The sequence below is a fragment of the Sphingomonas sp. dw_22 genome (genome assembly GCF_018449795.1).
GTDB lineage: Bacteria > Pseudomonadota > Alphaproteobacteria > Sphingomonadales > Sphingomonadaceae > Sphingomonas.
On record NZ_JAAVVE010000001.1, the window covers coordinates 115,344 to 230,686 of the forward strand.

The window sequence follows — 115,343 nt, forward strand, 5'->3', positions numbered from 1 at the left end:
AGCAGCGACTCCTGGTCGATCCCGCTCACGTCCACCGGATCGCCCGCCCAGTCGAGTCCCGTCGCCTTGCGCATCAACGGCCCGCGCGAGCCGTTGAACATGCTGCGGATGATCTTGTGCTCCTTGTCGTAGTTGGGCGCGGTGGGATCCTCGCCGATATAGAAGCCGGCGAAGCGGCGGACGCGGTCGCGATATCGCTTATTATACGGGTCGCCGAGTCCCATGTTGTTGAAGACGGTCAGCCCCTCGCCATTGTGCTGCCAGTCCATCATCACCGGGAATTCGCGGAAATACATGCCGTCGCGCGCGAACGGCACCTCGGTGGTGTGCGCCAGTGTGTACTGGCGAACATGGCCCTCATAGGCCTTCTCGTACATCGTCCGGATGCGCTCGTCGGCGCCGAGCGCATAGAGCTGGGGCCAGTCGTTGACGTTCTCGATCGCGTCGTCGGGGCCGTCGTCGCCGCCCCAGCGCTCATGGACGAGCAGGAAGCCGCTGGCGGCGTCGAAATAGCGCTCGAAGAACGCCGCGCAGGCGGGCAGATGCGCGTCGAGCACCGCGCGCTCCAGCAGCGCCCATTCGGGCGGCGCCATCGGCGTCGCGAGTTCGAGCAGCGGCGCGTCCGTGGCGGGCGCCGCGAAGGCGTGCGGCACGGCGAGCGCGGCGGTGGCCAGCGCGGTGCCGGCCGCGAGGAAGCTTCTGCGCGAGGTCTTCATGGCAACTCTCCTTCCCTGGGGGGCGTCACGCAGTCGCGGCGGCCGGCCGAAGCTCGATCCGCTCGATCCGCTGCGTGATCGCGAAATAGGCGAAGATGGTGACGAGGCAGTGGGCGCCGACGAAGATCAGCGCCCCGTCGAACGAGCCCGTCGCCTGGACGATATAGCCGACCACGATCGGCATCACGATGCCGGCGGTGTTGCCGGCCATGTTGAAGATGCCGCCGGTCACGCCGAGCAGCTCCCTGGGCGAGCTGTCCGCGATCACCGCCCAGCCGAGCGACGCGACGCCCTTGCCGAAAAAGGCGATCGTCATGACCACGATCACCGTCACCTGATCGTCGACATAGTTGGCGAGGACGATCGTCATGGCGAGGAGCATGCCCACCAGCAGCGGCGCCTTGCGCGCGAAGGTGAGCGAGCCGGTGCGGCGCAGCAGCCAGTCCGACAGCACGCCGCCCAGCACCCCGCCGGCGAAGCCGAACAGCGCCGGCACCGCCGCGACGAAGCCGGCCTGGAGGATCGTCATGTGCCGCTGCTGGACCAGGTAGATCGGGAACCAGGTGGCGAAGAAATAAGTGAGGACGTTGATGCAATACTGGCCGAGATAGATGCCGATCAGCGAGCGGTTGGCGAGCACCTGGCGGACATTGTGCCAGGTGAACTGGCTCGGGCCGGCGCGCGGCCCGTCCTCCATGTCGACCAGGCCCCCGCCCTGCTCGATCAGCGCGATCTCGGCGGCGTTCGCGGCCGGATGGCGCCGGGGCGACTGGACGTACCAGGCGAAGACCAGCGCCGCGCCGACGCCGAGCAGGCCCATCACATAGAACACCGCCGGCCAGCCGAAATCATGAACCAGCCAGCCCATCAGCGGCGCGAAGGCGACCAGCGAGAAATATTGCGCGGCATTGAACACCGCCGATGCCGTCGCCCGCTCCGAGGTGGGGAACCAGGTGGCGACGATGCGGGCGTTCGCCGGGAAGCAGGGCGCCTCGGCCGCGCCCATCAGCGTGCGCAGTCCGATCAGCGTCGCCGCGGCGGCGAAGCCGGTCAGCAGCCCCGCCGCGCCCTGCAACAGGGTGAACAGCGACCAGAGCGACAGCGCCGCGATATAGACCGGCTTGGATCCCCAGCGATCGAGCAGCACCCCGCCCGGCACCTGGGCCAGCACATAGGCGAAGGCGAAGGAGGAGAGCGCATAGCCTATCGCGACCGGGCTCATCCCCAGCTCCCGGGAAATGGCGGGGCCGGTCATCGAAAGCGTCGCCCGATCGGCATAGCTGATCGAAGTGATGACGAAGAGGATCAGCAGGATCAGATACCGGACATGAGTCGCCCTCGATCCGGCGCGCGCCGCATTCATGCCAATCGCCCTCCCATCCTCTCGCACCCCCGCCGTTGCGGTGGACATGGTGCGCCTCCCGGGTATCGATCCCGGCAGTCCGCACCTTCATCCTCGATGCTTAGTGAGACGAAGCGCTCAGGTCCAAGTCGATTGCTCTATCGATCGATCCAGTCTCGCTATCGATCGAGGCCGCGCGCCAATTCCTGTTCGAGCAGCGCGAGCACCGGCTTCAGCGCCGGATTGTCGCTTTCGGCATGCCAGACGCTCAGCAGCTCGACCGGGCTGGGCGGCGTCGTCGCCAGCGGGCGGAAGACGACATCCTCCAGGTGCAGGCTGGTCGCCGCCTCGGGCACGATCGCGGCGCCGATGCCGGCGCGGACCAATGCCAGCATCGAATGGATCTGGCTCAGATGCTGGACATGCACCGGCGCGCTCTCCGCCGCGTCGAACATGGTGGTGAGCATGTCGTGGAAATAGCGGGCGCCTTCGGGGGAATACATGATGAAGGGCTGGCGATCGAAATCCGCCATGGCCAGCACCGCTTCGGAAGCGCGGGGATCGCCCTGGGGCAGCGCCGCCACCAGCGGCTCGGTCAGCACCCGGAGCGAGGCGAACTCGGCCCGGTCGATCGGCGGGCGCAGCAGGCCGATGTCGATCCGGCCGGAAAGCAGCGCCTCGATCTGGTCGCCGCTCACCATCTCCTTGAGCTGGATCGTGATGTTGGGCAGCCGCGCCCGGCACAGGGTGATGAGGCGCGGCAGATAGGAATAGCCCGAGGCCGCGGTGAAGCCGAGCGTGATCGTCCCCGCCTCGCCCGAGGCGATGCGGCGCGTCGCCAGCGCCGCGCTCTCCGCCAGCCGCAGGATGCGCCGCGCCTCCAGCAGGAACACCCGCCCGGCGGGGTTGAGCTTCACGGTGCGGCTGCTGCGCTCGAACAGCCGCACGCCCAGCACATGCTCCAGCAGCTGGATCTGGCGGCTGAGCGGGGGCTGGGTCATGTTGAGGCGCGCGGCGGCGCGGCCGAAGTGGAGCTCCTCCGCCGCAGCGACGAAACAGCGCAGTTGCCTCAGCTCGAACAGAAAGCCCGCCACCCGGGGAGGCTAGTCCCGCGCCTCCGGCCGCGCAACCCGACCATGCTCATGCCTCCGTCCGCGAGACGCCCGCGATGAGCGCGGCGAGCTGCTCCAGATGCGCGGGGGTGAGATCGGTGAGCGGCGGCCGCACCGGGCCGGCCGGCCGGCCGATCACATTCATGCCCGCCTTGACGATCGAGACCGCATAGCCGCGCGTGGTGTTGCGCAGCGCGATATAGGGCAGCACGAATTCGTTCAGCCCGCGCATCACCGTCGCCCGGTCGCCCGATCGGATCGCGGCATAGAAGGCCAGCGCCCATTCGGGCATGAAGTTGAAGATCGCCGACGAATAGGTCGTCACGCCGATATGGTCATAGGCGAGCGCGAAGGTCTCCGCGGTCGGCAGGCCGCCCACATAGATCAGCCGGTCGCCCAGCTTGGCATGGATGCGCATCATCAGCTCGAGGTCGCCCAGCCCGTCCTTGAAGCCCACCAGGTTCGGATTGCGCTCGCACAGCGCCGCGAGCGAATGCTCGTCGAGCACGGCATTGTCGCGATTATAGACGATCACGCCCAGCCGCGTCGCCTTGCAGATCGCATCGACATGCGCAACCAGCCCCTCCTGGCTGGGCGCGACCAGATAGGGCGGCAGCAGCAGCAGCCCGTCCGCCCCGGCATCCTCGGCGCGCCGGGCGATGTCGATGGCGAGGGCGGTGCCATATCCGGTCCCGGCGAGCACCGGCACGCGCCCGTTCGCCTCGGAGGCCGCGGCGGCGACCACCGCCTGCACCTCGTCTGGCCGCAGCGAGAAGAATTCGCCGGTGCCGCCGGCCGCGAACAGGCCGGTGATGCGGTGCTGGAGCAGCCATGCGCAATGGCTGCGATAGGCGTCCTCGTTGAATGCGAAATCCGCATCGAAATGCGTGACGGGAAAGGAGAGCAGCCCCTTGGCGATGTTCTGGGCCATTTCGAGCGGCGCCATCATTCTGTGTCGTTCCTCATATCCGGAGTCGGCGCGTCCAGATCGGTTTCCCGGGCCTGGCCACCATGGTTCGCACGGAGCGGAGCCGTGCCATTCGCTCTCCGGCTAGCCGAGGCGCGGGGGCCGGTCTAAATCAAAGACGCTATCGATCCATTCCCATTCGGACATGATCGCCCCCGCGCCGAGGGGAAGTTCGATGATCTCATGCGGGTTTCAGGGGCTTTACCCAGGAAAAGCCATGGGATTTCGCCCGGATAATACCTGAATTGGATCGATCCATAGACGATTTGACTTAGACGGGCCGGCGTCCGGCTCCTAACCTTCCCGACCATGCGGAATCCGGCCCGGACATGAACCGGGCAAGATCGCTGCACAAAAAGCCGCGGCAAGAACGCGGCACCGGCCACCACAAAGAAGGGGCCGGAAGAACCAGGGAGAGGGAACCGCAATGATCCATCCGTCACGCCTGCGCCTCGGCGCGTCGCTGATCGCACTTGCCTTCGCCGTATCGGCCGGCGCCGCCGCCCACGCCCAGAGCACGCCCCCGGCGGACCAGAACGAACCTGCCCCCGCCGCAGTGCCCGAGACCGCACCGGCGCAGGAGACGACGGACAACCAGGAGATCGTCGTCACCGGCACCAGCATCCGCGGCGCGGCGCCAGTGGGGGCAAACCTGATCTCCGTCGGCGCCGCCGAGATCAAGGCGACGGGTGCCCAGACGCTGACCCAGATCCTCGCGACCGTGCCCGCGCTGTCGAGCATGGGCAGTGCCGGCCAGGGCGAAGTGAAGGGCTCTTACTACCAGCCCCAGATCCACCAGCTCGGCGGCAGCGCCAGCTCCTCCACGCTGGTGCTGATCGATGGCCACCGCACCTCGCCGGGCGGCACCAACCATACCAATACGGACCCCGGCATCGTCCCGATCAACATGATCGAGCGCGTCGAAGTGCTGCCCGAGGGCGCCTCCTCGACCTATGGCTCGGACGCGGTGGCCGGCGTGGTCAACTTCATCACCCGCACCCGCTTCGACGGGGTCCAGGCGGGCGGCCAGTACAGCTTCGCCGACGGCACACGGAGCTGGCAGGCCTCGCTGCTCGCCGGCAAGAGCTGGGACAAGGGCTCGGTGATCGCCGCCTATTCGCATACCGACCAGGGCGCGCTGGCCTATTCGGACCGGCCCTATACCAGCCCCAACCACATCGCCCAGGGCGGCACCAACTTCAACAGCTTCAACTGCGGCCCGGCGACGCTCCAGCCGGGCGGCACCGGCAATATCTTCCTCGACGCGACCAGCGGCACCAACGTCGCCAACAGCGGGGTCAACGCGCCGTGCAGCGCCTGGGCGTACAGCGACGTGCTGCCCGCCGAGAAGCGCGACAATGTGATGATCAAGGGGCGGATGGAGATCGCCCCCGCGCTGCGGCTGAGCGCCGACATGGTCTATGGCGTGCGCCGCACCAGCGCCGCCACCTCGCGCGGCACGCTGACCGCCACCGCCTTCCAGACCGGCAGCCAGGCCAATCCCTTCTACGTCACGCCCGCCGGCTATACCGGCACGGCGACCCGGGAGACGGCGCGCTATCTGTTCGACGACCTGCTCGGCCCCGGCGCGCAGAGCCTGGCCGGCTCGGACAGCTTCTATGCCGATGCCAATCTCGAATATCAGATCGACGGCAATTTCACGATCAACCTGCTCGCGCTCGCCGCGCATGACGACAGCTATTCGAAGACGATCGGCACGGTGAACCAGAGCGTCGCCAACCTGGCGCTCAACGGCACCACCAACAGCGCGGGCAGCCTCACCACCCCGTCGCTGCCGAGCGGCAACGCGGTCATCACCCAGTTGCCGCTCACCGCCGCCAACGCGCTCGACGTCTGGAACGCCGGATCGGCGAACCTCACCTCGCAGGCGGTGCGCGACGCGCTGCTCGACAACGCCAACCTGCTGCGCCAGGTCTTCGCGGTCCGCCAGTTCCGCCTGACCGCCGACGGCAAGCTGTTCGCCCTGCCCGGCGGCGACGTGGGCGTCGCGATCGGCGCCGAATATCTGCGCACCCATCTCGACGAGCTTTCGGTGCAGGGCAACAATGCCGGCCCGGCGAGCCAGGGATCGAACCAGATCGCGCTCGGCTTCACCCGCGACGTGAAGTCGGCCTTCGGCGAGATCCGGATCCCCATCGTCAGCGCCGCAATGGGCGTGCCGCTGATGCGCTCCTTCGAGATCAACCTCTCGGGCCGCTACGACCATTATAACGACTTCGGCGACACCACCAATCCGAAGGTCGCCTTCGGCTGGGAGCTGGGCGAGGGATTCAAGCTGCGCGGCAACTGGTCGACCTCGTTCGTGGCGCCGCCGCTCGACATCGTCGGCGACCAGTACGGCGTCTATGTCAACTCGCGCTACAACAGCTTCACCAACAACATCGCGGTGCCGGTGTCGCTCTATCCGATGCTGCCGCAGATGGGGATACCGGGCTGCACCGCCGCGTCCGTCACCTGCAACATCTCCTCGCTGCAGGGACTGCGGATAAACACCGGCGATCACGAGGCCGGGCCGCAAAAGGGCAAGGGCTATTCGTTCGGCATCGATTTCCACCCGGACTTCGCCCGCGCGCTGAGCGGCCAGGTGACCTATTGGCACGCGAAGCTCACCGGCGCGGTCACCGGCCCGCAGATCGGCTTCGTCGTCAACACCGCGTCGCTGGCGCACCTGCTGACCTTCTATCCCGGCGGCGCGACGCCCGATCAGATCGCCTCGGCGACCGCGCACATCCCGGCGGTGAGCGCGCTGCCGACCCGCACCGACTATATCCTGCAGGTCATCAACTCGAACTACCTGAACCTCGACGTATCGGGCATCGACGCATCGGCCACCTACACCATCAGCACCAGCGGCGCGGGCACCTTCGTGATCGGGGATTCGTTCACCTATTTCACCCGCTTCCGCCAATCCTACGGCACCGACGGCGAATGGTACGACGTGCTGAACACCACCGGCGCCAACGGCGTGTTCCCCTCGGTCCAGTTCCAGATGCGCGCCAATCTGGGCTGGCAATATGGCGGCCTCAACGCCAATCTGTTCATGAACTATACGGGCGCCTACAAGAACTGGTCGTCGAGCGCGGTCACGCCCATCACGCTGGACTCCACCGGCAATCCCAATGGCGGCGGCGACCGGGTCCGCTCCAACGCGACATTCGATCTGAACCTGGCCTATACCTTCCCCGAAGGCTTCCTCCACGGGCAGGTGGTGTCGCTCAACATCCGCAACATGTTCGATCGCGACCCGCCCTTCTACAACACCAACGACGGCTATGACGGCTATGTGGCGAACGTGCTCGGCCGACAGATATCGCTGGGCCTCCAGCTCAATTTCTGAATCTTCCCCGACAGCTCGAAACCACGCCTCCACCGTCCTCGCCGCGCAACGGCGAGGACGGTATTTTGAGGCGTCGATCCTCGCCGGCGGCGGGGAGTCCTGCTCCTCAGCCCCTGCCGGCCTCCAATGCCAGCAACGCATAGGCGGGCAGGCTGCGGACGCTCAGATAGTTCTCGCCGATATGCGGCAGGCTGGCCGCCAAGTGGCGATCGGCAGCGGCCCGCATCACCGTCGCCCGGGCATCGCCCCTGCAGCTTTTGGCGAGGCTCCGCAGCAGCCAGCCGCGCGTGAGGTTGAGCGAATCGATCGCCAGCGTCAGCCGCTCGTCGCCGCGATCGCCGGAATCGACCGGAGTCAGCAGCACAGCCGGCTCCCCTGTCCCCAGCTTCGGCAGATAGCGGCGGAACCAGGCGTCGAACTCGGCCGCCGGCAGCACGCGGCGCATCAGCTCGGCGGTGGCGAACTCGGCCGGTATCGAATCCTCGCCGCCGATCTGCGGCTTGTCCTCGACCACGTCCTCGCCATACCAGTTGCGCGCATTGCTGGCGATCATCTCCAGCAGCTTCTCCTGCCCCGGCTGGCGCGCATAATCGACCATCTGCAGCAGCCCCAGCGGCGTGCCGCCACCCCGGCCGGGAAAGCGCAGCTTGGGCAGGAAGTCGATCGTCCGCGCGGTCAGGTCCGCAGTCATCGGCGCGAGCAGGCTCGCCCAGCGCTGCGCCCGCGCGCTCTTGTCGCGCGCCAGCTCGATCTGCAGTGCCATCACCCAGGCCCAGCCGCCGAACCGGCCCGCACCCTCGTTCATCGGCGTCTTGAAGAAATCCATCTCCTTGGCGATCTTCTCCTCGGAAAAGGCGCTATCGAAATGGGCGGCGATCGAAGGCGCCTCGACGATCTTCGGAAAGAGGTTGCGCAGCCGGGCGAGCTGCCAGTGCGTCGCCACCGAGCTGCCCCAGCCGAAGCTGCCGTAGAAGACCGGGCGGATCAGCTTCTGCTCCACCGACTCGGTCGGGCTGCTGCGCGTCATGCCGGTGGCCATCGGATATTCGCGCGTGACGTGCGACAGCGCCAGGCGGGCGAACTGGCTCGCCGCCGCCGCGTCCAGCTTCGCGGGAAGCTGCGACACCGCCGCCACGGCGGCCGAGGGGATCAGCCCGGCGCCGGCCGCGCAGGCGGCACCCGTCATCAGCGCGCGGCGCCCCATCGGCAGGCGGCCCATCGCATCGAACCCATTCTCCTTCGACATCACTTTTCCTCCTGGCCGGCTTCGAGCGCAAGCAGCGCATAGGTCGCGACCCAATGGGTGCTGACGTAATTCCCCTCGACCTTGTCGAGGCCCTCGGCGAGCGTGGCGTCGGCCGCCTTGAGCAGCACGTCGGCGCGCGGATCCCCGGCGGGCACGGCGCCGGCCAAGTTGCGCATCGCCCAGGCGCGGCTGAGGTTGAGCCCGTCGAGATGGGCGAGGTGCCCGTCGCTGCGATCGGTGACGATCATCGGCTGCAGCAGGAAGGCCGGCTGGCCGGCGCCGAGATCGGGCATAAAGCGGCGGAACCAGCCGTTGAAGGCGTCCGGGGGCAGCAGCCGCCGCATCGCCTCCGCCGTGGTGATCGCGGGCGAGAGGAAATCGGTGCCGCCGAAATCGTGACGCGTGGGCGCGACATCGTCGCCGAACCAGCGGAGCGCGCACTGGCGCATCAGCTCGATCAGCGCCGTATCGCCCACCGCCTTGGCATAATCATAGGTGAGCGCGAGCGAGAAGGCCGAATTGGGGTGCATGCCGCCCCGCACCGGGTTCGACAGGCGACGGAAATAGAGCCCGAGCCGCTTCGCCAGATCCTGCGCCAGCGGCATCATCGTGCGCGCCCAGCGCTGGCCGGCCTCGTCCTTGTACTGCAGCAGTTCGGCGCTGAGCTTGAGCAGCCACACCCAGCCATAGGGCCGCTCGAACTCCTCGCTGTACGGCCGCGTGAAAAAGGCCATCTCCCCCGCCACCTTTTCCGGCACGAAGGCCCGGTCGAGCTGGGCGACGATCTGCGCGCGCTGCGGCAGGTCCGGGAACAGGCGGTTCAGCCGCGACAGCAGCCAATAGCCATGGACGCAGCTATGCCAGTCGTAGCTGCCATAGAAGATCGGATGGAATTGCGGGCCCGTGATCGCCAGCTCGGCGGGGCTCATCAGCGCCTCGCCGGCATAATGGGGATATTCCAGCGCGACGTGACCGAGCGCGATCCGGCAGAATTCGGAAGCGAGTTGAGGTGAGAGTTGCTTCATCGGCGATACACCCAAAAGGCCATCAACCCCGTGTTGAAGGCGAGGAGAAGGAACGCCGTCGGCACCTGGGCGCAGATGACGGCGTAGCGGTTGCGCAGTTCCAGCACGGCGGCGGGAACGAGGTTGTAGTTGGCGGCCATCGGGGTCAGCAGCGTGCCGCAGAAGCCCGAAAGCATGCCGACCGCGCACATGATCGTCGGATCGCCGCCGAAGCGGCCGACGACGAACGGCATGCCGATCCCGGCGGTGACGATCGGAAAGGCCGCGAAGGCGTTGCCCAGGAGGATCGTGAACAGCGCCATGCCGATCGTGTAGGCGAGCACCGCGGTGATCGGCGCGGTCATCGGCAGGTAATGGGTGACGATATCGCCCACCACGCCACCCACGCCCGCGATGGCGAACAGCACGCCGAGCGCGGCCAGCGCCTGGGGGAGCACGATCGCCCAGCCGATCGAATCCGCGAGCCGGCGCCCTTCATGGACCGGTGCCGCCTTGCCCGGCCGCAACATCGCCATCGCCAGCGCCGTCGCGAGCAACGCGCCGATGCCGAGCGCGACCAGCGTCACCTGCTTGGGATCGACCAGCTTCATCCCCGCGATCGTGCCGGTGGGAACGAGCAGGGTCGCCGCGACGGTGACGGCGGGCACGAGCAGCGCCGGCACGAACAGCCAGTTGCCGTGCCGCCGCGCGCTCTCGACCCGCTCGGCGTCCGACGTGCCGGTCGCTCCCGCGGGCCGGAGGCCCAGCGCGGCGGTGAGCGTCATCACCAGCAGCAGGATGCCGGTCGCCAGCGGCGGGATATGGCCGCCGAGCCCGGTCGCCGCCGCGAAGCTGCCCCAGAAAGCGGCGCTGCGCCACCAGCGGGGATGCGACCGATCGAGCACATGGCCGGTCGCGAACGCCGCGAACATCAGGCCTACGACCGCGAAGAAGAAATCGACGCCGATCATCGCGCCCGGCTCCACGCGCGATCGAGCAGGACCAGGCGCCCCCCATGGATCACGAAGGCGGCGATCGCGGTGGGGATCGCCCATTTCGCGACCGCGAGCGGCGCCAGCACGACGCCATATTGCGCCATGAAGGAGATGATGAGCAGGATCGATCCGACCGCGACGAACAGATCCTCGCCGAAGAACAGCCCGACATTGTCGGCGGCGGCGGCATGGGCGCGGATACGCTCGCGCAGCTCGGGCGCCAGTTCCGCCCCGTCCGTCGCGTCGGCGGCCGCCTCGGCCATCGGCGCTACCACCGGCCTTACCATCTGGACATGCCCGCCCAGCGCGTTGAGGCCCAGCGAGGCGCTGATCTGGCGCAGCGCCAGATAGCCGATCAGCACGCGCCCCGGCGTCGCGCCCGAGAGCTTCGCCACCAGCATCCGCGCCCGCTCGCGGATGCCGCCGCGCTCCAGCAGGCCGATCACCGGCAGGATCAGCCAGGGAATGGCGATGAACCGATTGTCGGCGAATGCCTTGCCGAACGCCGAGACTGCCGCGATCGGCCCCATGCCGGCGGCCAGCGCCGTCACCAGCGCGGCAAGCGTCACTACCAGCAGCGCGTTGAGGCGCAGCACGAAACCGGCGATCACCACCGCCACTCCCGCCAATACCCAGATGCTGCCGTCGACGGCCATAAACGCCCCCCAAAGGATTTTCATCGAGGCGCCCGCTCCATCCGCCCGGCAGTGGCGGTGAAAGGGGGCTCCCTTGCCTCCGAAGGGCATTCAACGGGTTGTTTTTCCAATTGTCAATATGACGTTGACAATTTGTAGAGATTGCGTTCACATATTCCCTGCTTGAAATTAAGTTGCCGGATCGGGGCAGCAAAGCGTGGATTCGAAATCCCCCGGAGCCGCCCGGGAAGTCCCGGCAAGTGAACGTCAAGCCAATTCAAATAATATCTCAAATAAAACACTGAAAAAAATAAAATCCGCAGGATGGCACGCAAATCCGACCATCAAGGGGACAGGGAATGAGATACACCAGGCACAAATCCACCATGTTGGCGACCTGCGCGCTGATGTCGCTAGCCGCCGCTTATCCGGCATTCGCACAGACCGAGGTACCCCAGGACCAGGCGGCCACGGCGCCGCTGCCCGAGAGCCAGGAGGAGCCGTCCGGCGGGGATATCGTCGTCACCGGCTCGCGCCTGGCCGGCACGGCGCTGACCTCCTCGGCCCCCGTCACCGTGCTCGGCCGCGACCAGATCGATTCGAGCGGAACGGCCAGCGTCGGCGAGCTGCTGCAGCAGTTGCCGGTGGCGTCCCCGGCGGCGTCGGACTCCGCGGGCCGCGGCAATTCGGGCACCGCCAATGTCGCGCTGCGCGGCCTGAGCGCGATCAACACGCTCGTCCTCATCAACGGCCGCCGCGTGCTGGCCAACAGCGCCGACGGCACGGTCGACCTCAACAGCGTGCCGTTCGAGGCGATCGATCGCGTGGAGGTGCTGCAGGACGGCGCCTCGGCGATCTACGGCTCGGATGCGATCGCGGGCGTGGTCAACCTCATCATGCGCCGCTCGTTCGACGGGCTCCAGCTCAAGGCCGGCAGCGGCATCTCGAGCCGGGGCGACCTGGCGCGCTATGAGTTCAGCGGCACGTTCGGCCAGAAATCCGACGATGGCGGCTATGTCTTCACCGCCAGCTACCGGCACCAGGACGGCAACCTCATTATCGACCGCCCGATCAGCCGCGACATCAACTTCATGGACCGGGGCGGCCGTAACTTCCGCGACACCGCGACGCTGAACCCGTCCTTCTCCAACATCGATCCCGCCAATCCGAGCAAGATCTACATCCTGAAGGACGGGGTGACGCGCGGCGAGACGCTGGACGATTTCCGGCCCTATTGCTTCCCCGACTATGGATCGCCCTGCGCCGGCGGCGTCGACGACGGCCTCAACTATTGGCAGACCGAGACCAGCCAGTCGGAAGTTTCACAGTTCAACCTGTGGTTCTCCGGCGAGCATGAACTGGGCGATTCGGTGAAGGCCTATGTCGAGGCGTCGCTCAACAATCGCCAATCCTACGGCTATATCGGCCAGCGCCTGTCGATGGGCGACTACACGGTCAGCGCGCTCAATCCCTATAACCCGTTCGGCCGCGACCTGCGCGTCTACAAGACGCTGTCGAACGAGCAGGGCCTGGGCGGCGGCGCCCGCAGCGACGTGGATTCGACCTTCTACCGCTTCGTCGCCGGGCTCGAGGGCTCGTTCGACAGCAACTGGAAGTGGGACTTCTCCGGCAATTACGAGCGCCTCCACCAATATACCGACGCAGGCAACGGCGTGGTCCAGTCGCGGCTGCGGCTTGCGCTGGGCGACCCGGCGGCGTGCGCGGCGGTGGCCGGATGCGTGCCGATCGACGTGTTTGGCGCGGGCGGATCGGGCTCGATCACGCCGGCGATGCTCGCCTTCGTCACCGCGCCGCACTATCGCGACGTGACGTCGGAGATGAAGGCGCTCGACGCCAATATCTCGGGCACGCTGTTCAACCTGCCGGCGGGCCCGGTCGGCGTCGCGATCGGCGGCGAATATCGCACCGAGAGCTTCCAGCAGCTCCAGGACAATGCCCCCGATTATTCGCCCCAGACCCCGAACTTCCTGCCGCCGGAGCGCAAGGTCGCCGAGGTCTATGGCGAGGTCTCGGTGCCGCTGCTGCGCGACATCCCGCTGATCCACAGCCTCGATCTCGACGGCGCGGTGCGGTATTCGCACTACAACGCCTTCGGCTCGACGACCAATCCGAAGCTCGGCATCAAGTGGCGGCCGATCCGCGACCTGATGATCCGTGGATCCTGGGGCACCGGCTTCCGCGCGCCGAACTTCACCGAGGCGAACAGCACCCAGAGCCGCAGCGCGCGGCCGGTGGTCGATCCCTGCTCGGGCGCGGATTTCGCCAGTTATCCGGGCTGCGGCGGCCGGCGCGCGCCGGCGATCGTCTCCGCCTATGTCACCAGCGGCGGCAATCCCGACCTCCAGCCGGAAACCGCCAGAACCTGGACGGCGGGCGCCGTGTGGACGCCGGCCTTCGCGCCCCGCCTGTCGGTGACCGCCGACTATTTCCGCATCACGAAGAAGAACATCATCGGCACCGCCGATTTCAACTATGTCGCATTGCAGAACGCGATGGGCGTGCCGGCGTTCGCCGGGGCGGTGATCCGCGACCAGGACAATATGCTGCTGGAGGTGCAGGCCGTCCGCGACAACCTGCTGGAGCAATCGATCGACGGCATCGACGGCAGCATCGACTACACCACCGCCCAGGCATCCTGGGGCAAGCTGAACCTGCGGCTCGATGCCACCTATCTCAACAGCTACAAGCTGTCCCCGGCGGCGGGCCAGCCGGCGATCGAGCGGGTGGGCACCTATTCGATCGCGCTCGGCACGCTCGCCAAGTTCCGCGGGAATGTCTCGGCGACCTGGACGCTCGGCGATCTCTCGGTCAACTACAACATGCGCTATGTCGGGCCGGTGCGGAACGAGGCGTCGCTGCTCATCGACGGCCATTACCTGCAGGCCGACGATTACATGCAGCACGACCTGGCGATCAACTATGATCTGGAAAGCCAGAAGTCCCGCATTACCCTGGGCGTCGAGAATGTCGGCGACGCGATGCCGCCTTTCCTGGAGGGCAATTACTTCAACGGCTTCGACCAGACGACGTTCAATTCGCGCGGCCGGTATTTCTACATGCGGCTTCAGAAGAATTTCTGATCTCCGCCTGCGGCGCAGCCCCCTGGGCCGCAGGCACTCCTCAAGGCACGGTGGACCTCCGCCGTGCCTTATTTTTTGGAATGATGCGGCGGCCGAGTCCGTTAGAATCCCCTCCCCGGCGAAGGCCGGGCCCCAGTCTCCACCAAGTCGCGAGGGCGCAGCGCCATCTCCTCTACGCTGCAACTGGGGCCCGGCCTTCGCCGAGGAAAAAGAGACTGCCTAAAGCCCCGGTCGCCTATTCCGCGGCGGCCTTGTACTCCGCCGCAATCGCCCCGAAGCCGCCGCCGCCGGGCGTCTCGATCGTGATGAGATCGCCCGCTTCCAGCTCGACCTGGTCGGTCCCGGTCAGGATGACGCGCGAACCGTCGGCACGCTCGACCCATTGCCGCCCGACCGCGCCATCGCCGCCGCCTTCGAGCCCGAACGGCGCCACTTCGCGCCGCGACGAGACGATCGTCGCGGTGAGCTGCTCCAGCGCGCGCATCTGGCGCACCACGCCGTCGCCTCCGCGATGCCGCCCCTCGCCGCCCGAGCCCCGGCGGATGCCGAAGCGCTCCAGCCGCACCGGATAGCGCAGCTCCAGTATCTCGGGATCGGTGATGCGGGTGTTGGTCATATGGGTATGGACCGCCGACACGCCGTCGAAATCCGGCCCGGCGCCGGAGCCGCCGCAGATCGTCTCGTAATATTGGGTCCGCGCGTTGCCGAACAGGAAGTTGTTCATCGTCCCCTGCGCGCTGGCGACCACGCCGAGCGCACCGAGCAGCGCGTTGCACACCGCCTGCGCGGTCTCGGTATTGCCGGCCACCACCGCCGCGCCCGGCAGCGGCGAGAGGAAGCATCCCTCCGGCACGATGATGTCGAGCGGCGCCATGCAGCCTTCGTTAAGCGGCAGGTCATGGCCCACCAGGCAGCGGAAGGCATAGAGCACCGCCGCGCGCGTCACCGCCGGCGGCGCGTTGAAGTTGGTCTTGCGCTGCGGGCTGGTGCCGGTGAAATCGATCACCGCCGATCGCGCCGCGCGGTCCACCGACACCGCGACCTTCAGCACCGCGCCATCGTCCATCCGATAGGTGAAGCTGCCGTTGCCGATCCCGGCGATGACGCGGCGGAAGCTTTCCTCGCCATTCGCCATCACATGGCCGAGATAGCAGCGCACGCCCTCCCAGCCATAGCGATCGACCAGCGCGGTGATTTCGCGGATGCCGGTTTCGTTGGCGGCAATCTGCGCCTTGATGTCCGCGACGTTGACGTCCGGGCTGCGCGCCGGCCAGGGCCCCGAGCCGAGCAGGTCGCGGAATTCCTGCTCGCGCAGCACGCCGCCGTCCAGCAGCAGGAAATCGTCGATCACCACGCCTTCCTCGGCCAGCGTCGAGGAATCCGCCGGGGTGGAGCCCGGCGCGGTGCCGCCGATATCGGCATGATGGCCGCGATTGCCGACGAAGAAGCGGATCTCCCTGCCCTCGGGATCGAATACCGGCGCGATCACCGTGACGTCCGGCAGGTGCGTGCCGCCCCGGAAGGGATTGTTGAGCACCACCATGTCGCCCGGCTTGAGCGTGGCGCCGCGCAACGCGATCACCGTCCGCACGCTGTCGCTCATCGCGCCGAGATGCACCGGCACATGCGGCGCGTTGGCGACGAGATTGCCCTCCGCGTCGAACAGCGCGCAGGAGAAGTCGAGCCGTTCCTTGATGTTGACGCTGGTCGAGGTGTGACGGAGCACCGCCCCCATCTGATCTGCAACCGCCATGAACAGGTTATTGAACAGCTCGAGCAGCATCGGGTCGGCGACCTCGCTCGCCGCGATCCGCTGGCCGGCGCGCTGCCGGCCGGCGCGGCGGACCAGCAGGTTGCCGGCGCCGTCCACCTCGGCGCTCCAGCCGCTCTCGATCACCGTGGTCGCCAGCCCTTCGCGGATCAGCGCCGGCCCGGCGATGCGGTCCCCGGCGAGCAGCGCGTCGCGATCATGGACGGGGGCGTCATGCGCCGCGCCCTGGCTCCAGAGGGCAATCTGCTCCAGCACCGGCACGGGATCGCCGGCCGGCCTGCGCGCCAGCTCGGGCGAGCGCACCGCCTCCCCGGCCAGCACCGCCTCCACCTCGACGCTGTCGACGATGATCTCGCGCTCCGGCGTCGAGAAGCCGAAGCGCGCCCGATGCGCCGCGTCAAACGCCGCCGTCATGGCATCGACAGCGTCGAGCGGCACCTCCAGCGTGGTGTCGGTGCCGTCATAGCGCAGATGCGCGCGGCGGATCAGCGTGACCGCACCGTCGCCGAGCCCCGGGGCGAGCGCCGCCCGCGCCTCGGCGGCCAGCGCCGCGACCCGCTCCGCCACCGCATCGGCCGAATCCGCGCCCAGCGGACGCTCGACCGCGCCGCGCCGCACCGCGCTCTGATCGGCAAGTCCCATGCCATAGGCGGAAAGTACCCCGGCAAAGGGGTGGACCAGCACCGTGCCGATGCCGAGCTCCTCGGCGACCAGGCAGGCATGCTGGCCGCCTGCGCCGCCAAAGCATTGCAGCGCGAAATCGGCAGCGTCATGGCCGCGCTCGGTCGAGACCTCCTTGATCGCCCGCGCCATGTTGGCGACGGCGACGCGCACGAAGCTTTCGGCGATCTCGCGGGGATCCTGCCCGCGCCCGGTCGCCGCCGCCACGTCCTGCGCCAGCGCGGCGAAACGCGCCTCGACGACCGCGCGATCGAGCGGCTGGTCGCCGTCCCGGCCGAAGATGGCCGGGAAATAGCTGGGGCTGATCTTGCCCAGCATCAGGTTGGCGTCGGTGATGGTCAGCGGGCCGCCGCGCCGATAGCAGGCCGGGCCGGGATTGGCCCCGGCGCTGTCAGGCCCCACGCGGAAGCGCGAGCCGTCGAAATGCAGGATCGACCCGCCGCCGGCCGCGACCGTGTTGATCGCCATCATCGGCACGCGCACCTGCACGCCCGCCACCTCCGCGTCGATCACCCGCTCGGGCGCGCCGGCATAGAGCGCGACGTCGGTCGAGGTGCCGCCCATGTCGAAGCCGATGATCCGCTCGATCCCCGCCGCCGCCGCCGTGCGCGCCGCGCCGACCACGCCGCCGGCCGGGCCGGAGAGGATCGCATCCTTGCCCCGGAAGCGCGCCTGATCGGTCAGCCCACCGCTCGACTGCATGAAATAGAGCGCGGTGCCGTCCAGCTCGCCCGCGATCCGGTCGACATAGTCGCGCAGCACCGGCGAGAGATAGGCGTCCACCACCGTGGTCCAGCCGCGCGGGACGAGGCCAACCAGCGCGCTCACCTCATGGCTGGCCGAGACATGAACGAAGCCCGCCGCGCGCGCCAGCTCCGCCAGCCGCTGCTCGACCGTCGGATATTTCCAGCTATGCGCCAGCGCGATCGCGCAGGTCTCCAGCCCATCGGCCCGGCGGCGCGCCAGCATCGCGCGCACCGCGTCCTCGTCGAGCGGCACCAGCGTTTCGCCGTCGATATCGACGCGCCCGCCCACTTCCTCGACCGCCTCATAGATCGGCTCGGGCAGCTTGATGTTCAGGTCGAACAGGCGCGGCCGCGCCTGGTTGCCGATCCGCAGCACGTCGGCGAAGCCCTGGTCGACCAGCAGCAGCACCCGTGATCCGCGCCGTTCGAGCAGCGCGTTGGTGGCGACGGTGGTGCCCATCTTGACGCTGTCGATCGCTTCGGGCGGCAGCGGCGCATCGGCGGCGAGGCCGAGCAGTGCGCGGATGCCCGCCGTAGCGGCGTCGCGATAGCGTTCCGGATTCTCACTCAGCAGCTTGGCGGAACGGAAGCTGCCGTCCGGCGCACGGCCGACCACATCCGTGAACGTGCCGCCACGATCGATCCAGAACTGCCACTTGCCGCCCATTGTTCACCTTGATGGAATTTACCGATAAAATGTAAATGACATTCCGTCAGATCGGCGTCAAGTTGACTGCGGGCAGGAAAAGGGTTTGAATGCCCGCGTGTCCAAAAGTCTCTCGGATTCCCTCACCACACCGGTGGTATCGTCGGCGCATCTGGCAGCCGGGGCCTCGCCCGCGCTGTCGGAGCTGGAATTCAGCCTGACGCTGATCGCCACCGCCTATCAGCGCTGGATGACGCGCTGCGCCGCCGCCGCCGGTCATCAGCTCTCGGCGCTGGAAGTGCTGGTGCTGCACAGCATCCGCCACCGCGACCGCCCCAAGCGGCTGAGCGACATCACGCTGGTCCTCGATATCGAGGACACGCACCTCGCCACCTATGCCATCCGCAAGCTCCAGGCCGCGGGCCTCGTCCGCGCCCAGCGCGCCGGCAAGGAGAAGTTGCTCGTCGCCACCGACAAGGGCAAGGAATTCTGCGAGGTCTATCGCCAGATCCGCGAGAAGCTGCTGGTCGGCCGCGCCCGCGACGGCGGCCCCACGGAGGAGGAGCTGTCCGAAATCGCGGAGCGGCTGCGCATCCTCTCCGGCAGCTACAACCAGGCCGCACGCGCGGCGGCGACGCTCTAGGGCTCCCGTCCGCCTATCTGGCGAACAGCGATTCCAGCGTCCGGAACGCCTTGATCTCGATGGCGTTGCCGCTCGGATCCTTGAAGAAGGTCGTCGACTGTTCGCCGGGCAGCCCCTTGAAGCGCGTGGTCGGCTCCATCTCGAAATGGACGCCGTGGCGGCGAAGGCGCTCGACCAGCGCCTCCCATGCCGCGATGCCCAGCACGACCCCGAAATGGGGCACCGGCACATTGTGGCCGTCCACCGCGCCCGTCGCCACCGCATCGCGCGAGGCTGCCTGCGGATCGAGATGCGCCACGATCTGGTGGCCGTAGAAATCGAAGTCGATCCAGCTCGACGTGCTGCGCCCTTCCCCGCATCCCAGCACCTCGCGGTAGAAGCCGCGCGCCTCCTCCAGATCGCGCACGAGGAAGGCGAGATGGAACGGCGGCACGCCCTGCGGCGCGGCGGCGGCATCGATGTCGGCCATGGCATTTTCCCTTTCCGGTTCGGGCCGGATTCCTAAGCCGAACCCCACCAAGGAAAAGCAGATAAAATTTGCTCAAAACTTGGATAAAATCTATACATCGTTCGTATACAAAATACGTTAGAGCGGACGATGCTACGCGAATTGGAGACTCTCGTTGCCGTCGCGCGGCTCGGCACCTTCGCGGCGGCGGCGGAACGGGTGGGCCTCACCCAGTCCGCGGTGAGCAGCCAGATGCAGCGGATCGAGGACCGGCTCGGCATCCGCATCTTCGAGCGATCGGGCCGTCGCCTCACGCTGAACCCGGTTGGAGTGCAGGTGCTTGCCAAGGCGGAGGAGATCCTCGCCCAATGGCACCAGCTCCGGACGCTGCGCTTCGATGCCTCGCCGCGGCGCCGGTTGGCGATCGGCGCCATCCCCACCGCGCAGACGGGCGTGCTGATCGGCGCGATCGCCGCCTTCCGCGCCGCGCACCCGCATGTCCGGCTCCACATCACGCCGGGCACCTCGATCCAGCTCATGGACCAGCTCGATGCAGGCGCGATCGCGATGGCGGTGATCGTCCGGCCGCCGTTCGGCATGCCCGCCACCATGCGCTGGATTCCGATCGGCACGCACCCCTATGCGCTGGTCTGCCCGCCCGCGCTTGCCGATCGCGGCTGGCGGGAAATCCTCGAAAGCCAGCCGTTCATCTTCTACGAGCGGACCTCCTTCGGCGGACGCGCCGTCGCCCGTTTCCTGAGCAGGCATGGCATCGCGATCGACGAAGCGATCGAGATGGACGAGATCGAGGCGATCCTCCGCATGGTGGCGCACGGCATCGGCGTCTCGATCGTGCCGCTGCTGGGGGAATTGCCCGCGGGCGTGGTGGCGATACGCCTCGACGACGATTTCCGGCGGGAGATCGGCATCCTGGCGACGACGACGCAGGACGACGAGGCCGCGGAACGGTTCATCGAACATATTGCCGGAGCGATGCCGCGCGAGGCGCTGTAAGTCGGCCCGGCCCTCGCCCCTCGCCCGATCACGACGCCAGCAGCGCCCTACCACCTTCATCATTGCGCTAATGCGCACCCGTCTTGTCTTACAGGTTAACTTGCTTTACGCACCGATCCTGTCTTACAGGTTTGCGTACCCAGCGTTTAAAAATAAAAGTGGGAGAGGATCAATGGCTTCACGGCGCGTTTCCGCGCGCGCAGCGGTTTCGACGGCTGCGCTCGCGATAGGACTGGCATTTTCGAACCCGGCATTGGCGCAGAGCGAACCCGGCCCTGCCCAAGAGTCGAGCGTTCCCGATTCCCAACCGGCCGGCGACGACATCGTCGTCACCGGCTTCCGCGGCTCGCTCGCCCGGGCGACCGAGGTCAAGCGCGAGGCCAGCGGCGTCGTCGATACCATCCTGGCCGAGGATGTCGGCAAGTTCCCGGACTCGAACCTGGCTGAATCGATGCAGCGCGTGCCGGGCGTCACGCTGGCGCGCGGCGATGGTGGCGAGGGGCGCAACATCTCGGTTCGCGGCCTGGGCGCATCGTTCACCCGCGTGCTGCTGAACGGGATCGAGGGCGCCAGCCAGACCAGCAGCTCGGACGTCCGCGGCGGCGGCAACCGCGGTCGAAGCTTCGATTTCAACGCCTTCCCCTCGGAGCTGTTCAGCGCGCTCACCGTACGCAAGAGCAGCGCGGCCGACGTCCAGGAAGGCTCGCTCGGCGCCACCGTCGAGCTGCGCGCGCCGCGTCCCCTGGACTCCTCGCAGGACTTCGTCCTCGCCGCCACTGCGCAGGGTACCTATGACGACCTGCGGGACAAGTTCAGCCCGCGCCTGTCGGGCACCGTGTCGAAGCAATTTGCCGACGGTACCTTCGGCGTGATGGCGGGCGCAGCCTATACCAGGCGCTACACCCGCGAAGAGGGCTATTCGGCGGTCGCGATCTTCGACGGCCTGCAGAATGGCGGCTTCTGCACGCCGCTGGGCTACGCGCCCCAGACCCCGGCCTCCAGCGCGGTGAACGGTGCGGACGCGGCGAATTGCGGCACCGGCGTGCCGCGCACGTCGAACCTCGACGCCTATCTGCTCGCGAACAGCGGCACGACCTTCCTGCCGCGCGTTCCGCGCTATGTCCGATCGGATCAGGACTATACGCGCTTCGGCGCCACCGCCGCGCTGCAATGGAAGCCCGACGACCGGACGGACATCAGCCTGAACGGCATATATTCGGTGTTCGACGTCAAGCGGCACGACCAGATGCTGAGCGCCCTGTCGTTCGCTCGCGCGGGCACCCAGAACGGCAAGCCGCAGACCTCGGTGCTGGAAGCGCAGGTCGATCCTGACGGCACGCTGGTTTATGGCCGCTTCAACGGCGTGGACGTGCGCACCGACGACCAGACCGAATTCTTCACCACGCGCTTCAAGCAGCTGTCGCTCGATTTCTCCCACGAGTTCAGCGACGCCTTCAAGATCGACGGCATGATCGGGCGGTCCAAGTCGATCTTCGACAACCCGATCCGCACGACGGTCAGCATGGACGCCAATAACGTCAACGACTTCACCTTCGATTTGCGCGGCGGCGGCACGATCCCGGTGATCGGCTGGGGCACGAACGTAGCCGATCCGGCGAACTTCGTGTTCGGTCCCGTCTTGCCCGACGGCACGTTCCAGGGGCTGGTCACCACGCGCTACCTGCGCACCTCGACCCAGAACACCAACGCGCAGGTCAGCGGCACGCTGACGATCGCGGGCTGGCTGAAGGCCAAGGTGGGCGCGCAATATCGCGAATCCGACTTCGTCTCGGTTTCGCGCGGCCGATCGCCGACCAATGCGGCGATCACGCCGTCCCTGCCGGCAGGGACTTCGCTTGCATCGTTGACCGATGTCCTCACCGGCTTCGGCAGCAGCATTCCGGGCGACATCGCCTCGAGCTGGGCGCTCGCCGATTATGACAAGTTCAACTCGATCTTCCACATGAGCGACAAGCAGGGAATCTGGGCGGAGGTAGGCCCCGAGGGTGGCTTCATCGCCGACAATGGCCGCATCCGCGAACGCGAGAAGGTCGGGTACGGCATGCTGCAGTTCGACATACCGGGCAGCATCCGTATCCGCGGCGATGTCGGCCTGCGCTATGTCCACACCGACCAGCTCGGCGTCGGCTATGTCCCGGTCGGCACGGGCGCGACGCAGGTCAGCATCACTCGCGGCTATGACGACTGGCTCCCGGCGCTCAATGTCGCGGCGGAGTTCTCGCGTGACTTCATCGTCCGCTTCTCCGCGGCCAAGGTGCTGTCGCGCGCCGAGTTGTCCAACCTGAGCCCGGGGGTCAGCTCGTTCTTCCCGAACCAGCGGACCATCTCGTCGGGCAACCCGCAGCTCGATCCGATCCGCGCGAACACGCTGGACCTGTCGCTGGAATATTATCTCCCGCGCGGCGGCATCCTGTCGGTCGGCGCCTTCTACAAGGACATCAAGACCTATATCCAGGCATTCCAGCAGAGCATGACCTATGCCGAGACCGGGTTGCCGACCTCGCTGCTGGAGGGCTCGGACGCGCTGCCGAGCGACGACTTCCGCGTAACCAGCTACAAGAACACGGCCGGCGGCCCGCTGAAGGGCGTGGAGGTCAACTATCAGCAGCCACTCTACTTCCTGCCGAGCTTCCTCTCCAACCTGGGCGTACTGGCGAACTACACGTTCGTGGACTCGAAGATCGTCTACTGCACCAACCCCGACTGCTCCACGACCACCCGCAAGCCGATGATCTCGCTGTCGAAGAATTCGTTCAGCGGGACGCTCTATTACGAGGACAAGAAGTTCAGCATCCGCAGCACCGGCACGTATCGCAGCGGCTTCCTCACCAACGTTCCGGCGGGCGTGGTGGGCAGCGACGTCCAGGGAAATCCCTCCACCTTCTATGTCGACGCCGCGGCCTATTACCAGCTGACTCCATCGGTTCGCCTGACGGTGGAGGCGCAGAACCTCACCAACGAACATAATGGCTATTATGTCGATTCGATCCGGCGGGATACGTTGTACGACATGTACAGCGGCCGGAAGTTCAGCATCGGCGTCAATCTCAAGCTCTAGTCCGCCCCCTTGGACTTTCCTGGCGGGACGGGCTTCGGCCTGTCCCCCCCATTTTTCGCTCCGGCCCCGTGGGGAGAATGTCATGAAGATCGCACGTCGTACATTTGTCGGCATGGCAGGCGCATCGATCGCCGCGCCCAGCCTCGCGCTCGCCAACGGGCGCAAATTCCTCGCAAACGACCACGGCGCACGTGGAGACGGCAAGACGCTCGACACCAAGGCGATTCAGGCAGCGATCGACGCGGCCGCGAAAGTCGGGGGCACGGTATCGTTCCGTCCCGGCACCTATCGCACGGGATCGATCTTCGTGAAGTCCGGCGTGACCTTCGAGGTGCCGAAGGGCGTACGGATCCTCGGTTCGACCAGCCTGGCCGACTATCCCGAGATGCCGACGCGCGCGGCGGACATCGAGATGTCCTGGCCCTCGGCGCTGATCAACGTCTACCGGCAGGACAATGTCCGCATCGTCGGCGACGGCATCATCGACGGCGACGGCAAGACCTTCTGGGACAGCTATTGGGCGTTGCGCCGCCAGTATGAGCCGCGCGGCATCCGCTGGGCGGCGGACTTCGATTGCCGGCGGCCGCGGCTGGTGCAGATCTTCCGGGCGAACAATGTGGAGTTCAGCGGGCCGCGCCTGCACCGCGCCGGCTTCTGGACGATCCATATCTGCTATTCGGACCATGTCCGCGTGTCGGATATCCTGATCAGCAACAACGAAGGCGGCCGTGGACCGAGCACCGATGCGATCGACATCGATTCCTCGTCGAACGTGCTCGTCGAACGCGCCGACATCTCGTGCAACGACGATGCGCTGTGCCTGAAGTCCGGGCGCGGCGTCGACGGCTTCCGGGTCGGACGGCCGTCGCAGGACGTGATCATTCGCGACTGCGTGGTTCGGGACGCCCATGCCGGTGTCACGTTGGGCAGCGGTACGACCGGCGGCTTCCACAACATCACCTTCGACAATATCGACATCCACTATCCGACGCCGGTCGGCATCCTGATGAAGTCGGCGCCGGGGCGAGGCGGGGTGATCTCCAACATCAACTATTCGCGGATCCGCATGCATGCCGTGCCGGTGGTGATGCGCATCCTGCCCAATTGGTATCCGGCTTACAGTTCGGTCACGATTCCGCCCGAGATCTCGCCGGTCCCCGACTATTGGAAGCTCCTCGCCGCGCAGGTGCCACGCGAGAAGGGGATGGTGAAGATCACCGACGTGCACCTGCGCGACATCCGGGCCACAGACGCCAGGACCGGCTTCGAGGTCGAGGCATTCCCGGAAGTGCCGGCCGAGCGCTTCACCTTCGACGACGTTTACATGGACGTCCAGACCGCGGGCTTCATCCGCAATGCGCGGGACTGGCGTTTTACGGGCTCGCAGATCGATTCCGTCGACGGCAAGCCCGTCGAGCTAGGCAACACGTCGGGCTTTGCGGGGCTCGGGAAATAAACCTGCTCCCGAATTGCTGGCATGACGCGGCGCCGTCGAACCTCCCCAGCACCTGAAGTCGGCCTCGATATATTCGGCGAAGCCGACCAGGAAGGGCACGATGAACGCGGTCATTGCGGATGCTCCCGCTCGACCAGCTCGACCGTCGGGGCATCGCCAGCCGCGCCGGCCGAACCGCCCGCGCCTCGCCGTCCCTGGCTGCCCAAGTGGCTGGGGGCGGCATCTTTTTGCGGAGCCGTCCCGAGGGCCGCGTTCACGAGACTGACATACGAGCCCAATAGAGTCGCTCGACATAGTCCGGAGCCCCGACCCGCATTGCCTCCGTTCCCCCCCCCTCAGTCCGGCAGTTGGCAGTCGACGGCGTTTCGCGTCCGCTACGGCGCCGCGCATTTCGGCAAGAGCCTGTTCTGGCATGCCAGCCAGATCCTGTTCGCCTTCTACCTGACCGAGATATAGTGCGATACCATTCGTCAGCCTTTGATGCCGTGGACGGCTCGCCGCATCGTCATAGCCAGTGCCGGCGGCGAGACGCTCAAGCCAAACTGCTAAACTGGTCGCTACAATCCCCCTCCCACCCAAGCCAAAGGCAGGCGGTTCATCGGAACCCTTCGAAAGCCAATCTTAACCGAACCGTCGCACCTTGAGCTACCTTCAAGCGCCGAACGCGCTGTTACGAACTGGCCGCCCATGATAAGTCGCAGCATGCGCAATGTACTATTCCGCGGTGCCTTCATATTCGGCATCGGACTTCTGCTCGCAAGCTGCGCAGGCACGCCTGGACCGGTGGTTACGGTCAGCGGAGCGATGCCCGCGCCGGGGAACTACGCCCTCGCCGACAGTGGCGTCGATGCCCGCCCGGATTGGCAGGGCGTCGTCGTCAAGGGGTTGCAGAATCATGGGCTCGTGCAAGGACCACGATCTTCCTATCTGGTGCAGTTGGCGCTCACCGAGCGCCCCGCCTTCGTCGGCACATTGCAACCAGATGAGAAAATACGCGATCGGCAGCGACGTCCCTCCGCGCGCCTGGCAGGCAAGCAGATCGCGACTCTGACGGTCCTCATCACCGACACCGCGACCGGCAGGGAACTCTATCGCGCCTCGGCCCTAACCGTTGGTCGATCCGACGTCGATGAAGTGATGGTCGGGCGCATGGCGGACGCCATTCTGCCCTCTGACGACGGCAACCGCCCGATGGGGACACATTCCAGGACATGATCCATCGGATCGGCGATCAGTCGGTCAGGAGATCCAGGATTAGTGTGAAGGTCGTCCCTTCTCCAGGCTTGCTATCGCACCGGATCGCGCCGCCATGGCGCCGCGCTACCGTTTGCACAAAGCTGAGACCGAGGCCCGCACCTCCGACATGCGACCGCCCATCCCGCTGAAAGCGCTCGAACAGGCGGTCGACAAGGTCCGCCGGCATGCCTGGGCCGGTATCGGTGATGGCGCAGACGGCCAGGCTGTGGCCTTCAGTCTCCTGCACGCTCAGCGAGCACGTCAGATGCCCGCCTTCGCCTCCATATTTGATCGCATTGTCGATCAGGTTGATGAGCGCTCGCGTCAGGAGAGAACGCTCGCCCATGACCAGCAGATCCTGATCCTCGCCGATGGTCGTAGCTTCAATATTCCGGGCCGAAATTTGCGGCCAGAGCTCATCGACGGCATCCTTGAGCAGATCCGAAAGATTGATCGGTTCGGGGCGAAAGCGCAGCATCTGCGCGCGGGCAAGGTGGATGAATCCGTCCGCCAGCTCCAGCGTCCGGCGCGCATAGCCGTTGATCCGCTGTCGCATGTCAGGCTGGAAATCCCCGGCCGGCGCCGTCCCGGTAAGCGCCAGGATCGATGTCAACGGGGTGCGCATGTCATGACTGAGGAACCGCAGCGTCTCCTCGCGCTGCTGGCGGGCGGCCCAGACAAAACTGACATCGGTCATCCGAACGATCCATCCGATCCGATGCCCATCGGCAGCGAGCCGCGGCGCGATCCTCAGGTCGAAACAACGTCCGTCGGGTAACAGCACCTCCTGTCGGCTCTCCTCGCCGGCAGGTGGCCAAGCCGATGGACTCCGGGTAGGCCAGTTCCCATCCGATGCGGCTTCATCCGCAGGCTGCAGCAGCGCGATCAGGGCCGCAATATCCGATCCGGCAGCAGGCACTGCCTGCGCAAGGAGCGCCTTGCCCGCCGCATTGGCCAGCAAGACCGAGCCCCCTTCGTTCACGACAAACAAGGCGTCAGGCAGTTGATCCAGGCTGTCGGCGACGAAGCGCCGCATATCGCGCACCTGCCCGATGGCCTCGTTCAGCAGCAGGGTCTGCCGCGAAACCGGGTCCATCCTCCCGGTGGCTGTCGGAGACGGTGCGAGCACATCGGGCTCCGCCCGCAGTGTCTCGAGTTCGCGGATCATATAACCGCTGACCGCCGCCAGCCGCCGCCAGCCCCAGAGCGGATAGACCAGCGCAAGCATGACCAGCGCGGGCGCGGGTGAGAGCCACTGGTGGAGCAGGAACAGCGATCCGATGCTCACCGTCAGGACGAGCACGGCCAGCACAAGCGTCGCCGCAACGACACCGCGCGGCTGCAACCGCGTGAAAGCGATCAGAAGCAGCCAGAGCGGGATCAAGGCCAACAGGCACTCCGGCACCGGTCCAGCCTGGAGGACCGATCGTCCGGACAGCAACTGATCGAGGAAATTCGCCTGGACCTCCAACCCTGGCATGACCCCATCGGGCGCACTCAGCGCAGTCGGATGGCGGTCGCCAAGGCCTTGCGCGGTGGCGCCGACCAGCACGATCCTGTCGCGCAGGATCTCCGGAGGGAATTCCCCCCGGAGCAGCGTGGCGGCGTCGATCGACGGGAAGTGCCCCGGCGGTCCGGCGAAGGACAGCAACCGCGGTTCCGTGTCGTCCGATGTGGGACCGGGGCGATCCGGCTGCACCGCACGGCGCACAAGCTCCATGAGATGCGGCCAGCGCTCGCGTGCATCGCCGTCATACCGGCGGATGCGCCGCACAAGGCCGTCCCCGTCGGAGATCAGGTTGACATGGCCGAAGCCGGCGGCCGCGTGACGGATCGGCTCGACCGGCAGCACGGAATCGAATGCCCTGCCGTTGCTGCCGGGCACATCGAACAGCAACGGCAGATAAACCGGCACGGTCGCCATCGCCGATGCCAGATCGCCGTCACCGGGTTTGGAATCGACGAACAGGATATCATAGGCGATCGCCTTGGGCCTGCCCTGGGCCAGGGTGCCGATCAGGCGCGCATGGGTTTCGCGCGTCCATGGCCAGGCGCCGACTTCCTGCAGGCTGCGCTGGTCGATGGTGACCAGCAGAATGCGGGGATCGGGGGCATGCTGATGCCAGCGCACCATGCTGTCGTAGATCAGCCGATCGAGCCGCTCCGTCGTGCGATCGAATACCATGAACAATGCGATCGCGGTGGACAATAGCCCGACCAGCCACCACTCCATGCGCAGCCAGCGAAGCCGCGACGCTCGCATCATTCGTTGGCGCTGACTGTCAGCCGCTCGACGGGGGACCATTGCTGCCGGGCGACGCCATCGACAAATTCCAGGCTCATGACGCGCCAATGATAGCTGCCTGGCGGCAAATTCGTCACCACGAACTGCTCGTCGGCAAGGCCGGCCTCATCGAACATCGGGATGGCACCTTCGGCATCGCTGGAAAGCAGGAAACGATAGGTGCGGTTGGCCGCCCCGGCCATCATCCAACGAAAGAGATATTCCCGATCGCCGCCCACCCGGCGAGTCTCCATCGCCGTCTTGATATAGGCGCGCCTCCGCTCGAAACTGAAAGTGGCTGGAATACCCTCAAGACCGTTCGCATCGATGCCGGAAACCCGCACGAACCAGGTGCCATCCGGCACGGAAGGCAAGCTGAATCCGAGCTCGGGCGTCAGCGTTTCGGACAAGGTGTCGATGAAACCGGCGTCCTGCGCGACCTGTGCATGGTAGGAACGCGCACCGGAAAGAGGCTGAAGGGTAAAGCTCAGATCCTCTTCATCCTGGAGCGTGCCGGGGTGCTCCAGTCCAGGCGGCGGCAGCAATGGGACCGCAGCATCGGTCCCCGTCGCCGACGATACCGCGCCAAAGCCCGCGGCGATCTTGTGGATGGCGCCATCGGCGTTCGATACGACGTCGACGACGCCATGCAGGACTTCGGTGGTCGTGCGATCGTCTCGATAAGTCATCCGGTATTCGGTGCCCCGCACCGCCGAAACCGCCGCGGGTGTCGAAAAGCGGAAATCGTCCTGCTGGCGCTTCATGGGCGTGACGATGGCGCGGGCACGCCCTGAATCGATAGCGAACAAGCGCTCGACTCCCCCGGTCAGCAACAGGCGGCGGAGCCGGCGAACCGCCACCCGGCTTTGCGACGGCAGGGCCACCACCGATCGATCGGGAAGCCCGAGGCTGACAAAGCCGTTGGCCGCCGTCGCGATCTCATCGCCTTCCCCCACCTGCATCCCCATCGCGACGGGGACATCGCCATCCGCGCGGTGAACGCGGACCGGCCCGCGAAAAGCCAGAACGCGCGCCTGCAGCATCTCATATCGCAGCAATTGCCTGGGGATGCGCAAGATCCTCCCCACCGGCACGTGATAGGGATCGGTGATGCGGTTCAGTTTCTGGACGATCCGGAAATCGGTGACCCGGAAAAAATAGCGCTCGGCCAGCGTATAGAGATTGTCGCCTTTCACGATGCGATAGAGGACGATGTCCTTTTCGGCCGCAGCGACGGCTACGGGCCGTGCATGACTTACAGCCATGGGCTGCGTCACAAGGGCAAGCACCAGCAATAATGGTCGTGGTCCCATGAAACGCATCAAACGACCGTTTCGAGCCGGTAACCATAGGCGTAAGCGGGAACCAGCCGATAGCCGTTCACGGCTCTCAGGCCGAGCTTGGTGCGCACCTTGGAGACGTGCGCATCCAGCGTCCGGGTCATGAGATCGGGATTGCCACCCCATAGCGCCTCGAAAATATAGGTGCGGGAAAGCGTGCGATGCAGGTTGCGGAACAGCATGAGGGCGAGGCCGAATTCCTTCGCCGTCACCTGGATATTCTCTCCGCGCAGGCTCAGCTTCTCCATGCGGATATCGAAGACATAGTCGCCATAGCTCTCCATGCCGTCGGCTGGCGGCTCGGGATAGGTGCGGCGGCATACCGCCTCGATCCGCGCCAGCAATACTGCCGGCACCGGCGGCTTCACCAGATAATCGTCCGCCCCCGCCTGAAGCGCCGCGACGATATCCTCTTCTTCCGCCCGGCTTGTCAGGATCAACATCGGCGGACGCTTCTCCATGTTCTGCTTCACCCAGTTGACAACATGGAAGCCGGTAACATCAGGAACGTTCCAATCAAGCAACAACACGTCGAACGTGTCGTGAAGCAATTGGTTAATCAGCTTCTGACCACTATTGAACCAGATACAGGTGTGGCCCGCATGAACAAGGTTGCTTTCCAGTTCGTTGGCGAGAGGTTTCTCGTCTTCAAGGATGGCGATCCGCATAACTCGGCCTTACCCCTAATCCGTGCTGCATATTCCTGCAAACACGACTTCCCATTTTCCAGTGGATGGCACCTAATTGTGTCCCCACAACCAGATAAAGTTAAATATTGTCACAGGCGTCCCGGCACGATCGCTCCCTGTTCCGGATGGCGCCGGCGGCCACCAGGAACAGGGATGAGACGATCACCAGTCGATCTTCACGCCCACCGAAGCCGAGGTTCCCTTGCGGGTCTCGTTGGCGTGCTTGTCGACCGAGAACAGGTGATCCACCTCGCCATAGAGGCTGAGATTCCTGCTCAGCGACCAGGTGAGCCCGCCCCCGACTTCCGCCGACGTGAAGCCCGTGGGCGTCAGGATCATCGTGCTTGCGGCAGGCCCCTGGAAGATGGTCCGCTGGTTGCCATCGAACCCGTGCCACAGATTGGCGCGCAGATAGGGCTTGAGCGCCGTCTTCTCGCCGATCGGCATGTCGCCGCGCAGGCGCAGCCCCAGCCGGCCGGTCAGCGAACCCTGGTCATGGAAGCTCACCGCCGCGTTCGGGATCGACATCGTGTCGATATCGGAGGCCTGGGCGACGATCTGCGCCTGCGGCTCCAGGATCCAGCTCTTGCCCAGCTTCAGTCCATAGCCGAGCTCGACCGAGGCCAGGAGGCCCTTGCCGCCGATATCGGCCTTGACGCCCGTGGATGCCGTCTCGCTGCCGCCATACCAGCTACGCTGGAGCACGGTATCGAAGTAGAAGCCCGACGGATTGGTATAGGTCCAGTACATGCCGACCGAAGTCGCCTTGGGCTTCAGCTTGCCGACATAGACCTGGTTGGCGAAGCCGTTCACCCGGGCGGTGGATTCAAGATAACCGCCATAGATGCCGAAATCGTGGCGTCCGCCATCGGGGTTGAGCATCTGGAACAGATCGGTGCCGATCTGGAATCCCCGGCTGTTGCCGTTCGTGGTGGGGGAAGCGACATTGTCCTGCGTGGCGTGGATGTCGCTCGCCAGGAAGCGGCCCCAGATGCGCCCGCCCACGCGATCGCCGGCGGGAATGGGCTGCATGTCGTCGCCCATGCGCTTGTGGAGCGTGCCGAGCATGTCCAGGTCGCCGGTGCGCAGCAGGCCGGGCAGCGCGGTCAGCAGCGGAGTCTCGGGGCGGAACTCGCGCGTGCGCAGATACCAGTTCTCCCCGCCGCCCGACGCATCGCCCGCATAGAGGCGATAGCGGAAGGCACCTGCATCGATATGATCGCCGGCCAGGCTGAAGGCGTCCTTGCTGGTCTGCGCGGTGGTGGTCGCGCCGTTCACCGCGCCGATCACCAGGATGCCGTCGCCATTGGTGTCCGCGCCGAGGCCGCCCGCATTGGTGATGCTGATCGTCGTATGGCCGCTGACGGTGGCGCCGCCGTTGGAACCGTCGAAATAGAGCGCGTCGCTGGGCGATCCGTCGGTGCCGAGCCTGGTGTCGAGCAACAGGGTGCCATTCTGGCCGACATAGTCGCCCGCGATGGTCAGCCGATCGACCGGATTGGTGCCCGGATTGGTCAGGTCGATCGTCCCGGCATTGGTGACCGTCAGGCGGCCGCCCGTGGCGAAGATCGTCGAATTGACGCCGTTGCCGGCGGCGAAGGTGGACCCCGCATCGATGTTGAACGCCGCCGGGCCGACCATGGCGAGGTTGCCGTCGGCGGTGAGCCGCGAGGCGTTGACCAGATCGATCCGGTTCCAGCCGGTCAGGCGCGTGGTGCCCGTCGTCCGGGTGTTGTCGAAGACGAGCTGATCGTTGCCGCCGGCGACGCCAGCGCCATCGATCCTGGTGAGGCCGCTGATGTTCGCGTCGGTCAGGCCGCGGAACACGGCGACATCGTTTCCGGCGCCGGTGGTCAGCTGGCCTGCGAAGGTGCCGCCGGTCATCAGGAAGACGTCATCCTGCGTGCCGAGATCCATCGTGCCGGCAAAGGCGCCTCCTGAAATTGCTGCATTGTCCGTGCCGGCACCGGTGGCGAGCGCTCCAGTGAAGCTGCCGCCCGAGAGGACGAAGCCATCGGCGCCCTCCCCCAGATCGGCGGGGCCGTTGAACGCACCGCCCGTCTGGGTGAACAGATCCGCGCCGGCCGCAGCGGTCAGCGACCCGTCCACGGTGCCGCCGGTCTGCTGGTAGATGTTGTTCCCGCCGCCGAGATCGATCAGCCCGGTGATGGTGCCGCCCGTCTGGACGACCGCCTGGTCATGATCGCCGCCGAGAATGGCGGCCTGGCCCGCCGGCGCGGTGATCGTGCCGGTGTTGACGAAGGTCTGCGTGCCGCCGGTGAGATCGACCACCGGCGCCGCGGTGCTCGAAGAAACCAGCGTGCCCCGATTGATGATCTGCCGGGCCGGACCGCCGACGAGCGCCGAACCACCCGCCGCGTTGGACACCGTGACGATGGCCGCGGTGTCGATGCTGCCGGTCGTGTTCAGGTCGATCCCCGTCGCGCCGGCACCATTGGCGTTGACGACATAACCGCTGCCCAGCACGAGATCGCTCGCGGTGGCTCTGCCGTCCGCATGGCGGAAGCCGATGCCGTCGCCCGCCCCCGCGACATTGATCGTCACCGTCGAAGCCGGATCGATCGCGGTGCCGGTACGGATGCCCGCGCCGTCGCCGACATTGATCGTCGTGCCGACAAAACCGATCGCGCTCACTTCGGCGGCATTCTCGACGCCGTTGCCGGTGCCGTTCACGGTGATCGTGTTCGCGCCCAGCAAGGCACCGGTGGCGCCGGTGCCGATGAGCACGCCGTGCGCGGTGCCGCCGGTGACGATGCTGCCGGTGCTGTTGTCGCCGTTCAGGAAGGCGCCGTCGCGGATATGGATGCCGGCGATGCCGTTGTTGACGGTGATCGTCGCATCGTTGCTGAGCTGCGAAGCCGAGCCGGCACCCTCCACCAGCAGGCCGGTACCGTTGGCGACGGTGATGTCGGCATTGTTCTTGAGGATGCCGCCGCTGCGCGCGATGACGCCGGTGTTGTTCACGCCGCTGCTCAGATTGACCACGCCGTCGTTGACGAGCGTGCCGCCATATTGGGTGATGAAACCCACGGCATTGTCGGTCGCGGAATCGATCCGCGCCTCGTTGGTGAGAGTCGAGGCGTACACTTCCGCACTCGGCGTGCCCGACAGATCGACCTTGCGGCCGTCCACCATGCCCGCGACCGCGCCGTTGCCGTCCAGCAGGACGGTGGTGACCGCGCGGATCACGCCCGTCGCGCCGCCGTCGATGCTGACCGCGGTTGCGCCCTCGCCCGTCAGGTTGAGCCGCGCATCGGCGGTATCGACCACCGTGCCCGTGCCCGATCCCCGAACGATCGTCGCATCCTTGCCCGAGGCGGTCAGATCGTTGCCGGTGCCGAGGAAGGAGGCGCCGTCCTCGACGCGAAACAGCGTCGAACGCTCGGTGCTCACATCGAGCGCGCCGGCATTGTTGGTGATGGTCGTGCCCGTGCCATAGGTGAAATAGCCGATCTGATCGGTGCCGGAGAGGAAATTGACCCCCGCGCCCGCGCCGATATCGACCGATGCGCCGTTGCGCGCATGGACGCCGATCGCGCCGTTGCCGCTGAGATTGACCGAACCGCCCACAAGGTCGGCGCCGGCCTGGGCACCTTCGGCCCAGATGCCGAAATTGCGCGTGCCCGACGCGGGATCGGCATCGCCATCGATATTGATGGCGCCGTTGTTGGTGATCCTGGTGGCAGTGGTGGTGCCGATCGCCTGGAGGCCGATGCCATTGACGCCGTTCAGTCCGATCGTGCCGTTATTGGTCACCGTACCGGCGGAATCGACGGCACGCATGGCCGTGTTCAGCAAGGGCGAGCCGCCGGCCGCGCCGTTGATGGCGATCGTGCCGTTGTTGACAAGGCTCGCGCCGGCGCCAGCGCCGTTCATCGCCATGGCGGTCGCGTTCTGGGTCTTCGAACCGATCACGATGTCGCCGTCGTTGGTGGCCGTGCCGGCATTCACGACGATGCCATATTGCGCGATGGTGTTCGCCGTATCCGCAACCGCTTCGGGGCTGTTCACGTCATATTGCGCCGCGCGGCCGATATAGATCGTGCCGCCGCCGACATTGGCGAAGCTGCTGCCGCCATTGACGATCACGCCGTTGATCGTGCCGCCCAGGGCATTGTTGTTGACGCCCACATTGATGATGCCGGCGTTGCTCCCGGTGGCGCCATTGTCGAGCAGCAGGCCATATTGCGTGGGCGCGCCGTCGCGGGAGTAATCCCAGCCGGCGACATTCAGGATGCCCTGATTGTCGAACGACGATCCCGCGCCGTTGACCGAGACAGTCCGGGCCTCGACATATTTCCCGCTGAAGTTGCCGGGGCCGGTGGTGTCCAGGCCATTGCCTGCATAATAGCCGCCGGAAATGACGCCGTTGTTCACCGCGCTGCTGCCGGAGCTGACGGCAAGGCTCGTGCTGTGGCCGGAAAGCCCGCCCCCATTCTCGATCTCGACATGCGCGCCGTTGACGGCGGCGACTCCCGCGCCCCGCTGGTCGATCTGGGCGCCGGACCGGATGATGCCGGTCGCGCCGGCGCCGTCGACGAACATGCTGTTGTTGCCGCCGGCCAAGGTGATGTCGTCGCCCGCATCGATCGTGAAGCTGAAGGTGGCATTCTGCGTGGTGAAGGAGACCGCATCGCCGAACGCGGCATCGTAAGCGGCTTGCGAGGAGAGCCTGCCGGCCTGGAGCGCGCCGATCAGGGTCTGGTTATAGGCATCGAGCTCCGCCGCGTTGGTGACGGTATAGCTGTTGCCGTCGAACCCGGTGAAGGTTCCCGCATAGACGGGAGTCTGCATCGCAACTGTCCGGGTCGTCGTCCCGGCCGCCGCACTCGCGACGTCGCCCATGTAGATGCGATTGCGCGACGTCCAGTCGATCGTGCTGCCCGCGCCCTCGGCAACGGTCAGCTTCGTCTGCTTCGCAGCCATGTCGATCACGTTCCCGGCCGCCGACGGCGCCTGCGCCGCGTCCCCGATATCGACCAGCAGCGTGCCGCCGGATACCGTGCCCAGGCGCGCATCATAATATTGGTCGTCGCCCACATTCACGAAGGTCTGGGTGGTCGAGTTGTTGAGCTGCCCCCAGTCGGTCGTCTGGAAATTCGCCGAATTATAGGTCGCGACGACGATATTGGCCCCGGTGACCGGATCGGGCGTGCTGACGCCCTGCGTCTTGGAGCCGAGCAGCAGCCGCTCCACGCCATTGGCGTTCGGATCCAGATCGCCGAGATTGTGCGACTGCAACCCCCTGGAGCCGGCCTCGATATCCGAGCCCGAGCCCGCCAGGGTGATCGTATCGCCGCCACTGACGACGGCCGCACCGACCTTGTTGTCATTATCGCGCGGATTATAGGGTGGCAGCGGGCATGTCGTGCCGCTCGGGACCACCGTGCCGCCATTGGGGCCGGCACCGCCGGTGCCCGTATTGCACTCCGACGCATAAGCCCGGTCGGCAGGAATACCCAGGGCCGCGACGGTGCCGAGGCCTGCAAGGATGGCAGTGGAAGCGAGAATGCGGCCCCTGTACGCCGCACCGATTTTCTTGGACACAATATCTCTCCGCAACATTTATCGACAGTCAGAAACAATCAGCTTGGAAATAACTGACCGCCGGATGCCACGGATTTTGTGTTAGTTCGTGCCAAATAATGTTAATTGTTAAATGTATTAATAGTTATAAAAAGTGATAATTGCCAAGATTATCGATACAATACCCGAAAACAACTATGGATCATCATCATTACATCACCCTTCAAACTATAACAGATCGCGCATATCATCACGGAAACCCCTTTGCGTTGGTTCTGCACTAAAGGGTAACGACCACTTGGCCGCAGACCGGAAAGATTGGGGCCAGGGCGCTGACCGGCATCGATCCCAGTGTCGGCAGCTCGAAATACAGCACCAACGACCTGGCTCTACGCAAAGTCGGTGAAGGGCATGATGGCGGAATGGCACGCCGGGGAGCAGGCACTCGCCAGACCGCTTTTCCCCGCAACCGACATCCGATCGATGATCCTCGGATCAGGAGCGGATTGGATGCTTCGCCTCGGACGTTCAGGCACACCGGATTTCGATTTCCGTTCGCAGAATATTGCCGGGCGGATCCCGTGGCGCCGGCATGCCCGCACCGTCACCAGGCCCGCTTCCTGCGCCTTCAAATCATCGATGCCCCACTCTTCACCGGGCCTGCTCAGCGTCGAGCATGCCCGGCCAGAAATCATGGCTTCGGCATCATCCTCAGCGCTGCGGTGGTCATCGCGATGGTCGCAGTCTCGATCACCGCCTCCGCGTCCGGCGCCCAGAGCGGACTGTGAATCGACGGCAGCCTGGCGACATCGCCTCCCGCAGCCTGCCACTTGTCGGCCGGTACGCCGCCGACCCAGAACAGGAAGCTCTGCACCGACCCGGTGTCGGCCAGCCAATATTCCGAAAAGTCTTCCCCGCCCATCTGCGGCTTGATCCTGACCACCCGATCGGCGCCGAAGCGCGCGGTGAAAGTCTCGCCGAGCGTCGTGGTCAGCGCCTCGGTGTTGAAGGACGCGGCGATCCGGTCGTCGGGGCGCAGCGTGACGACCGGCATGCGGTCCTCGGGCATGCCGGCGCCGATCGCCTCGCCGCGCGCGATCCGGGCGATGCCGTCGAGCAGCGTCTTGCGGACCTCCGGCGTGTAGCTGCGCACCGTCAACTGGAGCCGCACATCGTCGGGGATGATATTGTGCTTGAAGCCGCCATGGATGCTGCCGACGGTGACGACGGCGCTTTCGAGCGGATCGGTCTCGCGCGAGACCAAGGTCTGCAGCGTGGTCACGATCCGCGCCGCCAGCACGATCGGATCCTTGGCGAGCGAGGGATAGGCGCCATGCCCGCCGACGCCCTTCACCAGGATATCGACCGAATCGACATTGGCCATGGTGTAGCCCTGGGCATAGCCGATCGTGCCGGCCGGCAGCGCCGCGGAATCATGGAAGGCTATGGCGATGTCGGGCTTGGGGAAGCGGGTGTAGAGTCCATCGGCCAGCATGGCCCGCGCCCCCGCGCCGATTTCCTCGGCGGGCTGGGCGATCATCACCAGCGTACCCGACCAGCGATCCTTCATCGCCGCCATCCGCCGCGCCGTGGCGATCCAACTGGTCATATGCGTGTCATGGCCGCAGGCGTGCATCACCGGCACATCCTCGCCGTTCGGCAGCTTGCCGCGCGCCTTGCTGGCGAAGCTCAGGCCGGTCGTCTCGGCCACGGGCAGGGCATCCATGTCGGCGCGCAGCAGCACCACCGGCCCCGGACCGTTGCGCAGCACCGCGACCACCCCGGTACGCCCCACTTTCTCGGTCACTTCGAACCCGGCCTTGCGCGCTTCCGCCGCAAGGATGGCGGCGGAGCGCACCTCGTTGAAGCTGAGCTCCGGATGGGCATGGAGATCGCGGTAGATCGCGATCAGCGACGGCAGATCCTGCCGAACCGCGTCCGCCAGCGGGTCCGCGGCGACGGGCGAGGACGCGGCCATGGCGAGAAGCGCCAGCACGGCACGCACGCGCATCGACACGATCACTGGACCTTGTCGAAATGCAGCGACACGCGGGGGATATCGAGCGTGAAGCCCTTCCCGTCATCGTCGATCATGAGCTGATTGGCGCCTGCGCGATATTGCCCCTGCACGCGCTTGAAAACCATCGGCTCCGCCGGCCGGCCGTCCGGCCGCTCGATCCGGATCGTGATGCCGTCGCTGCTCGCAGCGAGCACATAGGTCGCGTTCAGATTGGGGGTCTTGTACCGGCCGTCGATCGTCTCGACGGGATAGTCCGGCTCGCTGACCGGCGGCAGGCCCTCGGCAAGCGCGGCGATGACCGCATCCGCCTTCTCATTGGGATCATAGTCGCCATTGTTGCAGAGCAGGGCGATGCCGATCCGCTTGCCGGCATTATAACCGAACAGCGTCTTGAAGCCGCCGGCGGCACCGGTGTGGTGAAACCAGTGCGGCCCGATCAGCAGGGCATTGCCATAGGTGATGCCCCAACCCCCTCGCAGCGCCGGTGCGCCATTCTTGAACTTCCCCGGCATGGTCATCAGCCGCGTGATCTCCGCGGTCCAGACCTTGTGCCCGGTATCGATATCGTAGTTCCACTTGCCGAGATCATCGACCGTCGTAATCAGGCCGCCCGATCCGCCGAACAGCGGATAATCGTTCGACGACGCGATCGTCCCGCCCCTGGCGACATAGCCCTTGGCGAAATTCGGATCGGTGGTCCGGCTGCCCAGCATCACGAAGCTGCGGCGCATGCCCAGCGGCTTCAGCACGTTCGCGTTCACATAGGCTTCGAACGGCATCCTGGTGACACGCTCGACGATCTCGGACAGCAGCAGATAGCCGCCATTGGTATAGTCGTATCGGGTGCCGGGCTCGAACTTGGTGTCGGGCTGGCGATAGACCTCGGCAAGGCCCGACGCGCGGGACGGCTCGGAGATATCGCCATAGCCTTCGAGCCCGAGCAGCGCGAGCGAATCGCGGACGCCGCCGGTCATGTTGAGCAGCATCTGCACCGTCACCGGATGCGCATATTGCGGCAGCTCGGGAATATAGGTGCGGATGTCGTCCTCCAGCCGCACCTTGCCGGCGACCACCTGCTGCATCAGCGCGACGGCGGTGAACTGCTTGGACACCGACGCTGCGTAGAACTGGGTGTCCGACCGGATCGGCCGCCCCCCCTCGACATCGGCGAAGCCCGCATTGACGCGTTCGGCGGGCTTGCCGTTGCGGAAGATGCCGACGCCGCAGCCCGGCTGCGGCGTGGCGGCGGGCACCGCCAGCGCCGCCTTGATGCGTTCGGCGGCGCCGGGATCATCGGCGTGGGCCGGCGCCGCGACCAGTGCGAGCGACGGCAACAATGCGAAGCGACGGACCATCACACCTCTCCTTCCTGTTCGTGCGCGGCACGGGGGGCCGCGCGTCCCCCTGGGTCAGAAGTTGAAGCGGACGCCCCCGATGAACTGCCGCCCGATCGTGTCGAACAGGCCGCGCGTCGTGCCGTAGCCGCCGCCGCCGGTGATCGGCGGATCGGTGTCGAGCAGGTTCTGCACCGCGGCGAACAGCGCCACCTTGCTGTCGCCGCCCTTCGGCCGGAACAGCGTCACTTCACCCGACAGGTCGAGATAGACGCGGCCCTTCACGCGCAGTTGGTCGAGATCCTTCGCGGTCAGCGTGCGATCGATGAAGCCGCCGCCGATGTAGCGCGCGGTGCCGCTGAACCGGAAGCCGGCGGCGACGTAGCTGGCGTTGACGTTCGCCTTCCACGTCGGATTGCCGCCCAGCGCGGCGACGGTCGGCTGCGCCATGCTGTCGTCGAGCCGCGTCGCGGTGATGCCGTCGTTGATCTCGGTCTTCATCAGATAGTTGACCAGGGTCTGGAAGGTGATGCGATCGGCGCCGACCGGCAGCGTGTATTGCAGCTCGAAATCGATGCCGCGCGTCATCGCGCTGGCCAGATTGACCGGGCCGGAGAACACCTCGGTGATCTTGCCGTTCACGTCGCGGGAGATGAACGCGCAGGCCGCCGTGTTGGTGGTGAAGCATTGCTGGACGATCGCCGCCGGCGTGATCTGGATGATCGCGTTCTTGATATTGATGTCGTAGTAATCGACCGACAGGCTGAGCCGCGGAATGAAGGTCGGCGTCAGCACGACGCCGCCGGTGAAGGTATCCGCCTTTTCGGGCGTGAGATCGGGATTGCCCGCCGTGCGCGCGGTGACCAGGTAGCTCTGGCCCAGATAGCGCGGATCGAAATCCGTCACCGTCAGGTTGGAGCTGCCGCTGCGCTGGAACAGTTCGGCCAGGCCGGGCGCGCGGATATCGCGCGAGCGCGTCGCGCGCAGGCGGATCGAGTCGGTGATCGCATAGTCGACCCCGCCCTTCCATGTCGTGACCTCGCCCGATGTGCTGTAGTCGGTGATGCGCCCGGCGAGATCGATTTCCAGCCGCTTGCCGATCGGCGAATCCGCGAGCAGCGGAACCAGGACTTCGCCGAACGCTTCCTTGACGTGGACCTCGCCCGTATAGGGCAGGGTCGGTCCGCCGAACATGCCGGACTGCGACGCCGTATTGGCGCCGGTCACGAGATCGAGATCGCGATAACTGGCGCCGGCGGCGAACGCCACCGACCCCGCCCAGGTCGAGAACGGGCTGCCGCGCACCGTCGCCGCGACGGTGTTCTGCCGGATGTCGCTGGTGCCCTCGCCGATGCCGTTGACATAGTTCAGCGCCGGATTGCTCGGGCTGACGATGCCCAGGATGTTCAGCGGCACGCAGCCATTGTTCGGATTGGTGATCGTCGAACGGCAGATCGGATCGACCACGCCCGGCGTGCGCGGATCGTCGATCGCATCGATCGCGTTCGCGAAATTGGCGGTGACGCGCGAGTTGTAGCTGATCGTCTTGCTGTAGTTGCGGCCATAGGCGTAATAAGCGTCGAAGTTCCACCCCGGCGCGAACTCGCCCTTGATGCCGGTCGACATCTGCACCGTATCGATATCGAAGACGTTGCGGACGCGCGAGGTGTCGTTGCCGCTCTTGCCGATCGTGATCGTCGCGACGTTGTTCGCGATCATCGTCGCCCGCAACGCGGCCGGCAGGAAGACGTTGTCCACGCGCAGCGCGTTCTGGAAGCTGGTGGGAATGCCGTCCTGCTCCGAATTGAGCTTGTGATAGGAGAATTCGGCAAACGCCTCCCAATTGTTCGACAGCTCGTAGGTCAGGCGTCCGAAGCCGCTGTAGCGCGTGATCGGCGTGCCGCCGACCTGTTCGGCGACGCCGTTCAGCCCGTCGCCGCCGAGCATCGACCCGGAGGTGACCAGCGTGCCGAAGTTGAACGGGATCGCCTGGCCGGCATCGGAGAACTGGATGCCCTTCAGATAGGTCGGCAGGCCGACGATGCTGTTGATGTTGGCGGCACCGTTGCTGAAGGTCGCGCCGGTGATCACGCCGCCATAGGTGGCGTTGCTGCTGCGGATGCCGCCATCGACCACGAAGAAGCGCGGCTGGTCCGGCGTGCCGAGGCCGCCATTGCCGGCGTTCGGATTGGCGAGCTGGCCCGGCCCCTTGGCGCTCCAGTCGCGGTCGAACAGGCGCTTGATGCCGTTGTTGTCGGAGAATTCGCCGCCGACGACCAGATGCAGGTTCTCGGTGATCTTGGTGCCCGCGGCGACCGAGGCGAGGATCTGGCGATAGTCGCCCTCCTCCGCGGCGCCGACCTGGAAGGTGCTCTTGAGCCCTTCGAGCTTCGAATTGATGCGCAGATTGACGACGCCCGCCACCGCATCGGCGCCATAGGCGGCCGAAGCGCCGCCGGTGACGATATCGACGCGATCGATCAGCGCCTGCGGGATCGTGTTGATGCTGACCGCGCCGGTGGGGTTGGTGGGCACATAGCGGCGGCCGTCGACCAGTACGAGCGTGCGGGCGAAGCCGAGGCCGCGCAGGTCGAGGAAGTTGCCGGCGGTCTGCGTGTTGCCGCCGGCGTTGGTGGCGCTGGTCGGGGTCAGCGACGGGCGCAGCGCCGGCATCTGGTTGATCACGTCGGCAACATTGGGCGCCGAAACCCGCTCGAGCGCGTCCGCGCCGATCACCGTCACCGGCGTCGGCGAGCTGAACCCGTTGCGCTGAACGAGCGAGCCCGTGACCACGATATCCCCGCCCGCGGCGGGCTCGGCCTGGTCCTGCTGGGCCAGAGCTTGCTGGGCCAGATTTTGCTGGGACTGTCCCGACGGCTCGTCCGCTTCCTGCGGGACCGCCGTGGTCGAGACCTGCGCGAATGCTGGCGTACCGCCCAGGATCATTGCTGCGCTTGCGAACAGCATTGCGCGCCGACGAAATGCGGTTGCCCGCCGCGAGTCGTTCGTTAGAATTTTCATGCGCTTCGCGCCCCCTTTGTTGCGTTGCAGCAGCTTCACCGCGCCATATCCTAACGAACAGAGTGAATCGCATCGCACACTCATAGCCCGCGTCTATCGATCGACGGGGGCTTGCGGAGGCTCCGATCGGGCGTCATGCGGGCCGCCATCGACGGGAGGAAGCGTCCATGGAGAGCATAGCCGAGCGCATGGCGCTCGCCGGGATCGTGCTGCCGGCGCAACGCCAGGCGCAGGGCAATTACGTGCCCTTCATCATGGACGGGTCGTATCTCTGGATCTCGGGCCAGGTCTCGAATTTCGACGGCAGGGCCGTCACGGGCACAATCGGCGACGATCTGGATCTCGCGGCCGGCCAGGCGGCGGCGCGCCTGTCCGGGCTCAACCTGCTCGCACAGATGGCGGCGGCGCTGGACGGCGACCTGGAGCGCATCCGGCAAGTGGTGCGGGTCACCGGCCATGTGCAGGTGGCGGCGGATTTCGTTGGCATCCCCGCCGTCATGAACGGCTGCTCCGACCTGCTCGTCGAAGCGCTCGGTGCCCGCGGGCGGCATAGCCGGACAAGCGTCGGCGCCTATCGCCTGCCCGGCGGACATGCCGTCGAAGTCGATGCCGTGATCCGTATCGCCCAGGGCTGAATGTCGCCCCCTCTTAGCCCCAGAAGCCAGGGTCCGGGCGCACCATCCTGCCTTCGCGCATCGTCACGCCGCCGGGCCGGTCCCGCGCGAGCCATAGCGGCCCGTCCAGATCGACATAATCGGCACGGGCCGCAATGTGCATCGCTGGCGCGATCGACAGCGAGGTGCTGACCATGCATCCCACCATGACGCCGAAATCCCGCTCCCGGGCGGCCGAGAGCAGTTTCAGCGCCTCGGTCAGGCCCCCCGTCTTGTCGAGCTTGATATTCACCATCCGGTAGCGCCGCGATAGGATTTCGAGATCGTCCACGATATGGCAGGATTCGTCGGCGCAGATCGGCACGCGCGCCGCGAATCCTTCGAGACAGGCATCCTCGCCCGCGGGCAGCGGCTGCTCGACGAAGTCCACGCGGAGTTCCTCCAGCAGCGGCTGGATGGCTTCCAGCAGCGGCATGTCCCAACTCTCATTGGGATCGACGATCAGGCGCGCGCCCGGAGCCGCGGCGCGGACAGCGCGGATGGCCATGTCCGGGGCATTGGCATCGACCTTGATCTTGATAAGGGCGCCCTCCCCCATCGCAGCCGCGGCGGCGGCCATCTTTTCCGGCGTGTCGAGACTCACCGTGAGCGCGGTCGTCACCGGCGCCGGATCGCCCCAGCCGGTCGTCGCGCCGACGCTGCGTCCGCCCAACGCCGCATCGAGATCCCATAACGCGCAATCGACCGCGTTGCGGGCAGCGCCGGGTGGCAACAAAGCGGAGACGTCGTCTCGCGAAGCGCCATCCGCCAAGGCGCCCGCGATCGCCGCGACCTGCGCCTCCACGCTCTGCACGGTTTCGCCATAGCGGGCATAGGGAACCGATTCCCCTCGGCCAACCGCATCGCCCTGTCGCAGTTCGACGGTGACGACCTCGGCCATTGTCTTGGTGCCGCGGGAGATGCGGAAGGGCGTGGCCAGGGGCCATTGCTCGATGCCGGTGCGCACATGGCGCATCACGACACGGCCTCGCCTGCGAATGTCGCGAGCAGATGATCGGCGATGCGATCGATCCCCATGGCGAGCGGATCCTGGCAGGGGAGCCCCAGCCGGTCCTCGATCGCCCGGCACGCCGCAACCGCATCGTCCCGGCCGAGGGAAGACGTATTGAGGGACACGCCGACCGCCACGACATCCGGAGACGTCAGGCGCGCCGCTTCGAGATTGGCCTCAAGACAGGTCTTGAGATCCGGCAGCGGCCGCCCCGGTATGCCGCGGATATGCGGCCGGCCGGCCTCGTGGCACAGGACGATCGCGTCGGGCTGGGCGCCGTGCAGGAGCCCGAGCGAGACTCCGGCGAACGAAGGATGGAACAACGACCCCTGCCCTTCGATCAGATCCCAGCCGCCGTCGTTCCGCGCCGGCGATACCCATTCCGCGCCGCCCGAGATGAAATCGGCCACCACGGCGTCGATCGGCACGCCGCTCTGGGCGATGAAGATGCCCGTCTGGCCGGTCGCGCGAAAATCCGCGACGATGCCGCGGCGGCGCAATTCGCGCTCCAGCGCCAGCGTGGTGTACATCTTGCCGACCGAGCAATCGGTGCCGACGGTCAGCAAGCGGAGCCCGGCACGCGGCACCCCTTTGCCGACATCCAGATGCGCGGGCGGCTCGCGGACATCGATCAATTGCAGGTTGCCCGCGGCGGCGGCGGCCACGATCTCGGGAATCGAGGTCAACCGCTGATGCAGCCCGGAGGCGATGTTCAGCCCGGCCGAAAGCGCCGCCAGGACGTGCGCGATCATCTCCTGGCTCATCGTGCCGCCCGGATTGGCGACGCCGAGGATCAGGGTGCGCGCGCCCCGCGCCTTCGCTTCCGCGAATTCGAGATGCGGGAGCCCAAGTGTGATGGGGGTGCCGTGCGAACGGAACTCGCCGATGCAAAGTTCGGGACGCCATACCGCGATGCCGCGTGAGGTCTTGACGGAGAGTTCGTCTCTCGGGTTCCCGAGATACAGGAGATAGGGATCGGGGATCATGCTGGTCTCGCAGCGATCGGGCGTGATCGCGCAGCCACACTCAGTCCAACGGGCTGACAGGGTCCAACATCAAGGGTTCAGGCGTCCATAGGCGCGCGTTATGCTCTGCCGGACGCCATCGCTTCCTGCATCGCAGCAATAAAGTCCTGCGTCATGCGGGAAAGCGGCCGGTCTTCCAGATGGACGCAATAGACGTCGAACTTGGAGCCCCTGGCCAGGGGCCGGAAATCCAGATCCTCCCCCACCATCGCGCGCGCGGTGAATTCGTCCACGACGGCGATCCCCGCCCCCTCGCGCACCAGCGCCGCCGCCACATAATAGGTCTCGACCGAGATGCCCGCGCGGCTCGCCAGGGTCGGGTCGATCTCACTGGTCAACAGCGTATCGATCGATCCGGTGGCGGCGAGCTTGACCAGATCGAACCGGTCGAGCGCATCCACCGAGAGCCGCGGCGGCGGGTTCGGAAAGTCCTGCTTCCGGAACAGGAGCACGAGTTCGCCCGAGCCGATCGACACTTCGCTGAGCCTGGGGTGTCGTGGTGAATCATAGGCTACGGCGATGTCGCTGCTCCGCTCGTAGAGCGAACGCAGCATGTCTTCCTTGTGTATCGTCTTGATCTCGAACGAGACATCGGGATGCGACTTGCGAAACCGGGCGACCGCGCGCGGAATGACTTGCAACCCGAGCGACGGCAGCACCCCCAGCCGCATATGCCCGCCGCCACCGCGCCGCAGATTCTTGGTGGTTTCCTGAAGCGATTCGATCCGTCCCTGCAGATCGCGGACTTCATGGAACAGAACATGCGCTTCCTCGGTCGCGACCAGCCGCCCCTTGACGACGCGGAACAGCATGAAGCCGATCTGCGCCTCGGCGTGGCGCAGCACCTTGCTGACCGAGGGCTGCGACACATGGAGCGCACGCGCCGCGCCGCTCACCGAACCCGTCTGATAGACGGCGTGGAAGACTTCGATGTGACGCAATTTCATCATCGCAGTGCAACATTACACAGCGCCGTGATCGAGGCCATAGCCCGGAGCGGTAGCGAAAAGCACCCTACCAATAGCCTCCAGATATGGACGACGCGCCAAGATATGTGCCTGTCCGCACGGCTTCGCCCCCATAGTGCGCATCCGGCCCTGCGTCCGCATGGGGCCGTACCTCGCTTCCTCCGACACAGGAGTTCGCCGCCATGACTAGCCGTTCGAAATGCGTTCGCCTGCCGCTGCTGGCTCTTTCCATCGCGATGCTCGCGGCACCCATCGCCGCGCGCCCGTCGAAGCAGGTCAGCGATATCGTGATTACCGGCGGCACCATCTATGACGGCAGTTCCACCGATCCGATCGTCGGCGACGTGGCGATAGCCGGCGATCGCATCGTCTATGTCGGCCCGACCGCCAGGAATCCCTATGCGGGCAAGCGCACGATCTCGGCCAAGGGCCTGGTCGTCGCCCCTGGCTTCATCGATCCGCACACCCACGCCGATGCCTTCATCACGAGCAAGATTCCGGAGGAGAGGCTCAATCTCGCCTGGATGATGCAGGGGGCGACGACGGTCTTTCTGGGCGTCGACGGCTATGGCCAGCCCGGCCGGAAAGTGGCCGTGGACGCCTTTTTCAGGCAGATCGAGGCGCAGAAACCCGGCACCAACGTCGCCACCTATGTCGGCTTCGGTGCCGTGCGCGGCACCGTGATCGGGGAGGACGACCGCGCGCCGACCGCGGCCGAGCTCGAGACGATGAAAGGGCTGGTCGCCAAGGGCATGTGCGAAGGCGCGCTGGGCCTGTCCGCCGGGCTCTTCTACGCGCCGCAGAGCTTCGCCAGGACCGACGAAGTGATCGCCCTCGCCAGGGAGGCAGCGGTTCGCGGCGGCATCTACGATACGCACCAGCGGGACGAATCATCCTACACGATCGGCGTGATGAACTCGGCGCGCGAGGTCATTTCGATCGGTCGCGGGGCAGGCATACCGGTCCATTTCGCGCATTTGAAGGTGCTGGGCATCGATGTGCAGGGCAAGGCGCCCGAGCTCGTCTCGATCATCGAGGCCGCGCGCGCCGAGGGCCTGAACGTGACCGCCGATCAATATCCGTGGGAAGCCTCCGGCTCCGGCCTCGAGCCCGCATTGCTGCCGCGCTGGGCGGTCGATGGCGGCCGGGCGGCGATGCTCCGGCGATTTGCCGATCCGGCGCAGCTTGCCCGGATCAAGAGCGAGATGGTCGAGAATCTGCGCCGTCGCGGGGGTGCCGCATCGCTGTTGCTGACTCGCCCGGGGCATCCCTGGACGGGAAAACGACTTGGCGAGATCGCCGCCGAATGGGGCGTCGATCCGGTGGCGGCGGCGCTGCGGATCATCACCGAGAGCCCGGACGGCAGCGCGGTCGTATCGTTCAACATGGCCGAGGGCGATATCAAGCTGCTGATGCGCCAGCCGTGGATCGTCACCAGTTCCGACGGCTCGGCGGGGCATCCCCGCATGTATGCGACCTTCCCGCAGAAATACGCGAAATACGTGCTGAAGGAGCACGCCATATCGCTGGCGGAGTTCATCAATTCGAGCACCGGCCGCACCGCCGACATGTTCAAGCTCGAAGGCCGCGGCCATTTGCGGAAGGGCTATTTCGCCGACATCGTCGTGTTCGATCCCGCCGGCTATCGCCCCAGGGCCGATTATGTGCACCCCGCCGAACTGACCGTCGGCGTGCGCACCCTGATCGTCAACGGCGCGGTTGCGATAGATCAGGGCAAGCCCACCGGCCTCGCCGCCGGCCGAGGGCTACGCCATATCCCGACCGCCGGAACCTGCCCCGCCTGATCTGGAACGCAGTGCGGGAGAATGGGAAGGCGGCTCCGGCATTGCCGATAGGTTATCGCCCGACGGCAACCCGTTTGCATCGGATGACCCCGATGCGTGAACGACGATATCGCCCCGCCCGCTTTGGCCGCGCTCACGGCCTTCGAGCTGCCGGTACGCCATGAACCGGACGGCCTGTCGACGGGGCAACTGGCCGAAACGACGGGGCTGACCCGGAGTAGCTTTTCCAAGCGTCTGGGCCCGGCCCATTACTTCCAAACCCGCTCTCGAACACGGCTTCGAAGCGTCCGGCCGGTCAGAAATCGAAGGCGTCGGTCCGATATTGCCGGGAGACCAGGAACGCGTCCGCCACCAGCTGCAGCGGGCGCAGGTCGATATCGCTTTCGCCATTGCGGATCAGGGAAGCGAAGTGGCTGTAGAGCCGGGGATATTCGCCGGGATCCTCACCGGGCACCTGTTCCGCGCCGTCGATGAAGATGCGCTTGCCGCCTTCGGTGAGCTTCAGCGCGCCCGTCTCGGTCATGACCTCGATGTCCCAGCTCTGCGGGCCGGTTTGCAGAAAATCGAGATCGAGCGAGACCGGCGCACCGGTCGAAAGGCGCATCGCGATCTGGGCAGCGATCGGCGAATCGCGGTTCTCGGGGACGACGATGGCGCCGCTTTCGACCATCAGGTCGTCCGGCAGGATCGCCGTGGCGATCGAGAGCGCGTTGATGCCCGGATCGAACACGCCGAAGCCGCCCGGCCCCAGGATCCAGTCCTGGCCCGGGTGCCACACGCGGATATCCTCACGCCATCGGATCGATGCGCCGGTCACGGTCCGCCCGGCAAGCCAGGCCCGCGCCGAATCGACGCTCGCGGCCTCGCGCGAATGCCAGCTGGCGAAAAGCGAGACGCCCGCCGCCTCCGCAAGCCGTGCCAGGGAAGCGACTTCCGCAATCGTCGCGCCCGGCGGCTTCTCGATCATGACGTGCTTGCCCGCCGCGATGGCCGCGCGGGCGATCCGGTCGCGGCCTCCCGGCGGCGTGCAGATCGATACGGCGTCGATCGGTGGGCCATCGGCAAGCATGGCCTCGATGCTGTCGAAACCGGGGAGGCCCTCCACGGCGGAATGGCGGCTGGCCGCGGCGGCGAGCACGAAATCGGGCGACGCCGCGATCGACGGGAGATGCTGGTCTCGCGCGATCTTCCCGACGCCGACGATTCCCAGCCGGAGGGGATCGGGGAGTTCGATCGCAGTCATTCGGACAGCCCTTGCCCGGGCAGGGACGACGATCGATCCACGGTGCTTGAATCCTCCGCTTTATTTTTATCTGATAAATCGGCTTTCTATCGATCGGCCTTCGCGCCATCAACCGCGAAACGTGGCGATCCCCTGCCGCGCGATAGGATGCCACTCCGATCGAAGCCCCCGAGCGGCCCGCCTGGTGGCGGACTGGCTTCGGGTGCCTCCTCCAAATTCCGTTCAGGGGCCGCGTGTCCCGATACGATCAGGGAATTGCGGTGGGCGACAAACGGACGAGCTCCATCACGTCCACGATGATGCGCAGCATCGCCGTTCGCGAGGCCTCCGGATCGCGCGCCTCGATCGCCCGCAGCACCGCCCCATGCGCATCGAGATCGGCGCTGCGGCCCTGGATGCGGTTGGTCAGGCGGATCGAAGTGCGCAGCGCCGTGTCCACCACGTCGCTGAACTGCGCGAAGAACGGATTGGCCGAGGCCTGCAATATCGCCAGGTGGAAGGCGATATCCGCTTCCAGCGGATCGTCGTCGCCCGCGTCCGCCGCGATCATCCGGTCGAAGCCGGTGCGGATCATCTGCAATCCGTTCTTGTCCGCCGCAATCGCCGCCAGGGCGGCGGCGGCAGGCTCGATCGCGACGCGCAGTTCGTTGAACTCGCGCAGCAGCTTGAGCGAGAATTTCCGCTCGAGCAGCCAGCGCAGCACGTCGGAATCGAACAGGTTCCAGGCGCTGTCCGGCTGGACGACGGTGCCCTGGCGCGGACGTGCGCTGAGCAGCCCTTTGGTCGTCAGCATCTTGACGGCTTCACGCGTGACGGAACGGCTCACGCCGTGCTGCTTGGAAAGCTCGGCCTCGGTGGGGAAAGGCGTGCTCGCATAGCCGCCGGTGACGATCATCTTCCCGAGATGATCGAGCAGACCATAAGTGAGATTGCGCCCGAGGGACGTCCGGATTTCACCAGGATCTGCCGACATCGCTTGCACTCGCCATTGCCCCGCTGCTAGGTGATATAGATCATATAAATAGGCCACGCGTATTTCATTCATAGCGCTCCGGCCGACCCGGGGGAAGGCATCTGGATGCAGCTCGCTACAATCGATATCCTGGTCGTCGCGGTCTATTTCGTGCTCATCTTCGGCCTTGCGCAATATGTCTCGCGTGAAAAGGCGGGTGCCGCGCCCCGGAACACCACCGATTACTTCCTGGCCTCGAAGAACCTTCCCTGGTGGGCGATCGGCGCATCGCTGATCGCGGCCAATATCTCGGCCGAACAGATCGTCGGCATGTCCGGATCCGGCTATGCCATCGGCCTGGCGATCGCATCCTATGAATGGATGGCCGCGCTGACCTTGCTGATCGTCGGCAAATATTTCCTGCCGATCTTCCTGAAGAACGAGATCTACACGATGCCGCAGTTCCTGGAGCGGCGCTACGGCCCGTCCATCCGGACGCTGATGGCGCTGTTCTGGCTGGCGCTCTACGTCTTCGTGAACCTCACTTCGATCATCTGGCTGGGGTCGATCGCCGTCACCAAGGTGGCCGGCATCAACCAGGATCTGGCGCTCGTCATCCTGGGCGCGTTCGCCCTCCTCTATCAGTTGCGCGGCGGGCTGAAGGCAGTCGCGCTGACCGACATCGTGCAGGTGACGCTGCTGGTGCTCGGCGGCCTGGTCATCGCCGCGCTGACGCTGGGCGAGCTGGGCCGGGGCGCGGGGATGCTCGCCGGGTTCAGCCAGCTGACCGCGGAGATACCCGATCATTTCCACATGATCCTGAAAAGGGGCGATCCGCACTATATGGACCTCCCCGGCCTTTCGGTGCTGATCGGCGGTATGTGGATCGCCAACCTCAGCTATTGGGGCTTCAACCAGTATATCATCCAGCGTGCGCTGGCCGCCAAGTCGATCGGCGAGGCGCAGAAGGGCATCATCTTCGCGGCTTTCCTGAAGCTGCTGATGCCGCTGGTCATCGTCCTGCCGGGCATCGCCGCCGTGGTGCTCGCGCCCGATCTCGCCAAGCCGGACGAAGCCTATCCGACGATGATGCGCCTGCTGCCCAGCGGCCTGCTCGGCCTGGTGTTCGCGGCGCTGATCGCGGCGATCGTCGCGTCGACCGCGTCGAAGATCAATTCGATCGCGACGATATTCACCCTCGATCTCTACGCCAAGCATGGCGGCGGCCGGGATCGCGGCGAGGGCAATGAACGCCACCTAGTCTTCGTCGGCCGGGCCGCGGCGGTGGTGGCGATCATCCTCGCCATCCTCACCGCGCGCCCGCTGGTCGGCAGCTCGGAACAGGCGTTCCAGTTCATCCAGGAATTCACCGGCTTCTTCACGCCGGGCATCACCGTCATCTTCCTGCTGGGCCTGTTCTGGAAACGCGCGAACGAGGCCGGGGCGCTGGCCGCGGGCGCCGCTTCGGTGATCCTCTCCTGGGCGTTCAAGGCGTTCCTGCCGGCGCTGCCCTTCATGGACCGGATGGGGCTGGTCTTCCTGATCGCGCTGGCGCTGGCCGTGACCGTCTCGCTGGTCACGCGCTCGCGGGCGGACACCGACACCATCGATACCGCCAATGTCAGCTACCGCACCGGCACGTCGTTCAATGTCGGCGCGATCGCCGTCGTCCTGATCCTGATCGCACTGTACGCGACATGGTGGTGAGCAACGCCGCCTTCATCGCGATCGACTGGGGCACCACCAATCGCCGCGCCTATGCGATCGCCGCCGATGGCGCGGTGATCGAGACGGTGCGCGACGACAAAGGCGTCCTGGCCGTGCCGCACGAAGCGTTCGCGGGCGAGGTCGCCGGGATTCGGGCGCGGCTGGGCGACCTGCCGGTGCTGTGCGCGGGCATGGTGGGATCGACGCGCGGATGGGTCGAGGTGCCCTATCGCGCCTGCCCCGCCGGACTCGACGCCTTGGCCAAGGGGTTGGTCTGGGTCGAGCCGGGCCGCACCGCGATCGTGCCGGGGCTCAGCGTGGACACTCCGGACCGTTGCGACGTGATGCGCGGCGAGGAAGTGCAGCTGCTGGGCGCGGTTGCCGCCGGCCTGGCGCCTGTTGACGCGTTGCTCTGCCAGCCGGGCACGCATTGCAAATGGGCGCGCCTCCAAAATGGCAGCGTCGCCGATTTCCGCACCGCCATGACGGGTGAGGTGTTCGCGCTGCTCAAGGCGCACAGCCTGCTCGGCGACTTCCTGAAAGGCACCGTCGCCGACGGACCCGCCTTCCGCCAGGGGCTCGCGCTCGCGCAGGACGGCCGGCTCCTGTCCAGCCTGTTCGGCGAGCGCGCGGGCGTCGTGCTCGGCCACCGCGATGCGGACGACGTGGCGGCGCGGGTGAGCGGCCTGCTGATCGGCACCGACGTGCGCGAACAGGGCCTGGCCGCCGGGGGGGAAGTGCATATCCTCGCCGACCCGGCGCTCGGCGGATTATACTCGGCGGCAGTCGCCGCCGCGGGCGGCAGGCCGGTGCTGCTCGACAGCCATGCCGCCTTTACCGCAGGCATCACCGCGATCTGGAAGGAAAACAATGGACGCTAGACAGACCCTCGCTGCCGCGCTGGAGCGTTGCCCGATCGTCGCGATCCTGCGCGGCGTGAAGCCGGACGAAGTCGAGGCGATCACCGAGGCGCTGGTTTCCGCCGGCATCGGCATGATCGAGGTGCCGCTGAACTCGCCCGAGCCCTTCGACAGCGTGTACAAGCTCGTGCACAGCTTCGGCAAAGACGCATTGATCGGGGCGGGCACCGTGCTGAGCGAAGCCGATGTCGTCCGCGTCGAGAATGTGGGGGCGCGGCTGATTATTTCCCCGAATGTCGATCGCGCTGTGATCGCCGCGACGGCCAAGCGCGGAATGGTTTCGCTTCCCGGCTATTTCACGCCCAGCGAAGCATTCGAGGCGATCGGCGCCGGCGCGACCGGCCTGAAGCTGTTTCCCGCCGAAGCCGGCTCGCCGCGCCTCATCGATGCGCACCGCGCGGTGATTCCGCGCTCCATCCCCATCCTGGCGGTGGGCGGCGTGACTCCGGATACGCTCGCCGACTGGTGGAAGGCTTGCGAGGGCTTCGGCCTGGGTTCGGGCCTGTACAAGGCCGGCATGAGCCCCGACGAAGTCCGGACGCGCGCCACGGCCTTCATGGACGCGCTGAGGATCGCTGCGGGCTAATGGGATACTGAGCGCGGACCAACGCTGCCATCAATCGAGCCCGGCCTTGCCCGGCGCCCAATAGGCCTTGCTCCGCAGGCGGGTGGAGCCGACACCCGCCATTCTCAGCGCGCGATTGAGGCGCTGAATCGCCTGCGCGCGGCCGGTCAGGACGAAGGTGGCGTCGCCTTGGGCAAGCTGGGTGATCCGGCTCTCGAGGTCCGGCATGTGGCTGCTATCGGCGCGACGTTCGACCAGCGTTGCCGCGCCGAGTGCGGTCGCCTGCAGGACGGGGCCACATTCGCCCGCATCCGATACCTCGAACAGAAGCTGCGGGGGCGGGGTCCGTCCGGACATGCCGGTGAGCGCCGCCGCCAACCCGAACGACGTCTCGTCGCCGAACAGGACCAAGGGCCCCTCGATATCGGCGACGTCCAGCGAGCGGCGCGGGCCGAAGAACTGACATTCGTCCCCTTCCGCCAGCCCGGTCGCCCAATCGCTCCCCGGCCCTGCCCCGTGCGACCAGGCGAGGATGCGCGTGCTGCCGCGCGCGTCCCATTCCATCGGGGTATAGGTGCGCGCGGTGAAGAGCCCGCCCAGCATCACCTGGATCTTCTGCCCCGGCCTCCAGACGACGCCTTGCAGCGCATCGCCGGCCAGGTCGATCAACCGGAACCTCGCCGACAGCGGCTCGACCGCCGTCACGGTCGCAGGCCGCATCAGCCAGCGGATCAGCGTCTTCTCGATCCGCCCCGGCCCGGCACGCATTTCGTTCATTGCAATCTTCCCTTCACGTCCTGGGTGTCGTCGCGGATCATCGACAGCATGATGCGCGTCGAATGCAGCGCGCAGGCGAAGGCACGGTCCATGCCGCTGCCCAGGCGGCATGGCCCTATCCGATCGAGCAGGGACGGATCGGCGAGCAAGCGGCACAGCAGATGCTCGTCCACCGACGGCGCAAGCACGCAGCCCGTGCAGAGCTTGTGATCGAAGCGGCTTTCGCACAGCCGCATCAGGCTGTCGAAGACGGGCGCAAGCATCGCGCAGCCTTCGGGCTCGAACAGCGTGTGCAGCGCCCGCTGGACCGGACGGCCCCCGTCCCGCGCCTCGCGCCAGCGCCTCGCCGCGGCGAGGACCAGCGCATCGGGAACCGGCGCCGGTGCATATCCCTGGATCATGATGCCCTGGCTCCCGTCGCGCGGGGGAACAGCCGCCCCGTCCTCCGGCAATAATCGTCAAGACCGGCGATCCAATTATGGCGAGCGATCGTGACGATCGCCGGAAGACTGGCCATCATCGAACGCTTCTTCTCCGCCATGGCGCCTCTCCCGGTCGCTTGCGTGCGACGCATATGGGCATGGCATATTTGCGAACGATTCTCAACAATATTGCGAGCGATTCGCAAAAAGTAAATGGTCAGAACGTCGCGCCAACATATTCACTCATGAGAGAATTAGTATTGCGAAAGGCCGCACTTTGCTGCAGCTTAGATGGGGTGAGCGCCGAAGAGCGCCGACCGGAGAGAGATGTGGGGAGGATTTTATGAAGGCTTGTGCGTTGTGGCTGAGCGCGTCTGCGCTCGCTTTCGCCTGCTGCGGCACCGCCGCCGCGCAGACGCAACCGGAAACCCAGGACAGCGGCACCGCCACGTCCGAAGCGCAGAACGAGGAAATCGTCGTCACCGCCCAGCGCCGCAGCGAGAACCTGATGACCACGGCGGTCTCGGCCTCGGTGCTGTCGGGTACCCAGCTCGAGAACAAGGGCGTCGCCAATGTCGACGCGCTGCAGTTCGCGATGCCGAGCGTGGTGGTCAACAATTTCGGCCAGGGCAACGACTTCAACGTGCGCGGCATCGGCAAGGCCGAGCACAATACCCAGACGACCACCGGCGTCATCACCTATCGCGACGGCGTCCCCTCCTTTCCGGGGTACGTCCAGGGCGAGCCCTATTTCGACATCGCCAACATCCAAGTGCTGCGCGGGCCGCAGGGCACGATCGTCGGCCAGAACGCGACCGGCGGCGCGGTGTTCGTCAACACCAACGATCCGATCATCGGCGGCGGCCTGCACGGCTATATCAACGCCAATTACGGCAACTATAACGATGCCGGCGTGCAGGGCGCGGTCAACCTGCCGATCAGCGACAAGTTCGCCGCCCGCATCGCCTTCTTCGGCGAGCGGCGGGACGGCTTCTACAACATCACCGGCCCCGGCGGCGCGCGCTACGCCGGCAGCAACAACGACCTGGGCATGGCCGCGGGACGGATCAGCCTGTTGTGGAAGCCCAATGACCGGCTCTCGATCCTGTCCAAGACCGACTTCGACTATCTCGATTTCGGCGCCTATCCGGCGAGCCCGTTCGGCACCTATTTCGAGACGCTGCCGGGCACCTCGACGCCCAATCCGAACCACAAGGATCTGTTCGACATCGGGCTCAACGCGCCGCAGGGCGCGCGCGACAAGTTCGTCCGATCGATCCTGAAGGTCGATTACGAGTTCGCGGGCGGCATCAAGTTCCGTTCGGTGTCGAGCATCCAGAACGCCAACACCATGTACCGCGCCGATCTGGACGGCACCGCATCCGACACGCCCGGCGCCGCCAACTCGGCCTTCTACGACAGCGTCACCGAGACGCAGGTGAGCCAGGAATTCAACCTCATCTCGCCCGACAACCAGCGCTTCACCTGGCTGGCCGGCGCGTTCGGGCTGTGGAACAGCTATTTCTTCCTGCACCCCTATCAGTTCATCATCGACGTCGCCTATCCGTTCGATCTGCCGGCGGCGCAGTACAAGCTGCAGGGCCGCAACCCGACGCGCTCGCTCGCGCTGTTCGGGCAGGTCGGGTTCGACATCACCGACAATCTGAAGCTTGAACTGGGCGGCCGCTATACCGCCAGCCAGTCGACCAACCATGTCGATGTGCTGCAATACGGCACCTATATCCGCGACGACCAGCAGACGAAGTCGAACAACTTCTCCTACAAGGCGTCGCTCGGCTGGAAGGTCAGCCCGAACCATTATCTCTACGGCTTCGTGGCGACCGGCTTCCGCCCGGGCGGCCTCAACGTGCCGGTGGGCCTCGGCCTTCCCGATCCGTTCAAGGAGGAGGAGATCACCTCCTTCGAGGCCGGCTGGAAGGGCAGCTTCGCCGACGGGCACATCCGCACGACGATCACCGGCTTCTACAACGACTACAAGAATTTCCAGGTCATCATCGGCTATCCGGACTTCCCGACCTTCGGGATCGAGCTGAACGTGCCGGACAAGACCAAGATCTATGGCGGCGAAGCGGAAGCCGAGTTCCACTTCGGCGGCTTCTCGCTCGATGCGGGCATCAACATCCTGCACAGCGAGCTGGGCACTTTCTACGCCAACGATCCGCGCGTGGTCCCGGCGGTGCCCCTGCCCTGCGATCCGCGCACCGGCCCGGCGAGCGGCAACTGCATCGACCTGGGCGGCCGGCGCCAGACCTATGCGCCCAACTTCACCTTCAACATCGGCGGACAGTATGAGATCAAGCTGGGCGAGAAGGACAAGATCATCCCGCGCGCGAACTACGGGCATGTCGGCGCGCAATGGGCCACGCTGTTCGAGAATCCGGCGCTCGGCGACCGGCTGGAGGATCGCAACATCCTGAACGCGCAGCTCGCCTGGCAGCACGAGTCCTGGACGCTGACCGCCTATGCCACCAACCTCACCGACCAGCATTATCCGGCGGCGCTGAACAGCGGCCTCTATTTCGCCGGGGCGCCGCGCCAATACGGCGTCAAATTGCTCAAGATCTTCTGACCTTCACCCGGCCGATCGTCGCCCGATCGCTCGGACGATGACCGGCCGCTTCGTTCCTCCTATCCCCCAAGGTGTCATGCAACCCTACGGCCTGACGATAGACAAATTCCTGGATCATGCCGCCAAGTGGTTCCCTGACCGCCAGATCGTGGGGGGCGATGCGGGTCGCGTGGCGACGCGGATCGACTATGCGGCGCTCCGGGCGCGCAGCAACCGCATGTCGGGGGCGCTGCTCGCATTGGGGCTGGCGGAGGGCGACCGGGTGGGCACGCTCGCCTGGAACACGCAGCATCACCTTGAGCTCTATTATGCCGCGATGGGCGTGGGGCTGGTCTGCCACACGCTCAACCCGCGGCTGACGACGGCCCATCTCGCCGCGATGATGAACGAGGCCGAGGATCGCGTGCTCGCCGTGGCGGTGGACCTGCTGCCGCTGGCGCGCGAGATCCTGCCGCTCTGCCCCTCGATCGAGCATGTCGTCGTGCTCGACGCCCCCCTGTCCGACGCGGAAGCCCTCGGGTCGCATCCGGCCCGCGTCTGGACCCATGAGGCGCTGCTGGAGGAACTCGGCGCCGAATGCGCCTGGGGCGGGTTCGACGAGAATGCGCCGGCGGGGCTCTGCTACACCTCGGGCACCACGGGCAGCCCCAAGGGCGTCGTCTACACGCACCGTTCCAACTATCTCCACACGCTGCGCGCGCTCCAGGCCGACGCGGTCGCGCTGACCGCAAGCGACGCGCTGCTGCTCGCGGTGCCGATGTTCCATGCCAATGGCTGGGGCCTGCCTTTCGCCGCGCCGGCGGTGGGCACCAAGCTGGTGCTGCCCGGCCGCGCGATCGACGGCGCCAGCCTCGCCCGGCTGATGCGCGACGAAGGCGTGACCGTGGCGGTGGGCGTGCAGACGGTGTGGCTCGCGCTGGCCGATCACCTGGAGGAAACCGGCGAGGAACTGCCCGCGCTCAAGCGCGTGCTGATCGGCGGATCGAGCTGCCCCGATGCGCTGATCCGGCGGCTGGAGGACCGGCTGGGCGCTGAGGTGCAGACGAGCTGGGGCATGACCGAGCTTTCCCCGATCGGCACGATCGCTCCGCCGGGCACGACCGGCGACGCCCGTGCCTCGGGCCGCCCGCTTATGGGGCTGGACCTGAAGCTCACCGATGCCGAGGGCAATACGCTGGTTCCCCAGCGCGGCATCCTCGGCCATCTCAAGGTGAAGGGCCACAGCGTGCTCGACCGCTACTATCTGGGCGAGAGCGACGCGCTGGATACGGAGGGTTATTTCGACACCGGCGACCTCGCGATGATCGACGATAGCGGCAACCTCACCATCTGCGGGCGCGCCAAGGATCTCATCAAGTCGGGCGGCGAATGGATCAACCCGACCGAGATCGAAGCGATCATCGGCACCCATCCGGCGGTGCGCCATGTCGCGGTGATCGGCCGGCCCGACGTCAAATGGGGCGAGCGGCCCGTGCTGATCGTCGAGACCCAGGGCGACGACCAGGATCCGCAGGCGCTGGTCCGGCTGCTGCGCGGCAAGGTGGCCGACTGGTGGATTCCGGACCAGGTGGCGGAGGTGGCGGCGATGCCGCTCGCCGCTTCGGGCAAGATCGACAAGAACCGCCTGCGCGCCGACTATGCCGAAGGCAGGATCCTGGGCGAGCGGGTGGCGCGGTAGCCGCTGCCCAACTCCCCTCCCGCTTGCGGGAGGGGTCGGGGGAGGGCATGTCAAAGGAAGGCCAATCGCCCGCGGACGGCCCCTCCCCTAACCCCTCCCGCAAGCGGGAGGGGAATCAATCACATCCTTCCGCCTTGGGCGGCAGCTTGGGCGCGGCGAGGCCGACATTCCAGTTCCAGGCCAGCTTGCCGGTCGCCTTGTGGCGGCACATTACCACCTCGTTGAGCGCGTACATGCCGGGCATCAGTCCCGCCCTGGGCTCCGGCGTCGCGGCGAAGTGCATATAGTTGGCCGCCGCGCCATAGGCCGGCCAGGCCGGCGCATTCTCCGCCACCGGCGTCCCCGTCCGCGCGAAGCTGGTCCAATAGCCGATCATCGCGTCGGAAAGCGCGCGCTCCCCGGCCGTGTCGGGAATCTTCGGCCAGCGCGGCGGCGTGTTGTCGAACGTGCCGAACGCGAACGGCAGCTCGCTCGCATGAAAGGCGTGGAGCCCCGCTTCGTCCATCGCCGGATAGCCGTGATCGAACAGGTAGAGATAGGCGGGCACGCCCAGCGTGGTCTGGCGGCGCGCCAGCCGCTCGGACGTCCAGCCATAGAGCCCGTCGCGCGTGGTCGCGAGGATGCTCTCCTTGTAATCCGCCGCCGGATAGAGGCGCAGGAACGCATCGGCCAGCTCGCCATAGCGATCGCGGATCGTCGCCTCATATTCGGCGGCCGTATCGGGCGCCTTGGGCGCGAGGATCATGAGCGAGCGGATCTCGCCCTGGTTGAAGCCGGCGAGCAGCGGCACCGGCGCCTGCTTGCCCTGGCCGAAGGCGTCGACCATCTGCTGCGGCAGCACCAGCCCGTCGACCGTGCCCCAGGGGCCATAGCCGAGCTTGGCGGCGGCATCGGTGATCGCCTGCGCATCCATGCCGCGCAGCGCGGAGAGGTCCGCCGCCTGAAGCCCCGTCGCGAGCATCTGCCCCGCCGCCTCGCCCGAGGGCGCGCCATAGACGGCCTTCTTCAGCTCGGGCATCGAGATCATATAGGCGCTCTCGGCGATCCCCTTGTGGAACAGCCCGCGCGCCAGCGGCGATTCCAGCAGGTACATCACGCTCAGCGCCCCCGCCGACTCCCCGGCGATGGTGACGTTCCCGGGATCGCCGCCGAACGCCGCGATATTGTGCCGCACCCACCCGAGCGCGGCGATCTGATCGAGCAGCCCGTAATTGCCCGAGACATGCTGCGGCGATTCGGCGGTGAGGCCGGGATGCGCCAGCCAGCCGAGCACGCCCAGGCGATAGTTGATCGAGACGACGATCACGCCCCGCTCGGCGAGCCTCTTGCCGTCGTACATCGCCTCGCGGCTCGATCCGGTGACCAGCGCGCCGCCGTGAATCCAGAAGAACACCGGTGCGTTCTGCGCGTCCCTGGGCGCCCAGATGTTGAGCGTCAGGCAATCCTCGCTCACCGGCAGCGGCTCGGCGGGCGAATAGACCGATGGCGTCTTGCTCTGCGGCTGGACGCAGGCCGGGCCGAATGCAGTCGCGGCGCGCACGCCCTTCCAGTGCTGCATCGGCGCCGGCGGGCGCCAGCGCATCGCCCGCACCGGGGGCACCGCATAGGGAATGCCCCTGAACACCTTCAGCTCACCCTCGGCGCTGCCCTGCACGGCACCCGAAGGCGCATCGACCACCGGCCCCGATTGCGCGGCAGCCGGGCCGGCCAACACGAGGGCGCCGAGAACGAGCAGACGAAGTTTCATGCGCGATTTCCTTCGGCCCGAAGGATGCGGGCCAGCCAGAGGAACAGGAAGATGGCGATCAGATAGGAGGGCGTGAGCGTGTAGAGCGCCATCTGGAGCGAATGCGCGCTGCCCTGCGCTTTGAACCAGTCGCTCGCGGCACCGACATAGGTGGGGCCTAGCCCCAAGCCGATGAAGTTCATCACCAGCAGCAGCAGCGCGCCCGAAAGCACGCGCTGATCAGGCCGCACCTCCTCCTGCACCAGCGCGACCGAGGAGGAGAGGTAGAAATAGTTGAGGAACATCAGCACGGTGAGCAACGCCAGCGCCAGCGGCCAGCCCGGCGCCCACAGGAAGGCGACATAGAAGGGCAAGGCGAGCGCGAGCGAGACGGCCGGCGCCGTCGCATAGGCGGTGCGCGAGCGGCGCGTGAAGCGATCGATCACGCGGCCCGAGACGATCATCCCCCCACCCATGCCGACAAGCACGGCGAGCGCATACCAGACCGCGATCTCCGGCAGCGTCATGCCCTTCTCGCGGATCAGGAACAGCACCGCGAAATTGCCCAGGCCATAAGTGATGAACTGGGTGGCGCCGCTCCCCAGCGCCGCGAGCATCAGCACCGGATGGGTGAAGAACATGCGCAGCGTTTCCCAGAACCCCGCCTTGTCCCTGGGCACCACCCCCGCCGCGACATCGAGCGCGCCGCGCGCCGGCTCGCGCATGAACAGCCGGAGCAGGATCGCCGTAATCACCCCGACGATCCCGATCGCGACAAAGGCGTCGCGCCAGTCGAACATCGCTGCGATCGACGCGCCGAAGGCGATCCCCAGTGCCGCGCCGATCGGCGGCCCGAGATTGTAGATCCCGAAGGCGATGCCGCGGCGCCCCGGCGGAAAGCTGTCGGTAATCAGCGCATAGGAGGGCGGCACCCCGCCCGCCTCGCCGAAGCCGACCACCATGCGCGCCACCACGAGCTGCGGATAAGTGGCCGCGAGCCCGCAGGCAGTGGTCGCCCCGCTCCAGATCGCGCAGGCGAGCGACAGCACGGTCACGCGGTTGGTGCGGTCGGCGAACCAGCCGATCGGGATTGCGATGAAGCAATAGAAGAAGGCGAAATAGAGCCCCCCGATCAGCCCCAACTGGCCGTCGGTGATGTGGAGCGAATCCTGGATCGGCTTGGCGAGAATGCCCAGCAACTGGCGATCGAGGAAGTTCAGCACATAGACGAAGGTGAGCGCGGCGAGCATGAGCCAGTTGCGCGGGGGCATGGCGGGCTGCGCCTCGGGTGCGACGGCGGCGGTTGCGGCCATCGGCTAGAGCGCCCGGATGCAGGGAAAAGTCGCGGATCGCCGCTGCCGGCTCCCCCGCATTGCGCCTCGAACGGGCGCGCGACCGACGGCCTCGATACCCACGGTTCCTCTCTCTCGTTTTTTTATAGTCTCGTTGCCGGCATCATGCGGCCAAGCCGCGAACCGTGTCAATGCACACTATCGTGCGTGTGAATATCTTTGCGCCGATGGCGCCGGATGGCTTGACGCTCGGCGGATCAGGCCTGAAGGACGGACTTGTGACAGAGAGTGTGAAACCGAAGCGCATCTCCCGCAAGGCCGAGCAGCGGGCCGAGACGATGGAGCAGATCCTCGACGCCGCCGAGGATCTGTTCTCCAAGCACGGCCTCTACGGCGTCACGCTGAAGGACGTCGCCAAGCAGGTCGGCGTCCACCACACGCTGCTCAACTATTATTTCGCCGACAAGAAGACGCTGTTCGACGCGGTGTTCTCGCGCCGGGCGGTGGTGACCAGCGAGCGCCGGATGCAGGCGCTCGACGAATATGAGGCGGCGTGCGGCGGCCAGCCCACGGTGGAGGGCGCGCTCCACGCCTTTCTCGACACCGATCTCGATCTCTATATCCAGGGTGGCGAGGGCTGGAAGAACTATGCCCAGCTCACCGCGCAGGTCGCCAACACCCCCGAATGGGGCGCCGATCTGATGGACGCGCATTTCGATCCCGTCGTGCTGCGGCTGATCGGCATGCTGAAGAAGGCGCTGCCCAACTGCCCGGAGCAGGACATCTTCTGGGGCTATCACTTCGTCACCGGCGCGCTGATGCTCACGCTGGCGCGCACCGGCCGCATCGACAAGCTTTCGGGCGGCCTTGCCCATTCGGACGATTTCGTGGCGGTCAAGCAGCGCATGACGGCATTCATGGCCGCCGGATTCCTCGCCATCTGCCGTTGAGCTCCGGCACACCGGACCAGCATCCCCTTGCCAAATTAGTTCGCTATCTTGATAGTGAATATTCACGCGACTAGAGATCGCGCTTGAATCATATGGGGAGATAGTGATGTCGCTTGAGGGTCGTGTCGCGATTGTTACCGGGGCCGGCGGCGGGCTGGGACGCACGCACGCATTGTATCTGGCGCGCCAGGGCGCGCGGGTCGTCGTCAACGATCTGGGGCTGGAGGCGGCCGAGCGCGTCGCTGCGGAGATCGTCGCGGCCGGCGGTAAGGCGACAGCGATCGCCGCTTCGGTCACCGACGAAACCGCGATCGCGGCGATGGTGGCCGAGGTGCTCCAGCAATGGGGCCGCATCGACATCCTGGTGAACAATGCGGGCATCCTGCGCGACCGGAGCTTCGCCAAGATGAGCATCGAGGATTTCCGCCTGGTGGTCGATACCCACCTGATGGGCGCGGCGATCTGCAGCAAGGCGGTGTGGGAAATCATGCGCGAGCAGCGCCATGGCCGCATCGTCATGACCACCTCCTCTTCGGGTCTCTACGGCAATTTCGGCCAGGCGAATTACGGCGCCGCCAAGATGGCGCTGGTCGGCCTGATGCAGACGCTCGCGATCGAGGGCGAGAAATACGGCATCCGCGTCAATTGCCTCGCCCCCACCGCCGCCACGCAGATGACGCACGGCGTGCTTTCCGACGAGAGCCTGCGCCTGCTCGATCCCGCGCTGGTGAGCCCGGGACTGCTTGCGCTGGTCGGCGACGAAGCGCCGACGCGCGCGATCCTCTGCGCGGGGGCCGGCCATTTCGCCACCGCGAACGTCACCCTGACCCAGGGCCTCCATGTCGGTGGCGGCGAGGATGCCGGCCAGCAGGTCGTGGCCGGCTGGAACGCGGTATCGGCGCGAGACGGCGAACTGGTTCCCGCCTATGGCTTCACCCAGGCAGAGCGCGAGCTCGCCAGTGCCGGCTATGCGGAGCCCGTCACCGCGACCCAGCACTGAGAGAAGCGCGCATCGAACCGGGGGCTGCCCCTCCCCCATCGCGGAGACTCGCCATGACGCTCACGCCCCCGCTGCCGTCCTTTCGGCTCGACGGCAAGAAAGCCCTCATCACCGGCGCCGGGCGGGGCATCGGCGCTGCCGGCGCCGCCGTCTTCGCGCAGGCGGGCGCGGCGGTCACCCTGTGCGCGCGCACGGCCAGCGAAGTGGAAGCCAACGCCCGGGAAATCCGGGAAGCGGGGTTCGAAGCGGACGCCTTCACGCTCGACGTCAACGACATCACGACGATGCGCCGCGAGATCGAGGCGCGCGGGCCGTTCGACATCCTGCTCAACAATGCCGGTGCCAACCGCATCCGCTTCATCACCGACGTGACCGAAGAGGATTACGACGCGGTGCTGAACCTCAACCTGAAGGCCGCGCTCTTCGTGGCGCAGGCCGTGGCGAAGGGACTGCTGGAGGCGCAGAAGCCCGGCTCGATCATCAACGTCTCCTCGCAGATGGGCCTGGTGGGCGGCGGCGGACGTTCGCTCTACAGCGCTTCCAAATTCGGCCTAGAGGGATTGACCAGGTGCATGGCGATCGACCTCGCCCCGCACGGCATCCGGGTGAACACGATCTGCCCGACCTTCATCGAGACGGCGCTTACCCGCCCGATCCTGGAGACGCCCGGCACGCGCGACCATGTGCTGAGCCGGATCAAGCTCGGCCGGCTCGGACGCATGGAGGAGCTTTCCGGCGCGCTCCTGCTGCTGGCGTCCGATGCGTCCACGCTGATGACCGGGAGTTCCCTGGTCGTGGACGGCGGCTGGACGGCGGGCTGAGTTTCGGGGATCGCGACCATGGCGGGTTCGCGGCGCCGCTCTGCCGGCTTGAGCCGGCACTCGGGTCATCGGCTGGACAGCGACTCGCCCCAGAGCATCCGTATGCGAATGGCGTCCGGAGGAGAGATCACATAGCCGCGCGGCCGCATCGTGGTGAGCGCGGTTTCCAGCCCCCTGGGGCGCAACGCCCGGCGGATATGGACAACATAGACCGCCAGGCGACGGCGATACCGGTCATCCTCCAGCGCAACCGGATCGCCGCCGTGCGTCCGTCCGGGCTCATCGACCATATCCAGCAGAAAGGCGGCGGCGACATTGAGGTCCAACTGGAGCGCCTTGCGGACGCGGCCGATCCGTTCCTCCCTGTCGGAGGAACATTTGTTGATGATCCGCGTGGCTGCCAGTTGGATCTCCTGCCGGATGGCGAGGATGTCGGTGACGGCCTGCTCGCTGTAGCTGGGAATTTCCGGATATTCGGTACGGACCTTCTCGATCATTCGCGTGGCGATGCCGTCGGTCGCTTCGACGATTTCCGCAGCCATCCGCACGTTGACGTCCTTTGCGGAGGCCTCGAATGCAATAGGCTGCCGCAGCCGCATGGCGGCTCCGTTCGAAGCGAGTGCCCCGCGCGTCACCAAAACCACCAGGCGAGGATCAGGCTGGCATAGAAAAGCGGCGCTATTATCAGAACGACCGGGATCCAGCGCGACGGACGGTCCGGAACGAAACGACGGTCATCATCGTCATCCATCACGGCATGTTTCCGGTCGCGGATCGTCTGCCCCGCATCGCCAAGGGGAGGACTGGCCGAATTCTGGCGGCGCCCTGCATGGGGAAGCTGGCGCAAGGACGGGGGAGCGCTCGATGGGGACTCGCCCGATCCGGGGACTGGGGCATCCAGGCTGACGCGGGCGCGGAAGCGTTCGGGCGCGACGACCCGCCTGGGACCGCCGGCCGCCAGCCAGACCCGCATCACGCTGGGGCTGCCCGCGGCATAGCCTTGCTGCCACTGCGCGCCGGACGCGGCGGCGAGGTCGGAAAGCGCCTGGGTCTCGATGCCCTCGGCGACGACGACCGGCGCAAGCGCGCTCGCCAGGCCCACGATATGCTCGAATGCCGCACGATCCTGAAGCGACAGCGCCGCGCGCCGCAGGAAGAAACCATCGATCTTGATGATGTCGGGCTTCAGCGCGAGCAGGCGGCGGATCGAGGCATGCCCCGCCCCGAAATCGTCGATCGCCACCCGGCAGCCGAGGTTGCGCATCGTCGCGGCGAACGTCGAAGCATCGTCGATGGAGGGGAACCAGGCGGTTTCCGTGATCTCGAGAACGAGGCGCCGGGCGATATCGGGCCGCCGCGACAGACGCGCCGCGATATCCAACCACCATCCGTCGAAGACCGCGCTATGCGCCGATATGTTGGCACCGAGCACGACTTCGGAATCATTCTCCAGTTCGTCGATGACGTGATCGACGACATAATGATCGAGCAGCCGAACCAGCCCCAGCCGCTCCAACGCGGGTATCGCCGCAGCCGGAAAGGCGCACGGCCCCTCGCTGGAGGCCATTCTGGGCAGGCACTCCTGATATAGGATATCCTCGTCGGCACCCGTCTTGCGGATCGGCTGCCATGCCAGCAGCACGCGCCCGCCGCCCAACGCATCGAGCAGCGCGGCCGCCTCCGCCATGTCGCGGCGATAGCGTAGTGCCCAGTCCTCCCCGTCGGCGACAGCGGCGCCCGGGAAGCGGATGCGGCCAAGCTTCGTCCAGGCTTCGGCGGCGGCGATCGCCTCACCCGGTATCTTCGAAATCGACCAGCTCCCGCTGCATGACAGATGGATCGAGGCGCCTTCAGCCACGACCGGGCACGAAGCCATGATGCTCGACAGGGACCGGATCAGGCGCGCGCAGGCATCGCCGGCCTGATCGGCGCACGGCAGGGCGGACTCGCGGAGCCGCGCGCTGACGAGCCCACCGCCTTCATCGACGATCCACCCCTCGCCCCCGAGCAGTTCGGCAAGCGTCGCGATCACCGATTCGACCGCGCGCTCCGCCGCGGCCTCGCCGAATGCGCGCGCCAGATGCGGGTGATTGTCGATGCGAAAGGCGAAGGCGAGGTTGCGGACTTCAGCCTGGGGAAGGCGTGACGCGAACGGGCGGATCGCCGCGCCATCTCCTGCCGCTATTCGGTGCACCCCGGTCGCCATACTCGCCCCCCTCGACCCGGCGAGCGCGCCGGCCGAGCGAGAGACCGAATAGCCAAAACTGTATCAGCGCCCCGGGCGCAGGTCTTTGGAAGCTATGAGGAGAAATCTGTAAGTAATTATAATACAACAAGAAAAGTAAAAATATACTCACCGCGAACCGTTTACGATCGAGAAGGGCAGAGAAAGTATCTGACCGCTGCGGAGATCAATGCATTCCTGAAGTCCGCGCGCAGTTGCGATATCGGCGTCAATAGCTTTTGCCTGATGCTGGCCCTTACCGGGTGCAGGATTTCGGAAGCGTTGTCGCTGACCAGGGAAAACATCGATTTCGAGGCCGAACATGTCATCATTCAAAGCCTGAAGAAACGCGGGAAACGGATATTCCGTGCAATTCCGCTGCCCTCGGACTTCCTCAACTTGCTGAAGACGTGGTTTCGATCCGATGTGTTCGTTGGAGACCGTCTATGGCCGTGGTCGCGAATGACCGGATATCGCAGGATTTGCGAAGTAATGCGCTCGGCAGGCGTATCGGGCAGCTATGCCACCCCGAAGGGATTGCGCCATGGATTTGCCGTCCACGCCGTCCAGACAAACGTACCGCTGACGCTCATCCAGCGATGGTTGGGCCATGCCGATATCAAGACCACCGCAATCTATACCAGCGCCATAGGGCCGGAAGAGCGTGAAATCGCCGCACGAATGTGGAACATCGTCTCGAAGCGCGACTCACGGCATCTTAAACGTCACCTGAGCAGGAGCAGGCCGGAGGGACATGATGCGGATGAGCACTTCGCCCATCGACCCGCAAGTTGTTCTTCTTGCAATGAAATCTCCATCACCGATGCGATTGTCGCACGGCCGGCCGATCGGCGGAAATCCAAAGCAATAACAATGGCTTATCGCATCAATGGGATTTTCTATTGCTCGCTGATACAGTTTTGGCTAAACTGTCACAGATTTTATGCTGATATTCCATATATTTAACCCTTGATGCGTCGATGCATCGTCCGGACGGTTTGCCGATGATCGACTGAAGGGAACGCGCCCGGACGCGCACTGCAGGACCATGGGACAGGTTGGCGCGCAGCGCCCCTCAAATTAGGCGTTTTTACCGGAATTTTCGAGTTGGTAAGCGGCGTGTGCCGGAAGGCTTTTTATCCCTTCTCCCGCATACGCTTCTCCCGGCGATCGGCGCCCGGCCCAGCGATAGAAATGTTCGACCTCCCCTTCCGCGTCGCCATCATTCGCGATGACGGCATGATTCCCATTGATGGCTCAGATACCCTTTTAGACGATATTCCGATCCGGACACCGATGCGTTGCACCGGAGATCGCCGGCAACGCGCATTCGCCCCCGAGGGAGGATGCCGCCTGGGCGGCATGGCCGGGCTGAAGCATCGATCGCGCTCGGCGATCCTGTAAGCAGGGCCCTCCGGCCGCGACGGACGCCGCCAGTCCAACATCCACATCCTGACAGGCCCTCCGTCCGGCCTGTCCGGCAAGAAGATCGTTAGTTGAGAGGCGGTTACCCGCGCATTTCGAGCCGTGGGAAGGTTTTGTAAACCAAGTTGACGCTACGGCATCCTAACCAATTCATATAGGAGGGGTCGGGCGATGATGCCTTGGACCGTGTACAATCAAGCCGGGCAGCGCAAATATCTGACAAGAGGAGAATGCGCGTCCTTTCTGCAGGCCGCGCAAGGCAGGGATGCCAACGTGCGCGGCTTCTGCTGGCTCCTGGCGGCGACGGGTTGCAGAATTTCCGAAGCGCTTGCCCTGACAGAGCGCAACATCGATTTTGAGACGGGGCAGGTCATCATCGAATGCCTGAAGAAGCGTGGAAAGAAGGTCTTTCGGGCGATCCCGTTGCCGCCGGCGCTGCTCGCCCTTCTCAAAACGGCGCTCGAAACCGAAACATTGCCCCGTGAGCGATTATGGCCCTGGTCGCGGATGACGGGCTATCGGCGCGTTCGCGAAGTGATGGAAGCGGCCGGTATCGTCGGCGGCCACGCCTCGCCGAAGGGCCTTCGCCATGCATTCGGGGTCTGCGCCATCCAGTCGAACGTGCCGCTCAACCTCGTCCAGCGCTGGCTCGGGCACGCGGATATGAAGACGACGGCGATCTACACGAGCGCAATGGGGCCGGAAGAGCGTGAATTCGCGTCGCGCATGTGGGTTTACGGTACGGGCCAATCCCCGGCAGCGGGCGGGGCAACGCCAAAGGCCAAGCGATTGATCCGGGCGCCCGGCGTCCTCCGCGTGAATTCGCGTCCGGGAAAGGCAGGCGCGGGCGCGACCGGCAACCCGGTTTGCAATATTCTTCCCGCCCCTTCCGAAGCACGTGATTCCGGTCGCCCCACGTCCCTTCTGAGGCTGGCGATCCTGCTGAACCAACAGGTCACCAAGAGAGTGAAGGCGCTCGCCTTTGCGGCATGCTGACGGGCGCTTTGTCGCAGAATGGCGATAACTTGCCGATTCCGACTTTCTCGCGCCTCCATCCGCGAGCGATAAGCTGAATCTGAATCTTGGCCGGCACTCGGCTGGCCGGGAAATAGCATGGTCCGCCGGAGAGCGGGTCGGCATGCAGGATCCTTCTCATGAACGCTGAAATCGACACCGGGCGTGTCGCATTCGCCCTGGCCCAGACGACCCTCTCCATGCTCATTGCCGCGGGGGTGCTGGAAAGCGAGATCGTGCAGGCCGCGGCGGATGCGTTGGAGCATGATGGAGCCCTCGGCCTGTCCGAACATGAAATCATCACGCTGACGGATGTGGTCCGATCATCGGTGCCGCAACAATAAGCGGCGCAGCTTGAGCATCGGCGAGTAGCGAAACAGCCCTATCGAGGCGCTCCCACGCGGCGCAGCACGACCGCGCGTAACACCATCCCGACAGTTCCCGCCCGCATTTCCGCAGGCGCGGGCCGATGCGAGCGCCCGGCTCCGGAGATCGATGCCAAACGAGGCCACAAGAAACCCCTCAAAGTCACCCCAACTCTTCTACAAGAATTAACCCGCTTTAATAGTAATCATTGAGGACTAATTACCAATTAACTAAGAATATCATTTCATAAACGAAATAGATTATCTAGGATAAATTGGAAGTAATTTTAAGAAATTAATGCTAAATCCAATATAATATTAGATTATCTAACATATTTCTGTAATTAACACCAAAACTCCCTTTCTGTATCTTCTCAAATCATAGTATGAGGTGATTCGAGACTGGAGACTGATGTCGCCGCCGGCGCTTTGCACAATCTCCGAAGAGAGGGCGGGAATGGGACTTAATCGACGCTGGTTGTTCGTGCTCGCCGTCACCGCTGTCGCCCCGGTCAACGTCGCACGAGCGCAGCAAACACCGCCGGTCGATCCCAGCCGGGTCGACGAGCGGCTCCGCCCGACCCAACCCACGCCCGATGTCCGCCCGGTCGACGTGCCGGAGCTGCCGCGCCAGCAGTCCGTGCCCGAGGCAGCGCTCTCGGTCCGCATCACCGCCGTCCGCTTCGAAGGGGCGACGTCGGTCCCGGTCGCCGCGCTCGATGCGATCGCGGCACCCTATCTCAACCGCGACATGCCGCTCGCCGAGCTCTTCAAGCTCGCCGAGGAGATCACCTCCGAATATCGCCGGCGCGGCTTCGTCCTCTCGCGCGCGGTGGTCGGGCCGCAGCGGATCGAGAACGGCGTGCTGACGATCCAGATCGTCGAGGGCCATATCGGCGCGACGAAGATCGAGGGCGATGCCGGCGGCTACGAGCCCTATCTGCGCGACTATCTCGGCACCGTCGCGGCGGCCCGGCCCACCACGGGCGACGCGCTGACCCGCGCGCTGCTGCTCGCCCGCGACCTGCAGGGCGTCGACGTGCGCGCGGTGCTCACCCCCTCCCCCAGCGAGGTCGGCGCCGCCGACCTGACGCTGGCGGTCAGGCGCAAGCCGATCGAGGGCTATGTCGCGGTCGACAATCGCGGCTCGCGCTGGCTGGGGCCGGTCCAGGTCTATGGCGGCCTGACGTTCAACGACCTGCTCGGCGCGGGCGAGCGCATCTCGATCACCGGCGTAAGCGCGCCGGTCCACAGGGAACTGGGCTTCCTCTCGGTCACCTATGACCAGCCGGTGGGCAGCTCGGGCCTGCGCTTCACCGCGTTCGGCAGCTATGCGGCGACCCATCCGGGCGACGAGCTGCGCGCGCTCGACCTGCGCGGCCGCAGCGTCACCTATGGCGGCGCGCTGCGCTATCCGTTCATCCGCAGCCGCGAGACGAACCTGTTCGGCCGCATCGTCTTCACCGGCCGCGACAGCAGGTCGGAAAATGTGGTGATCGACCCGATCTTCCGCGATAGGATCCGCACGCTCCAGGGCGAGCTGTTCGGCAATTATGCGGCCCCCTGGGGCGGCATGGTCAACGTGCGCGTCTCGGTGACGCAGGGCCTCGACATCTTCGGCGCGACCGTGCTCGAGGACCGCAACAAGTCGCGCGCCACCGGATCGGGCCAGTTCACCCGCGCCAATTTCGAGCTCAGCTACGCGCAGCGCATCGTCCAGGGCCTGTACGTCCAGCTCAGCGGCACCGCGCAATATACCGGCGACAGCCTGCTCGCGGCCGAGGAGTTCGGCCTGGGCGGCGATCAGTTCGCGCACGCCTATGACCCGTCGGAAATCACCGGCGACAAGGGCGCCGCCGGCCGCGTCGAGCTGTTCTATGCCGCCCAGGCCGGCTTCGGCTCGGTCCAGCCCTATGTCTATTACGAGGCCGGCCGCGTGTCGCAGAACGATCCGCTGCCCGGCGAGGCGCTGCACAGCGCGCTCGAATCCGCGGGCGCGGGCCTGCGCGTCGGCCTCATCCAGGGAATTTCCGGCTCGGTGGAGTTCGCCAAGCCGCTCGACCGTCCGGTCGCGGCACGCGGCGACAAGGACGGCCGGGTCTTTTTCTCGCTCAGCGCAGCCTTCTGAAGATTGCGGGCTGGCCACCCGAACGGCCGAAAACAGGGATTGACGATATGAGCATGCAGCATCTCACCACGGCCGGCATCGCGCCGAGCAAGGCTTCGCGTCGCCTGAAGCGATCCGCCCTGATGCTTTCCGCCGCGGCGGCGGCCATCGCGCTTTCCAATCCGGCGCGTGCCCAGGTCGCGCCGACCACGTTGCCGTCCGGCGGCAGCGTGGTCGCGGGCTCGGCCACGATCGGCACGCCTACCCCGACATCGATGACGGTCGACCAGTCGACCGACCGCGCCGTCATCAACTGGAACCGGTTCGACATCGGCTCGGGCGCCAGCGTCGCCTTCAACCAGCCTTCGGCCACGTCGATCACCGTCAACCGCGTCACCTCCGGCGCCGCGCCCTCGGAAATCGCGGGCTCGCTCACCGCGAACGGCATCGTCGCGGTGCTCAACCCCAACGGCGTGTTCTTCAGCGGCACCGCCAATGTCGATGTCGGCGGCATGATCGCCTCGACCGGCAATATCGACGACACCGCCTTCATGGCCGGCGGCAACCTGCTGGGCATCACCGGCGCCGACAATGGCGAGATCGTCGTCCAGGCCGGCGCCAACATCAGCGTCGCCAATGCGGGCCTCGCCGCATTCGTGGCGCCGACCGTGCGCAACAACGGCACGATCACCGCGACCGCCGGCCGCGTCCAGCTCGGCGCGGGCACCGCCTTCACGCTCGACCTCGCGGGCGACGGCCTGCTCCAGATCGACGTCGGCGCGAACAGCCCGCTGGTCGAGAATTTCGGCGGCATCTTCGCCAGCGGCGGCAGGATCCAGCTCTCGGCGCGCCAGGCCGGCGCCGCGATCGAACAGACGATCCGCACCGGCGTGCTCCCGGTCGGATCGGCCCGGCTCGACGGCAACGCGATCGTGCTCGATGCGGCCGGCCAGGATGTCGACATCGCATCCGAGATCACCGGCACCGGCAATCTCACCGTCGCCGGCAACCGCATCGCCGGCGCGGCCGACGTGAATTTCGATGGCAACCTGACGCTCGACGTCAATTCGCAGGGTGCGATCGCCGATACCACGACCGGCTCGGCCAACTGGATCAGCGACGCGCTCGGCGTGATCGGCAGCCAGGTCGATGCGACCACGATCAACCTCGGCGCGGGCATCTACGCCGCCAACACCACGATCTCCCGCAGCAACGTCACCCTCGCGGGCGCCGAAAGCGCGACGATCGCGGTCGGCCTGAACGGGACCGGCCTGACCGTCAATGCGAGCGACGTGACGGTCTCCGGCCTCGCGATCCGCGGCCCGGTGGTCGGCGATCAGGGCGCGATCGACTGGCAGCCCACCACGTTCAGCAGCACCGGCATCGTCGTCGGTCGCAATGCCGCGCGCGTGTCGATCGCCGGCAACGCGCTCACCGATCTGCGCACCGGCATCCGCTTCTATGCCCAGGGCAATGCCGGATCGGCCGTCACCGGCAACCTGATCGAGAATACCAAGGGCGCGGTCATCCTCCAATATGCCGATGCGGCGGAAGCCGGCATCAGCATCACCGGCAACCGCGAGGGCCAGTTCGGCAACGAATGGGGCATCGTCCTCAACACCAACACCGCCGGCTCGCCGCTGGCCCAGGACGCCACGGCCCAGGCCCAGGCCAACATCATGGGCCTGAGCAACGGCAACAACGGCATGACCGTGATGGACCGGCGCTATGCCACGGCCAATCGCAGCCATGTGGTGGTCGACGACGACAGCACCGCGACCGCGGCCGACGACGGCAATTACGGCAACGGCCTGGGCAGCGCGCGCCAGGCGCTGAAGACCGTCCAGGCCGGCGTGTACGCGGTGGCGGCGGGCGGCACGGTCGATGTCCGGCCGGGCGACTATGTCGAGGGCGTGACCGGGGTGGGCCAGCTCGGCGGCGCGGGCAGCTATCAGTTCGGCCTCTTCATCCCGAAGAGCGACATCACGCTGCGCGGCATCGATGCGAGCGGCAACGTCATCACCAGCGCCGACAATGTCGCGGCCTTCATCACCTCGGCCAATCAATCGGCCTTCGGCGCGCAGCATTTCGTCTCGGGCTCGAACGTCACGATCGAGGGGCTGGGCTTCAAGCCGGCCGCGAGCGGCGACAACAAGATGCTCGAGGTGATCGGCAACAACTTCACGCTGCGCAACTCGGTGCTCGACGTGCGCGGCAACAAGACCTCGGCCAATTTCTACCTCAGCGACTTCGAGCTCGCCGGCACGCCGCGGGTCGAGAGCTTCCATCTCGAAGGCAATATCTTCTACGGCGCCACCCTGCCCTATGACGGCGTGAGCGGCGCCGGTGCGATCGTCACGATCGCCGGCGGCGTGGGCCGCAGCACCGATGCCTCGAACCGCGTCTTCGCGAACAACCGCGTCGTCGGCGGCGGCCTGACCGGCCAGCGCGGCTTCCAGATCCAGGGCCGCATCCCGACCACGGCGTGGCAGCAGCTGCTGAGCGGCGCGGTCACCGTGACCGGCAACAGCTTCGACAATGTCGACGTGCCGATCCGCACCTTCGGCGCGCTCACCCAGGCGCTCGCCTGGGACGACATCTTCCGCAACAACGGCAACAGCTTCCTCGACGGCGCCGTGCTGGCCTATGAAGGCAGCTCGCTGAATGCGCGCGCCACGCTGAACCCGGCCGGCGATGCCGACATCCGCATCACCAGCCGGATCGGCGATTCGGTCGCCATCGCGCTCGACGGCGACACGGTGCGGATGCTCGACGGCACCTATGATCTCGGCACGTCGCAGTTGAAGATCGACAAGTCGATCGCGCTGATCGGCGAGTCCGAGGACGGCGTCATCATCGACGGCCGCGCGGTCAGCGCCAACGGCCTCGGCACGATCTCGGTACTGGCGGACAATGTCTCGCTGGGCAGCTTCACGCTTTACGGCAGCGAAGCCGCGCTCGGCAATTACGGCATCAAGGTCCAGCCCAACTCGGCCGGGCACGTCAACACGCCGGGCGGGGACGACCAGCGGGTCAGCAACTTCGCGATCAGCGACGTGACCGTCCGCGGCTCGCGCCGCGCCGAGCTCGACCTGAACGGCGTGGTGGGCGCGACGATCACCAACTTCACGGCGGACGGCCGCCGCGTCGCCGACGGCACCTCGACCGAGGGTGCCGGCGTCCAGATCACCGACAGCGCCGACGTGACGCTCACCGGCGTCCACACGCTGGGCAACAACTGGGGCGGCGTCGCCCTGTACCAGAGCAACGGCGCCAGCGGCTATGACGGCCAGACCACCAACATCACCATCGACGCGAGCCTCAACACTTTCGAGGAGGCCAACGGCCTGTTCTCGCAGCGCGAATCGACGACCCAGGATTTCGGCACGCTGAACCTGGCCGGGTTCGACTATGCGGTGCGCAACACCGGCCACCGCGACGACGGCAACCAGTTCGTCTATTTCCGCACGAGCCTTGCCGATGCCACCGCCTATGCGCTGGCGCTGGGGGCACCCTCGACCAGCTCGATCGAGGGCTATGCCGGCGACCATTTCAGCAACGTCTTCAGCGTCGCCGACGGCCTGTCGATCAACGCGGCGACGCGCGACGTGCGCGCGGGCGGCACCATCAATGTCGGCGCGGGCACCTATGCCGAGACGGTCGCGATCACGCGCGGGATCACGCTGAACGGCGCGGGCATGGACGCCACCTCGATCACCGGCGGCATCTGGCTGAACGGCACGATGCGCGACGTCGCGCTCCGGAACTTCACGGTCAGCGGAACCGTGAACGCCAGCAACCGCATCATCAGCAACCAGAACGTCACGACCAACCTCATTGTCGACGGCGTGCGGATCGACGGCGGGAACAGCACGAGCAACGGCTTTGTCGGCGGCCAGATCGCGGGCGCGATCTCGATCACCAATTCCCAGTTCGTCAACATCCGCGGCTTCCAGGCGTTCGACACCGGCAGCAGCACGGGCAACAATGCGATCACCAGCGCCGTGTTCGCGAACAACCTGCTCGACAATACGGTCGGCAGCATCGCCTTCCGCCCCGATCCGGCGATGCACGCCACGATCGATATCACCGGCAATGTCGTCACCCATGTCGGCAGCACCAGCGACAATGTCGGCGCGGTGTTCAAGGTGTTCGGCGGCTCGACGGTCAATTTCACCGGCAATGACGTGAGCGGCGTCGGGATCACCAATGCCGCGACTGCGGGCGGTCCCGCATTCGGCGCGGTGCTGGTCGTGCGCAATGCCGCTGTGCTGAACGTGACCGACAATGTGTTCACCGACAATAATCAGGTGTTCGCGGTCGAATCGGGCATGAGCCTGCCGACGACCACCAACTTCACCGGCAATATTTTCACCAACAACGGCTATTCGATCTATCTGCCGACCAACCTTGTCGGCGCGGGGACGATCAGCTTCGGCGCGGGCAACGACTTCGTGGCCGGCGCTGACACGGTGCAGCATATCGCGTGGCGCAGCAGCGCGGGCCTCGACCTCACCAACGTCCTGTTCGACGGCGTGCTGGCGAGCGACCTGAGCCTGGACGGCCGGTTCGCGGTCGCCGACCTGATCTCCGACGGTATCGACAGGAACGGCGCGGGCCTCGCGCGCCTCGTGGACGGCGAGATCTATGTCACCACCGGCTCGGGCGTCGACAGCGCGCTGCGCGCCGTCGCGCTCTCGGCGGCCGGCGACACGATCAACCTCTCGGCGGGCACCCACACGCTGACCAACACGCTGTTCCTCCAGAAGAACGGCGTGAGCGTCCTTGGCCAGGGCATCGGCGCGACGACGATCGATGCGAGCGGCCACAACAGCTACGGCATCCGCGTCCATGGCAACGACGTGACGCTGGGCGGCTTCACGCTCGACGGATCGTCGGCGGCGGTCGGCAACGCCAATTACGGCATCAAGGTCGAAGCGATCGGCGACGCGAACGCGCGCAACACCGGCTTCGTCATCCGCGACGTGGCGATCGACGGCTCGCGCAAGACCGGCCTCGACATCAACAGCGCGGTCGGCGCGCTGATCGACGGCGTGTCGGTCACCGGCGTGACCAACGGCAACGGCATCGCGATCACCGACAGCGCCGATGTGACGGTGCGTAACAGCAGCACCGCCGGCAACGCCTGGGGCGGGCTGGCGCTCTACCAGTCGAACAACATCGCGGGCGGCGGCCGCAACCAGCAGCTCACCGGCATCACGATCGCGGGCAGCAACAGCTTCACCGAGGCGACCGGCCTGTATCTGCAGGACAGCTCGGCCACGCTGAACCCGGGCACGCTCACGCTCGAAGGCTATGGCTATGCGGTGCGCAACTTCGCGCATAGCGGCGACGGCAGCCAGTTCGTCTATTTCCAGAGGGGCCTGGGCGACGCGACCGCCTATGCGCTCGCGCTCGGCACGCCGGCGAGCAGCTCGATCGAGGGCTATGCCGGCGACCATTACAGCAACATCTTCACCGTGGTCGACGGCCTCGGCATCGCCGCGGCGGCGCGCGACGTCCGCGCGGACGGCACGATCAATGTCGGCGCGGGCACCTATGCCTCGGGCACCACGATCGCCGCCAACGGCGTCACGCTGAACGGCGCGGCGGGCGCGCGGATCGATGCGACCCATAATGGCGACAACGGCGTCACGATCAGCGCCGACGGCGTGACCGTGCAGGGCTTCGAGATCTTCGGCGCCGCCGATCGGCCCTTCAACCTCTACGACTGGCCCTCGATCACGCGCGGCGTGGTCGTGTCGAACGGCGCGGACAACGCGACCGTCGCCAACAACACTATCCACGACGTCCGCAACGGCATCCTGATCGACGGCCGCAACGCCAATGCCGCGCTCACCGGCAACCTGATCGACAACACCAAGAGCGCGATCTCGGTCCAATATACCGACGGCTCGAACATCGCCATTTCGGGCAACCGCGAAGGCGCCAACGGCAACGAATGGGGCATCATCGCCTATCTGAACGGCATCTGGAACGGCGCGACGGTCGCCGCTTCGGGCGGCGCGCTCGGCCCGGATACGCCGCTCAGCGAGCAGCTTCGCCTGCTCGACCTGAGCGCCGCGAACGGCGGCATGGCGGTCTATAATCAGGGCTATTCGGCGCAGAACCGCACGCGCGCCTATGTGAACGCCTCCGGCATCGGCGGCGCGCAGGGCAGCCTGCTGACCCCGACCAATTTGCAGGGCGGCCTCGACGCGGTCGTCACCGGCGGCACGGTCCATATCGCGTCCGGCATTTATAACGAGGACGCCGTGCTGAACGGCCTGCGCGTGCTCGACATGGGCGCGATCACGGTCGGCAGCCTGACCTTCGGCGCGGGCGCGGCGGGCACCAATGTCGGCACGAGCATCACCGCCACCGGCGCGCTCAGCTTTGCCGACGGCCTGGTGCTGACCGGCGACACGCTGCTTGCCGGCAATTCGGTGTCGGTCGGAGCGATCTCCAGCCCCTATGCGCTGACGCTTGCCGGCAATAGGCTGGCGATCGGCCCGGCAGCACTCGCCGGCCTGACCGCAACGGGCGACACCATCGTCACCGCGGGCGTCACCACCACCGGCGCACAGAGCTACACAGGCGCGACGACGCTCGCCGGCGGCTATACGACCGGCGGCGCCGGCTTCACCATCGACGGCAACACGACGCTGGCGGGTAACACCAGCGTCGCCACCAATGGCGGTCCCGCGACGCTCGGCGCGCTTGCCGGCGCGCATGGCTTCACGGTCGACGCGGCGAGCGGCAATGTGACGCTGGGCATGGCGAACGGCCTGGCCTCGCTTACCGCGACGGGCTCCACGATCACGACCGCCGGCGCCTCGACGACCGGTGCGCAGCGCTATGCCGGTGCGACAACACTCAGCAGTGCGTACACCAGTGGCGGCAGCTTCACGGTGGACGGCGGGACCACGCTTGCGGGCGATACCGATATCGCGGGCAGCGCGATCGCGTTCGGCACCGTGGACGGCGCCGGCAGCCTCGCGCTCGATGCGGGCACCGGCAACGTGACGTTGGGCGCGGTCGATGGCCTGAGCGGTCTTTCGGCAATCGGCGGGTCGATCTCCACCGCCGGCGTCGCCACCACGGGCAACCAAAGCTACGCTGGCGCGACCAGGCTGAGCGGCACGTACACCACCGATCGGGGCAGCTTCGCCATCGATGGCGCGACGACGCTGGGTACGGCCACCATCGTCTCCACCGGCGGCGGCGATGTGACGCTGGGTACAGTGGCGGGCGGAGGCAACAGCTTCGTCGTCAACGCCGGCACCGGCGCGACGACACTGGGTGCGGCCAATGGCCTGTCCTCGCTGACCGTTTCCGGCGCTTCGATCACCACGGCCGGAGCGGCCACCACCGGTGCGCAGAGCTATACCGGCGCGGCCACGCTGGACGGTGCCTATACCACCGCCGGCGGCGACTTCCTGGTCAACGGCACCACGACGCTCAGCGGGGCAACCGCGATCGCGACCGGCGGTGGCGATATCGGCTTCGGTGCGGTCGGCGGCGTGAACAGCCTCGCGGTAAATGCCGGTACCGGCAACGTCACGCTGGGCGCAGCCAACGGCCTTACTTCGCTGACCGCAACCGGCACGGCAATCATCACCGCTGGCGCCTCCACTACCGGCGTGCAGAACTACACCGGTGCAACGACGCTGAGCGGCACCTACACCAGCGGCAGCGATTTCACGGTCAACGGCGCAACGACGCTCGACGGTGCGACCACCGTCGCGACTGGCGGCAATGCCGGCTTCGGTACGATCGGCGGCGCGAACAGCCTTGGCGTCGATGCCGGCACCGGCAACATCACGCTCGGCGCAGTCAACGGTCTCACCTCACTGAGCGCGACCGGCGCTTCGATCGCCACTGCGGGCGCCAGCACCACTGGCGCGCAAAGCTATACCGGCGCGACCGCACTGAGCGGCACCTATGCCACCGGCGGCGACTTCACCGTCAACGGCGCCACAACGCTGAGCGGCGCCACAACGGTCAACTCGGGCAATGGCGACATCTCCCTCGGTGCGGTCGATGCAGCCATAGCGGGCAGCCCGGCACTGGCGCTCGATGCCGGCACGGGCACCGCGACGCTCGGCGCCTTCGGCACCAGCAGCCGCCTCGGCGCGGTATCGGTGAATGCCGGCCAGACCGTCCTCAATGGTGCAACCTATTCAGTGAGCAGCCTGAGCTTTACCGGCGGTGCGAACGCGACTGTCCGGCTGACTCAGGGCACCACGACGTTCGACACCACGCTGCCGAGCGGCGCGGACGGCGCGATCGCGATCCAGCCGAACCTGATCGGCACCGTGAACGGCCAGCAGAATGTCGTCTTCGTCGCCGGCAACGGCCTGACGCCGGACAGCGGCGACGTCGCGATCGGCAATGTCGGCTCCGACGCGATCCGCCTCGGAACGCTGACGGTGAACGCGCACGACTTCTCGGCCGCGACCGTGAAGCTGGCGAGCAATTTCACGTCGCTGCTGAGCGGCTCGCAGGTGTTCACCTCCAACACGCTCGATACGCTGGGCGACGTCGTGGCGCAGGTCGCGGGGACGGAATCGGGTCCGATCCGCGCCGGCGGTGCGGTCTCGATCGACGCAGGCGGCTCGGGCACCGGCTCGATCATCGCGGGCGGGCCGGTCTCGCTCGGCTATGCCGGCGACGTCTCGCGCGCGATCACCTCGACCGGCCCGGTCTCGGTGTCGAGCGGCGGCGCGATCGGCGGCTCGATCACCTCGGGCGCCGGCGTGGACCTTTCGACCACCAGCGGCACGATCAGCAGCGCGGTCGATGCGGCGGGTCCAGTCTTGGCGAACACGACCAGCGGCGCCATCACCGGGACGATCGTCTCGAATGACGCTGTGACGCTCGGCACGACCAGCGGCGCCATCACCGGCGCGGTGAATGCGGCCGGGCCGGTGTCGGCGAACACGACGACCGGCGATATCGCCGCGGCGATCACCTCGGGCGGCGGCGTGGCGCTCGCATCCAGCAGCGGCGCGGTCGGCGGTTCGATCCAGGCAAGCGGCCCGGTGAACGTCGATGCCGGCGGCTCGGTCAGCACTTCGGTCACGACGAGCGGCAGCGCCTCGCTCACCTCGAGCGGAGGCGGCGTGTCGAGCACGGTCAACGCCGGCGGTCCGGTCGCGGTGGCGGCGCCTGGTCCGGTCACCAGCTCGATCACTTCGGGCGGCTCGATCGACCTCACCTCCAGCTCGCCGATCAACGTCCAGGTCAATGGCGGCTCGGTGACGGTGAATGCACCGGGCGGCACGGTGGGAGGCGTGTTCAATGAGATCCACACCGACGATCGCGGTACCTTCGTGATCAACGACGAGCCGGTGATCGGCAGCGGCTCGGTCGACGCGCGGCAGATCATCATCGACAGGTTCGTCGTGCCTGCAGGCGGCATCGTGAGCACCAACGGGGAGATCCAATTGCCCGCCGGCCTCGCGCTCGGGCTGATCGCACCGGCCGGCAACGACCGGCGGCCGCCGGTGGTGGTGAACAGCGTCCAGCGGCTCGGCGAGTTGCTCCGCATCGGCTATACCGCGATCATCATCCAGCTCGATGAGAGGAACCTCGACCTTGAGGAAGAGCTCAACGACCCGGCCAGGTAATCCCTTGCGAACGTTGCAGGTGTCGGCGGGTTCATGCCGCTTAACGGAGAGCCGGGCGACCCGCGGACTTGAGGCGGCAACAAGAAACCGGATCTGTCGAATTTCGGCTCCTCCCGCCAAGGTGCGCGCGTCTTCGACTTCGATATCGGGATATCGCACCGCGTTCCCGATTTTCATGCGGCCGAGCAGATCTGCCGGATAGTTCACGAATACTTGGCCTTGCGCGCCCACTCCGGCGCGCCGACGAGCACGCCCTGGATCGCTCGACACATCCCGGACTAGATTTTTCTTTACGGGATAGGGAAGTTATCGCGTCTTAGGGATCGGGAGGATCGCGCATGTCAACTGCCGCCAGGCATCCACGGCTGGAAGAGGTAGCCGCGCAATATCGTGCGCCGCTGCTGCGTTTCTTCCAGCGCAGGGTGGGACCGGGCGAGGACGCCGACGATCTCGTGCAGGACGTCTTCAGCCGCCTGGCCGCGCAGGATCTCGCCGCCATCGCGAACATCCAGGGCTATGTCTTCCAGGTCGCCGCCAATGTCCTGCGCGACAAGGCGCGTCGCGCCAGCGTCCGCAGCATCGTGACCCTGGCGCCGGAGGGCTTCGACGTCGAAGACGAGGCGGGTTTCTCGCCGGAGCGTATCCTGCAAAGCCGGGAAGCGCTGCAGATCATGATCGCGGCGATATATGAGCTGCCCGAAACGGTGCGCATCGTGTTCAGCCACTATCATTTCGACGGCGTGGCCCAAGTCGAGATCGCGCGCCGCATGGGCCTGTCGCTCAGCACGGTCGAAAAGCACATGGCGAAGGCCAACAGTCATCTCCTGTATCGCCTCCGGAAAGTCCGATGAGCAAGTTCCTGGATGAGGCCGAAGACGCGGCAGCGGCGTGGGACGCGCGCCTGCGCGGCGCCAAGACGACCTTCCGCGACCGCCGGGCGTTCCAGGCCTGGTTGCGGCAGGATGCCGAGCATCAGGCCGCCCATGACCGCCTGCAGGCGGCGCTGTCGTTGTTGCGGACCCATGCCAAGCTGCCCGAGCTGAGCGCGCTGCGCGACGAGGCGCGCAACAGCGTCCATGAGAACCGGCGGCGGCGCCTCGTCTCCGTCGTTGCGGCCGCCATCGCCGCCAGCCTGCTGCTGATGCTGGCCGTCGTCACCCAGACGGAGCATGGCGCGGAAATCGCCGCGTTCCTGAAGGGCGACACGATCTATGCCACCTCGCCGAACGAACGCACCAGGGTAACCCTGGCCGACGGATCGGTGGTGACGCTGGATTCCGGCACCCGGCTTTCGGTGCTGCTCGGGCAGTCGCGCCGGGACATCACCCTGCTTGCCGGACATGCGCTGTTCCAGGTTGCCAAGGACCATCGGCGCCCCTTCGTCGTCAAGGCGGGCGACCGGACCATCACCGCGCTCGGCACCGTGTTCGACGTCCGCCTCTCCTCGAGCGAATTGCGCGTGACGCTGGCCGAAGGCGTGGTGGCGGTCCGGCCCGTCGAGCCGGGGCAGGGCTCAGCCCTGCAGATATTGAAGCCGCGCCAACAGCTCGTGGAGACCACCGGAATAGCCACGCCTGAGCTGCGTACCGTCGATACGGACAAGGCGCTGAGCTGGGCCGACGGGCAGGTCTTCTTCGAGAATGAGCCGCTTGCCAGCGCCGTCGAGGAGATGAACCAATATTCGCACCTGAAGATCCTCGTCGATCCCGCGGTGGCGGACCTGCGGATCAACGGCATGTTCCGCACGAGCAATCAGACCGGCTTCATCGACGCGCTGCAGGTCACCCTGCCGGTCGAGGTGCGCAACGACAATCAAGGCCGGATATTCATCACCAGGCGACCGGATCGAACCGCCGACTAGCGAAGGGGGAACAAGAGAGATGTAGGACGACGAAGGGTTGGGCATGTCCGCGACCGTCGCGCGCCGCGACACGCTGGACAGCCGGAGGACCGGGCGCGGCAAGTCCCCTGCCCTGCCACGTTTGCCATGGATAATTCCCCGCTCACGCAATCGCGACGCGATTGACAGGATAGGCCGAAATTGATGCGAATCTCATCCCTTGCCCTTGCAGCCGCTCTGCTGCCCACCGCTGCCGCCGCCCAGGAGGCCCCCAGCCCCGCGCGGCTCAAGGCCGATGTCGAGAAGCTGGTCAGCTTCGGCACCCGGCATACGCTCTCGTCGCCCGACGATCCGAAGCGCGGCATCGGCGCGGCGCGGCGCTGGTTCGCGGAGGAGATGAAACGGACGAGCGCGAAATGCGGCGGCTGCATCCAGGTCTCCACGGTCGAGCGCATCTTCACCGGCGATCGCGCGCCCAACGGCGTCAATGTGGTCGACGTCCTCGCCATCCAGCCCGGCAGCGATCCCAATCGCGTGGTGATCGTGCAGGGCCATATCGACAGCCGCGTCACCAACGTCATGGACATCACCAGCGACGCGCCGGGCGCGAACGACGATGCTTCCGGCGTGGCGCTGGTGCTCGAGGCGGCGCGCGTGCTGTCGCACAAGAAATTCAAGGCGACGGTCATCTATGCCGCCCTGTCGGGCGAAGAGCAGGGCCTGTTCGGCGGCAACCTGCTCGCCGACACCGCCAAGGAGCGCGGCTGGGAAGTCACGGCCGTGCTCAACAACGATATCGTGGGCAACACCATCGGCCAGAACGGCACGCGCGTCGCCGATCGGGTGCGCGTGTTCTCCGAGGGCATCCGCGCGTCGGAGGATCTTCCCCAGCAGATCGCACGCCGCGTGAACGGCGGCGAGGATGACGGCCCGAGCCGCGCGCTCGCCAAGGCGATCGACCATGTGGCGGAGGGCATTCCCGGCGGGATCGACGTGTTCGTCGATCGCCGCAACGATCGCTTCGGCCGCGGCGGCGACCATGAGCCGTTCCTGAAGCTCGGCTATCCCGCAGTGCGCTTCTCGGTGGGTATCGAGAACTACACCCAGCAGCACCAGGATCTGCGCACCGAGAACGGCATCGAATATGGCGACACGCCGGACAAGATGGACTTCCCCTATCTCGCCAAGGTGACCGCCATCAACGCGGGCACGATCGCCCGCCTCGCCGCCGCGCCCGCCTCGCCGGCGCAGGTGAGCCTGAACGGCGCGCTGGGCATGAACACTACCGTGACCTGGTCGCCGGTGCCTGGCGCGTCCGGCTATCGCATCCATTGGCGCCGCAACGACAAGCAGGACTGGACCGACCAGCTCGACGTTCCGGCCTCGGCCAGCGAAACAGTGTTGAAGGACGTGATCGTCGACGACGTGTTCATCGGCGTGTCCGCCCTGTCGGCAGACGGCGCGGAAAGCATCGTCACCTTCGGCGGACGCGCACCCCGGCGCGCGCCGGCCTCGCGTTGAAACGGATTCCCTCGCGATAGGATCGCGAAAGAGACTGCAAGGCCATATGCCCGTGCCGGAACCAGACCGGCACGGGTCTTTTTTTGCCCATCGCCGGAAGGGTGACGGCCGCCGGACGTTCGCTATGGGCGGCTGGTTCTCAGCCCGCTTTCGGAGCGGAGATGCGGTAAAGCGGACATCACACTCTGGGTTCCAGCATCGGCGTCTCGTCGCGGCGCAGGGTCAAGACTTCGACGCCAGTCCTCGTCACCGCGACCGTATGCTCGAATTGGGCGGAGAGCTTCCGATCGTTGGTCACGACCGTCCATCCGTCGCTCTCGGTCGAGACCTTGCGGGTGCCCTGGTTGACCATCGGCTCGATGGTGAAAACCATGCCCTCGCGCAGCTTCAGGCCCGTTCCCGGCCGTCCGAAATTGAGCACCTGCGGATCCTCGTGCATCTCGCGGCCGATGCCGTGCCCGCAATATTCCCGCACGACCGAATAGCCGTTCTTCTTGGCATGCCGCTCGATCGCGAAGCCGATGTCCCCCAGATGCGCTCCGGGCCGCACCTGTCCTATGCCTTGCCACATCGCCTCCTGGGCGACCCGCACGAGCCGCCGCGCGGCGGGTGGAGCGTTGCCGACCAGATAGGTCTTGCTCGAATCCGCGATGAAGCCGTTCTTTTCGAGCGTGATGTCGAGATTGATGATGTCGCCGTCGCGGATAATTTCCTGGTCGTCGGGCACGCCGTGGCAGACGACATGATTGATCGAGCAGTTCAGGACATATTTGAAGCCATATTGCCCCTTGCTCGCCGGCCGGGCCGCGAGGTCCATAGTGATGAAGCGGTCGACCAGATCGTTGACCTCCATGGTCGACATGCCGGCGAGTTCCTGCCCGTCCAGCATCTCGAAGACGGATGCCAGCATCCTGCCCGATATGCGCATGAGCGCCAGTTCGTCCGGGGTCTTCACCATGTCAGGCGGCCGCGACCTCCGCGAGACGCACATGCGCCGCCGCGAACTGCATCTTGACGATGTCGTTGAAGGACAGCGTCGGATTGGCTTCGGCCAGCATGCCGATCTTCATCCAGAATTCGGCCTGTGCATTGATCGACCGGCACATCACATTGCTGGCCCGACGGGCTTCCTCGTGCAGGTCGTCGTCGATTTTCACGATGCCCATGGATGTCTCTTAAACTTGATCAACATACGAACCATATATGGTTCGTATACTCCTCAGTCAATCGGATGCTATGAACACGTAGCGGGCTGTCGCTGCATCCCGTTCAAGACGAGACCGGGAGCTGAATGAACGGCGGAGTTTGGGCGACTATCTCGCGATCCAGCGGACCAAATTTGAGCAGCTACCGGCCACAGACAATTTCGCCATCCCGGCGCGAGCCGGGATGGCGATGAAGATACTGAAATCAGCGGTGCGTGACTGCACTCAGAACTTGAAACGAAGCCCCAGGCGATAGGTCCGGCCGATCAGGTCATAGGGCGCGGCGGTACCGAACGACGTGCCGCTGCTGGGGATCGGCTCGGGCTGACGGTCGAACAGATTCTCCACCACGCCGAACAGTGTCACCTTGCGATTGCCGAGGCTGATGTCGTAATTCTCGGCGAGCTCGAAATACCACACCGGGTCGACATGGTTGAGATCGTCGGCGATGCCCGTGCGGCTGGTCTCGGGCTGGTTGGTGAGCTTGCCCGAACCCAGATAGCGCGCCGTCAGGGTCGTCCGGCTCGGCCCGAGGGCATAGGTGGCGGTCATCAGGCCGCGCCACTTCAGGCTGCCGACAGTGCCCAGCGCCGCGGGAGCCGAATCGCCGGGCAGGTTGGTCTCATCCTTCAGCCGCTGCGAGACCAGCACGCGCAGGTTGATCGCGCCGGGCAGCTTCTCCGAGATGTCGCTGAGGCTGGCGCGATAGCTCGCCTCGTAATCGATGCCCTCCACGGCCACATTCTGGGCGTTGATGCCGCTGGTGAAGATGGTGGCATTCACCAGGTTGGTAGCACCCGGCGCGAGGACGATCGAGCTGCAGGCCGCCGGGTTCTGCGGCCGGTTGAAGCCATAGCACATGTCGATGATCTGCTGGGCGCCGACCGAGGTGATCGCGTCCTTGATGTCGATCTTGTACCAATCCACCGAGAGGCTGAAGCCGCGCAGCCATTGGGGGCTGTAGATGCCGCCCGCGGTCCAAGTATCGGCGATTTCCGGCGTCAGGTTCGGATTGCCGCCGCTCAGGGTGATGTTGGGCACCTGCGGGCTGCCGGGCTGAGTCCGATCCAGATAGGCGTTCACGAACTGGCTGCTGGGAGCGAATAGATCGTTGAGGTTCGGCGCCCGGATATCGCGCGAGCGGGTGCCGCGCAGGCGCAGCCCATCGATCACTTCCCAGTTCAGGCCGGCCTTCCAGGTCGTCACCGCGCCGCTGGTCGAATAGTCCGTCCGGCGAACCGCGCCGTTGAACTCCAGGCTCCTCGCCACGACCGAATCCTTCAGCAGCGGCACCAGCACCTCGCCGAAGAACTCCTTCACATTATAGCCGTTAGAGCCGCCCTTGAAGTTGCCCACGTTCCAGAGCGACTGGAGCGAATAATCGTCGGCGGTCGAGGAAAAGGACTCCTTGCGATATTCGAAGCCCGCGGCGATCGAGACCGGGCCGGCCCAGGTGGAGAAGGGATTATACTGGGCGTCGATCGACCAGACATCCTGGTAGAAATCGAGATCCTGACGCGTCTGCAGCCCTTCGCTATAGCCCGTGACCCAGGCGACGGAGGCTGCGCCCAGCGATCCCTCGCCAAACAGGTTCATCGGCACGCAGCCATTGCCCGGATTGGTGAGCGTGGAGCGGCAGATCGGTGCGCCCGCCGCGACGCCCGCCACGCCGCCCGTCGCCGGATTGGCGATGGCGTCGATGGCCAGGTTGAAGCGGCTGGGGATCAGGTTGTTGTCGCGGGTGTACCACACGTCGCTATGGCCGCGCTGATAATAGGCCCGCCACTTGCCGCTGCCGAGGAAGCTGCCCTCCAGCGCCGCCAGGATGCGGTCCTGACGCCGGTAATAGCCCGCCTCGCCGATATGGGTTCCGGGCGTGTTCGTCATATCATAGAACAACCGGTTCATCTGGAACGAGGTGGCGCCCGCCGTATCCATCGCCTGCTGTACCGACACCGGGATGAAGGGATTGTCCCGGGTGATGTTGATGGCGGTGGAACCCTGGCGGTTATAGACCGCCGACCAGTTGACCGTGTCATCCCCCGCGTAGCCCGCCTCGACGATGGCGGTGATGTTGTCGGTCAGCTCGAAGCTGAGCCGGCCATAGGTGCTCCAATGCTTGTCATCGGGCATCAGCGACCCGCGGCCGGACATCGGCTCCACCGTGCCGCCGGCCTGTACCTGGCCCTGCTGGATCGGCCCGAAGACGAACGTGCCGACCGACCCGCCCGGGCCGAACACCATCCCCTTCAGCGGCCCCGTGGCGATCACGCCGCCCGGCGTGCTGTTGTAGCCGGCATCGGTGCGCACGATCTGGCCGGGCTGGCCGTTGGTCGCCGTCCAGTCCGGATTGTTCATCAGGCGAAGGCCCGGCTGGAACCAGTCGCGGGTATGATCGGCGAAATCGATCCCCTGCCCGTTGAAATAGGATCCGCTGAGCAGGATATGGCCCCGGTCGCCGGCGAATTTCGCGCCATAAGCGAGATCGGCGGAGAAGACCCTGCCGTCGGCATAGTCGGTCTGGCTGACGTTCACGCTGCCCTTTAGGCCGGTGAACTTGGTGTCCAGGATGAAGTTGACGACGCCGGCAACTGCATCCGAACCATAGGCCGCCGAAGCGCCGCCCGTCACCACATCGACCCGCTGCACGAGGTTCTGCGGCAGCAGGTTGATGTCCACCGCCGGAGACATGCCCGAGCCGACGACGCGGCGGCCGTCAAGCAGCACCAGCGTGCGGGTGACGCCCAGATCGCGGGCGCTCAACTGGTTCGCGCCGCCAGTGGCGTTGGCGAACAAGGTCGTGGTGCGCGGCGTGTTGCCCGTGCCCATCGAGGGCAACTGATTGATATAGTCGGCGATATTAGTCGGATTGCGCTCCGCGATGTCCTCGGCGCTCAGAACGGTGGTCGGCGTCGGAGCGTCATTGCCGTTGCGCACGATGCGCGAGCCGGTAACGACCAGTTCCTCCACCGGCGCGGGAGCCTCCTGCGGCTCGGCCACGGCGTCGGCCTCCGAAGCGCTCGGGCGATCCTGGCCGCGGGACGTGCTCTCGAAGCTCACGGGCTGGCGCCGGACGCTTATGGGCTGAGGCTGGGGCTCGCCGACTTTCCGCAAGGTGAGGACCGCACCGCCCTCGACGCGCAGGCCCGTGCCCTGGAGCAGGGCTTGCAGGGCGGCATTGGGTTGCAGGCTGCCGCGGACGCCCTTCGTCCGCTTGCCCGCCACCAACGAGCTGGAGAAGATGATCTCCTGGTTCGCCTGCCGGGCGAAGGCGTTCAGCGCGCTGCCCAGATCCCCCGCGGAAATGTCGAAATTTCGAATCTGCTGCGCGGCCGCCGCCGGCGTAGCCGCAATCCAAAGCACCATTGCCGCCGAGCTGCAGCCATAGATCGAGAAACGCCCCCTGTTGCGCATTTAGACCCTCCACGCCGCGTTCATCGCGGTTTCCGTTTCATGAGACGCAGAGGAAACTCGATCCCGCCAAAAAAATGTCACATGACGGCCGAAAGGCTCCGGCGGCACGGAGCCGCCCGGTTGAAATCTCCTGAATTGCCGGTCCGGATCGCGGCTGTGTCGTCTGCTACCCCGGACCGGAAAGGCGGCCGGCGGGGTCCACGACCAGGACAAGGCGCGTGCGGCCGGTTCCCGTGATCGGCGGCGAGCGGTGGATGATCGGATCGCGGGGTGCCCAGGTCCGTCCCTTGAACATCGCCACCGCGCCTGTGCCCAGCGTGCGAACCCGGTGCGGCGCCGGCGGCACGCCTGCCGCGAGATGTGCCGCCGCCTGGGCATCGAGCCATTCCGTGCCGGGGCCCGAATAGGTCGTAATCATCCGCGCGGTCACATAATCGGCATGGAAACGCCGACATGCATTGCCGGTCACCTGTTCGAGCCTGATCTCCACCGAGGGCAGGTCCATGACCCGGGCATAGCGCTCCGCCAGGGCCGCGATGTCCGCCGCCAGAAGCGCGAGCCCCGCCTGACGGCAACCGGCTTCCTCGAACGCGAGGCGCATCTCGCGAGCGACGTTCCCGACATCCGCGGTGAAGCGGACGAACTCGACATCGCCGAAATCGAGCGCGTCGAGCACCGCCGATAGACCGGCGGGCAAGGCCCGCTCCCAGATCGCGAGATTGATGCCGGGCAGCAACAGGGCGCCGAGGATCGAGGGCGCATCACCGGCGGCAACATGCACCGGAACATCGGCGCCGCGCGTCTCGAGATCGGCAAGCATCACGCCGGCTCCGGCGCGCACACGCCCCAGGCGGGGAACGGATCGTCGAGACCGGCCCAGAGCTGCGGCGTGAGCGCGGTCGAACGTAGAAGGCAGGCGTCGAGATCCGCGCGGATCCTGGCTTCATCCATGTCGATTCCGATGAACACCAGCTCCTGGCGGCGATCGCCCCAGACCGGATCCCAATGCTGGCCGACATGTCGATCGAACGCCTCCTGCTCCGGCCAGCGCTCGCGCGGCACCGCGGCCCACCAGCGCCCAAGCGCCGCCGTCGTCGTCTGCGCGCCGGCCTGGGCGAGCTCGCCCACCCAATCGGGCCGCGTGGCCAGCCAGAAATGCCCCTTGGCACGGATCACGCCCGGCCAGTGCGCGGTGGCGAAGGCATGGAACTTGCGCGGATCGAAGGGCTGGCGGGCACGATAGACGAAGCTCTCGATCCCGAATTCCTCGGTCTCAGGCCGATGCGACGCGAAGCCGTACAGCTCCTTGGCCCAGAGCGGATGCGTCTCCGCGCTGTCCGGATCGAACAGGCCGGTTTCGAGGATCGCATCGAGCGGAACGCGACCCCAGCTCGCCTCGACGATGCGGGCATCGACGTTGAGCGAAGCGACGAGCTTGCGGACGACTGCGAGCTGTTCGGGCGCTACCGCGTCGGCCTTGTTGATGACCACGACATCGGCGAACTCGATCTGCTCGACAAGCAGGCCGACCAGGCTGCGCCGATCGTCCTCGCCCAGCGATTCGCCGCGATCGGCAAGGAAGTCCTGGCTCGAATAATCCCGCAGCAGATTGAGCGCATCGACCACGGTGACCATCGTATCGAGCCGCGCCACCTGCGACAGGCTCACGCCCTGCTCATCCTCGAACGAGAAGGTCGCCGCAACCGGCAGCGGCTCGGAGATGCCGGTGCTCTCGATCACGAGATCGTCGAACCCGCCCGCCTCCGCGAGCGCACGCACTTCGTGCAGCAGATCCTCGCGCAGCGTGCAGCAGATACAGCCGTTGGTCATCTCGACCAGCGTCTCCTCGGCCCGCGCGAGCGCCGCCTCGCCGCCGCGGACGAGGTCCGCGTCGATGTTCACTTCCGACATGTCGTTGACGATGACCGCAACGCGGCGGCCTTCGCGATTGGCGAGGATGTGGTTGAGGAGCGTGGTCTTGCCCGCGCCCAGGAAGCCGGAAAGGACCGTGACCGGCAGGCGATTGTCGTTCGTCATATGGGCCCCCTTAGAGAATGGGCTGCGCGACCAGCGCCGCTTCCCGCTCGCATTGCGCACGGTCGGGCACGGTTGCAGCGGCGCTGCCGCGCAGCGCCGCCAGTTCGGCACGCGCCGCCGCAAGATCGGCCTGGAACTCGGGCGAGCCGGCCATGGCGGTCAGCGTCGCGCCGGCGGACAGCCGCCCACCTTCCACCGCACTGGCATTGTGCACCCCGCAGACGATCCGGCTCTCGCCAAAGGCGCGGCCCCGCGCGAGGATCGCGGTCGCCCGATCGGGCGCGAGTTGCGCCAGCAGCGTCGCCCAGGTCCAGCCGAGCGTGGTGTGGCCGGAGGGATAGTCGAAGCTACCCTGGAGCTGCACCGCCGGCTGGCAGACGGCGCCGCTGTCGATCTGGTAGGGCCGCAACCGGCGATAATGGTCTTTCGCGATTCCCGTGGCATGCCCGGTATCGGCGGACGCGCGCGCCACCAGGGCGGCGAGACGGGGCGCGTTCTCGGGCGTGAGCACGACACCCACGGCGCAACTGAAGTCCCGCATCATATCCGCCTGCCCGGTCTTCACGTCGTTGACGGCGAGCTTCCAGCGCGGGGTGTCGAGGAGCGCGCGCGTGGTCTTGTAGATCGCGCGATCGGCTTCATAGCGCGCATCGCCCCGCTCGGGCGCGGGCGGCAGCACCGCGAGAATGTCGAAGCTGCCCAGCGCCAGATAGCCCGCCGGGTGGGACTGGGCCATCGCGATCGTGGCGGCCGCGGGCAAGGCAATGGTGGCCAGGGCGAAAATGAGTTTTCCGAACCTCACCGGATTTTCTCCTGCCACGTGGCGGCCGTCCGCGCACGGCGGCCTGGACGCTGCTGTCGCAGCTTGACGAACGCCGCCGACAGGCCGGTACGGGGCTTGGCAAATCTCATGGGCATATCCCTTTTCGGTTGCACGCTACGATATCGGTTGCACTGAATGATATGTTGTATCATTACACGACTCGTTATGCAGGAATCCATCGAAAAGACAAGCGGAACCAATCCGGCCGCGACACTACGCACGGACTGGATCGAGCGCGCGGCGGTCGGGGCGTCCCTGCTCTGCCTGGTGCATTGCCTCGCGCTGCCGCTGCTGATCGCCGCGCTGCCCGCGCTGTCGAATATCCTGGCGATGCCGGAGAGCATCCATCTCTGGATACTCGCGTTCGCGGTGCCGACCTCGCTGCTGGCCTTACTCACCGGCCGGGCACGCCATGGCGCGATCTGGCCGGTCGTCATCGGCATCGCCGGACTGGCCCTGCTCGCGCTCGGCACCCTGGTCTGGGGAAAGACCGCCGCGGAAACCCCGATAACCGTGGCCGGCAGCCTGTCGCTAGCGCTGGCGCACATCCTGAACTGGCGGCTTCGCCATGCGCGGCACAGCCATGGCTAAGGCGCCAAGGCGTCCCGCCGGCGAGTTGCGCGAGCGCGTCCTGCGGATGCTCCAACATTCGAAGCGGCCGCTGAGCGGCTTCGAGCTGACCGACCGGCTGGGCGAACGCGGCAAACGTCTGCATCACAGCCAGATATTCCGCGCGCTCGATCAGCTATGCCGCAGCCAGATCATTCGGAAGGTCGCGCTGACCAGCAGCTATGCCTTTGGCGGGGACACCCGGCAGGTCAGCCTGCTCTGCTCGGCCTGCGGCGAAATCGTGGCGGTAGAGGCCGAGGCCGGCTTCGCCCTGCTCGATCGACTGGCGGCGTCGAACCGCTTCATGGTCGGCAGCTATGTCGTCGAGGTGCCGGGCATTTGCCGGAAATGCGGCGATGCCCGGCGCCCGGATCAGGATCCCAGCCAGGAATAGGCCCTGCGCACATAGGGATCATTGTCGCGGAGCACCGACAACAGCCCCTTTTTTGGCTTGCCGCGCCCGCTCGATCGCGTGCCGACGCTGCCCGCCATGCGCTCCACGCGGATGTCGGGATCGGCGACCCGGGCGCCGCCGAAGGACGGCCCGCCCATATCCCCGCGCGTCGTCGCCTGCGCAGGGGACGCAGCGAGCGCGAACCCGCAGGCCATGGTCAGGAAGACAGCGTACCGCATCGAATTTTCTCCACTGGTGATACTCGAAATCGGAACCGCGGCATCGCTAACGCACCGAAGCGCCGCTCATCTGGAAGAACAGGCCGTTGTCGCCCTTGTTCTGCAGGCCGAAAATGCCGGTGACGTTCACCAGCCGCTCGACAAAGGCGATCGGCTTGGCGGTACGCACCTCGACCACTTCGTTCGGTTCGCCCGGAGGACAGAAGGCGCAGACCGGCGTGTATTTGGACAACAGGAAATGCGTGCCCCGCGTCGCGGTATCGAGCGGCATGATGAAGCCCGTCAGGGTGATGCTCTTGCCCGCCAGCGCCTTCACCGCCGGCGGATGCGTCGCGGTGAAGATGCCCTGCGCTTCGTTCATTCCGATCCGCGTCGTCCGCAGCGTGGCCCAGAGCGGCGAGCGGCCCTGCGGCAAGTGCGCCTGTGCCTGGCGCTCGCCGGCACCCTGGCTCTGCGCGCCGACCGGCGCCGGCAGCATTGCCGCGAGCGCGATGAAGGGGAGAACGGCCTTGCGCATCTAGCTCACCTTTGCTTGGTCGAGACGATAGAAAAGCCCCTGCTCGCTACGCCGCACGAGGTGGAGCCGGCCTTCGACCGCAATCGGCCCCTGCGTGTAGTCGAACGGCTTCAGCGCGAAGACCTCGATCGCTTCGGTCGGCTCGTTGGGAGGGCAGAAGGGGCAGCCGGAGCTGCGCCGCGTGATGACGAAATGCGCGGAATGGGTCGTCGCCTCGATCGGGAGCATATAGCCCATGATCGAGACATGCGCGCCCTCCATCTTGGCCATGCTGGGGCTGAAATCCGCGCGATACTCGCCCTTTGCCTCGTCGGCGGTGATCTTGGCATCGTGGAACATGCCCCAGCGCGCATCGTCCTCGTGATCGAGCGTGCCGTTTCCGTTCGGGCCCCATCGCCGCACCGTGCCGCCGGGATAGAATTGGGCGGACGCGGGCGCCGCGCCGCAAATGCCGAGCAGCAATCCTGCGATCAGGAGAAACTTCCCATTCATGCGCGTAACACCTGTGCTGGCCGGACCCGATAGGCTGCGAATGCCGGCAGCAGCGCCGCCAGCAGCGACAATGTCATCGCCGCCGCGACGATGATCGCGTCCGCCGCGCCCACCGGCGGCAGGGCGATCGCAGGCCCGCCTCCGTTCGCGACGACATGCGCCGCAAAGGCCGCGGCCGCCCGTCCGATGAGCAGGCCGAGAATGCCGCCCGCCAAGCCTAGCAGCAGCGCTTCCAACAGCACCATGCGCAGCAGCCGGCCCGGCCCGCTGCCGAGTGCCCGCAGCAGCGCCAATTCGCGCTGGCGCTCCTGGACCGCCGTCAACAGTGCGACGAAGAAGCCCAGCGCGGACAAAGCGAGCAATCCGATACCGAACGCGCGCAACACCTCCGTACCCGTACCGAGCAGCTTGTTGAGACGGTTGAGCTCGAGCGCCGGGACCGCCGTCTGCACATTGGGGGTGGTCTTGAGCAGCCGCGGGACCATCAAGGCGCCCATCACGGAACGGTAACGCACCAGCACGGCGGTAACTTCCCTGCCCACTTCGGGATAGGTATCGGTCTCGCCGCCGCCCGTGCGTTCGGCGGCGACCGCGGCGGCGTGCTCGGCATTTTCCCGCTCATGGACCTTCCAGACGCTGGCGATGTCGGTCAGCGCCAGACGGTCGATCACCGCGCCCGTGGGCGCCAATATGCCGACGACGCGATAGGGGCTGTGATCGTGGCGCTCGCCACCGCGCGCCAGCCCATGCTCGCCCACGAACATGTCGCCGACCTTCAGCCCCTGCGTGCGGGCGACTTCGGCGCCCAGCACCGCCTCGAGCGGCGCGTGCCACCACTGCCCCCCGGCAAGCCTCGCGCCGTAGAGCGCCCCATAATCGGGACTGGTGCCGACGATCCGATATCCGGCGAGATTGTCGCCGAGCGAGAGGGGGATCGCATCCTTGACGAGCATGTTGTCCTTAAGACGGGTGAGCAGCGCCAGCGGGATATTGCCGGTGGGCTGATCGATCTGGAATACCGACGACAGGATGATCTGGAGCGGGCTGCCCTTGCCGCTCACCACCAGGTCGATCCCAGCGAGATCGCGGGTGAAACGCTCGTCGATCCCCGTATCGATGGCCAGCAGCGCCACGACCACGGCGACGCCGAGCGCGAGCGATAGGACGTGAAACGCCCAGCCGAGCGGCTTGCGGCAGATCGAGGCCCAGATCAGCTTGACCAGCATCAGGCAGGCTCCACCGTCGCGACATTGGCCAGGCGCGCCTTGACCCGCGCGTCATGGGTGGCGATCACCAGCGCCGCATCGCTTTCCTCGGTGGCGCGCAGCAGCAGCGAAAGCACGGCCTCGCATGCCTCGTCGTCCAGGCTGGCGGTCGGCTCGTCGGCCAGGATCAGTTGCGGCTCCATCAGCATCGCACGCGCGATCGCAGTGCGCTGCGCCTCGTCGCGGCTGAGCTTCTCCGCGGGCGCGTGCATCCGTGCGGCAAGCCCCAACCCCTCCAGCAGCCTGGCGGCCCGGATACGGTCCTGCCGCGCGCCCGTCGCATAGGGGGCGAGCAACAGGTTATCGAGCGCACTCAATCCCGGCACCAGATGCAGATCCTGGAAGATCAGGCCGATATGGCGGCCCCGATGCCGGTCGCGTGCGCGCGGCTTGAGCCGCGTCACCTCTTCCTCGGCGATATGCACCGAGCCCGACAGCCGGTCGGCGAGCCCGGCGATGGCCAGGAGCAAGGTCGTCTTGCCCGCACCCGAGGCGCCGGCAAGCACCGCCGCTTCGCCGCCCCGCAGGGAAAGATACCCCAGCCGTGCGACGGCATGGCCGCGATACCCGGCGACGAGATCGTCTACCGCGAGCATCGCGCGGCCCATTGGCGAAGCTGGTCCGTGCCGAGAAGGCCGCGCTTCGTCCCGCAAACCTGCCCGTTGCGATCGATGGCGACGGTAAGGGGAAGAGCCGCCCCCTTCCCTCCCCAATCGGCGAGCACGCTTGCCGGCTCCCGGGCATCCGCAAACGCATCGACCTTCGGTCGCCCCGCGGCCGCCAGCGCCCGGCGTGCCGCGGCCGGCGGATCGATCGCAAGCGTGACGACCCGCAGCGGCTTCGCCGCGCGCTCAAGCTCCGGAATACGGCGCAATTCGGCACGGCAGGAGACGCACCAACTCGCCCACAGGACGACGACCGCGGGTCGCGGCAGCGCCGTCGGCACACCATCGACATTCGCTACCGCCACAGGAGGATGCAGTGCCGTGAGCGCGATAAAGGCCAAAGCAGCGAGCATCTTTGCGGCCCGATATCCTTAAAAAATTGCGATATGTTGCATCATATCATCCCTGCTCGCGAATGCCAGAGACATTGTCCTGACCCCGTGATCCCCGCCGCCGGGAGATCGGCTCGGGCAGGATCGCGGGCGACACCGGTAAAAGGATCCGATGCCGCCCGCCCCTCCCCCCGTTTCGTCAGAACCCGATGCGGGCGGTCACGCGGATGTCGCGGCCGGCGAGCGGCGCGAAATCCTTGAGGAAGCTGGAGGCCCGGCGCGCATCGACATCGAAGATGTTGTTGGCGCTGACCAGCAGCGAGAGCTTCTGATTGCCCGGGATCGGCTTGAAGCCGATCGAGGCGTTGACCATCGTATAATCGTCGGTCGGCGTCTCGAACGGGGCGATGCGGTTCTGCTCGAAGACATGCTCGACTTCGATGCGGCCGTTCACCCGATCCGACTGCGCCTCGATGCCGCCGAGCACGCGCATCGGCGGGATGCGGGGCACGGGGCCGGAATCGACGATGTTGGCATGGACGTAATCGCCGAGCGCATCGACGTTGATCGCATAGCCGCCGATCTTCGCGACACGCACCGAGGCGTCGGCCTCGAACCCGTAATAGCGCGCATCCGCCTGCTGGAACTGGAAGCAGGGCAGATCGACGTCGCGGCCGCTGGGGTCCGCCGCCACCTGGCAGATCGCCGGGTCGACCTGGTTCTCGGAAATATAGTTGGAGAACCAGTTATAATAGGCCGAGGCATCGAGGCTGAAGCCGTCCTGATGGACGTGCAGCGTCGATTCCAGGCCCCAGGACTTTTCCAGCTTGAAGTCGGCGCTGCCCAGTTCCCAGCTCTGCGTGCCGGCATGGCCGCCGCGCGCGAACAGCTCCTCGCCCGAGGGCGCGCGCTCGGTGCGCGACAGGTTCACACCGATACGGACGCCGTCGGCAAGCGCATAGGAGAGGCCCGCCGAGCCCGAGACCGCGTCGAAATGGCGCTTGCCCGCGAAGAAGCGGAGATCGCCGGCTTCGGGTGATGCGCGCAGGTCGCTCGATTCATAGCGCAGCCCGCCTTCGGCCCGCAGCGCGCCGAGATCGACCTGCTGGAGGGTGAAGAGGCCGAGCTGGCTCGTCGTGTTCTGCGGCAGGAAGGCCTCGTCGCCGACGACGTTGAAGTCGCGGTGATAATATTGAACGCCCGATGCACCCTTCCACCCGCCATGATCGGCCTGGACCAGTTCGATGCGTCCCTCGACCCCGGTGTTGTAGAAGGCGGTGCCGACCGAGCCGTCTTCCTCAAGCTCGAAATGGCGATAGACGGCGCGGCCGGCGCGGACCTGGACCTTGTCGAAGAACCCGCCGAGATCGACTTCGCCGCGCAGATCGATGCGGTTCTGGAGCACGCTGAGGCGCGGCGCCTCCTGCTCCTCGCCCGATGCGGTCGCATAGCGGATCGGCACGCCGTAGAAGCTGTCATAATGGCTGTAGGAAATGCCGAAATTGGCGTTGTCGAAGATGATCGACGCGCCCGCGCCGGCGGTCCAGGTCTTGGCCGCGCTGTTGGGCAGCTTGTCCTTGAGCGCCGCGGTCGCCGCGAAATCGGGATCGTCCTCCGTCGTCGGGCCGCCGGCGGCGGCCAGCGCCTCGGCGCGCGCCTGGGGCGAGAGGACATAGCCGCCGATATGGAGGTCGTCGCTCTTCAGATACGAGCCGTCGGCATGGAGCACGAGGTGGCTACCGATCGCGACGTCGCCGGCGGCACCGACCGAGCGCTCATTGGCGGCGGAGCCATAGTTGGCGATGGCGTCGAGGCTATAGCCCTTCTCGGGAACGGTGCGCGGGATGCGCTTGTCGATCACGTTGACGACGCCGCCGATCGCCGAGGAGCCGTAAAGCAGCGCGGAGGGGCCGCGCAGCACCTCGACGCGCTCGGCGAGCAGCGGATCGATTATGACGGCGTGATCGACCGAGGTGTTCGACACGTCGATCGAGCCGATCCCGTCGGTGAGCACGCGAATGCGCTCGCCCTGGAAGCCGCGCAGGATCGGGCGCGAGGCGCTGGGGCCGAACGAGCTGGCCGAGACGCCCGGCAGCTTGGACAGGGTCTCGCCGATGCTCGGCCGCAGATCGCGCGCCAGCTCGTCGCCGGTGACGATCGAGGTGCCCGAGAGCACGTCCTGCTCGCTCTGGTTGAGCAGGCCGGTAACGACGATCTCGTCGCCGCGATTGCTGGTCGAGCTGGCCTGCGGCGAATCGCTATTGCCGTTCGCGGTCTGGGCTGCGGCGGGCAGGCTGAATGCGATCGAGGCGACACCGGCACAGAACAACATTTTTTTCATGAGACAACTCCACTGAACTCCGGCGCGGAGTAAATTTAATGTTGTAACATATCAAGTGTTATGTTGCATTGTATCATCGCCAAAGCGACGGCTGTCCGCCGCGTGGCCGGAATCGCCCACCGCACTGCGGAAAGGAAAGGATGCCCACCCGCCATTACGAGACAGTCGTGACGCTTGGATGCGAGCACAGCTGTTTCGAAAAGCCTGTCTGCCACGCCGGAGGAACCGCGCCGCCTCCAGGGGAACACCCAATCCGGGGCGCAGGTCGAATCCCCGACGCTCGACCTTGATCGCGGGCATCTGGCCTATATGGATGCGGTGCTGGCCAGGGGATCGCATCGCCGCCTGACCACGCAGAATATGCTGGCACCGGATTTCATCGTCTCGGCGGTGCGTGAGGAACAGCAGCGCGAGACCGGAGAAGATACCCCCATGACGAAGACGTTCCTCCACAGCCTGGCCCCGATCCTCGCGCTGCTCGCATTGCCGGCCACGGCATATGCGCAGGATGCCCGCTACGAACCGCGCACGACGTTCGGCCCGCTCACGCTGCCGTCTCCGCCGAGCGCCGTGCGCGGCGCGAACGGGCTGCCCGGTCCCGGCTATTGGCAGAACCGCCCCGATTATCAGATCCGCGCGACGCTCGATCCTGCGGCCAAGACGATCCGCGGCACTGCGACGATCGCCTATGCCAACAACAGCCCCGACCGGCTCGACTATCTCTGGCTGCAGCTCGACCAAAACCTGTATCGCCCCGGCTCGCGCGGCGCGATGGCGAGCGGCAGGCGTCCGGGCGGCAACACCGACGGCATGGTGATCGACGGCGTCGAGCTGGTCGAAGGCGGCAAGGCGCGGCCGGTGACGCCGCTGATCTCCGACACGCGCATGCAGGTGCCCCTGCCCGCACCGCTCGCCGCGGGCGGCAAGATCACGCTGCGCGTCCGCTATCACTTCGCCATTCCCGGCGAGTTCGGCGGGCGGATGGCCTGGGGCAATGCCAAGGCGGGCGAGATCTACAACCTCGCCCAATGGTATCCGCGCATGGCAGTCTATGACGATCTGCGCGGCTGGGATCCGCTCCCCTATCTCGCCCAGGAATTCTATCTCGAATATGGCAACTTCGATTACTGGATCACGCTTCCCGCGAACATGATCGTCGCCGGATCGGGCGAACTGGTGAACCCCGCCGAAGTGCTGACCGCCCAGCAGCGCGCGCGCCTCGCCAAAGCCCGCACAAGCGACGCCACCGTCGAGGTCATTGCGCCTTCCGAGATCGGAAACCCGGCGACGCGGCCGACGCAGCAAGGCACGCTCACCTGGCATTTCCGGATGGAAAACACCCGCGACGTCGCCTTCGCCGCCTCGACGGCCTTCGCCTGGGACGCCGCCCAGCTCAACCTGCCGGACGGCAAGACCGGGCTCGCCATGTCGGTCTATCCCGCGGAGAGCCAGGGTCGCGAGCGCTGGGGCCGATCGACCGAATATCTGAAGCATGCGGTCGAGGAATTCTCGCGCCGCTGGTATCCCTATCCTTGGCCGAACGCGGTCAACGTGGCCGGCATCGCGACGGGCATGGAATATCCCGGCATCGTCTTCGACGGGATCGAGGATGCCGGCAAGGAGCTGTTCTGGATCAGCGCGCACGAGATCGGGCATAGCTGGTTCCCGATGATCGTCGGCTTCGACGAACGCCGCGACGCCTGGATGGACGAAGGCTTCAACACCTTCATCGACGTCTATGAATCCGATGCGTTCAACCGCGGCGAATATGGTCCCAAGCGCGACAGCGAATATGCGCGGGGCGGCGGCAACCCGGTCGACGAGATCCTGCCGGTGCTCGCCGATCCGCAGGCGCCGCCGATCCTGTCGCGCGCCGATACGGTAATCGAGAAATACCGTCACCCGGTGACCTATTTCAAATCGGCGCTCGGCCTCACCCTGCTGCGCGAGCAGATCCTCGGCCCGGAGCGATTCGATCCCGCCTTCCGCCGCTTCATCGCCGCCTGGGCGTTCAAGCACCCCAAGCCATCGGATTTCTTCCGCGCGATGGAGGATGCCAGCGGCGAGGATCTCTCCTGGTGGTGGCGCGGCTGGTATTTCAACAATTGGACGCTCGACCAGGCGGTGACCCAGATCGCCTATGTGAAGGATGATCCCGCCCAGGGCGCACTGGTCACCGTCGAGAACCGCGATCCCATGGTCATGCCGGCGACGCTGCGCGTCACCTTCGTCGACGGCAGCCGCCGTGATCTCGCCTTGCCGGCCGAAACCTGGATTCGTCAGGCCAGCACCAGCATATTCGTCCCCGGAAGCCTCCGCATCGCACGCGCCGAAATCGACCCCGATCACCGGCTCCCGGATCGCGACCGCAGCAACAACGCCTTCGCCGCTCCGCGCTGAACCCGCTCGCTTGCGATATAATGTATCACCGCCTATCGCTCTGCCATAGCCACCTCAATTGACCGGATGCCGCCCATGCGATCTCTCCGTTGCCGTGCCCCCGCCTTTGCCGTCCTCGCCGCCACGTCGGCCTCCCTCTCCCTCATGGCGGCGCCCGCATTCGCACAGGCGGTCCATGGCTATGCGGGCCTCGCGATCTCCCCCAAGGGCGATCGGCTGGCGGCGATCGAGGCTTCCGGCGGAGAGGCGCACATGGCGATCGTCGTCCGCGCGGTTGCCGACGGACATGTCGTGCGCACGATCGATCCCTGCGCCGCCTGCAGCTATTCGGGGCTAACCTTCGCGCCGGACGGCAGCCTCGCCTTCGTCTCGCGCGATCGCGGCACGCAGACGACCACCCTGGCGCTCGCCGACGCGGCGGCTGTGCGCACCGTCGCAACCATTCCCGGCATCGCCTCAACCCCGCGCTTCTCGCCCGACGGCAAGCGTATCGCCCTGCTGGTCACGATCGGCGCGGCCAAGGAGGCCGGCGCGACCCAGGCCGGCGTCCGCCAGATCGGCGAAATCGGCGAGCATAGCGACGAGCAGCGCCTCGCGGTGTTCGAACGCGGCGCGGCACCGGTCGCCGCGCCCGACGTGAAGCCGCTCTCCCCCGCGGATCGCTATATCTACGAATATGATTGGGCGCCGGACGGGCGCAGCCTGATCGTCACCAGCGCGCTGGGCAACGGCGACAACAACTGGTGGGTCGCGACGCTCGATGCCGTCGATGCGGCCAGCGGCACGGTGCGCCAGATCGCCAGGCCGGCCACGCAGATCAACATGCCGCGCGTCTCGCCGGACGGAAAAACGGTCGCCTATATCGGCGGGCTGATGAGCGACTTCGGCTCGATCGGCGGCGATGTCTGGACCGTATCGCTGGCGGGCGGCATCCCCGCCAACCGCACCCAAGGCGCGAAGGCGACGGTGACGTCGCTCGCCTGGACCACGAACGGACTGCGCACGACGCGGCTGATGGCCGATGCGGCGCAGGTCGCCGATGTCGGCGAAACGGGGGCAAGCAAGGTCTTCTGGAGCCGTCCGGCCAGCTTCGCGGCGGGCGACGGCCGCGTGGTCTACAGCGCCGATGGGCGGACGATCGCGACGGTGGCGCAGGATTATACCCACGGCCCCGCGATCTTCGCCGGCCCCGTCGCCGCGCCGCGCCAGATCACGCACGACAACGACGCGCTTCCGGCCCGCGCGGTCGCCAAAAGCGTAACCTGGACCAATGACGGCTTCTCGGTCCAGGGCTGGCTGCTGGCGCCCGTCGATGCCGATCCGGCCCGGAAGGCGCCGATGATCACCATCGTCCATGGCGGCCCCGCAGCCGCAAGCGCGCCCGCCTATGTCGGCGACTATGGCAGCGCCTCGACGCTGCTCAAGGCGGGCTATTATCTGTTCTATCCCAATCCGCGCGGCAGCTACGGCCAGGGCGAGGCCTTCACCGCCGCGAACCGGCGCGACTTCGGCGGCGGCGACCTGCGCGACATCCTGGCGGGCATCGACGCGGTCGAGAAGGTCGCGCCGATCGACGATGCCCGTCTGGGTCTGACCGGCGGCAGCTATGGCGGCTTCATGTCGATGTGGGCCAATACCCAGACCAATCGCTTCAAGGCGATCGTCGCGGGAGCCGGCCTGTCCAACTGGATCAGCTATTACGGAACCAACGGCATCGACCAGTGGATGCTGCCGTTCTTCGGCAAGACGATGTACGAGGATCCCGAAGCCTATCGCGCGGTCTCGGCGATCAGCTTCATCGCGCGCGCGAAGACGCCAACCTTCATCTATGTCGGCGAGCGCGACATCGAAGTGCCGCCGACCCAGTCGGTCGAATATTGGCATGCGCTGAAGGATCTCGGCGTGCCGACCAGCCTCGTGATCTATCCGGATGAAGGCCATGGCATCCGCCAGCCGGGCAATGCGGCCGACGTCCTGCGGCGAACCGTCGCCTGGTTCGACAAATATCTGGCCGTTCAGCCTTGAGCGGCGAAGAGCGCGGCAAGCGCGTGCCCGGCCATGGCCGGGTGCTCGTGTTGGTGGCGGCAATGCTGGCGCTGGCGGCAACGAGTGCCGGGGCACAGGAGACCGCGGCGCCGCCGCTCACCATCCCGGTGACGCTCGCTCCCTCGGTCACAAGGCCGCAATCGGGGCGGATCCTCATCTTCGCCCAGGAGGTGGAGCCAGGCGCGAAGAAGAGCGACACGGTCGATACCTCGCCCTTCCAGCCGACCGGCACGGCGATCGCCGCGCGCGAGACCTGGTCGCTCGCGCCCGGCCAGATCGCCAGCGTCGATGGCGAGACCGATACGTTTCCGATGGCCTTTTCGAAACTGGCGCCCGGCACCTATCGCTTCCAGGCCGTGCTCGATCGCAATCACGATTATAATTATGGCGGACGCGGCGCCGGCGATATCGTCTCGCCGGTGATCGAAGCGAAATTGCCCGGGCCGATCCCGGTGCTGCCGCTGTCCGAAATCCTGCCCGAGACCACGATCGACACGATGCTTTCCGGCATGCCGGCCGAGCGGGCTGCCCAGATGCGGGCGAACCTGGCCAAGGTGGAGCCTGTCGACCTCCAGAGTGCATCGCTCTCCGCCTTCTGGGGCAGGCCGATCCATGTCCAGGGCTGGGTGGCACTCCCGCCCGGTTACAAGCGGAACGGTGCCAGCTTCCCTACCGTCTATTCCACCGGCGGCTTCGGCTCGACGCTGAGGAGCGCGCAGTTGAGCGCCGCCGCGATGACCGAGCGGATGGCCACGGGCAAGGCGCCGCCGATGATCTGGGTGTATCTCGACGAGAGCTCGCCCACCGGCACGCATGAATTCGCGGATTCGATCAACAACGGCCCCTGGGGCCGCGCGCTCACGACCGAGTTCATCCCCTGGATCGAGACCCGGTACGCGATGGACGCGAAACCCTCCTCGCGCTTCCTGACCGGCCACTCCTCGGGCGGATGGGCGACGCTGTGGCTGCAAGTGCGCTATCCGAAGGTCTTCGGGGGTTCCTGGCCGACCGCACCCGATCCCAGCGACTTCCACGATTTCACCAATATCGACATCTATGCGCCGGACGCGAACGCCTATCGCGACGCCCAGGGCAAGCCGTTGCCCCTGGTCCGCGATCACGGCAAGCTGATCGCGACCCTGGAGCAGTTCGCCCAGATGGAGCGCGTGCTCGGCGCCTATGGCGGCCAGTTCGCCTCGTTCGACTGGGTGTTCTCGCCCAAGGGCCCTGATGGCCGCCCGATGCCGCTTTACGATCGTGCGACCGGCGAGGTAGATCCCCAGGTCGCCGCCTATTGGCGCGAGCATTACGACATCGCGCATATCGTCGCGCGCGACTGGGCGACGCTGAAACCCGATCTGGACGGCAAGATCCACCTGATCGTGGGAACGGCGGACACCTTCTATCTCGACGGCGCCGCCCGCCGCCTGAAGGCGGTGTTCGACGGTCTCGGCGCGCATCAGGAATTCACCTTCCTCCCCGATCGCACGCATTTCGACTTGCTTGCGCAGGGCGACGACCGACAAGGGCTGATGAACGACATCGCCTGGGCGATGTACGCGAAAGCGAGACCGGGTGCGAAGCGGCCCGCACGGTAATTGGGAGAATATTCTGTATGCGCCTGACCCTGTTCGCCCTTCTGGCCGCGACCGCACTGTCCGCCCCCGCTTCGGCGCAGACCGATGCGGACGATCCCTATATCTGGCTGGAGGAAGTGTCGTCGCCGCAGGCCATGAGCTGGGTCGAGGCGCACAATGCCGCCAGCACCAAGCGGCTGGAAGCCGATCCACGATACCAGACGCTGTATCAGGAGGCGCTGGCCATCGCCGGCGCCAAGGATCGCATCCCCGCCCCGCAGTTCGTGCACGGCGCCATCTATAATTTCTGGCAGGATCAGGAGCATCTGCGCGGCATCTGGCGCAAGACCAGCCTGGCCGATTATCGCAGCGCCGCGCCCAATTGGACGACGGTCCTCGACATCGACGCGCTCGGCAAGGCCGAGGGCAAGAGCTGGGTCTTCAAGGGCGCGGACTGCCTTGAGCCGGAGGAGAAGCGCTGCCTGATCTCGCTGTCCGACGGCGGCGAGGATGCCGTCGAGGTGCGCGAGTTCGATCTCGACACCGCCAGCTTCGTCGATGCCGGGTTCCATTTGCCCCGCGGCAAGCATCGCATCGCCTGGAAGGACGAGAACCACCTGCTTGTCGCCACCGACTGGACGCCCGGCGACCTCACGCCCTCGGGCTATCCCTATATCGTCAAGCGGCTGACGCGCGGCCAGCCGGTCTCCGCCGCGGTCGAGGTCTTTCGTGGCGACAGGAATGACGGCGGCTATGGCGTCTATCCGGCCGTGCTGCACGACGGCAAAGGCAATCAGCTCGCGGTGATCTCCCGCCCGCTCGATACGTTCCGGCAGCAGACCTATGTCGTCACGCCGCGCGGCACCGAACGGCTCGGCGTACCGGACAAGGTGAGCGTGGCCGAACTGGTGGACGGGCGCGTGATCTTCCAGCTCGACCAGGCCTGGACCGAGGCCGGACCGCAATTCACCTCGGGATCGGTGGCCGAGGTCGATCTCGCGGCGCTCAAGGCGGCGCCGGGTACGCTCAAGCCCGGCATCGTCTGGAAGCCGGGCCCGCGCGACGCGCTCGACGGGATCGGCTCGACCCGCGACAAGCTGCTCATCAGCACGCTCAGCAACGTGCGCGGCCGCGCCTTCGTCTATTCCCCCAAGCCGGGTGGCGGCTGGACCAGCGCGCAGCTCGACCTGCCGGACAATCTCGCGATCGGCTATGGGGCGAGCGACGACAAATCGAACCTCGCCTTCGTCAGCGCGAGCGGATTCCTGACGCCCTCGACGCTCTATCTGACGGATGCCGCCAAGGGCACGCTCGATCCGGCCAAGACGCTGCCGGCGAAGTTCGATGCATCGCAGGACGTCGTCGAACAACTGGAGGCGACGTCCAGCGACGGCACGAAGATCCCCTACTTCGTCGTCCATCGCAAGGACATCAAATATGACGGCACCACGCCGACGATCATGACCGCCTATGGCGGCTTCCAGGTGAGCGAGACGCCATATTATTCCGGCACCACCGGCAAGCTGTGGCTCGAGCGGGGCGGCGCGTTCGTCCTCGCCAATATCCGCGGCGGCGGCGAGTTCGGCCCCGCCTGGCACGAGGCCGGGCTCGGCACCAAGCGCCAGATCATCTATGACGACTTCGCCGCGGTCGCCAGGGATCTGACCGCGCGCCGCATCACCTCGCCGCGCCGCCTGGGGATCGAGGGCGGCTCGAACGGCGGGCTGCTGATGGGCGTGGAGTTCACCCAGCATCCCGAGCTGTGGAACGCGGTGCTGATCGAAGTGCCGCTGCTCGACATGATCCGCATCTCGAAGATCGCCGCGGGCGCATCGTGGCAGGGCGAATATGGCGATGTGAATGCCGACCCCGCGGTCATGGCGTTCTGGCGCAAGACCTCGCCCTATCACAATCTGAAGACCGGGGTACGCTATCCCGAGCCGTTCATCTTCACCACCACCAAGGACGACCGCGTCGGCCCGCAGCATGCGCGCAAGTTCGCGGCGCGGATGGAGGAGATGAAGCTGCCCTTCTATTATTACGAGAACACCGAGGGCGGTCACGGCGCGGGCGCCGACCTGAAACAGGCCGCGCGCACCACGGCGCTCACCATGACGTACATGCAGCAGAAGCTGATGGACTGAACGCCGTGCTGTCGATTGGCGATCTGGGCAAGGCGACGAATACCAAGGTCGAGACGGTCCGCTATTACGAGCGGATCGGCCTGTTGCCGAAGCCGCCGCGCACCGGCGGCAATTATCGCGACTATGGGCAGGCGGAGCTCGGCCGCCTGTCCTTCATCCGCCGCGCCCGCGATCTCGGCTTCTCGCTCGATCAGGTCCGCGCGCTGCTGAAGCTGTCGGACGATCGAAGCGGCGACTGCGCCGGAATCGACCGGATCGCCAAGGCCCATCTCGTGGAAGTCGATCGCAAGCTCGCCGACTTGGCCGCGCTGCGCCGCGAGCTGAACGCGGTGATCGACTCCTGCGAAGGCGGCAGCGTCGCCGATTGCCGCATCATCGAGGCGCTGGGTCCGGCGGAGCCGTCGTGAACGGCCCTCAGTCCCCGCCGAACCGGAACCGCACGCCGCCATTGACCACGAAGCCGTCGGTCGGCGCCCAGGCATCGACCGTCCATGAACCCGCCGGCGCCCGGCGGGGCAGCAGCAACGGATCGAAGCGGGTCTGGCGCACGTTCAGGATATTCTCCGCATTCACGAACAGGCTGGTCTTGCCCAGCACCAGCTCGCCCATCGCCCCCAGCTCGACATAGGGCCGGCTGCGCGTGCGATACGGATTGTCGTCCAGCTCCTGCCGCCCGGTATAATAGGCTTCGAGCCCGATCCGGCCACGCCCATGCTTCTCCCACATGGCGACAAGGCCGGCGGTATCGCGCGGCGTGAGCGGGACGGCGCGGCGGTCGGCCCCTTCCGGATCGGGCTCGGTCGCGTCGATATGGACATAGCTGCCGGTCAGCGTGACGGCGCGCCAGCGATAGCGCAGCAGCAGTTCCGCCCCGCGCGTCCGGGTGAGGCCGTCCGCATTCGCCAGCGTCACGCGATCGGCATCGATCGTCCTTAGCTGCACGGCATTGTCGATGTTCGAGGCGAACAGGCTCACATTCGCCTCGACGGGTCCATGCGCATAGCCGAAGTCGATCGAGGCGGTGTCGGCCACCTCCGCATTCAACCGGGCATAGGGCTGCAGGCGCGACAGGCCCGCCGCCTCGATCTCCTCGATGAACGGCGTCGGCGCGTAGAAGCCGCGGCCCAGCGACGCCCGCACGGTCCAGGGGCCGGGACGGTACAGCGCCGACAGGCGCGGGCTGACGCGCGAGCCATATTCGCTATGCCCGTCCCATCGCGCGCTGCCGGCCAGCGTCAGCACGTCCGCCACGCGCTGCTCGCCCTGCACGAACAGCGCCGGTACGGTGTAGCCATAGTCGAAGGCGGGAAAGGCGTGGGAACGATAGGAATCCCCCTGGATCGCCGCGCCGGCCAGCCAGGTCGTGGCGCCGGCCTCGCCGCCAATCGACGCTTCGGCAAGCGCCGTCCGGTGCCGATCTTCCTCCTGCGTATCGCCGAAGCGATGCCGGTGCGACTGGGTGACGCCCGAGGCGCGCAGGTGCAGCGTACCGATCCCCTCCAGCGGCGCTTCGGCCACCAGCCCCGCATCGAACCGCTCGCTGTGCTGCGTCTGCGGAAAGGGCGCACCGTCCAGCGCGGTGCGGCCGGGCAAGGTGCCGCCGTCGCGCTGCTCGGTCATCGCGCCGAGCGTGAGCAGGGCCTTCACCCCACCGGCGCCGTCCCAGAAAAGGCGGGGACGGACCGTCCAGCGCGTATAGCCCGGCATGTCCGCCCAGCCGTCGTCGTTCAGATCCTGCCGGCTCTGCCGGTCGAAGCCCGCCGTTACCGAAGCGCCCAGCGTGTCGCCGATCGGGGCGCCGCCATAGGCCGTCACGTCCTGTCCGCCGCGGCTGGTGGTGTTGAACAGCAGCTCGCCCTGCGGCGCGTGCCCCGGCCGGCGGGATACGAGATTGATGACGCCGCCCAGCGCGGCCGGGCCGTAAAGCGCCGACGCCGCACCCTTGATGACCTCCACCTGGCCCAGATCGGTCGGCGGAATCTGCAACAGGCCGATCGACGGCGTCTGCCCGCCATAGAGCGGCAGGCCGTCAGCAAGGATCTGGGTATAGCGCCCCTTGAGCCCTTGCATCCGCACATTCGCCGCGCCCAGCGCCGGGGATGTCACCTGCACCCGGACGCCCGGCGTCTCGCTCACCAGCATGGCGATGTTGCCGGGGGTCATCAGCAGCTTTTCCTCGATCTCCTCGCGGTCGATGACCTCGACGCGGATCGGCTCGTCCCGCACCCGCCGCCCGGTGCGGGTCGCCTGCACGACGATTTCGGGGTTCTCGTCGCCCGCCTCCTCGGTGGGTCGCTCCTGCGCCGCTGCCGTGCCCGGCTGGAGCGACGCCAGCAGCGCCATTGCCGTGACAGCGACCAGCAACCGGCGAAAATCGGCCTTCGAATACAAGATATTGCTCCCCGACATTGCGATCTCTTCGCCATGCCTTCGAAGGAAGTCACGGCGTGTCGGGTGACGCCATAGAGGCTGTAGTAGCTACAGGGTCAAGGAGAGATCGAACGCGGGCCCTCGCCTCAGGCCGTCATTCCCGCCCAACCCATCAGCAGCCGGAAGAACATCGCGACGATCGCCAGCGCGACCACGCTCGCCGTCCAGATCAGCACCAGCCAGCCGATGCGACGGAGCATCAGTGATAGCCCTCGCCAGCCTTCACCTTGCCGCGGAAGACGTAATAGGACCAGGCGGTGTAGGCGAGGATGAAGGGGATGATGAACAGCGCCCCGACCAGCGCGAAGCCCATGCTCTGCGGCGGCGCGGCGGCATCCCAGATCGAGATGCCGGGCGGAATGATGTTCGGCCACAGGCTGATGGCGAGGCCGGTATAGCCGAGGAACAACAGCAGCAACGCCAGCACGAAGGGCGCGGCGTGGCTGTCGCGGCCAAGCGCCCGCAGGAGCGCCCAGGTCGCCAGCAGCACGAGCAGGGGGACCGGTGCGAAGAAGAACAGATCGGGCAGCGAGAACCAGCGCGCGGCGACATCGGCATGCGTCCAGGGCGTCCACAGGCTGACGATCCCGATCGCCGCCAGCAGCGCGATCGCGACGGGGCGCCCTATCGCGCGCATCCGGCTCTGCAATGCCCCTTCGGTCTTCATCACCAGCCAGGTGGCGCCGAGCAGCGCATAGGCGATGAGCAGCCCCAGTCCCGTGAACAGGCTGAACGGTGTCAGCCAGTCGAACAGCCCACCCGCATAGGCGCCGTCCTTCACCGCGAAGCCGTTGATAAAGGCGCCCAGCGCGACCCCTTGCGAGAAGGTGGCGATATAGGAGCCCCAGGCGAATGCCTTGTCCCAGAAGGGCCGATGCGCCTCGTCGGACTTGAAGCGGAACTCGAATGCGACCCCGCGCCAGATCAGGCCTGCGAGCATCAGCACCAGCGGCAGATACAGGGCGCTCAGGATGATCGCATAGGCCAGCGGAAAGGCCGCCAGCAGCGCCGCCCCGCCGAGCACCAGCCAGGTCTCGTTGCCGTCCCACACCGGCGCCACCGTATTGACCATCGTGTCCCGATCCTCGCGCGCGGGGACGAAGGGAAACAGGATGCCGATGCCCAGATCGAAGCCGTCCATGATGACATACATCATCAGCCCGAAGCCGATGATGACCGCCCAGATGAGGGGAAGATCGATGCCCATCGTCTTGTTCCTTTACCGGATCGCCGGATCGATATCGTCGGGCGCGGCCGAAAGCGGCCGTGCCGGACGCTGCGCCTGCCCCTGGTCCGCGAGATGCCCGCCCTCCCGCGGCCCCTTGGCGACGAGCTTGACCAGATAGCTGATGCCCGTGCCGAAAACCGCGCAATACATGACGATGAACAGGCCGAGCGTCATCGAGAGCGCCAGCGCGCTATGGTTCGACACCGCATGCTCGGTGCGCATCACGCCATAGACGACCCAGGGCTGGCGCCCGATCTCCGTGGTGAACCAGCCGGCGAGGATGGCGATCAGCCCGGTCGGCCCCATCAGCATCACGAAGCGAAGGAACAGCCGCGAGCCATATATGCGGCCGCGCCACCGCAGCCATAGGCCCCACAGGCCGAGGAACAGCATCAGCGTGCCGAGCCCCACCATTATCCGGAACGACCAGAACACGATGGTCGAGTTCGGCCGATCCTCGCGCGGAAATTCGCTGAGGCCGGGAAACTGGCCGTCCAGGCTGTGCGTGAGGATCAGGCTGCCCAGCCGGGGCACCTCGACCGCGTAGCGCGTGGTCTCGGATGCCATGTCGGGGATGCCGAACAGCAGCAGCGGCACGCCCTTGCCCGGCTCGTTGCGCCAATGCCCTTCCATGGCGGCGATCTTCGCCGGCTGGTGCTCCAGCGTGTTGAGACCGTGCGCGTCGCCCACCGCGATCTGGATCGGCGCCACCACCAGCACCATCCACAATGCCATGGAGAACATGGTCCTGACCGCCGGCGTCGCCCGCCCGCGCAGCAGGTGCCACGCGCCCGAAGCGCCGACGAACAGCGCCGTCGCCAGATAGGCCGCGATCGTCATGTGGACGAGGCGATAGGGGAAGGACGGGTTGAAGATGACCTTCAGCCAATCGACCGGCACCACGCGGCCGCCGATGATCTCGAAGCCCTGCGGCGTCTGCATCCAGCTGTTGGACGCGAGGATCCACGTCGCCGAGATCAGCGTGCCGACCGCCACCATGATCGTCGCGAAGAAATGCAGCCCCGGCCCCACCTTGCTCCAGCCGAACAGCATGACACCCAGGAAACCCGCCTCCAGGAAGAAGGCGGTCAGCACCTCATAGGCCAGCAGCGGCCCGGTGATGCTGCCGGCGAAGGACGAGAAATAGCTCCAGTTGGTGCCGAACTGATAGGCCATCACCAGCCCGGAGACGACGCCCATCGCGAAGTTGACCGCGAAGATCTGCGACCAGAAATGATAGAGGTCGCGATAGACCTGGTCCTTCTTCCACAGCCACAGCCCTTCCAGCACCGCCAGATAGCTTGCCAGGCCGATCGTGATCGCGGGAAAAATGATGTGGAAGGAAACCGTGAAGCCGAACTGGATCCGGGCCAGCTCCAGTGCCGTCAATCCGAACATGCCAGATCCTCCTGCGCTTCCTCGCCGGACAATGGCGCCGTCCCGCCGCCAAAGGCAACGGCGTGCCGGGGCCGGGTATCGATCGATAATCGGAATATGTCCGGCCGGGCATAATGGCCGACGACGTCGAGATCATATTTGCCGCGGGCGATCGCCCGCCGGTCTATCTCGGCCAGCTTGATCGCCTCACCGGAGAAATCGGGCTCGACCAGCACATTGCCGAGCGGATCGACGATGCACGAGCCGCCGCGGATCAGCACGGTATCGGGCGCGTCGCCCTGGATGGGCGAATAGTCCGGCGGGCCGTCGCCGCGCGTGAAATACTGGCAGGCGGAGAGGACGAAGCACCGCCCCTCCAGCGCGATCGTGCGCATCGTCGGCAGCCAGGTGTCGCGATCGTCCACCGTCGGCGCGCAATAGAGCTCGATGCCCTGCGCATACATCGCCATGCGCAGCATCGGCATGTAATTCTCCCAGCAGATCACGCTGCCGATGCGGCCGAGCGGCGTATCGGCCACGCCGATGGTGGAGCCGTCGCCAAAGCCCCAGACCAGCCGTTCGAGTGCGGTCGGCATCAGCTTGCGATGCTTGGAGATCAACCGGCCGGCAGGATCATAGGTCAGCGCGCTGCAATAGAGCGTGCCGCCGTCGCGCTCGATCACGCCGATCACGAGATGGATGCCATTGTCGCGCGCGATCTCGCCGAGCCGCGCCGCTTCCGGCCCGGGCAGCTCGATCGCGCTTGCGTGATAGCGGCGGAAATCCTCCCGCCCCTCGGCGCTCCGCATCCCCAGCCGCGCGCCGAAATCCAGGCCCTTGGGATAGCCGCCGACAAACGCCTCGGGAAACACCACCAGCTCGGCGCCCAGCCCGGCCGCCTCGCGCGCCAGATCGGCCGCTTTCGCGATCGTCCGGGACGTATCGAACAGGACGGGCGCGGCCTGGACGACGGCGGCTTTGAAGTTCCTGGGCATCGGGACGATCCTCGAAATGAAGCTACACGACGGCTCTCGTGCCAAGCGAAGGCTGGGAGATCAGGCTTGCGAGCTGGGTCAGCCCGTCTTCCAGGGCGCCGCGATCGGGCGCGACCCCCAGGGAAATCCGCACCGCCTCGATCGGATGGGCCATCACCGCGAAGGCGGAACCCGGCACGATCGAGACGCCGGCGCGATCGGCATGCTCGGCAAAGTCCGCGGCACGCCAATGATCCGGCAGGTTGAGCCAGAGATGATGGCCGTGCGGATCGGCGGCGAAGCCCGCCTCGCCCAGAATGGCGGCGGCGAGCTTCTGGCGCACCGCGTTCTCGGTGCTGATGGCCTTCGTCACTTGATCCAGGGTGCCGTCGAGGATCCAGCGGCTGGCGAGCGCCGACAGCAGCGGGGGCGCCATCAGGATCGTCGCGCGCAGCACCGCGGCGAGCCGCAACGCCCTGCCCGCGTTCGGCGCGACGACATAAGCCACCCGGAGCGCAGGCGTCGCGCATTTGGAAAGCGTCGCGATGTGCCAGGTGATGTCGCCCGCCAGCTCGGCCATCGCGGCGATACGCTCGGGCCGGAGCGGTGCATAGGGATCATCCTCGATGATCGCGACGCCATGCCTGCGCGCGACCTCCACAAGCGCGCGACGGCGCTCTTCCGGCAGGGTCGCGGTGGTCGGATTGTCGATCGTCGGGACCACATACAGGGCCTTGGGCGCCTTTTCGCGGCATGCGCGTTCGAAGGCGTCCGGAAGGATGCCCTGGGCATCCATCGCCAGCGGCTCCAGCGCGAGCCCCTGCTGCGCCGCCACGGCCTTGAGCCCCGGATAGGTCATCGCGCCGGCCGCGACCCCATCGCCGCGCCCCAGGAGCAGCGCGCACAGGGCGAAGAGCGCGCTCTGGGCGCCGCCCGTCACCACCAGCCGATCCGCGGTCACGCCCTCGATCCGCTGGCCGAGCCAGCCGGCGGCGGCCACACGATCGGGCTCGGCGCCGTTGCTCTCCTGATAGTGGAGCGTCAGCAGGCCGCGCGGATTGCCGAGGATGGCCGCAATCCCCTGCGGGAAGATCTTGCGGAAATCGATCTCCGCCGGCTGCGGCGGGATGTTCATGCTCAGGTCGATCAGAGGATGCGCCGGTTCCGACGCATCCCCGCCGTCCAGCTTCTCGCTGATGAAGGTGCCGCGCCCCGCCTGCGCCTCGACCAGACCGCGCCGGCGCGCTTCGTTGAAGGCGCGCGTCACGGTCGTCAGGTCGACGTCGAGCGCCTCGGCGATGGCGCGCTGCGGCGGCAATCGCTCACCACGCGCGACGCGGCCCAATCGGATATCGGCCTCCAGCGCCTCGACGATGCCGAGATATTTCATGCGCGCGCCTTCGATCAACCGCGGTCGCCACATATCACCCTCATGCTTGTATGGTCTATTTGCATACAATGCATGCCATGTATGGCCACCAAGGGAAAGGCCGGAGTGCATCGCCCGTCAGGCGGCCCGGCGCGTCGCGGTCCAGCCGAGATCCCGGCCGACCGTGACGAGCGCATCGACGAGCGCGCGCATATGCGCCTGGGTATGGAAGGGCGTGGGCGTGAGGCGCAGCCGCTCCTGCCCGCGTGCGACGGTCGGGTAATTGATCGGCTGGACGTAGATGCCATGATCGCTCAGCAGCACTTCGCTGATGCGCCGGCAGAGATGCGCGTCGCCCACGATCACCGGCAGGATATGGCTCGGCGTGTCGAGCACGGGCAGGCCCGCGCCACGGAGCATCGCCTTGAGCAGCGCCGCATTCTCGGCCTGGCGCGCCCGCTCCTCCGGATGCGCCTTCACATGCTGGATCGCCGCGACGGCGCCCGCCGCCAGATGCGGGCAGAGCGAGGTCGTGAAGATGAAGCTGTCGGCAAGGCTGCGGATCACGTCCATCATCAGCGCCGGCCCCGCGACATAGCCGCCCATCACGCCGAAAGCCTTGGCGAGCGTGCCCTCGATCAGCGTCAGCCGATGGGCCAGCCCCTCGCGCTCGGCGATGCCGCCGCCCCGCGCGCCATAGAGGCCGACCGCATGCACCTCGTCCAGATAGGTGATCGCGCCATGCTTCTCGGCGACGTCGCAGATCGCCGCGATCGGCGCCACGTCGCCGTCCATGCTGT

The 115,343-nt window shown here is 66.5% G+C and carries 82 protein-coding genes and 1 pseudogene (2 of these 83 cut by a window edge); 35 read left to right on the forward strand and 48 right to left on the reverse strand.

Annotated elements, in window-relative coordinates; all coding sequences use genetic code 11:
* The 4 genes from HB724_RS00495 to kdgD all read right to left on the reverse strand — a co-directional run.
* Nucleotides 1-716, reverse strand: the start of a protein-coding gene (locus HB724_RS00495; RefSeq protein WP_213978937.1) for a hypothetical protein. 1,225 nt of this gene lie to the left of the window's left edge; 716 of the gene's 1,941 nt are visible here — the first part of the coding sequence; it begins with the start codon at nucleotides 714-716; the stop codon falls past the left edge of the window.
* 25 nt (nucleotides 717-741) lie between these two features.
* Nucleotides 742-2,079 (reverse strand): MFS transporter, encoded by a 1,338-nt coding sequence (locus HB724_RS00500; RefSeq protein WP_213978938.1) that lies wholly within the window; start codon nucleotides 2,077-2,079, stop codon nucleotides 742-744.
* Nucleotides 2,080-2,237: 158 nt separating this feature from the next.
* Nucleotides 2,238-3,152 carry a LysR substrate-binding domain-containing protein gene (locus HB724_RS00505; RefSeq protein WP_346344631.1) on the reverse strand — a complete coding sequence of 305 codons (915 nt, stop codon included), beginning with the start codon at nucleotides 3,150-3,152 and terminating at the stop codon, nucleotides 2,238-2,240.
* 46 nt (nucleotides 3,153-3,198) lie between these two features.
* On the reverse strand, nucleotides 3,199-4,119 hold the full coding sequence (gene kdgD / locus HB724_RS00510; protein ID WP_346344632.1) for a 5-dehydro-4-deoxyglucarate dehydratase: 921 nt from the start codon (nucleotides 4,117-4,119) through the stop codon (nucleotides 3,199-3,201).
* A 445-nt stretch (nucleotides 4,120-4,564) separates the two neighbouring features.
* Here kdgD and HB724_RS00515 point away from each other — a divergent pair, with 445 nt between their 5' ends.
* The gene (locus HB724_RS00515; RefSeq protein WP_213978939.1) at nucleotides 4,565-7,495 is read left to right on the forward strand and encodes a TonB-dependent receptor; all 2,931 of its coding nucleotides are present in this window, start codon (nucleotides 4,565-4,567) and stop codon (nucleotides 7,493-7,495) included.
* Between the two features lie 106 nt (nucleotides 7,496-7,601).
* Here the strand turns inward: HB724_RS00515 and HB724_RS00520 are convergent, their stop codons facing one another.
* The 4 genes from HB724_RS00520 to HB724_RS00535 are packed head-to-tail and all read right to left on the reverse strand — an operon-like array spanning nucleotide 7,602 to nucleotide 11,378.
* Nucleotides 7,602-8,741, reverse strand: a complete 1,140-nt coding sequence (locus HB724_RS00520) for a DUF2891 family protein (protein ID WP_213978940.1) — start codon at nucleotides 8,739-8,741, stop codon at nucleotides 7,602-7,604.
* Complete coding sequence (locus tag HB724_RS00525) at nucleotides 8,741-9,766, reverse strand: DUF2891 domain-containing protein (protein WP_213978941.1); 1,026 nt, start codon at nucleotides 9,764-9,766, stop codon at nucleotides 8,741-8,743. The genes HB724_RS00520 and HB724_RS00525 overlap by 1 nt, the downstream gene beginning before the upstream one ends.
* Nucleotides 9,763-10,716, reverse strand: a complete 954-nt coding sequence (locus HB724_RS00530; protein WP_213978942.1) for a DUF979 domain-containing protein — start codon at nucleotides 10,714-10,716, stop codon at nucleotides 9,763-9,765. The genes HB724_RS00525 and HB724_RS00530 overlap by 4 nt, the downstream gene beginning before the upstream one ends.
* Nucleotides 10,713-11,378 (reverse strand): DUF969 family protein, encoded by a 666-nt coding sequence (locus HB724_RS00535; protein WP_213979022.1) that lies wholly within the window; start codon nucleotides 11,376-11,378, stop codon nucleotides 10,713-10,715. The genes HB724_RS00530 and HB724_RS00535 overlap by 4 nt, the downstream gene beginning before the upstream one ends.
* Nucleotides 11,379-11,734: 356 nt before the next feature.
* Between HB724_RS00535 and HB724_RS00540 the strand changes: the two genes are divergently transcribed.
* A complete protein-coding gene (locus HB724_RS00540; protein ID WP_213978943.1) occupies nucleotides 11,735-14,476 on the forward strand; it encodes a TonB-dependent receptor in 2,742 nt (913 codons plus the stop codon).
* 235 nt (nucleotides 14,477-14,711) lie between these two features.
* Here the strand turns inward: HB724_RS00540 and HB724_RS00545 are convergent, their stop codons facing one another.
* Complete coding sequence (locus tag HB724_RS00545; RefSeq protein ID WP_213978944.1) at nucleotides 14,712-18,341, reverse strand: hydantoinase B/oxoprolinase family protein; 3,630 nt, start codon at nucleotides 18,339-18,341, stop codon at nucleotides 14,712-14,714.
* A gap of 97 nt (nucleotides 18,342-18,438) precedes the next feature.
* On the opposite strand from HB724_RS00545, the gene HB724_RS00550 reads away from it, so the two are divergent.
* Nucleotides 18,439-18,963, forward strand: a complete 525-nt coding sequence (locus tag HB724_RS00550; protein ID WP_213978945.1) for a winged helix DNA-binding protein — start codon at nucleotides 18,439-18,441, stop codon at nucleotides 18,961-18,963.
* Between the two features lie 13 nt (nucleotides 18,964-18,976).
* Here the strand turns inward: HB724_RS00550 and HB724_RS00555 are convergent, their stop codons facing one another.
* On the reverse strand, nucleotides 18,977-19,432 hold the full coding sequence (locus HB724_RS00555; protein ID WP_213978946.1) for a VOC family protein: 456 nt from the start codon (nucleotides 19,430-19,432) through the stop codon (nucleotides 18,977-18,979).
* Between the two features lie 129 nt (nucleotides 19,433-19,561).
* Between HB724_RS00555 and HB724_RS00560 the strand changes: the two genes are divergently transcribed.
* The 5 genes from HB724_RS00560 (at nucleotide 19,562) to HB724_RS00580 (ending at nucleotide 26,175) form a co-directional block, all read left to right on the forward strand.
* Nucleotides 19,562-20,425 (forward strand): LysR family transcriptional regulator, encoded by an 864-nt coding sequence (locus HB724_RS00560; RefSeq protein ID WP_213978947.1) that lies wholly within the window; start codon nucleotides 19,562-19,564, stop codon nucleotides 20,423-20,425.
* A gap of 172 nt (nucleotides 20,426-20,597) precedes the next feature.
* Nucleotides 20,598-23,504, forward strand: coding sequence for a TonB-dependent receptor (locus HB724_RS00565; protein WP_213978948.1), 2,907 nt, complete (start codon nucleotides 20,598-20,600; stop codon nucleotides 23,502-23,504).
* A gap of 82 nt (nucleotides 23,505-23,586) precedes the next feature.
* Nucleotides 23,587-24,960 carry a glycosyl hydrolase family 28 protein gene (locus HB724_RS00570; RefSeq protein ID WP_213978949.1) on the forward strand — a complete coding sequence of 458 codons (1,374 nt, stop codon included), beginning with the start codon at nucleotides 23,587-23,589 and terminating at the stop codon, nucleotides 24,958-24,960.
* A gap of 315 nt (nucleotides 24,961-25,275) precedes the next feature.
* Nucleotides 25,276-25,416, forward strand: a complete 141-nt coding sequence (locus tag HB724_RS00575) for a hypothetical protein (protein WP_213978950.1) — start codon at nucleotides 25,276-25,278, stop codon at nucleotides 25,414-25,416.
* A gap of 231 nt (nucleotides 25,417-25,647) precedes the next feature.
* Nucleotides 25,648-26,175, forward strand: a complete 528-nt coding sequence (locus tag HB724_RS00580; protein WP_213978951.1) for a hypothetical protein — start codon at nucleotides 25,648-25,650, stop codon at nucleotides 26,173-26,175.
* Nucleotides 26,176-26,191: 16 nt separating this feature from the next.
* On the opposite strand, the gene HB724_RS00585 is transcribed toward HB724_RS00580, so the two are convergent.
* The 7 genes from HB724_RS00585 to HB724_RS00615 all read right to left on the reverse strand — a co-directional run bounded on the left by HB724_RS00585 (nucleotide 26,192) and on the right by HB724_RS00615 (nucleotide 42,377).
* Entirely contained in the window at nucleotides 26,192-28,429 is a 2,238-nt protein-coding gene (locus HB724_RS00585; RefSeq protein WP_256731209.1) for a CHASE2 domain-containing protein, read from the reverse strand.
* A gap of 29 nt (nucleotides 28,430-28,458) precedes the next feature.
* Nucleotides 28,459-29,802: a FecR domain-containing protein gene (locus tag HB724_RS00590; protein WP_256731210.1), complete on the reverse strand. Its 1,344-nt coding sequence runs from the start codon at nucleotides 29,800-29,802 to the stop codon at nucleotides 28,459-28,461.
* The gene (locus HB724_RS00595) at nucleotides 29,802-30,488 is read right to left on the reverse strand and encodes a response regulator transcription factor (protein WP_213978953.1); all 687 of its coding nucleotides are present in this window, start codon (nucleotides 30,486-30,488) and stop codon (nucleotides 29,802-29,804) included. Before HB724_RS00595 ends, HB724_RS00590 begins: the two co-directional genes overlap by 1 nt.
* A 183-nt stretch (nucleotides 30,489-30,671) precedes the next feature.
* Nucleotides 30,672-36,077 (reverse strand): autotransporter outer membrane beta-barrel domain-containing protein, encoded by a 5,406-nt coding sequence (locus HB724_RS20660; RefSeq protein WP_213978954.1) that lies wholly within the window; start codon nucleotides 36,075-36,077, stop codon nucleotides 30,672-30,674.
* A 670-nt stretch (nucleotides 36,078-36,747) separates the two neighbouring features.
* Nucleotides 36,748-38,067 carry an amidohydrolase gene (locus tag HB724_RS00605; RefSeq protein WP_213978955.1) on the reverse strand — a complete coding sequence of 440 codons (1,320 nt, stop codon included), beginning with the start codon at nucleotides 38,065-38,067 and terminating at the stop codon, nucleotides 36,748-36,750.
* An 8-nt stretch (nucleotides 38,068-38,075) separates the two neighbouring features.
* Nucleotides 38,076-39,431, reverse strand: a complete 1,356-nt coding sequence (locus tag HB724_RS00610) for a serine hydrolase domain-containing protein (RefSeq protein ID WP_213978956.1) — start codon at nucleotides 39,429-39,431, stop codon at nucleotides 38,076-38,078.
* Nucleotides 39,432-39,485: 54 nt separating this feature from the next.
* Nucleotides 39,486-42,377 carry a TonB-dependent receptor gene (locus HB724_RS00615; protein ID WP_213978957.1) on the reverse strand — a complete coding sequence of 964 codons (2,892 nt, stop codon included), beginning with the start codon at nucleotides 42,375-42,377 and terminating at the stop codon, nucleotides 39,486-39,488.
* 221 nt (nucleotides 42,378-42,598) lie between these two features.
* Here HB724_RS00615 and HB724_RS00620 point away from each other — a divergent pair, with 221 nt between their 5' ends.
* Complete coding sequence (locus HB724_RS00620) at nucleotides 42,599-43,066, forward strand: RidA family protein (RefSeq protein WP_213978958.1); 468 nt, start codon at nucleotides 42,599-42,601, stop codon at nucleotides 43,064-43,066.
* A gap of 13 nt (nucleotides 43,067-43,079) precedes the next feature.
* Here the strand turns inward: HB724_RS00620 and dgcA are convergent, their stop codons facing one another.
* The 3 genes from dgcA to HB724_RS00635 form a co-directional block, all read right to left on the reverse strand.
* The gene (gene dgcA, locus HB724_RS00625) at nucleotides 43,080-44,060 is read right to left on the reverse strand and encodes an N-acetyl-D-Glu racemase DgcA (RefSeq protein ID WP_213978959.1); all 981 of its coding nucleotides are present in this window, start codon (nucleotides 44,058-44,060) and stop codon (nucleotides 43,080-43,082) included.
* Nucleotides 44,060-45,082, reverse strand: a complete 1,023-nt coding sequence (gene dgcN / locus HB724_RS00630; protein ID WP_213978960.1) for an N-acetyltransferase DgcN — start codon at nucleotides 45,080-45,082, stop codon at nucleotides 44,060-44,062. Before dgcN ends, dgcA begins: the two co-directional genes overlap by 1 nt.
* 98 nt (nucleotides 45,083-45,180) lie before the next feature.
* The gene (locus HB724_RS00635) at nucleotides 45,181-46,068 is read right to left on the reverse strand and encodes a LysR family transcriptional regulator (protein WP_213978961.1); all 888 of its coding nucleotides are present in this window, start codon (nucleotides 46,066-46,068) and stop codon (nucleotides 45,181-45,183) included.
* 203 nt (nucleotides 46,069-46,271) lie between these two features.
* Here HB724_RS00635 and HB724_RS00640 point away from each other — a divergent pair, with 203 nt between their 5' ends.
* Nucleotides 46,272-47,894 carry an amidohydrolase family protein gene (locus HB724_RS00640; protein WP_213978962.1) on the forward strand — a complete coding sequence of 541 codons (1,623 nt, stop codon included), beginning with the start codon at nucleotides 46,272-46,274 and terminating at the stop codon, nucleotides 47,892-47,894.
* A 96-nt stretch (nucleotides 47,895-47,990) separates the two neighbouring features.
* Nucleotides 47,991-48,122: pseudogene (locus HB724_RS20310) on the forward strand (transcriptional regulator); the annotation flags it as partial.
* A gap of 67 nt (nucleotides 48,123-48,189) precedes the next feature.
* Here the strand turns inward: HB724_RS20310 and HB724_RS00645 are convergent.
* Nucleotides 48,190-49,137, reverse strand: a complete 948-nt coding sequence (locus tag HB724_RS00645; RefSeq protein ID WP_213978963.1) for a Gfo/Idh/MocA family oxidoreductase — start codon at nucleotides 49,135-49,137, stop codon at nucleotides 48,190-48,192.
* 247 nt (nucleotides 49,138-49,384) lie between these two features.
* Entirely contained in the window at nucleotides 49,385-50,110 is a 726-nt protein-coding gene (locus tag HB724_RS00650; RefSeq protein WP_213978964.1) for a FadR/GntR family transcriptional regulator, read from the reverse strand.
* Between the two features lie 105 nt (nucleotides 50,111-50,215).
* On the opposite strand from HB724_RS00650, the gene HB724_RS00655 reads away from it, so the two are divergent.
* Genes HB724_RS00655 through HB724_RS00665 form a run of 3 tightly spaced genes read left to right on the forward strand, consistent with a single transcriptional unit; the run spans nucleotide 50,216 to nucleotide 53,302 of the window.
* Entirely contained in the window at nucleotides 50,216-51,796 is a 1,581-nt protein-coding gene (locus tag HB724_RS00655) for a sodium/sugar symporter (protein WP_213978965.1), read from the forward strand.
* Entirely contained in the window at nucleotides 51,787-52,677 is an 891-nt protein-coding gene (locus HB724_RS00660; RefSeq protein ID WP_213978966.1) for a 2-dehydro-3-deoxygalactonokinase, read from the forward strand. Before HB724_RS00655 ends, HB724_RS00660 begins: the two co-directional genes overlap by 10 nt.
* A complete protein-coding gene (locus tag HB724_RS00665) occupies nucleotides 52,667-53,302 on the forward strand; it encodes a 2-dehydro-3-deoxy-6-phosphogalactonate aldolase (RefSeq protein WP_213978967.1) in 636 nt (211 codons plus the stop codon). Before HB724_RS00660 ends, HB724_RS00665 begins: the two co-directional genes overlap by 11 nt.
* Before the next feature lie 30 nt (nucleotides 53,303-53,332).
* Here HB724_RS00665 and HB724_RS00670 read toward each other — a convergent pair whose 3' ends face one another.
* Complete coding sequence (locus tag HB724_RS00670; RefSeq protein WP_213978968.1) at nucleotides 53,333-54,058, reverse strand: siderophore-interacting protein; 726 nt, start codon at nucleotides 54,056-54,058, stop codon at nucleotides 53,333-53,335.
* Nucleotides 54,055-54,459 (reverse strand): hypothetical protein, encoded by a 405-nt coding sequence (locus tag HB724_RS00675; protein ID WP_213978969.1) that lies wholly within the window; start codon nucleotides 54,457-54,459, stop codon nucleotides 54,055-54,057. The genes HB724_RS00670 and HB724_RS00675 overlap by 4 nt, the downstream gene beginning before the upstream one ends.
* Before the next feature lie 364 nt (nucleotides 54,460-54,823).
* On the opposite strand from HB724_RS00675, the gene HB724_RS00680 reads away from it, so the two are divergent.
* Both HB724_RS00680 and HB724_RS00685 read left to right on the forward strand, forming a co-directional pair.
* On the forward strand, nucleotides 54,824-57,070 hold the full coding sequence (locus HB724_RS00680) for a TonB-dependent receptor (RefSeq protein ID WP_213978970.1): 2,247 nt from the start codon (nucleotides 54,824-54,826) through the stop codon (nucleotides 57,068-57,070).
* Between the two features lie 76 nt (nucleotides 57,071-57,146).
* Nucleotides 57,147-58,748 (forward strand): AMP-binding protein, encoded by a 1,602-nt coding sequence (locus tag HB724_RS00685; RefSeq protein ID WP_213978971.1) that lies wholly within the window; start codon nucleotides 57,147-57,149, stop codon nucleotides 58,746-58,748.
* A gap of 115 nt (nucleotides 58,749-58,863) precedes the next feature.
* On the opposite strand, the gene HB724_RS00690 is transcribed toward HB724_RS00685, so the two are convergent.
* Together HB724_RS00690 and HB724_RS00695 are read right to left on the reverse strand one after the other, a co-directional pair.
* Nucleotides 58,864-60,495 (reverse strand): carboxylesterase family protein, encoded by a 1,632-nt coding sequence (locus HB724_RS00690; RefSeq protein WP_213978972.1) that lies wholly within the window; start codon nucleotides 60,493-60,495, stop codon nucleotides 58,864-58,866.
* A complete protein-coding gene (locus HB724_RS00695; RefSeq protein ID WP_213978973.1) occupies nucleotides 60,492-61,787 on the reverse strand; it encodes an MFS transporter in 1,296 nt (431 codons plus the stop codon). Before HB724_RS00695 ends, HB724_RS00690 begins: the two co-directional genes overlap by 4 nt.
* Nucleotides 61,788-62,044: 257 nt before the next feature.
* Here HB724_RS00695 and HB724_RS00700 point away from each other — a divergent pair, with 257 nt between their 5' ends.
* The 3 genes from HB724_RS00700 to HB724_RS00710 all read left to right on the forward strand — a co-directional run bounded on the left by HB724_RS00700 (nucleotide 62,045) and on the right by HB724_RS00710 (nucleotide 64,537).
* Nucleotides 62,045-62,716 (forward strand): TetR/AcrR family transcriptional regulator, encoded by a 672-nt coding sequence (locus tag HB724_RS00700; RefSeq protein ID WP_346344633.1) that lies wholly within the window; start codon nucleotides 62,045-62,047, stop codon nucleotides 62,714-62,716.
* 106 nt (nucleotides 62,717-62,822) lie between these two features.
* The gene (locus HB724_RS00705) at nucleotides 62,823-63,716 is read left to right on the forward strand and encodes an SDR family NAD(P)-dependent oxidoreductase (RefSeq protein ID WP_213978974.1); all 894 of its coding nucleotides are present in this window, start codon (nucleotides 62,823-62,825) and stop codon (nucleotides 63,714-63,716) included.
* Nucleotides 63,717-63,769: 53 nt separating this feature from the next.
* Nucleotides 63,770-64,537, forward strand: a complete 768-nt coding sequence (locus tag HB724_RS00710) for an SDR family NAD(P)-dependent oxidoreductase (RefSeq protein WP_213978975.1) — start codon at nucleotides 63,770-63,772, stop codon at nucleotides 64,535-64,537.
* 65 nt (nucleotides 64,538-64,602) lie between these two features.
* Here HB724_RS00710 and HB724_RS00715 read toward each other — a convergent pair whose 3' ends face one another.
* Nucleotides 64,603-65,079, reverse strand: coding sequence for a hypothetical protein (locus tag HB724_RS00715; protein WP_213978976.1), 477 nt, complete (start codon nucleotides 65,077-65,079; stop codon nucleotides 64,603-64,605).
* A gap of 89 nt (nucleotides 65,080-65,168) precedes the next feature.
* Entirely contained in the window at nucleotides 65,169-66,743 is a 1,575-nt protein-coding gene (locus HB724_RS00720; protein WP_213978977.1) for an EAL domain-containing protein, read from the reverse strand.
* Between HB724_RS00720 and HB724_RS00725 the strand changes: the two genes are divergently transcribed.
* The 9 genes from HB724_RS00725 (at nucleotide 66,726) to HB724_RS00765 (ending at nucleotide 84,665) form a co-directional block, all read left to right on the forward strand.
* The gene (locus HB724_RS00725) at nucleotides 66,726-67,727 is read left to right on the forward strand and encodes a tyrosine-type recombinase/integrase (RefSeq protein WP_346344634.1); all 1,002 of its coding nucleotides are present in this window, start codon (nucleotides 66,726-66,728) and stop codon (nucleotides 67,725-67,727) included. The two genes, HB724_RS00720 and HB724_RS00725, sit on opposite strands and share 18 nt — an antisense overlap.
* A gap of 228 nt (nucleotides 67,728-67,955) precedes the next feature.
* On the forward strand, nucleotides 67,956-68,165 hold the full coding sequence (locus HB724_RS00730; RefSeq protein ID WP_213978978.1) for a hypothetical protein: 210 nt from the start codon (nucleotides 67,956-67,958) through the stop codon (nucleotides 68,163-68,165).
* A gap of 192 nt (nucleotides 68,166-68,357) precedes the next feature.
* The gene (locus tag HB724_RS00735; protein ID WP_256731211.1) at nucleotides 68,358-69,182 is read left to right on the forward strand and encodes a tyrosine-type recombinase/integrase; all 825 of its coding nucleotides are present in this window, start codon (nucleotides 68,358-68,360) and stop codon (nucleotides 69,180-69,182) included.
* Nucleotides 69,183-69,340: 158 nt separating this feature from the next.
* Nucleotides 69,341-69,544, forward strand: a complete 204-nt coding sequence (locus HB724_RS00740) for a hypothetical protein (protein ID WP_213978979.1) — start codon at nucleotides 69,341-69,343, stop codon at nucleotides 69,542-69,544.
* Between the two features lie 478 nt (nucleotides 69,545-70,022).
* Nucleotides 70,023-71,693, forward strand: a complete 1,671-nt coding sequence (locus tag HB724_RS00745; RefSeq protein ID WP_213978980.1) for a ShlB/FhaC/HecB family hemolysin secretion/activation protein — start codon at nucleotides 70,023-70,025, stop codon at nucleotides 71,691-71,693.
* Nucleotides 71,694-71,740: 47 nt separating this feature from the next.
* Nucleotides 71,741-81,304: a filamentous hemagglutinin N-terminal domain-containing protein gene (locus HB724_RS00750; protein WP_213978981.1), complete on the forward strand. Its 9,564-nt coding sequence runs from the start codon at nucleotides 71,741-71,743 to the stop codon at nucleotides 81,302-81,304.
* Nucleotides 81,305-81,642: 338 nt separating this feature from the next.
* Nucleotides 81,643-82,155 carry an RNA polymerase sigma factor gene (locus tag HB724_RS00755; protein ID WP_213978982.1) on the forward strand — a complete coding sequence of 171 codons (513 nt, stop codon included), beginning with the start codon at nucleotides 81,643-81,645 and terminating at the stop codon, nucleotides 82,153-82,155.
* Nucleotides 82,152-83,165: a FecR domain-containing protein gene (locus HB724_RS00760; protein WP_213978983.1), complete on the forward strand. Its 1,014-nt coding sequence runs from the start codon at nucleotides 82,152-82,154 to the stop codon at nucleotides 83,163-83,165. The genes HB724_RS00755 and HB724_RS00760 overlap by 4 nt, the downstream gene beginning before the upstream one ends.
* Nucleotides 83,166-83,345: 180 nt before the next feature.
* A complete protein-coding gene (locus HB724_RS00765) occupies nucleotides 83,346-84,665 on the forward strand; it encodes a M20/M25/M40 family metallo-hydrolase (RefSeq protein WP_256731212.1) in 1,320 nt (439 codons plus the stop codon).
* Nucleotides 84,666-84,843: 178 nt separating this feature from the next.
* Here HB724_RS00765 and map read toward each other — a convergent pair whose 3' ends face one another.
* From map to HB724_RS00795, 6 genes are all read right to left on the reverse strand, one after another.
* A complete protein-coding gene (gene map, locus HB724_RS00770; protein ID WP_213978985.1) occupies nucleotides 84,844-85,623 on the reverse strand; it encodes a type I methionyl aminopeptidase in 780 nt (259 codons plus the stop codon).
* Between the two features lies 1 nt (nucleotide 85,624).
* Nucleotides 85,625-85,831: a ParD-like family protein gene (locus tag HB724_RS00775; RefSeq protein ID WP_213978986.1), complete on the reverse strand. Its 207-nt coding sequence runs from the start codon at nucleotides 85,829-85,831 to the stop codon at nucleotides 85,625-85,627.
* Between the two features lie 264 nt (nucleotides 85,832-86,095).
* Complete coding sequence (locus tag HB724_RS00780; protein WP_213978987.1) at nucleotides 86,096-89,236, reverse strand: TonB-dependent receptor; 3,141 nt, start codon at nucleotides 89,234-89,236, stop codon at nucleotides 86,096-86,098.
* A 214-nt stretch (nucleotides 89,237-89,450) separates the two neighbouring features.
* Nucleotides 89,451-90,104, reverse strand: a complete 654-nt coding sequence (locus tag HB724_RS00785; RefSeq protein WP_213978988.1) for a DUF1826 domain-containing protein — start codon at nucleotides 90,102-90,104, stop codon at nucleotides 89,451-89,453.
* Nucleotides 90,104-91,321, reverse strand: a complete 1,218-nt coding sequence (gene zigA, locus HB724_RS00790; RefSeq protein WP_213978989.1) for a zinc metallochaperone GTPase ZigA — start codon at nucleotides 91,319-91,321, stop codon at nucleotides 90,104-90,106. Before zigA ends, HB724_RS00785 begins: the two co-directional genes overlap by 1 nt.
* A 10-nt stretch (nucleotides 91,322-91,331) precedes the next feature.
* Nucleotides 91,332-92,123, reverse strand: coding sequence for a phosphatase PAP2 family protein (locus tag HB724_RS00795; protein WP_346344636.1), 792 nt, complete (start codon nucleotides 92,121-92,123; stop codon nucleotides 91,332-91,334).
* 186 nt (nucleotides 92,124-92,309) lie between these two features.
* Between HB724_RS00795 and HB724_RS00800 the strand changes: the two genes are divergently transcribed.
* On the forward strand, nucleotides 92,310-92,735 hold the full coding sequence (locus tag HB724_RS00800; RefSeq protein WP_213978990.1) for a MerC domain-containing protein: 426 nt from the start codon (nucleotides 92,310-92,312) through the stop codon (nucleotides 92,733-92,735).
* Complete coding sequence (locus HB724_RS00805; protein WP_213978991.1) at nucleotides 92,728-93,147, forward strand: transcriptional repressor; 420 nt, start codon at nucleotides 92,728-92,730, stop codon at nucleotides 93,145-93,147. The genes HB724_RS00800 and HB724_RS00805 overlap by 8 nt, the downstream gene beginning before the upstream one ends.
* Here the strand turns inward: HB724_RS00805 and HB724_RS00810 are convergent.
* The 7 genes from HB724_RS00810 to HB724_RS00840 all read right to left on the reverse strand — a co-directional run bounded on the left by HB724_RS00810 (nucleotide 93,126) and on the right by HB724_RS00840 (nucleotide 98,998).
* Nucleotides 93,126-93,386, reverse strand: coding sequence for a hypothetical protein (locus HB724_RS00810; protein WP_213978992.1), 261 nt, complete (start codon nucleotides 93,384-93,386; stop codon nucleotides 93,126-93,128). The two genes, HB724_RS00805 and HB724_RS00810, sit on opposite strands and share 22 nt — an antisense overlap.
* Before the next feature lie 46 nt (nucleotides 93,387-93,432).
* Nucleotides 93,433-93,903, reverse strand: a complete 471-nt coding sequence (locus tag HB724_RS00815; protein ID WP_213978993.1) for a DUF3299 domain-containing protein — start codon at nucleotides 93,901-93,903, stop codon at nucleotides 93,433-93,435.
* Nucleotides 93,904-94,395 carry a DUF3299 domain-containing protein gene (locus tag HB724_RS00820; protein WP_213978994.1) on the reverse strand — a complete coding sequence of 164 codons (492 nt, stop codon included), beginning with the start codon at nucleotides 94,393-94,395 and terminating at the stop codon, nucleotides 93,904-93,906.
* Nucleotides 94,392-95,621 carry an ABC transporter permease gene (locus HB724_RS00825; protein ID WP_213978995.1) on the reverse strand — a complete coding sequence of 410 codons (1,230 nt, stop codon included), beginning with the start codon at nucleotides 95,619-95,621 and terminating at the stop codon, nucleotides 94,392-94,394. Before HB724_RS00825 ends, HB724_RS00820 begins: the two co-directional genes overlap by 4 nt.
* Nucleotides 95,621-96,256 (reverse strand): ATP-binding cassette domain-containing protein, encoded by a 636-nt coding sequence (locus tag HB724_RS00830; protein WP_213978996.1) that lies wholly within the window; start codon nucleotides 96,254-96,256, stop codon nucleotides 95,621-95,623. The genes HB724_RS00825 and HB724_RS00830 overlap by 1 nt, the downstream gene beginning before the upstream one ends.
* Nucleotides 96,244-96,678 (reverse strand): TlpA disulfide reductase family protein, encoded by a 435-nt coding sequence (locus HB724_RS00835; protein ID WP_213978997.1) that lies wholly within the window; start codon nucleotides 96,676-96,678, stop codon nucleotides 96,244-96,246. The genes HB724_RS00830 and HB724_RS00835 overlap by 13 nt, the downstream gene beginning before the upstream one ends.
* Before the next feature lie 178 nt (nucleotides 96,679-96,856).
* Nucleotides 96,857-98,998 carry a TonB-dependent receptor gene (locus HB724_RS00840; RefSeq protein WP_213978998.1) on the reverse strand — a complete coding sequence of 714 codons (2,142 nt, stop codon included), beginning with the start codon at nucleotides 98,996-98,998 and terminating at the stop codon, nucleotides 96,857-96,859.
* Nucleotides 98,999-99,307: 309 nt separating this feature from the next.
* Between HB724_RS00840 and HB724_RS00845 the strand changes: the two genes are divergently transcribed.
* The 5 genes from HB724_RS00845 to HB724_RS00865 all read left to right on the forward strand — a co-directional run bounded on the left by HB724_RS00845 (nucleotide 99,308) and on the right by HB724_RS00865 (nucleotide 107,572).
* Nucleotides 99,308-101,398: a M1 family metallopeptidase gene (locus tag HB724_RS00845; RefSeq protein WP_256731213.1), complete on the forward strand. Its 2,091-nt coding sequence runs from the start codon at nucleotides 99,308-99,310 to the stop codon at nucleotides 101,396-101,398.
* Nucleotides 101,399-101,542: 144 nt separating this feature from the next.
* Nucleotides 101,543-103,423 (forward strand): S9 family peptidase, encoded by a 1,881-nt coding sequence (locus HB724_RS00850; protein ID WP_256731214.1) that lies wholly within the window; start codon nucleotides 101,543-101,545, stop codon nucleotides 103,421-103,423.
* Nucleotides 103,420-105,042 (forward strand): alpha/beta hydrolase-fold protein, encoded by a 1,623-nt coding sequence (locus tag HB724_RS00855; protein WP_256731215.1) that lies wholly within the window; start codon nucleotides 103,420-103,422, stop codon nucleotides 105,040-105,042. The genes HB724_RS00850 and HB724_RS00855 overlap by 4 nt, the downstream gene beginning before the upstream one ends.
* Before the next feature lie 17 nt (nucleotides 105,043-105,059).
* On the forward strand, nucleotides 105,060-107,165 hold the full coding sequence (locus tag HB724_RS00860) for a prolyl oligopeptidase family serine peptidase (protein WP_213979000.1): 2,106 nt from the start codon (nucleotides 105,060-105,062) through the stop codon (nucleotides 107,163-107,165).
* An 8-nt stretch (nucleotides 107,166-107,173) separates the two neighbouring features.
* Nucleotides 107,174-107,572, forward strand: a complete 399-nt coding sequence (locus HB724_RS00865; RefSeq protein WP_213979030.1) for a helix-turn-helix domain-containing protein — start codon at nucleotides 107,174-107,176, stop codon at nucleotides 107,570-107,572.
* A gap of 7 nt (nucleotides 107,573-107,579) precedes the next feature.
* Here the strand turns inward: HB724_RS00865 and HB724_RS00870 are convergent, their stop codons facing one another.
* The 7 genes from HB724_RS00870 to hemA all read right to left on the reverse strand — a co-directional run.
* A complete protein-coding gene (locus tag HB724_RS00870; protein ID WP_256731216.1) occupies nucleotides 107,580-109,529 on the reverse strand; it encodes a TonB-dependent receptor in 1,950 nt (649 codons plus the stop codon).
* Between the two features lie 152 nt (nucleotides 109,530-109,681).
* On the reverse strand, nucleotides 109,682-109,795 hold the full coding sequence (locus HB724_RS00875; protein WP_213979001.1) for a DUF2474 domain-containing protein: 114 nt from the start codon (nucleotides 109,793-109,795) through the stop codon (nucleotides 109,682-109,684).
* Nucleotides 109,795-110,802: a cytochrome d ubiquinol oxidase subunit II gene (gene cydB, locus HB724_RS00880; RefSeq protein WP_213979002.1), complete on the reverse strand. Its 1,008-nt coding sequence runs from the start codon at nucleotides 110,800-110,802 to the stop codon at nucleotides 109,795-109,797. The genes HB724_RS00875 and cydB overlap by 1 nt, the downstream gene beginning before the upstream one ends.
* Nucleotides 110,803-110,814: 12 nt before the next feature.
* Entirely contained in the window at nucleotides 110,815-112,221 is a 1,407-nt protein-coding gene (locus HB724_RS00885) for a cytochrome ubiquinol oxidase subunit I (protein WP_213979003.1), read from the reverse strand.
* Complete coding sequence (locus HB724_RS00890) at nucleotides 112,209-113,195, reverse strand: carbon-nitrogen hydrolase family protein (protein WP_213979004.1); 987 nt, start codon at nucleotides 113,193-113,195, stop codon at nucleotides 112,209-112,211. Before HB724_RS00890 ends, HB724_RS00885 begins: the two co-directional genes overlap by 13 nt.
* Before the next feature lie 22 nt (nucleotides 113,196-113,217).
* On the reverse strand, nucleotides 113,218-114,564 hold the full coding sequence (locus HB724_RS00895) for a PLP-dependent aminotransferase family protein (RefSeq protein WP_213979005.1): 1,347 nt from the start codon (nucleotides 114,562-114,564) through the stop codon (nucleotides 113,218-113,220).
* Between the two features lie 117 nt (nucleotides 114,565-114,681).
* A protein-coding gene (gene hemA / locus HB724_RS00900; RefSeq protein WP_213979006.1) for a 5-aminolevulinate synthase crosses the window boundary here: on the reverse strand, nucleotides 114,682-115,343 show its 3' portion. It continues 562 nt past the right edge of the window; the window shows 662 of its 1,224 coding nt (coding positions 563-1,224); its start codon lies off the right edge, out of view; the stop codon is at nucleotides 114,682-114,684.

What these genes read in the sequence shown, in the direction of transcription:
- HB724_RS00875 (WP_213979001.1), bottom strand. Translation starts at nt 109,795, where the DNA reads ATGCTCCGTCGCATCGGCTGGCTGGTGCTGATCTGGACGGCGAGCGTG.
- HB724_RS00650 (WP_213978964.1), bottom strand. Translation starts at nt 50,110, where the DNA reads ATGTCGGCAGATCCTGGTGAAATCCGGACGTCCCTCGGGCGCAATCTC.
- HB724_RS00670 (WP_213978968.1), bottom strand. Translation starts at nt 54,058, where the DNA reads ATGAACGAAATGCGTGCCGGGCCGGGGCGGATCGAGAAGACGCTGATC.
- HB724_RS00645 (WP_213978963.1), bottom strand. Translation starts at nt 49,137, where the DNA reads ATGACTGCGATCGAACTCCCCGATCCCCTCCGGCTGGGAATCGTCGGC.
- HB724_RS00740 (WP_213978979.1), top strand. Translation starts at nt 69,341, where the DNA reads ATGAACGCTGAAATCGACACCGGGCGTGTCGCATTCGCCCTGGCCCAG.
- HB724_RS00620 (WP_213978958.1), top strand. Translation starts at nt 42,599, where the DNA reads ATGGAGAGCATAGCCGAGCGCATGGCGCTCGCCGGGATCGTGCTGCCG.
- HB724_RS00775 (WP_213978986.1), bottom strand. Translation starts at nt 85,831, where the DNA reads ATGGGCATCGTGAAAATCGACGACGACCTGCACGAGGAAGCCCGTCGG.
- HB724_RS00710 (WP_213978975.1), top strand. Translation starts at nt 63,770, where the DNA reads ATGACGCTCACGCCCCCGCTGCCGTCCTTTCGGCTCGACGGCAAGAAA.
- kdgD (WP_346344632.1), bottom strand. Translation starts at nt 4,119, where the DNA reads ATGATGGCGCCGCTCGAAATGGCCCAGAACATCGCCAAGGGGCTGCTC.
- HB724_RS00610 (WP_213978956.1), bottom strand. Translation starts at nt 39,431, where the DNA reads ATGGTCCGTCGCTTCGCATTGTTGCCGTCGCTCGCACTGGTCGCGGCG.
- HB724_RS00785 (WP_213978988.1), bottom strand. Translation starts at nt 90,104, where the DNA reads ATGCTTGCCGATCTCGAGACGCGCGGCGCCGATGTTCCGGTGCATGTT.
- dgcA (WP_213978959.1), bottom strand. Translation starts at nt 44,060, where the DNA reads ATGCGCCATGTGCGCACCGGCATCGAGCAATGGCCCCTGGCCACGCCC.
- HB724_RS00895 (WP_213979005.1), bottom strand. Translation starts at nt 114,564, where the DNA reads ATGAAATATCTCGGCATCGTCGAGGCGCTGGAGGCCGATATCCGATTG.
- HB724_RS00755 (WP_213978982.1), top strand. Translation starts at nt 81,643, where the DNA reads ATGTCAACTGCCGCCAGGCATCCACGGCTGGAAGAGGTAGCCGCGCAA.
- HB724_RS00760 (WP_213978983.1), top strand. Translation starts at nt 82,152, where the DNA reads ATGAGCAAGTTCCTGGATGAGGCCGAAGACGCGGCAGCGGCGTGGGAC.
- HB724_RS00715 (WP_213978976.1), bottom strand. Translation starts at nt 65,079, where the DNA reads ATGGCTGCGGAAATCGTCGAAGCGACCGACGGCATCGCCACGCGAATG.
- HB724_RS00580 (WP_213978951.1), top strand. Translation starts at nt 25,648, where the DNA reads ATGATAAGTCGCAGCATGCGCAATGTACTATTCCGCGGTGCCTTCATA.
- HB724_RS00665 (WP_213978967.1), top strand. Translation starts at nt 52,667, where the DNA reads ATGGACGCTAGACAGACCCTCGCTGCCGCGCTGGAGCGTTGCCCGATC.
- HB724_RS00820 (WP_213978994.1), bottom strand. Translation starts at nt 94,395, where the DNA reads ATGAATGGGAAGTTTCTCCTGATCGCAGGATTGCTGCTCGGCATTTGC.
- HB724_RS00860 (WP_213979000.1), top strand. Translation starts at nt 105,060, where the DNA reads ATGCGCCTGACCCTGTTCGCCCTTCTGGCCGCGACCGCACTGTCCGCC.
- HB724_RS00835 (WP_213978997.1), bottom strand. Translation starts at nt 96,678, where the DNA reads ATGCTCGCTGCTTTGGCCTTTATCGCGCTCACGGCACTGCATCCTCCT.
- map (WP_213978985.1), bottom strand. Translation starts at nt 85,623, where the DNA reads ATGGTGAAGACCCCGGACGAACTGGCGCTCATGCGCATATCGGGCAGG.
- HB724_RS00560 (WP_213978947.1), top strand. Translation starts at nt 19,562, where the DNA reads ATGCTACGCGAATTGGAGACTCTCGTTGCCGTCGCGCGGCTCGGCACC.
- HB724_RS00605 (WP_213978955.1), bottom strand. Translation starts at nt 38,067, where the DNA reads ATGCGCGTGCGTGCCGTGCTGGCGCTTCTCGCCATGGCCGCGTCCTCG.
- HB724_RS00825 (WP_213978995.1), bottom strand. Translation starts at nt 95,621, where the DNA reads ATGCTGGTCAAGCTGATCTGGGCCTCGATCTGCCGCAAGCCGCTCGGC.
- HB724_RS00565 (WP_213978948.1), top strand. Translation starts at nt 20,598, where the DNA reads ATGGCTTCACGGCGCGTTTCCGCGCGCGCAGCGGTTTCGACGGCTGCG.
- HB724_RS00680 (WP_213978970.1), top strand. Translation starts at nt 54,824, where the DNA reads ATGAAGGCTTGTGCGTTGTGGCTGAGCGCGTCTGCGCTCGCTTTCGCC.
- HB724_RS00695 (WP_213978973.1), bottom strand. Translation starts at nt 61,787, where the DNA reads ATGGCCGCAACCGCCGCCGTCGCACCCGAGGCGCAGCCCGCCATGCCC.
- HB724_RS00675 (WP_213978969.1), bottom strand. Translation starts at nt 54,459, where the DNA reads ATGATCCAGGGATATGCACCGGCGCCGGTTCCCGATGCGCTGGTCCTC.
- HB724_RS00500 (WP_213978938.1), bottom strand. Translation starts at nt 2,079, where the DNA reads ATGAATGCGGCGCGCGCCGGATCGAGGGCGACTCATGTCCGGTATCTG.
- HB724_RS00730 (WP_213978978.1), top strand. Translation starts at nt 67,956, where the DNA reads ATGTTCGACCTCCCCTTCCGCGTCGCCATCATTCGCGATGACGGCATG.
- HB724_RS00660 (WP_213978966.1), top strand. Translation starts at nt 51,787, where the DNA reads ATGGTGGTGAGCAACGCCGCCTTCATCGCGATCGACTGGGGCACCACC.
- HB724_RS00690 (WP_213978972.1), bottom strand. Translation starts at nt 60,495, where the DNA reads ATGAAACTTCGTCTGCTCGTTCTCGGCGCCCTCGTGTTGGCCGGCCCG.
- HB724_RS00745 (WP_213978980.1), top strand. Translation starts at nt 70,023, where the DNA reads ATGGGACTTAATCGACGCTGGTTGTTCGTGCTCGCCGTCACCGCTGTC.
- HB724_RS00810 (WP_213978992.1), bottom strand. Translation starts at nt 93,386, where the DNA reads ATGCGGTACGCTGTCTTCCTGACCATGGCCTGCGGGTTCGCGCTCGCT.
- HB724_RS00805 (WP_213978991.1), top strand. Translation starts at nt 92,728, where the DNA reads ATGGCTAAGGCGCCAAGGCGTCCCGCCGGCGAGTTGCGCGAGCGCGTC.
- HB724_RS00545 (WP_213978944.1), bottom strand. Translation starts at nt 18,341, where the DNA reads ATGGGCGGCAAGTGGCAGTTCTGGATCGATCGTGGCGGCACGTTCACG.
- HB724_RS00815 (WP_213978993.1), bottom strand. Translation starts at nt 93,903, where the DNA reads ATGCGCAAGGCCGTTCTCCCCTTCATCGCGCTCGCGGCAATGCTGCCG.
- HB724_RS00750 (WP_213978981.1), top strand. Translation starts at nt 71,741, where the DNA reads ATGAGCATGCAGCATCTCACCACGGCCGGCATCGCGCCGAGCAAGGCT.
- dgcN (WP_213978960.1), bottom strand. Translation starts at nt 45,082, where the DNA reads ATGATCCCCGATCCCTATCTCCTGTATCTCGGGAACCCGAGAGACGAA.
- HB724_RS00705 (WP_213978974.1), top strand. Translation starts at nt 62,823, where the DNA reads ATGTCGCTTGAGGGTCGTGTCGCGATTGTTACCGGGGCCGGCGGCGGG.
- HB724_RS00720 (WP_213978977.1), bottom strand. Translation starts at nt 66,743, where the DNA reads ATGGCGACCGGGGTGCACCGAATAGCGGCAGGAGATGGCGCGGCGATC.
- HB724_RS00615 (WP_213978957.1), bottom strand. Translation starts at nt 42,377, where the DNA reads ATGCTGTTCGCAAGCGCAGCAATGATCCTGGGCGGTACGCCAGCATTC.
- HB724_RS00890 (WP_213979004.1), bottom strand. Translation starts at nt 113,195, where the DNA reads ATGCCCAGGAACTTCAAAGCCGCCGTCGTCCAGGCCGCGCCCGTCCTG.
- HB724_RS00540 (WP_213978943.1), top strand. Translation starts at nt 11,735, where the DNA reads ATGAGATACACCAGGCACAAATCCACCATGTTGGCGACCTGCGCGCTG.
- HB724_RS00520 (WP_213978940.1), bottom strand. Translation starts at nt 8,741, where the DNA reads ATGTCGAAGGAGAATGGGTTCGATGCGATGGGCCGCCTGCCGATGGGG.
- HB724_RS00850 (WP_256731214.1), top strand. Translation starts at nt 101,543, where the DNA reads ATGGCGGCGCCCGCATTCGCACAGGCGGTCCATGGCTATGCGGGCCTC.
- HB724_RS00840 (WP_213978998.1), bottom strand. Translation starts at nt 98,998, where the DNA reads ATGAAAAAAATGTTGTTCTGTGCCGGTGTCGCCTCGATCGCATTCAGC.
- cydB (WP_213979002.1), bottom strand. Translation starts at nt 110,802, where the DNA reads ATGGGCATCGATCTTCCCCTCATCTGGGCGGTCATCATCGGCTTCGGG.
- HB724_RS00590 (WP_256731210.1), bottom strand. Translation starts at nt 29,802, where the DNA reads ATGCGTTTCATGGGACCACGACCATTATTGCTGGTGCTTGCCCTTGTG.
- HB724_RS00800 (WP_213978990.1), top strand. Translation starts at nt 92,310, where the DNA reads ATGCAGGAATCCATCGAAAAGACAAGCGGAACCAATCCGGCCGCGACA.
- HB724_RS00525 (WP_213978941.1), bottom strand. Translation starts at nt 9,766, where the DNA reads ATGAAGCAACTCTCACCTCAACTCGCTTCCGAATTCTGCCGGATCGCG.
- HB724_RS00585 (WP_256731209.1), bottom strand. Translation starts at nt 28,429, where the DNA reads ATGGAGTGGTGGCTGGTCGGGCTATTGTCCACCGCGATCGCATTGTTC.
- HB724_RS00555 (WP_213978946.1), bottom strand. Translation starts at nt 19,432, where the DNA reads ATGGCCGACATCGATGCCGCCGCCGCGCCGCAGGGCGTGCCGCCGTTC.
- HB724_RS00515 (WP_213978939.1), top strand. Translation starts at nt 4,565, where the DNA reads ATGATCCATCCGTCACGCCTGCGCCTCGGCGCGTCGCTGATCGCACTT.
- HB724_RS00530 (WP_213978942.1), bottom strand. Translation starts at nt 10,716, where the DNA reads ATGATCGGCGTCGATTTCTTCTTCGCGGTCGTAGGCCTGATGTTCGCG.
- HB724_RS00885 (WP_213979003.1), bottom strand. Translation starts at nt 112,221, where the DNA reads ATGTTCGGATTGACGGCACTGGAGCTGGCCCGGATCCAGTTCGGCTTC.
- HB724_RS00780 (WP_213978987.1), bottom strand. Translation starts at nt 89,236, where the DNA reads ATGGTGCTTTGGATTGCGGCTACGCCGGCGGCGGCCGCGCAGCAGATT.
- HB724_RS00640 (WP_213978962.1), top strand. Translation starts at nt 46,272, where the DNA reads ATGACTAGCCGTTCGAAATGCGTTCGCCTGCCGCTGCTGGCTCTTTCC.
- zigA (WP_213978989.1), bottom strand. Translation starts at nt 91,321, where the DNA reads ATGACGAACGACAATCGCCTGCCGGTCACGGTCCTTTCCGGCTTCCTG.
- HB724_RS00595 (WP_213978953.1), bottom strand. Translation starts at nt 30,488, where the DNA reads ATGCGGATCGCCATCCTTGAAGACGAGAAACCTCTCGCCAACGAACTG.
- HB724_RS00570 (WP_213978949.1), top strand. Translation starts at nt 23,587, where the DNA reads ATGAAGATCGCACGTCGTACATTTGTCGGCATGGCAGGCGCATCGATC.
- HB724_RS00655 (WP_213978965.1), top strand. Translation starts at nt 50,216, where the DNA reads ATGCAGCTCGCTACAATCGATATCCTGGTCGTCGCGGTCTATTTCGTG.
- HB724_RS00685 (WP_213978971.1), top strand. Translation starts at nt 57,147, where the DNA reads ATGCAACCCTACGGCCTGACGATAGACAAATTCCTGGATCATGCCGCC.
- HB724_RS00830 (WP_213978996.1), bottom strand. Translation starts at nt 96,256, where the DNA reads ATGCTCGCGGTAGACGATCTCGTCGCCGGGTATCGCGGCCATGCCGTC.
- HB724_RS00845 (WP_256731213.1), top strand. Translation starts at nt 99,308, where the DNA reads ATGGATGCGGTGCTGGCCAGGGGATCGCATCGCCGCCTGACCACGCAG.
- HB724_RS00635 (WP_213978961.1), bottom strand. Translation starts at nt 46,068, where the DNA reads ATGAAATTGCGTCACATCGAAGTCTTCCACGCCGTCTATCAGACGGGT.
- HB724_RS00735 (WP_256731211.1), top strand. Translation starts at nt 68,358, where the DNA reads ATGATGCCTTGGACCGTGTACAATCAAGCCGGGCAGCGCAAATATCTG.